The sequence below is a fragment of the Roseibium algicola genome, assembly GCF_001999245.1.
Classification (GTDB): Bacteria; Pseudomonadota; Alphaproteobacteria; order Rhizobiales; family Stappiaceae; genus Roseibium; species Roseibium algicola.
On sequence record NZ_CP019630.1, the window covers coordinates 448469 to 563811 of the forward strand.

101 protein-coding genes and 1 tRNA gene (2 of these 102 running past the window's edge) are annotated in these 115343 nt (G+C 59.5%); 26 read left to right on the forward strand and 76 right to left on the reverse strand.

Features of this window, described 5'->3' with window-relative positions; genetic code table 11:
• Together B0E33_RS02205 and B0E33_RS02210 are read right to left on the reverse strand one after the other, a co-directional pair.
• Nucleotides 1-255, reverse strand: the 5' end (the start) of a protein-coding gene (locus B0E33_RS02205) for a hypothetical protein (protein ID WP_228148100.1). It extends 330 nt beyond the left edge of the window; 255 of the gene's 585 nt are visible here — the first part of the coding sequence; the start codon lies at nt 253-255; its stop codon lies beyond the left edge, outside the window.
• A 78-nt stretch (nt 256-333) separates the two neighbouring features.
• Nucleotides 334-1734 (reverse strand): selenium-binding protein SBP56-related protein, encoded by a 1401-nt coding sequence (locus tag B0E33_RS02210; protein ID WP_031269032.1) that lies wholly within the window; start codon nt 1732-1734, stop codon nt 334-336.
• A gap of 442 nt (nt 1735-2176) precedes the next feature.
• On the opposite strand from B0E33_RS02210, the gene yghU reads away from it, so the two are divergent.
• The 3 genes from yghU to B0E33_RS02225 all read left to right on the forward strand — a co-directional run bounded on the left by yghU (nt 2177) and on the right by B0E33_RS02225 (nt 6472).
• Nucleotides 2177-3046 carry a glutathione-dependent disulfide-bond oxidoreductase gene (yghU, locus tag B0E33_RS02215; RefSeq protein WP_062489222.1) on the forward strand — a complete coding sequence of 290 codons (870 nt, stop codon included), beginning with the start codon at nt 2177-2179 and terminating at the stop codon, nt 3044-3046.
• A gap of 396 nt (nt 3047-3442) precedes the next feature.
• Nucleotides 3443-5026: a Re/Si-specific NAD(P)(+) transhydrogenase subunit alpha gene (locus B0E33_RS02220; protein WP_055659157.1), complete on the forward strand. Its 1584-nt coding sequence runs from the start codon at nt 3443-3445 to the stop codon at nt 5024-5026.
• Nucleotides 5027-5038: 12 nt separating this feature from the next.
• Nucleotides 5039-6472, forward strand: a complete 1434-nt coding sequence (locus B0E33_RS02225; protein WP_077290305.1) for an NAD(P)(+) transhydrogenase (Re/Si-specific) subunit beta — start codon at nt 5039-5041, stop codon at nt 6470-6472.
• A 317-nt stretch (nt 6473-6789) separates the two neighbouring features.
• Here the strand turns inward: B0E33_RS02225 and B0E33_RS02230 are convergent, their stop codons facing one another.
• From B0E33_RS02230 to B0E33_RS02255, 6 genes are all read right to left on the reverse strand, one after another.
• Nucleotides 6790-7788 (reverse strand): ABC transporter ATP-binding protein, encoded by a 999-nt coding sequence (locus tag B0E33_RS02230; RefSeq protein ID WP_077290306.1) that lies wholly within the window; start codon nt 7786-7788, stop codon nt 6790-6792.
• On the reverse strand, nt 7785-8819 hold the full coding sequence (locus tag B0E33_RS02235; protein WP_077290307.1) for a Gfo/Idh/MocA family protein: 1035 nt from the start codon (nt 8817-8819) through the stop codon (nt 7785-7787). The genes B0E33_RS02230 and B0E33_RS02235 overlap by 4 nt, the downstream gene beginning before the upstream one ends.
• Entirely contained in the window at nt 8816-9655 is an 840-nt protein-coding gene (locus B0E33_RS02240) for a carbohydrate ABC transporter permease (protein ID WP_023000237.1), read from the reverse strand. The genes B0E33_RS02235 and B0E33_RS02240 overlap by 4 nt, the downstream gene beginning before the upstream one ends.
• A 13-nt stretch (nt 9656-9668) precedes the next feature.
• On the reverse strand, nt 9669-10583 hold the full coding sequence (locus B0E33_RS02245; RefSeq protein ID WP_023000238.1) for a carbohydrate ABC transporter permease: 915 nt from the start codon (nt 10581-10583) through the stop codon (nt 9669-9671).
• A gap of 217 nt (nt 10584-10800) precedes the next feature.
• On the reverse strand, nt 10801-12054 hold the full coding sequence (locus B0E33_RS02250; RefSeq protein ID WP_022997635.1) for an ABC transporter substrate-binding protein: 1254 nt from the start codon (nt 12052-12054) through the stop codon (nt 10801-10803).
• Between the two features lie 797 nt (nt 12055-12851).
• Nucleotides 12852-13622: a GntR family transcriptional regulator gene (locus B0E33_RS02255; RefSeq protein ID WP_022997637.1), complete on the reverse strand. Its 771-nt coding sequence runs from the start codon at nt 13620-13622 to the stop codon at nt 12852-12854.
• A 236-nt stretch (nt 13623-13858) separates the two neighbouring features.
• Here B0E33_RS02255 and B0E33_RS02260 point away from each other — a divergent pair, with 236 nt between their 5' ends.
• The 4 genes from B0E33_RS02260 to B0E33_RS02275 all read left to right on the forward strand — a co-directional run bounded on the left by B0E33_RS02260 (nt 13859) and on the right by B0E33_RS02275 (nt 18255).
• On the forward strand, nt 13859-14836 hold the full coding sequence (locus tag B0E33_RS02260) for a sialic acid TRAP transporter substrate-binding protein SiaP (protein ID WP_077290308.1): 978 nt from the start codon (nt 13859-13861) through the stop codon (nt 14834-14836).
• 17 nt (nt 14837-14853) lie between these two features.
• Entirely contained in the window at nt 14854-15441 is a 588-nt protein-coding gene (locus B0E33_RS02265) for a TRAP transporter small permease (RefSeq protein ID WP_167579479.1), read from the forward strand.
• Between the two features lie 13 nt (nt 15442-15454).
• Nucleotides 15455-16732: a TRAP transporter large permease gene (locus B0E33_RS02270; protein ID WP_022997640.1), complete on the forward strand. Its 1278-nt coding sequence runs from the start codon at nt 15455-15457 to the stop codon at nt 16730-16732.
• Between the two features lie 110 nt (nt 16733-16842).
• Complete coding sequence (locus tag B0E33_RS02275) at nt 16843-18255, forward strand: metallophosphoesterase (RefSeq protein ID WP_077290310.1); 1413 nt, start codon at nt 16843-16845, stop codon at nt 18253-18255.
• Between the two features lie 57 nt (nt 18256-18312).
• Here B0E33_RS02275 and B0E33_RS02280 read toward each other — a convergent pair whose 3' ends face one another.
• From B0E33_RS02280 to B0E33_RS02440, 33 genes are all read right to left on the reverse strand, one after another.
• Complete coding sequence (locus B0E33_RS02280) at nt 18313-19374, reverse strand: ABC transporter ATP-binding protein (protein ID WP_077290311.1); 1062 nt, start codon at nt 19372-19374, stop codon at nt 18313-18315.
• Nucleotides 19375-19386: 12 nt separating this feature from the next.
• The gene (locus tag B0E33_RS02285; protein WP_022997643.1) at nt 19387-20229 is read right to left on the reverse strand and encodes a carbohydrate ABC transporter permease; all 843 of its coding nucleotides are present in this window, start codon (nt 20227-20229) and stop codon (nt 19387-19389) included.
• A 9-nt stretch (nt 20230-20238) separates the two neighbouring features.
• Entirely contained in the window at nt 20239-21171 is a 933-nt protein-coding gene (locus tag B0E33_RS02290) for a carbohydrate ABC transporter permease (protein WP_055659150.1), read from the reverse strand.
• Entirely contained in the window at nt 21168-22424 is a 1257-nt protein-coding gene (locus B0E33_RS02295) for an ABC transporter substrate-binding protein (protein WP_031268042.1), read from the reverse strand. The genes B0E33_RS02290 and B0E33_RS02295 overlap by 4 nt, the downstream gene beginning before the upstream one ends.
• 44 nt (nt 22425-22468) lie before the next feature.
• Nucleotides 22469-23632, reverse strand: coding sequence for an aminotransferase class I/II-fold pyridoxal phosphate-dependent enzyme (locus B0E33_RS02300; protein ID WP_077290312.1), 1164 nt, complete (start codon nt 23630-23632; stop codon nt 22469-22471).
• Nucleotides 23625-24383: a FadR/GntR family transcriptional regulator gene (locus tag B0E33_RS02305; protein WP_228148052.1), complete on the reverse strand. Its 759-nt coding sequence runs from the start codon at nt 24381-24383 to the stop codon at nt 23625-23627. The genes B0E33_RS02300 and B0E33_RS02305 overlap by 8 nt, the downstream gene beginning before the upstream one ends.
• Nucleotides 24384-24995: 612 nt before the next feature.
• Nucleotides 24996-25391 (reverse strand): RidA family protein, encoded by a 396-nt coding sequence (locus tag B0E33_RS02310; protein WP_022997649.1) that lies wholly within the window; start codon nt 25389-25391, stop codon nt 24996-24998.
• 100 nt (nt 25392-25491) lie between these two features.
• Nucleotides 25492-25893: an acyl-CoA thioesterase gene (locus tag B0E33_RS02315; protein ID WP_077290313.1), complete on the reverse strand. Its 402-nt coding sequence runs from the start codon at nt 25891-25893 to the stop codon at nt 25492-25494.
• A 3-nt stretch (nt 25894-25896) separates the two neighbouring features.
• Complete coding sequence (locus tag B0E33_RS02320; protein WP_055659143.1) at nt 25897-26586, reverse strand: ABC transporter ATP-binding protein; 690 nt, start codon at nt 26584-26586, stop codon at nt 25897-25899.
• Entirely contained in the window at nt 26583-27332 is a 750-nt protein-coding gene (locus B0E33_RS02325; RefSeq protein ID WP_077290314.1) for an ABC transporter ATP-binding protein, read from the reverse strand. Before B0E33_RS02325 ends, B0E33_RS02320 begins: the two co-directional genes overlap by 4 nt.
• Nucleotides 27325-28308 carry a branched-chain amino acid ABC transporter permease gene (locus B0E33_RS02330; protein ID WP_022997653.1) on the reverse strand — a complete coding sequence of 328 codons (984 nt, stop codon included), beginning with the start codon at nt 28306-28308 and terminating at the stop codon, nt 27325-27327. The genes B0E33_RS02325 and B0E33_RS02330 overlap by 8 nt, the downstream gene beginning before the upstream one ends.
• Complete coding sequence (locus tag B0E33_RS02335) at nt 28305-29225, reverse strand: branched-chain amino acid ABC transporter permease (RefSeq protein WP_022997654.1); 921 nt, start codon at nt 29223-29225, stop codon at nt 28305-28307. The genes B0E33_RS02330 and B0E33_RS02335 overlap by 4 nt, the downstream gene beginning before the upstream one ends.
• A gap of 57 nt (nt 29226-29282) precedes the next feature.
• On the reverse strand, nt 29283-30419 hold the full coding sequence (locus B0E33_RS02340) for an ABC transporter substrate-binding protein (RefSeq protein ID WP_055659142.1): 1137 nt from the start codon (nt 30417-30419) through the stop codon (nt 29283-29285).
• Between the two features lie 136 nt (nt 30420-30555).
• A complete protein-coding gene (locus tag B0E33_RS02345; RefSeq protein ID WP_077290315.1) occupies nt 30556-32175 on the reverse strand; it encodes an AMP-binding protein in 1620 nt (539 codons plus the stop codon).
• Nucleotides 32176-32178: 3 nt separating this feature from the next.
• Nucleotides 32179-33333, reverse strand: a complete 1155-nt coding sequence (locus B0E33_RS02350; protein ID WP_077290316.1) for an acyl-CoA dehydrogenase family protein — start codon at nt 33331-33333, stop codon at nt 32179-32181.
• A complete protein-coding gene (locus B0E33_RS02355; protein WP_055659135.1) occupies nt 33333-34133 on the reverse strand; it encodes an enoyl-CoA hydratase family protein in 801 nt (266 codons plus the stop codon). Before B0E33_RS02355 ends, B0E33_RS02350 begins: the two co-directional genes overlap by 1 nt.
• Nucleotides 34123-34605: a MarR family winged helix-turn-helix transcriptional regulator gene (locus B0E33_RS02360; protein WP_055659133.1), complete on the reverse strand. Its 483-nt coding sequence runs from the start codon at nt 34603-34605 to the stop codon at nt 34123-34125. Before B0E33_RS02360 ends, B0E33_RS02355 begins: the two co-directional genes overlap by 11 nt.
• Nucleotides 34605-35348: an SDR family NAD(P)-dependent oxidoreductase gene (locus B0E33_RS02365; protein WP_077290317.1), complete on the reverse strand. Its 744-nt coding sequence runs from the start codon at nt 35346-35348 to the stop codon at nt 34605-34607. The genes B0E33_RS02360 and B0E33_RS02365 overlap by 1 nt, the downstream gene beginning before the upstream one ends.
• The gene (locus tag B0E33_RS02370; protein WP_077290318.1) at nt 35345-37639 is read right to left on the reverse strand and encodes a bifunctional salicylyl-CoA 5-hydroxylase/oxidoreductase; all 2295 of its coding nucleotides are present in this window, start codon (nt 37637-37639) and stop codon (nt 35345-35347) included. The genes B0E33_RS02365 and B0E33_RS02370 overlap by 4 nt, the downstream gene beginning before the upstream one ends.
• 151 nt (nt 37640-37790) lie before the next feature.
• Nucleotides 37791-38780 (reverse strand): LacI family DNA-binding transcriptional regulator, encoded by a 990-nt coding sequence (locus B0E33_RS02375; protein ID WP_075284489.1) that lies wholly within the window; start codon nt 38778-38780, stop codon nt 37791-37793.
• A gap of 79 nt (nt 38781-38859) precedes the next feature.
• A complete protein-coding gene (rbsK, locus tag B0E33_RS02380; protein ID WP_077290319.1) occupies nt 38860-39786 on the reverse strand; it encodes a ribokinase in 927 nt (308 codons plus the stop codon).
• Nucleotides 39783-40193, reverse strand: a complete 411-nt coding sequence (gene rbsD / locus B0E33_RS02385; RefSeq protein ID WP_077290320.1) for a D-ribose pyranase — start codon at nt 40191-40193, stop codon at nt 39783-39785. The genes rbsK and rbsD overlap by 4 nt, the downstream gene beginning before the upstream one ends.
• Nucleotides 40190-41188: an ABC transporter permease gene (locus B0E33_RS02390; protein WP_055659123.1), complete on the reverse strand. Its 999-nt coding sequence runs from the start codon at nt 41186-41188 to the stop codon at nt 40190-40192. The genes rbsD and B0E33_RS02390 overlap by 4 nt, the downstream gene beginning before the upstream one ends.
• Entirely contained in the window at nt 41185-42753 is a 1569-nt protein-coding gene (locus B0E33_RS02395) for a sugar ABC transporter ATP-binding protein (protein ID WP_077290321.1), read from the reverse strand. The genes B0E33_RS02390 and B0E33_RS02395 overlap by 4 nt, the downstream gene beginning before the upstream one ends.
• A 78-nt stretch (nt 42754-42831) precedes the next feature.
• On the reverse strand, nt 42832-43752 hold the full coding sequence (locus tag B0E33_RS02400; RefSeq protein ID WP_022997667.1) for a sugar ABC transporter substrate-binding protein: 921 nt from the start codon (nt 43750-43752) through the stop codon (nt 42832-42834).
• 410 nt (nt 43753-44162) lie between these two features.
• Nucleotides 44163-44552: a GFA family protein gene (locus B0E33_RS02405; protein ID WP_077290322.1), complete on the reverse strand. Its 390-nt coding sequence runs from the start codon at nt 44550-44552 to the stop codon at nt 44163-44165.
• An 85-nt stretch (nt 44553-44637) separates the two neighbouring features.
• Nucleotides 44638-45378, reverse strand: a complete 741-nt coding sequence (locus tag B0E33_RS02410) for an SDR family oxidoreductase (RefSeq protein ID WP_022997670.1) — start codon at nt 45376-45378, stop codon at nt 44638-44640.
• A 124-nt stretch (nt 45379-45502) separates the two neighbouring features.
• Nucleotides 45503-46957 carry an aldehyde dehydrogenase family protein gene (locus tag B0E33_RS02415; protein WP_077290323.1) on the reverse strand — a complete coding sequence of 485 codons (1455 nt, stop codon included), beginning with the start codon at nt 46955-46957 and terminating at the stop codon, nt 45503-45505.
• Nucleotides 46958-46968: 11 nt separating this feature from the next.
• Complete coding sequence (locus B0E33_RS02420) at nt 46969-48558, reverse strand: ABC transporter ATP-binding protein (RefSeq protein WP_077290324.1); 1590 nt, start codon at nt 48556-48558, stop codon at nt 46969-46971.
• Nucleotides 48555-49385: an ABC transporter permease gene (locus tag B0E33_RS02425; RefSeq protein WP_022997673.1), complete on the reverse strand. Its 831-nt coding sequence runs from the start codon at nt 49383-49385 to the stop codon at nt 48555-48557. Before B0E33_RS02425 ends, B0E33_RS02420 begins: the two co-directional genes overlap by 4 nt.
• Entirely contained in the window at nt 49385-50332 is a 948-nt protein-coding gene (locus B0E33_RS02430) for an ABC transporter permease (RefSeq protein ID WP_077290325.1), read from the reverse strand. Before B0E33_RS02430 ends, B0E33_RS02425 begins: the two co-directional genes overlap by 1 nt.
• A gap of 101 nt (nt 50333-50433) precedes the next feature.
• Complete coding sequence (locus tag B0E33_RS02435) at nt 50434-51918, reverse strand: ABC transporter substrate-binding protein (RefSeq protein WP_077290326.1); 1485 nt, start codon at nt 51916-51918, stop codon at nt 50434-50436.
• Complete coding sequence (locus B0E33_RS02440) at nt 51905-53230, reverse strand: acetylornithine deacetylase/succinyl-diaminopimelate desuccinylase family protein (RefSeq protein ID WP_022997676.1); 1326 nt, start codon at nt 53228-53230, stop codon at nt 51905-51907. Before B0E33_RS02440 ends, B0E33_RS02435 begins: the two co-directional genes overlap by 14 nt.
• An 86-nt stretch (nt 53231-53316) precedes the next feature.
• Between B0E33_RS02440 and B0E33_RS31335 the strand changes: the two genes are divergently transcribed.
• Nucleotides 53317-53856: a PAS and helix-turn-helix domain-containing protein gene (locus B0E33_RS31335; protein WP_077290327.1), complete on the forward strand. Its 540-nt coding sequence runs from the start codon at nt 53317-53319 to the stop codon at nt 53854-53856.
• Between the two features lie 22 nt (nt 53857-53878).
• On the opposite strand, the gene B0E33_RS02450 is transcribed toward B0E33_RS31335, so the two are convergent.
• From B0E33_RS02450 to B0E33_RS02465, 4 genes are all read right to left on the reverse strand, one after another.
• Nucleotides 53879-55030 carry an ABC transporter permease gene (locus B0E33_RS02450; RefSeq protein ID WP_022997678.1) on the reverse strand — a complete coding sequence of 384 codons (1152 nt, stop codon included), beginning with the start codon at nt 55028-55030 and terminating at the stop codon, nt 53879-53881.
• Entirely contained in the window at nt 55027-55950 is a 924-nt protein-coding gene (locus B0E33_RS02455) for an ABC transporter permease (protein ID WP_077290328.1), read from the reverse strand. Before B0E33_RS02455 ends, B0E33_RS02450 begins: the two co-directional genes overlap by 4 nt.
• A gap of 2 nt (nt 55951-55952) precedes the next feature.
• Nucleotides 55953-57041 (reverse strand): ABC transporter ATP-binding protein, encoded by a 1089-nt coding sequence (locus B0E33_RS02460; RefSeq protein ID WP_075281981.1) that lies wholly within the window; start codon nt 57039-57041, stop codon nt 55953-55955.
• Between the two features lie 101 nt (nt 57042-57142).
• Nucleotides 57143-58282 carry an ABC transporter substrate-binding protein gene (locus tag B0E33_RS02465; RefSeq protein ID WP_075282063.1) on the reverse strand — a complete coding sequence of 380 codons (1140 nt, stop codon included), beginning with the start codon at nt 58280-58282 and terminating at the stop codon, nt 57143-57145.
• Nucleotides 58283-58543: 261 nt separating this feature from the next.
• Here B0E33_RS02465 and pdxR point away from each other — a divergent pair, with 261 nt between their 5' ends.
• Nucleotides 58544-60025 (forward strand): MocR-like pyridoxine biosynthesis transcription factor PdxR, encoded by a 1482-nt coding sequence (gene pdxR, locus B0E33_RS02470; protein WP_022997682.1) that lies wholly within the window; start codon nt 58544-58546, stop codon nt 60023-60025.
• A gap of 40 nt (nt 60026-60065) precedes the next feature.
• Here the strand turns inward: pdxR and aptA are convergent, their stop codons facing one another.
• On the reverse strand, nt 60066-61409 hold the full coding sequence (gene aptA / locus B0E33_RS02475; protein ID WP_201030410.1) for an omega-aminotransferase AptA: 1344 nt from the start codon (nt 61407-61409) through the stop codon (nt 60066-60068).
• 159 nt (nt 61410-61568) lie between these two features.
• Here aptA and B0E33_RS02480 point away from each other — a divergent pair, with 159 nt between their 5' ends.
• Nucleotides 61569-62318, forward strand: coding sequence for an SDR family NAD(P)-dependent oxidoreductase (locus B0E33_RS02480; protein ID WP_055659098.1), 750 nt, complete (start codon nt 61569-61571; stop codon nt 62316-62318).
• Between the two features lie 279 nt (nt 62319-62597).
• Here the strand turns inward: B0E33_RS02480 and B0E33_RS02485 are convergent, their stop codons facing one another.
• The 6 genes from B0E33_RS02485 to B0E33_RS02510 all read right to left on the reverse strand — a co-directional run bounded on the left by B0E33_RS02485 (nt 62598) and on the right by B0E33_RS02510 (nt 69441).
• Entirely contained in the window at nt 62598-63452 is an 855-nt protein-coding gene (locus B0E33_RS02485; protein ID WP_062489284.1) for a fumarylacetoacetate hydrolase family protein, read from the reverse strand.
• Nucleotides 63453-63529: 77 nt separating this feature from the next.
• Complete coding sequence (locus B0E33_RS02490; RefSeq protein ID WP_055659094.1) at nt 63530-64474, reverse strand: ABC transporter substrate-binding protein; 945 nt, start codon at nt 64472-64474, stop codon at nt 63530-63532.
• 75 nt (nt 64475-64549) lie between these two features.
• Nucleotides 64550-65554, reverse strand: a complete 1005-nt coding sequence (locus B0E33_RS02495) for an ABC transporter permease (protein WP_077290329.1) — start codon at nt 65552-65554, stop codon at nt 64550-64552.
• Entirely contained in the window at nt 65551-67077 is a 1527-nt protein-coding gene (locus B0E33_RS02500; protein ID WP_077290330.1) for a sugar ABC transporter ATP-binding protein, read from the reverse strand. The genes B0E33_RS02495 and B0E33_RS02500 overlap by 4 nt, the downstream gene beginning before the upstream one ends.
• A 36-nt stretch (nt 67078-67113) precedes the next feature.
• Nucleotides 67114-67869, reverse strand: a complete 756-nt coding sequence (locus B0E33_RS02505) for an SDR family oxidoreductase (RefSeq protein ID WP_208997827.1) — start codon at nt 67867-67869, stop codon at nt 67114-67116.
• 45 nt (nt 67870-67914) lie between these two features.
• Nucleotides 67915-69441 carry a UxaA family hydrolase gene (locus B0E33_RS02510; RefSeq protein WP_077290332.1) on the reverse strand — a complete coding sequence of 509 codons (1527 nt, stop codon included), beginning with the start codon at nt 69439-69441 and terminating at the stop codon, nt 67915-67917.
• Nucleotides 69442-69646: 205 nt separating this feature from the next.
• Here B0E33_RS02510 and B0E33_RS02515 point away from each other — a divergent pair, with 205 nt between their 5' ends.
• The 3 genes from B0E33_RS02515 (at nt 69647) to B0E33_RS02525 (ending at nt 71969) form a co-directional block, all read left to right on the forward strand.
• The gene (locus tag B0E33_RS02515; protein ID WP_077290333.1) at nt 69647-70360 is read left to right on the forward strand and encodes a GntR family transcriptional regulator; all 714 of its coding nucleotides are present in this window, start codon (nt 69647-69649) and stop codon (nt 70358-70360) included.
• Nucleotides 70361-70441: 81 nt separating this feature from the next.
• Nucleotides 70442-71494, forward strand: a complete 1053-nt coding sequence (locus tag B0E33_RS02520) for an aldo/keto reductase (protein ID WP_077290334.1) — start codon at nt 70442-70444, stop codon at nt 71492-71494.
• Nucleotides 71484-71969, forward strand: a complete 486-nt coding sequence (locus B0E33_RS02525; RefSeq protein ID WP_077290335.1) for an RbsD/FucU family protein — start codon at nt 71484-71486, stop codon at nt 71967-71969. Before B0E33_RS02520 ends, B0E33_RS02525 begins: the two co-directional genes overlap by 11 nt.
• On the opposite strand, the gene B0E33_RS02530 is transcribed toward B0E33_RS02525, so the two are convergent.
• Nucleotides 71966-74323 carry a thiamine pyrophosphate-binding protein gene (locus B0E33_RS02530; protein WP_077290336.1) on the reverse strand — a complete coding sequence of 786 codons (2358 nt, stop codon included), beginning with the start codon at nt 74321-74323 and terminating at the stop codon, nt 71966-71968. The two genes, B0E33_RS02525 and B0E33_RS02530, sit on opposite strands and share 4 nt — an antisense overlap.
• Nucleotides 74324-74433: 110 nt before the next feature.
• Here B0E33_RS02530 and B0E33_RS02535 point away from each other — a divergent pair, with 110 nt between their 5' ends.
• The gene (locus tag B0E33_RS02535; RefSeq protein WP_022997694.1) at nt 74434-74916 is read left to right on the forward strand and encodes an Lrp/AsnC family transcriptional regulator; all 483 of its coding nucleotides are present in this window, start codon (nt 74434-74436) and stop codon (nt 74914-74916) included.
• A gap of 206 nt (nt 74917-75122) precedes the next feature.
• On the opposite strand, the gene B0E33_RS02540 is transcribed toward B0E33_RS02535, so the two are convergent.
• Entirely contained in the window at nt 75123-76325 is a 1203-nt protein-coding gene (locus tag B0E33_RS02540; RefSeq protein WP_077290337.1) for a methionine gamma-lyase, read from the reverse strand.
• Between the two features lie 113 nt (nt 76326-76438).
• On the opposite strand from B0E33_RS02540, the gene B0E33_RS02545 reads away from it, so the two are divergent.
• Nucleotides 76439-76897 (forward strand): Lrp/AsnC family transcriptional regulator, encoded by a 459-nt coding sequence (locus tag B0E33_RS02545; protein ID WP_055659083.1) that lies wholly within the window; start codon nt 76439-76441, stop codon nt 76895-76897.
• A 16-nt stretch (nt 76898-76913) separates the two neighbouring features.
• Here the strand turns inward: B0E33_RS02545 and B0E33_RS02550 are convergent, their stop codons facing one another.
• The 7 genes from B0E33_RS02550 to B0E33_RS02580 all read right to left on the reverse strand — a co-directional run bounded on the left by B0E33_RS02550 (nt 76914) and on the right by B0E33_RS02580 (nt 83361).
• Entirely contained in the window at nt 76914-77864 is a 951-nt protein-coding gene (locus tag B0E33_RS02550) for a branched-chain amino acid ABC transporter permease (RefSeq protein ID WP_022997697.1), read from the reverse strand.
• Nucleotides 77864-78754 (reverse strand): branched-chain amino acid ABC transporter permease, encoded by an 891-nt coding sequence (locus B0E33_RS02555; RefSeq protein ID WP_022997698.1) that lies wholly within the window; start codon nt 78752-78754, stop codon nt 77864-77866. Before B0E33_RS02555 ends, B0E33_RS02550 begins: the two co-directional genes overlap by 1 nt.
• Nucleotides 78751-79470, reverse strand: coding sequence for an ABC transporter ATP-binding protein (locus B0E33_RS02560; protein ID WP_022997699.1), 720 nt, complete (start codon nt 79468-79470; stop codon nt 78751-78753). Before B0E33_RS02560 ends, B0E33_RS02555 begins: the two co-directional genes overlap by 4 nt.
• On the reverse strand, nt 79467-80240 hold the full coding sequence (locus B0E33_RS02565) for an ABC transporter ATP-binding protein (RefSeq protein ID WP_022997700.1): 774 nt from the start codon (nt 80238-80240) through the stop codon (nt 79467-79469). Before B0E33_RS02565 ends, B0E33_RS02560 begins: the two co-directional genes overlap by 4 nt.
• A gap of 17 nt (nt 80241-80257) precedes the next feature.
• Nucleotides 80258-81460 (reverse strand): ABC transporter substrate-binding protein, encoded by a 1203-nt coding sequence (locus B0E33_RS02570; protein WP_077290338.1) that lies wholly within the window; start codon nt 81458-81460, stop codon nt 80258-80260.
• Nucleotides 81461-81534: 74 nt separating this feature from the next.
• Nucleotides 81535-82623, reverse strand: a complete 1089-nt coding sequence (locus tag B0E33_RS02575; RefSeq protein WP_022997702.1) for a cupin domain-containing protein — start codon at nt 82621-82623, stop codon at nt 81535-81537.
• A 30-nt stretch (nt 82624-82653) separates the two neighbouring features.
• A complete protein-coding gene (locus B0E33_RS02580; protein ID WP_208997748.1) occupies nt 82654-83361 on the reverse strand; it encodes a GntR family transcriptional regulator in 708 nt (235 codons plus the stop codon).
• A 243-nt stretch (nt 83362-83604) separates the two neighbouring features.
• Between B0E33_RS02580 and B0E33_RS02585 the strand changes: the two genes are divergently transcribed.
• The gene (locus B0E33_RS02585; protein ID WP_077293114.1) at nt 83605-84738 is read left to right on the forward strand and encodes an aminotransferase class V-fold PLP-dependent enzyme; all 1134 of its coding nucleotides are present in this window, start codon (nt 83605-83607) and stop codon (nt 84736-84738) included.
• A 357-nt stretch (nt 84739-85095) separates the two neighbouring features.
• On the opposite strand, the gene B0E33_RS02590 is transcribed toward B0E33_RS02585, so the two are convergent.
• Genes B0E33_RS02590 through B0E33_RS02610 form a run of 5 tightly spaced genes read right to left on the reverse strand, consistent with a single transcriptional unit; the run spans nt 85096 to nt 91670 of the window.
• Nucleotides 85096-86646, reverse strand: coding sequence for an indolepyruvate oxidoreductase subunit beta family protein (locus B0E33_RS02590; protein ID WP_167579480.1), 1551 nt, complete (start codon nt 86644-86646; stop codon nt 85096-85098).
• Entirely contained in the window at nt 86646-88796 is a 2151-nt protein-coding gene (locus tag B0E33_RS02595) for a thiamine pyrophosphate-dependent enzyme (RefSeq protein ID WP_077290340.1), read from the reverse strand. Before B0E33_RS02595 ends, B0E33_RS02590 begins: the two co-directional genes overlap by 1 nt.
• 23 nt (nt 88797-88819) lie before the next feature.
• Nucleotides 88820-89314 (reverse strand): MarR family winged helix-turn-helix transcriptional regulator, encoded by a 495-nt coding sequence (locus tag B0E33_RS02600; RefSeq protein WP_022997707.1) that lies wholly within the window; start codon nt 89312-89314, stop codon nt 88820-88822.
• A complete protein-coding gene (locus B0E33_RS02605; RefSeq protein WP_077290341.1) occupies nt 89311-90867 on the reverse strand; it encodes a phytoene desaturase family protein in 1557 nt (518 codons plus the stop codon). The genes B0E33_RS02600 and B0E33_RS02605 overlap by 4 nt, the downstream gene beginning before the upstream one ends.
• Before the next feature lie 11 nt (nt 90868-90878).
• Nucleotides 90879-91670 carry a cyclase family protein gene (locus B0E33_RS02610; protein ID WP_031268066.1) on the reverse strand — a complete coding sequence of 264 codons (792 nt, stop codon included), beginning with the start codon at nt 91668-91670 and terminating at the stop codon, nt 90879-90881.
• Nucleotides 91671-91790: 120 nt separating this feature from the next.
• On the opposite strand from B0E33_RS02610, the gene B0E33_RS02615 reads away from it, so the two are divergent.
• From B0E33_RS02615 to B0E33_RS02655, 9 genes are all read left to right on the forward strand, one after another.
• Nucleotides 91791-93350, forward strand: a complete 1560-nt coding sequence (locus B0E33_RS02615) for a phytoene desaturase family protein (RefSeq protein ID WP_077293116.1) — start codon at nt 91791-91793, stop codon at nt 93348-93350.
• Nucleotides 93351-93400: 50 nt separating this feature from the next.
• Nucleotides 93401-94930, forward strand: coding sequence for an ABC transporter substrate-binding protein (locus tag B0E33_RS02620; protein WP_031268068.1), 1530 nt, complete (start codon nt 93401-93403; stop codon nt 94928-94930).
• A gap of 100 nt (nt 94931-95030) precedes the next feature.
• Nucleotides 95031-96041 (forward strand): ABC transporter permease, encoded by a 1011-nt coding sequence (locus tag B0E33_RS02625; protein WP_077290342.1) that lies wholly within the window; start codon nt 95031-95033, stop codon nt 96039-96041.
• On the forward strand, nt 96034-96885 hold the full coding sequence (locus tag B0E33_RS02630; RefSeq protein ID WP_062489309.1) for an ABC transporter permease: 852 nt from the start codon (nt 96034-96036) through the stop codon (nt 96883-96885). Before B0E33_RS02625 ends, B0E33_RS02630 begins: the two co-directional genes overlap by 8 nt.
• Nucleotides 96882-97760, forward strand: a complete 879-nt coding sequence (locus B0E33_RS02635; protein ID WP_022997714.1) for an ABC transporter ATP-binding protein — start codon at nt 96882-96884, stop codon at nt 97758-97760. The genes B0E33_RS02630 and B0E33_RS02635 overlap by 4 nt, the downstream gene beginning before the upstream one ends.
• Nucleotides 97757-98560 (forward strand): ATP-binding cassette domain-containing protein, encoded by an 804-nt coding sequence (locus B0E33_RS02640; protein WP_022997715.1) that lies wholly within the window; start codon nt 97757-97759, stop codon nt 98558-98560. Before B0E33_RS02635 ends, B0E33_RS02640 begins: the two co-directional genes overlap by 4 nt.
• Before the next feature lie 267 nt (nt 98561-98827).
• A complete protein-coding gene (locus tag B0E33_RS02645; protein WP_075281999.1) occupies nt 98828-99382 on the forward strand; it encodes a thioredoxin family protein in 555 nt (184 codons plus the stop codon).
• The gene (gene gph / locus B0E33_RS02650; protein WP_077293117.1) at nt 99379-100041 is read left to right on the forward strand and encodes a phosphoglycolate phosphatase; all 663 of its coding nucleotides are present in this window, start codon (nt 99379-99381) and stop codon (nt 100039-100041) included. Before B0E33_RS02645 ends, gph begins: the two co-directional genes overlap by 4 nt.
• Nucleotides 100042-100145: 104 nt before the next feature.
• The gene (locus tag B0E33_RS02655) at nt 100146-101477 is read left to right on the forward strand and encodes a tetratricopeptide repeat protein (protein WP_156912331.1); all 1332 of its coding nucleotides are present in this window, start codon (nt 100146-100148) and stop codon (nt 101475-101477) included.
• A 44-nt stretch (nt 101478-101521) separates the two neighbouring features.
• On the opposite strand, the gene B0E33_RS02660 is transcribed toward B0E33_RS02655, so the two are convergent.
• The 10 genes from B0E33_RS02660 to B0E33_RS02705 all read right to left on the reverse strand — a co-directional run bounded on the left by B0E33_RS02660 (nt 101522) and on the right by B0E33_RS02705 (nt 114773).
• Entirely contained in the window at nt 101522-103906 is a 2385-nt protein-coding gene (locus B0E33_RS02660) for a cytochrome c3 family protein (RefSeq protein ID WP_077290344.1), read from the reverse strand.
• 14 nt (nt 103907-103920) lie between these two features.
• Entirely contained in the window at nt 103921-104124 is a 204-nt protein-coding gene (locus B0E33_RS02665) for a hypothetical protein (RefSeq protein WP_077290345.1), read from the reverse strand.
• 42 nt (nt 104125-104166) lie between these two features.
• On the reverse strand, nt 104167-104994 hold the full coding sequence (locus B0E33_RS02670; protein WP_022997721.1) for a hypothetical protein: 828 nt from the start codon (nt 104992-104994) through the stop codon (nt 104167-104169).
• Nucleotides 104991-106700 carry a 4Fe-4S dicluster domain-containing protein gene (locus B0E33_RS02675; protein ID WP_077290346.1) on the reverse strand — a complete coding sequence of 570 codons (1710 nt, stop codon included), beginning with the start codon at nt 106698-106700 and terminating at the stop codon, nt 104991-104993. Before B0E33_RS02675 ends, B0E33_RS02670 begins: the two co-directional genes overlap by 4 nt.
• Nucleotides 106701-106712: 12 nt before the next feature.
• Nucleotides 106713-107732, reverse strand: a complete 1020-nt coding sequence (locus tag B0E33_RS02680; RefSeq protein WP_145903753.1) for a cytochrome c family protein — start codon at nt 107730-107732, stop codon at nt 106713-106715.
• Nucleotides 107733-107784: 52 nt separating this feature from the next.
• Complete coding sequence (locus B0E33_RS02685) at nt 107785-109059, reverse strand: 2Fe-2S iron-sulfur cluster-binding protein (RefSeq protein WP_077290347.1); 1275 nt, start codon at nt 109057-109059, stop codon at nt 107785-107787.
• Between the two features lie 43 nt (nt 109060-109102).
• Nucleotides 109103-110500: a hypothetical protein gene (locus B0E33_RS02690; protein WP_145903751.1), complete on the reverse strand. Its 1398-nt coding sequence runs from the start codon at nt 110498-110500 to the stop codon at nt 109103-109105.
• Nucleotides 110501-110616: 116 nt separating this feature from the next.
• Nucleotides 110617-112899 carry a multiheme c-type cytochrome gene (locus B0E33_RS02695; RefSeq protein ID WP_022997726.1) on the reverse strand — a complete coding sequence of 761 codons (2283 nt, stop codon included), beginning with the start codon at nt 112897-112899 and terminating at the stop codon, nt 110617-110619.
• Between the two features lie 639 nt (nt 112900-113538).
• The gene (locus B0E33_RS02700; RefSeq protein WP_077290348.1) at nt 113539-114390 is read right to left on the reverse strand and encodes an AbiJ-NTD4 domain-containing protein; all 852 of its coding nucleotides are present in this window, start codon (nt 114388-114390) and stop codon (nt 113539-113541) included.
• A 293-nt stretch (nt 114391-114683) separates the two neighbouring features.
• Nucleotides 114684-114773 (reverse strand) — tRNA-Ser (locus B0E33_RS02705).
• A 339-nt stretch (nt 114774-115112) separates the two neighbouring features.
• Between B0E33_RS02705 and B0E33_RS02710 the strand changes: the two genes are divergently transcribed.
• Nucleotides 115113-115343, forward strand: partial view of a DUF1796 family putative cysteine peptidase gene (locus B0E33_RS02710; RefSeq protein ID WP_077290349.1) — the 5' end (the start) only. It continues 564 nt past the right edge of the window; the window shows 231 of its 795 coding nt (coding positions 1-231); its start codon is at nt 115113-115115; the stop codon falls past the right edge of the window.

Genomic DNA, 115343 nt, shown 5'->3' on the forward strand with positions numbered 1-115343 from the left:
CGCCGGTGAAATACGGGCCAGAAAGCGCGGATGACGATCAGCGATCAGCAGGTACAGCCCCATGCCGATCACCAGACAGGCGGCGCCAATGCGGATTTCCCGTTCCAGGGAAACCAGCGTGATCATTGCCGAAAAAGGCAAGAGAATAACCAGCATTGCCGCCAGATGCCCGACCGCCAACAGCAACAACGCACGCGGCAGGGCCAACGCGCGTTGTTCCATCAAGGCAGCAGACACCGCCAGCGGCCAACCCATGCCCGGGTTCACGCCGTGATAGAGACCTGACGCAATGACGGCCCACCAGAGAGCCGACAAACTTGCCTCTTCCAAAACCTAGACCGACGGGAAGCAGAAACTGTCGGTAGAGCAGTCCCCGCCTTCAAGCCGGATCTGGTGCGACCTGTAGCCCGCCGGGAATTCGACCCAGAAATCCGGATCGAGCGTCAGTCCGCCACCGGCTCCAACACGAGCCATCACCATCGCGGCGCCGCGCTCGCCCGGATAGAACTGTTCGTCCCAGGTGGAATAGAGCGAGTTGGTCCAATAGACGCGCTGACCATCCCGGCTGATCTCGACCATTTGCGGTCCGTAACCGAAGTCCTTGCCGTTCGGGTGTTTCGTCTTCTTCACGATCCCGCCGATCTCGACCTTGCCGGCGAGCGTCGGGTTCATTGGGTCGGAGACATCATACTGATGCATTTCACCGGTGCCCCAGCATGCGACATAGAGATATTTGTCGTCGAGACTGAGGTCGATGTCGGTCACCAGCGGTGGAACAGCGGAAAACCCCTTCAGCATTTCAGGCAGGTCTGCGGGATCGGCCGGCTGCGGGTCGATGGTGATGGTCTTCCTGGCTTCAAACGTGCCATCGTCCTTGCGCCACCAGGTGAATATCGCCCCTTGCAGGTTGGTTGTGTCGACGACAACACCACAGAAACCGTATTGTTTGGCGGGATCGTGGGCAGGGCGAACCTCGAGCGCCATCTGGTGGTTTTCGCCCAGATCGATGGTCTGGATGTTCTTTCGCCCGCGCAGATCCCAGAAATGAAGGCTGTGGCCGTATTTGTTGGACAGAAGGTCTTCCGCGACGAGACCGTTCTCGAACTGTGGCGGCAGTCCCCACTCCGACGACACCATGTAGTCGCGCGGCAGGTTCCACCAGAAATCATAGTGTTTGTCCTGGATGCCACGATCCATTTCATACCGGCCGAGAATGTCGAAGGTCTCGCAGTCCATGATAAAGATGCCCGGAGGCCCGTCGGTGCCGTCCGCACCGCCTCCCCCAAGGGTCGAGACATAGATGCCTTCCGGCCCGCAATGAATGGTGTGCGGACGGGAATAGCCTGTCTTGGCGAAGACTTCTTCCGGTTCGATGATCTTGTGAATTTTCGCTTGAAGCGGCTCTTTCACGTCAACGACGTAGATGCGCGACGACCGGATGCCCGGGATGATCAGGTAACGGCGCTCGAGAAAGGCGTGTCCTGTCAGTGGCGACAGCGCCGAGGAACAGGCGTTCCACCCGAAATGGTGGAATTCGTCTCCCTTGTTCGGCATGAAGACGGTATGCACGATCTTGCCGTAGTCAGGACTTTGCGGATCGACATTGACGACAGCCAGACCATCGGGTTGAGAGAAATCTGGACTGAGCATCAAGGTGAAAGCCAGCTTCTCAACCGGCGCTTCCATAGCCATGCGCGGCGTCGGATAAAAACTCGGATCAGGCCTTAAATTCATGTCGTCCTCCCTAAACGTGATGACATTCAAGACGGGATGTCCGCATTCCTTTTCTTGTTGTTACCGACCTCCCGAATTCGTCTCCTATGCTCCTTGTCCTGCATTTTGCAGCCGGGCCGCGCCAATGATCACGGTGCCGACCATTGGCATTTCCAAATGCGACTTTAGTACAATGCCTGAAATACGATCAGGGGTCGATGGCGAAAACGCATCCTAACTTTGACGAATAAGAAAGAACAGAAAACCACGAAACGGAAACTTATCGCGACCAGGTTTCAACCAGGCTCGATTTTGCGCAATAGTATGCCTCAGAATAAAAATCGCCCCTAGGCAATCCTGCCATTGCCGCCTATTTAATCGTAAGATTGCGATGGATCGAACCAACCTTGGCTCCGATCCACGCCTTCCTTTACTGCCCGACCCGTTCCGGAGACCCTTTCACATGAGTGACCCGACCTACACCCCGCCCAAAGTCTGGACCTGGGAACAGCCGAGCGGCGGCCAGTTCGCCAATATCAATCGGCCGATTTCCGGTTCAACCCACGAAAAGGACCGGCCTGTCGGCAAGCATCCGCTTCAGCTTTATTCTCTGGCGACCCCGAACGGCGTCAAGGTGACGGTGATGCTCGAGGAGTTGCTCGCACTCGGTCACAAGGGCGCTGAATATGATGCCTGGCTGATCAAGATCAACGAAGGCGATCAATTCTCCAGTGGCTTCGTGGAAGCCAATCCCAATTCCAAGATCCCGGCCCTTGTCGACCACTCGACCGAAACCCCGACGCGCGTGTTCGAATCCGGTTCCATTCTGCTGTATCTGGCCGAGAAATTCGGTGAATTCCTGCCCAAGGATCCGGCAAAGCGCACCGAAACGCTGAACTGGCTGTTCTGGCAGATGGGATCCGCCCCTTATCTTGGCGGCGGCTTCGGCCATTTCTACGCCTATGCGCCGGAAAAGTACCAATACCCCATCGATCGCTTCGCAATGGAAGCCAAGCGCCAGCTTGACGTCCTCGACAAGGCGCTGGCTGATCGCCCCTACATCGCCGGTGACGACTACACCATCGCCGACATGGCGATCTTCCCCTGGTATGGCGGAATGGTTCTTGGCCGCGCCTATGATGCGGCGGAATTCCTCTCCGTTCACGAATACAAGAATCTCCTGGCCTGGGCCCAGAAGATCGATGCCCGCCCGGCGGTTGTTCGCGGGCGCAAGGTGAACCGGACCTGGGGAGAAGATCACGAGCAGCTTCCGGAGCGTCATGATGCCGCGGATCTGGACGCAAAAGCCGCGCTGGACCCTGCTGCAGAATAAATTTTCGTCCGGCAGCGGCTCTTTCCCCAGGAACCGCTGCCGGGGTTTTACGCACGACCAGTCTTTGGTCATATTGCCTTGATATGTGTATAGGGCCGGGAAAATTTACTAATTCCGGGCCCTATTTGAGTATTCCGACTGCCGAATGCCCTCGCCCACAGTTTCCGATACCCCTATTTTGTAAATCCCGTGAAATTTATATCGCCCTGCTCTCACTGTGCAGTGCGGTAATACCCTCCAAATTCAATCGCAAGACACCTTGTCATAAGTAATATTTTCGTTTCTAAATTCGCAGCACGTTTGTGAGGGACAGGACGCACGGGGGGAGTTTGTTAGCCAATCCGGCCAACTTGCCCTTACCTGAGGCCAATTCCTCGACACTTGCTGGAGAGACGTATGCCAGAAGCCCTAAAGATCGGCACACCAAAGGAAACCTTCCCCGGGGAGAACCGTGTGGCGATGACACCCGAATCCGCAAAGCAGCTGCAGAAGCTTGGCTTCTCCTGCCTTGTGCAAAGCGGAGCCGGGACCGCCGCCGGATTTTCCGACCAGGCTTATGAAGAAGCCGGCGTTGAAATCGTCAAGACTGCCGCAAGTCTTTGGAAGAAATCGGACATCGTAACCAAGGTCCGGCAGCCCGATGACAAGGAATTGGGCTATCTGACAAAGGACAAGACCCTGATTTCCTTCTTCAACCCGGGTGGGAACACCGACGGGCTGGAAAAGGCGAAGGAATCGGGCGCCAGCGTCATTGCCATGGAGATGGTGCCGCGTATCTCGCGTGCCCAGAAGATGGATGCTCTCAGCTCCATGGCCAACATCGCCGGATATCGCGCCGTTATCGAGGCGGGCAACAATTTCGGCCGCTTCTTCACCGGCCAGATCACTGCTGCAGGCAAGGTACCGCCTGCGAAGGTACTGGTCGTGGGCGCAGGCGTCGCGGGTCTTGCGGCCATCGGCACATCCACGTCGCTCGGCGCGATCACCTATGCATTCGACGTGCGCCCGGAAGTGGCCGAGCAGGTCGAATCGATGGGCGCTGAATTCGTTTATCTGGATTTTGAAGAAGAACAGCAGGATGGCGCTGCGACCGGCGGTTATGCCAGCGTTTCCTCGCCAGAGTTCCGCGAAGCCCAGCTTGCAAAATTCCGGGAACTGGCTCCGGAGATGGACATTGTCATCACCACGGCTCTGATCCCGAACAGGGACGCACCGAAGCTGTGGCTGGAAGACATGGTCAAGGCCATGAAGCCGGGCTCGGTTATCGTCGATCTTGCCGCCGAACGCGGCGGCAACGCGGAAGGAACGGTCAAGGACGAGAAGGTCGTCACCGAGAATGGTGTCACGATCATCGGCTATACCGACTTCCCCTCGCGCATGGCCGCTCAATCGTCCACGCTTTATGCCACCAACATCCGCCATATGCTGACCGACCTGACGCCCGAGAAGGATGGTCAGATCGTTCACAACATGGAAGACGACGTCATCCGTGGCGCGACCGTGACCCATGAAGGCGAGATCACCTTCCCGCCGCCGCCGCCCAAGGTGCAGGCAATCGCGGCGAAATCGAAGGAAAAGCCGAAGGAACTGACGGCGGAAGAAAAGCGTGCGCAGGAAACTGCCGCCTTCAAGGCGCAGACCAAGCAGCAGGTGACCCTGCTGGCGGTTGGTGGCCTGCTTCTGCTGCTGGTGGGCCTCATCGCCCCGGCCAGCTTCATGCAGCATTTCATCGTTTTCGTGCTCTCGGTATTCGTCGGTTTCCAGGTGATCTGGAACGTCAGTCACTCGCTGCACACGCCGCTGATGGCTGTCACCAACGCCATTTCGTCGATCATCATTCTCGGCGCGCTGATGCAGATCGGATCCGGATCGTTCCTGGTCATCCTGCTGGCAGGCCTGTCCGTCTTCATGGCCGGGATCAACATCTTCGGCGGTTTCCTCGTCACCCGGCGCATGCTCGCCATGTTCCAGAAATCCTAAGGAGGCCGGCAGATGGAATTCGGTTTCACGACCGCCGTTTACGTTGTTGCGGCTGTTCTGTTCATCCTGTCTCTGGGAGGCCTTTCCGGCCAGGAAAGCGCCAAGCGCGCCATCTGGTACGGTATCGCCGGCATGGGACTGGCCGTTGTTGCCACCCTGATCGGTCCGGGCTCCGGCCTGTGGCTCCTGTCTCTCATCCTGATCGCTGCCGGCGGCATCATCGGTTATTTCGTGGCGCAGCGCGTCCAGATGACCGAAATGCCCCAGCTGGTCGCCGCCATGCACTCGCTCGTGGGTCTGGCCGCCGTCTTCGTCGGCTACAATGCCTATATCGAGCTCGGCAACGTGCTGGCGATGGGCGAGGAAGAGCGCAATGCGCTTGAGGGCTTCGCCGCTATCCTGGCGCACAAGACCCCGATCGAACAGTCGATCCTGAAGGTTGAAGTGTTCCTTGGCGTCTTCATCGGTGCTGTCACCTTCACCGGCTCTGTCGTCGCTTTCGGCAAGCTGGCCGGCAAGCTGACCTCCAAGGCGGAAAAACTGCCTGGTGGCCACATGCTGAACGCAGGTGCGGCCGCACTCAGCGTCATCTTGTTGCTGATGTTCCTGAACGGGGCCGGCATCTGGACGCTGGTACTGATGACGCTGCTGGCGTTCTTCATCGGTTACCACCTGATCATGGGCATCGGCGGCGCCGACATGCCCGTTGTGGTGTCGATGCTGAACTCCTATTCGGGCTGGGCCGCGGCCGCCATCGGCTTCTCGCTCGGCAACGATCTGCTGATCGTCGTTGGCGCGCTCGTCGGGTCTTCCGGTGCGATCCTGTCCTACATCATGTGCAAGGCGATGAACCGCTCGTTCGTCTCCGTTATCCTCGGCGGCTTCGGCAACACCACCGGTCCGGCCATGGAAGTGGAAGGCGAACAGATCGCCATCGACAGTGATGGTGTTGTTGCGGCGCTTGAAGATGCCGACAGCGTCATCATCGTTCCGGGCTATGGCATGGCAGTTGCCCAGGCACAGCAATCGGTCAGCGAACTGACCAAGCGCCTGCGCTCCAAGGGCAAGGAAGTGCGCTTCGCGATCCACCCGGTCGCAGGCCGCCTTCCCGGCCACATGAACGTGCTCCTGGCCGAAGCCAAGGTGCCGTATGACATCGTTCTGGAAATGGACGAGATCAACGAGGACTTCCCGTCAACGGATGTCGTGATCGTCATTGGTTCCAACGACATCGTCAATCCGGCTGCCCAGGAAGACCCGAACTCGCCTATCGCCGGCATGCCGGTTCTGGAAGTCTGGAAAGCGAAGCAGGTCTTCGTTTCCAAGCGCGGCCAGGGCACCGGTTACTCCGGCATCGAGAACCCGCTGTTCTACAAGGAGAACACCCGGATGTTCTACGGCGACGCCAAGGCCAGCCTCGACAAGCTGCTGACCCAGATCGACTAAGTCTGAGTGACGAGATATCGAGAAGCCGTCCCGGGAGACCGGGGCGGCTTTTTTGATGGCAGAGCCACGCCTCCTCCACCGTCATTCCGGACAAGCGCAACACAAGTTGCGCGCCGATCCAGACCCCAGATATCAGCGTAAGCGCCGCGAACACCGTTGCTCTTTCAATTCCGGTTCGGTGTGCCTCCGGCACGAGTATCTCTGGATTCCGGATCGGCGTTCGGCTTCGCCTTACTTGTCCGGAATGACGGCCCCAAAAAACAAAGGCCACCTGAATATCACCAGGTGGCCTTTGTGTTGTTTCTAAAAGAAGTGCCCTATCCGCGAAGCCGGGCGCCGTCCTTGTCGAAATAGAACGACTTGCCTTCCGCGATGCCGAAGCTCAACTCAGCACCCGGCTTGATCTCGTGCTGGCCGAAGAGCCGTGCAGTGATCTGCTGGCCTTGCACCTTCGCGATCACGTTGGTGTCGCCGCCGAGCTGTTCCACATGCTGCACAGACGCTTTCAGTTGCCCCTGGTCGCTGAGAAACAGGTCTTCCGGGCGCACTCCCAACGTGCGGGCATCGCCTTCATTGACCAGGCTTGCGGGCATGAAATTCATGGCCGGCGAACCGAGGAACCCTGCCACGAACTGGTTGACCGGATTGTTGTAAAGCTCCATCGGGCTGCCGATCTGCTCGACGCGGCCAGCGCGCAGAACCACGATCTTGTCGGCCAGCGTCATGGCTTCGGACTGGTCATGTGTCACATAGATCATCGAGGTCTTGAGCTGCTGGTGAAGGTTGGCGATCTCCAGCCTTGTGTTCATGCGCAGCGCTGCATCAAGGTTCGACAGCGGCTCGTCGAACAGGAACAGTTTCGGATGACGCACGATGGCCCGGCCGATCGCGACACGCTGGCGCTGGCCACCGGAGAGTTCCGAAGGATAGCGGTCGAGATAGTCCTCCAGATTCAGCATGCGGGTCGCCTCGGCAACGCGCTGGTCGATCACCTGCTTGCTCTGCTTTTCCTGCTTGAGCGCCAATGTCATGTTGTTGCGCACGTTCAAATGCGGATAAAGCGCATAGCTCTGGAACACCATGGCAATGCCGCGTTTGGACGGCGGCGTCGTGTTCACGATCTCCCCGCCGATGCTGACCTCGCCGGAGGAGACGTCTTCAAGACCTGCAATCACCCGCAACAAGGTGGACTTGCCACACCCTGACGGTCCGACGAAGACGACAAATTCGCCGTCTTCCACTTCGAGATTGATGTCCCTCAGGACATGGACGTTGCCGAACGACTTGTTGACGTTGGTCAGGGTTAGCGCCGTCATGGCGTTAGCTCCTTTAGCATGACTGAGTGACCGGTGCGGATGCTTTCGTCGGCGGCAAGGCAAATTGCCAGCGACCGGACGGCATCCAGCATGTGCCGGTTGAGATCGATGTTTTCCGAAATCGCACGAAGCATGAAAGCCTGCTCGGCGTCGCAAAGTTCCTGATGGCCGGGTTCACCCGGCAGATCGATGCGCCGGTCACCTTCCGGGCGATGGACCAGAAGCCCGCCGACCCTGGTGTGGCCGTCAACATCGGCCGATGCGCCCTTGTCGTCCTCGACTATCGAAACGGAGCCTGCGGGCGAAACGACATCCTTCACGAAGAAGGCGGTCTCGGACATCATCGGCCCCCACCCGGCTTCGTACCAGCCGACCGAGCCATCGTCGAAGAAGACCTGAAACTGGCCATAGTTGTACATGTCCGGGCCGATTTCGTCGGAAAGCCGCAGCCCCATGCCGTGCACCTTCACGGGTTCGGCGTCGGTAATCTGGCACCAGACATCGACATAATGCACACCGCAATCGACGATGGGAGCAGTCGTCTGCATCAGGGCCTTGTGGGTTTCCCACTCCGCTCCCGAGCTCTGCTGATTGAGGTTCATGCGGAAGACATATGGTCCGCCGAGCCCCCGCGCCTCCTCAATCAGCCGTACCCAGGACGGATGATGCCGCAGGATATAGCCGACCGCGAGTTTGCGTCCGGTTTCCCCGGCGCAAGCGACCACCCGCTTTGCATCGGCCACGGTTGTCGCCAGCGGTTTTTCGACAAATACATGAGCGCCTGCCTGCATCGCCGCAACCGCATAATCCGCATGGGTATCGGAATAGGTGGAGATCACCACCAGGTCCGGTCTGGTCGTGTCCAGTGCCTGCGCGTAATCCGTGAACACCGGATACCCAGCAAGATCCGGATGGGTCACCCGGCCGGAACGGTTGACGAGACCGACGATCTCGGCGTCCGCATGCTTGTGGTGAGCCAGGGCGTGGGAAAGTCCCATGTTGCCAAGGCCGACGATCAGAACCCGGATCATTTGACAGCTCCCGAGGTAATGCCGCGAATGAGCTGGCGTGAGAAGATGACGTAAAGAACGAGCACCGGCAGGATCGCCATCGAAAGCGCGGACAGGACCGCGTTCCAGTCGGTAACGAACTGGCCGATGAACACCTGACTGCCAAGGGTCAGGGTCTTGGTTTCTTCAGCAGGCGCCAGGATCAGCGGGAACCACAGATCATTCCAGATCGGGATCATGTTGAAAACGGCAACTGTCGCCATTGCCGGGCGCACGAGCGGCAGCACAAGGCGGAAGAAGATCGTGTATTCCGAGAGCCCGTCGATACGTCCGGCGTTCTTCAGATCGTCTGACACCTGCCGCATGAATTCGCTCAGGATAAAGACAGCCAGCGGCAGCCCCTGCGCCGTATAGACCAGGATCAGCGCCATCAGCGAGTTGACCAGACCGGTGGCAACCATCATTTCCAGAATGGCCACGGTGCCGATCCGGATTGGGATCATGATACCGAGTGCCAGATAAAGGCCCATCAGCATGTTGCCCTTGAAGCGGTATTCGCTCAGGGCAAAGGCCGCCATTGCCCCGAACAGCAGGATGAAGGTCAAGGACACCACAGTGACGATCATGGAGTTCTGGAAGTAGAGGAAAAAATCCCCCTGCTTCATGACCGTCTGGTAGCCGATCATCGAGAAGCTTTCGGCATCCGGCAGCGCCAGCGGTTCCCTGAAGATCGCCTTGCGGGTCTTGAAGCTGTTGACCAGGATCACGAAGACCGGGAACAGCGCGATCAGCGTATAGAGGATCAGGGCGCCGTGCATGGCGGCGGTGTTGAGCGGGTTGGTACGCGCCTTGTTCATGTGACGACCTCCCTTACAGCTGATATCTGCGCATCCGGGTCTGGATGCCGAAGAGGTAGAGACAGACGCCGATCAGGATGATCGCGAACATGGCGCTTGCGATTGCCGAGCCCATGTAGGGATCGCCCAGCTGAAGCTGGAATCCGAAGAACGTGCGGTACATGAAGGTGCCGAGAATATCGGTCGAGAAGTCCGGCCCGGCCAGCGCCCCCTGTGCCGTGTAGATCAGGTCGAAGGCGTTGAAATTGCCGACGAAGGTCAGGATCGAGATGATGCCGATGGACGGCAGGATCAGCGGCAGCTTGATCTTCCAGAAGGCCGACATGCCGGTGATGCCGTCAATTTCGCCAGCTTCCAGTATCTCTTCGGGAATGGACAGCAGCGCGGCATAGATGAGCATCATCGGGATGCCCACGAACTGCCAGACCGAAATGAGCGACAACGTGGTCAGTGCGTACTCTTCCTTGCCGAGCCAGGGCGCGAACAGGAACTTCAGACCGACGGCATCCAGCATGGACGGAGCGATGCCCCAGATCGGCGACAGGATCAGCTTCCAGGCGAAACCGACAATCACGAAGGACAGAATTGTGGGAATGAAGATCGCCGAGCGGTAGAAGGCCGCAAACCGTAGTCGCGGATGGCTGAGGATGGCCGCCAGGGCGATGCCGATCGGGTTCTGAACCAGCATATGAATGATGAAGAACCAGAAATTGTTCCCCAACGCGTTCCAGAACTGATCCGACCAGAGCGGATCGCCAAGAAGCGTGGTGAAATTCTGCAGCCCCACGAAGACGCGCTCCTGGTCAATCTTGCTGTAGAGGGCAAGACGAAGCGTGTTGAAGAGGGGAAAGATCATCACGGCCGTGTAAACAAGGACCGCTGGGGCCAGGAACACGACGATATGCCAGCGGAAGCGAGGCCTGCTCATAAAAAGCTCCGGTCAAATGCCCCGGGCAGGCAGTAGCCTGCCCGGGATATAGACGTCCCTGGGGCAGGCAGTAGCCTGCCCGGGATATAGACTTTCCTTGGGCAGGCAGAGGCTTGCCCGGGACACAAACTTCCCTTGGGCAGACAGAGGCCTGTCCAGGTCTAGAGTTCCCGGACGATGCGAACACCGCCAGGGAACCGTTTGTCATTCGTGCAGATTACTTCTGCGGCTCGTACCAGCTCGCCAGACCGTCTTGCAGCTTCTTGCCGAGTGCTTCAGGCGTTTCCGTACCCTTGATAGCGGCAGCAGATGCGCCCCAGGTTTCGTTTTCCAGGTTCGGCGTGCCACGGGAAAGGATCTGGTAGGTGGACCTGATGGTGCTTTCGCACTCGCCGCGCCAGCTGGCGAATTCCTTCGCAAGCGGATCTTCCAGTTCAACCGGCGTCTTGGACAGCGGGAAGAAGCCCGGCAGAGCGTTGCCGAAGATGGTAGCGAATTCAGGAGACGCCACCCAAGCCAGGAATTCCTTGGCCTGTTCGGGATGCTCGGTCTTGGCGTTCATGCCGATGCCAATGTCGGTATGATCGGAGATGTAGCACTTGTCGCCAGCGTTGCGGAGCGGCGGCTTGAAAGCGCCCATTTCAAAATCGGCCTGTGTGTTGAAGCCCGAAATTTCCCAGCTGCCGGCCGGATAGACCGCTGCACGGCCAAGCGTGAAAATGTTCTGGCTGTCCGGATAGGTCTGGGCCTCATAGCCATCGCCCAGGTAAGGTGCCCACTTTGCCAGCGTGGCGTAAGGGGCAACCCACTGCTCGTCGGTGAGCTTCTGCTCGCCGGCGATCAGAGCCTTGCGGCCTTCCTCACCCTTCCAGTAGTTCGGACCGATGTTGTTGTAGCCCATGGTGGCCGCTTCCCACTGGTCATTGGTGCCCATGGCCATCGGGATATAGGTGCCGTCTTCCTTGATCTTGTCGAGAGCGGCGAAGAACTCTTCCTCGGTCGTCGGGACTTCGATGCCCAGTTCGTTGAAAGCATCCTTGTTGTAGATGAAGCCGTGGATCACGGCAGCCATCGGCACACAGAAACTTGCCGAACCGTCGTCCGTCTGCCAGGCGGCCTTGGCAACGTCTGAGAAGTTGTTCATGGCGTCCATGTCGGACAAGTCCGCCAGGTGTCCGGCATCATAAAGCGCCAGCGAGGCGTCGAACGGACGGCAGGTGATCAGGTCACCCGCGGAACCGGCATCAAGCTTGGAGTTCAGTACGGCATTGTATTCTGTCGGTGCGGACGGGGTGAATTTCACCTTGATGCCCGGATGCGAGGCTTCAAAAGCCGGAATGATCTTTTCCTGCCACAGCGCCAGATCGTCGTTGCGCCAGCTTTCGATCGTCAGCGTGACATCTTCAGCAAAAGCCGTCGACGTAAAGAGCGCAGTGCTGGCCATCGCCAGAGCTAGAATATTGCGTTTCATAAGACACCTCCGAAAAGTTCCATCCATTGCTGGACGTTCAAAATTGTCCGCTCACGGCGTTGGAGCCCGTCCCGCTTCCCGGCGCGGCCGGCCCTAATGGGACCTTCCGTTGCCATTCGCGTTTTTGTTTTACCGCCAGATACAGAACAATATGCGCCGGAGAGCATCAGCTCTCCTGCTCATTTCATATAATACCTATTTGATACCACTTGTCGACCTATTAGTTTGAAATCGTGAAAATCATTTTTCACCGGCCGAATCGCCCATTCACGCAGCTTATTGGTATTATATTGGATTTGTTTTTTCAGCCTTTCAGGCTCAGAGGTATTGTTTCGCCACGTTCAGCAAATGCCGAAATCCGGCGGATTTCCGCCTGTCCGGTGTTGTCTTGTAAAGAACTGGCATTACTCCAGCCGGAACAAATGCTTTGGCCCTCTTGCGAGCTGGTTTCTGCACAGTCCTGTCCTGCACGGTCGCGGGAGCTGTTCAGTCGAGGTCCCGCTTCAGAGATCAGGCATAACAATCTGTTTTCTAAAAGAAATCAGAACCAGCCGCTTGAAACAGGCCTCCACACCCAGACCCGTTTTCCGAAACCGACCCGGGCAACAGCGCACTTGAATGGTTGCGATTGAAAAAGAAATGGCGGATGCCGCCTGTGCCGCTGCGTCTTCCACAGTGCAGCCCCAAAAACTCGCTCTTCCTGAAGCGCAACAGTCGCGCCGGCTCACGCCACCTCGTTACCACCTGCCCCAACTGCCCGCCTTTTCCGATCAGGGCAGAGCCACAAACGGTCAGGCCTAATCCTTGTCGAACAGGAAATAGTCGGGCCACAGATCCTGAAAGGTGCCGATATCGATCTGAAGCTTGTTGAGGTGGTTGTTCATATTGGCAACCGCAGCATCTGCATCGCCCTTTTCGATCGCTTCCAGAACAGCGGCATGTTCGCCGACGATCAGTTGCATCCGGCCTTCCTGCGGCAGCGTCAGCCTGCGGTAGCGCTCCACCTGCAGCCTGATCTTCTCGATCATGTTCCAGATGCCCGGGTAACCGCTGGCTGCGGCGATACCGGAATGAAAGGCATTGTCCGCCTCGTGGAAGGCCTGTTCGTCGCCTTTGTCGGCCAGCTCCTGCTCGCGCTGGACTATCGCCCGCAGCCCCATCAACTGGCTCTTGCTCGCCTTCATCGTGGCTTCGCGAACGCAGACTTCCTCCAACGCTTTCCTCGCGACGATGGCCTCGCGCAATTCGGAAACGGGAATCCTGGCAACGAAGGTGCCGGACTTCGGGAAAACGTCGACAAGGTTCTCTTCCGCCAGCCGCAAGATCGCCTCGCGAACCGGCGTTCGGCTGATGCCGTATTTTTCGGTCAGGTCTTTTTCCGCCAGCGGCGAACCGGGTGGCAGCGTGACATTTATGATCGCGTTGCGCAGGTCCTGGTAGACGATTTCCGAATTGCGGGCCGCCCGTCTGGCGGTCCCGGAAGCTGCACCGCGTGGGGGTGCATTTTTCGCTCTCGGCTTGCGCGTCTTGCCTCCGGCAGAAGGCGTTTCATCCAGTGATACGGCCATCGTCTTTCCTGAAACCAAGAGGTTCGAAGATGCAGCTGATCTGAGCCTATCTGCTTCGAATCCCTACAGTTTCTCCCCCTCTTTTCCGGTTTACTAGCAATCCAGCAAAGGGATGACCAGCCGAATTCGTTTGCATTCTTACAATATGTCATATACGTAAAATAACTTGTATACCAGTTATACAAGATAGGCCGATTGAGTGGAGGAGCTCGACCCCGGCCGACGGGAGGACAGACATGATTGGAAGAACAATGAAGCGCGGCCTTCTGGCCGCCGCGATGACACTTGCCCTGGCTGGGCAGTCCTGGGCCGCGGATCTGAAATGGGCGCATGTCTATGAGGAAGGATCCAGCTACCACAAATGGGCGCTGTGGGCCGCAGACCAGATCAAGGAAAAAACGGATGGCCGCGTGACCATCTCGGTCTACCCGGCCTCGTCACTTGGCAAGGAAGCAGAGATCAACGAAGGCCTGACCATCGGGTCCGTCGACATGATCTATACCGGACCCAACTTCGCCGAACGCGATTACGGTCCGATCGCCATTTCCGACTATCCCTTCATGCTGAAGAACTATGATCACTGGAAGGCCTACCGGGACAGTGACCTCTTCAGCGACCTTTCCAATGGCTACAGGGAAGCGACCGGTCACACGGTGATGGCCATCACCTGGTACGGCTATCGCCATGTAACTTCAAAGTTCCCGATCACCAAACCGGACGACATGAAGGGTCTGAAGATCCGTGTGCCGGATTCGCCGCTGATGGTGCTGTTCCCGAATGCGGTTGGCGCCAACCCGACACCGATCGCCTTTTCCGAAGTGTATCTGGCGTTGCAGCAGGGCGTTGTCGACGCCCAGGAAAACCCTCTACCGACGATCAAGTTCAAGAAGTTCTACGAGGTCCAGTCCAACATCAATCTGACCGGCCATATCGGCAATTCGCTGATCATCGTCGTTTCCGAAAACGCGATGGGGCAGCTGGGGGACGATGCGGCCACCGTGGACGCAGTTCTGAAGGAAGCCGCCGCGCAGAATGCGGACGAGATCTATCAGTCGGAACAGGACCTTGTGCAGTGGTTCGTTGATCAGGGCATCCAGATAAACGAAGTCGACAAGGCTGCTTTCCAAGCTGCTGTCGAGCCGATCCTGACCGATGAATCCAAGGTTCCCTATACCCAGGAACACTACGAGCGGATGCAGGCTCTCGCTCAATGACGCAAAGCAACGATGCCGTGGCTGACCAAACGAAACAAGCCACCGCACAAACGGAGCAAGGGCGCGCGGATGGCGCGCCCGAACTGCTTCACTTTGACGAGACCGAAACCGACCTCAGCGCACTGAAATGGATCGATGCCCCCGGCATTCTGGTCTTCTGGGTCCTTGCCGTGGTCGTTTTCCTCCAGTTTTTCACTCGCTATGTGCTGAACGATTCCCTCGCGTGGACCGAGGAAGTGGCCCGTTATCTGCTGATCCTGGTCTGCTTTCTTGGCGCAATCACCGCGACGCGGCGTGGTGCGCATATCACGCTCGAGTTTCTGATGCGCATGGTGCCACCGCGTCTTGCGAAAGGTCTGACCGTTCTGTCCCAGACGATCACGCTCGGTTTTTTCGCCTCCATGACCTGGATCGGTATCGAACTGACCCAGAAAACCCGGCAGAAGATGATTTCCCTGCCGATTCCGAAGGCATGGATCTACACGATCTGCGTCGTCGCTCTCGGACTGATGGCGTTCTACTCGGCCATCTGGCTGTGGCGCCGCCTTCGCCAAAGCCCCGAAGACCTCGTCCGCTCGCTGGACGACCACCTGCCAACCGATTGAAGAGTTTTCGCCGATGGCCGTCCTGTTCATGATGATGCTCCTGTTCGCCCTGATGATCATCGGGGTGCCGGTCGCTGCCGCCCTCGCCCTCGCCTCGCTCGCCTTCGTGCTGATGGAAGGCCTGCCGCCGATGATCGTGCTGGCAAACATGGTCAACGGCATTAATTCGTTTCCGCTTATTGCGGTTCCCTTCTTCATCCTTGCCGGCAACCTGATGAACTCTGCAGGCATCACGACCCGCATCTTTGCCTTCGCCCGCGCGGCGGTCGGCTGGATGCACGGCGGACTGGGTCACGTGAATGTCGGCGCGAGTGTCATCTTTGCCGGCATGTCAGGAGCCGCCGTGGCGGATGCGGGAGGTCTCGGCAACATCGAGATCAAGGCCATGCGGGACAGTGGCTACGATACGGATTTCGCGGTCGGCATCACAGCTGCCTCTTCCACTATCGGGCCGATCATACCTCCGTCTTTGCCCCTGGTTATCTACGGCGTCATCGCGGACGCTTCCATCGGCCAGCTTTTCATGGCCGGCATCGTTCCCGGCCTCATGATGGCACTGGCCCTGATGGTGATGGTTGCCTGGTACTCTCGGCAGAGGAATTATCCGCGCGATCTCAATTTCCGCTTTTCGCGGCTTGGCCAGACCTTTCTCGACGCCCTGCTTCCCCTCATGACACCGACGATCATCATCGGCGGCATCATGTTCGGTATTTTCACTCCGACGGAAGCGGCGATCGCTGCCGTCGCCTGGTGCATTTTTCTGGGTGTCGGCGTCTATCGGACGCTGAATTTCAGAAAGATCCTCAAGGTATCCTTCGAGACGGTGGAGACGACCGCAGCCATCATGCTGATCGTGGCCGCTTCCACGATTTTCGCCTGGATCCTGACGGCCAACCAGACCGCACGCCACTTTTCCGAGCTGATGGTGGCATTGACGGACAACAAGGTCGTTCTGCTACTGATCATCACGCTGATCGTGCTGGTGATCGGCCTGTTCATGGAAACAATTGCCGCCATCACCATTCTGACGCCGGTGCTGCTTCCGGTGGCCGTCGGCCTGGGTATTGATCCAGTCCATTTCGGGATCATCATGATCCTGAACCTGATGATCGGCCTTCTGACGCCCCCGGTCGGCATGGTGCTTTACGTGCTTTCAAAAGTGGCGCAAGTGCCTTTCGAGCGATGCGTGACGGCAACGGCTCCCTTCCTCGTCCCGCTGATCACGGTGCTGCTGCTGCTGACCTTCGTTCCGGCCTTTTCGATGTGGCTGCCGACACTGGTCTATCGGTAGGCGCAAATCGGCTCAATTTTCGGAAGTGCGGTTCACATCCATTTACCGGTGCCGTGTTTGACTGTGTCAATATTCCGCTAGGGAATTTTTGGCACAGCTAGGGGGCCGGAATGTTCGACAGGTTGGCATTTTCTTTTGCGGCATTTGCAGCCGTCACTTTGACGCTCGACGGTGTTCGCGCCCAATCCACGGAACCGGTGTTCTACCCGGGAACGAACGAGGGTCTGTTTCTGATCGTCACCGACATCCACTTCGACCCGTTCAGTGATCCGGCCCTCGTGCCGGCACTGGACAAGAGCCCAGTCTCCGGGTGGACGGAAATTTTCAAGGGATCTGCCGAAAACATCAAGAGTTACGGCAATGATGCCAGCTACTCGCTGATGGTCTCCGCCCTGGATGCGGCGGCAGCCCAAGGCATGACCTACGACTACGTGCTCTATACCGGTGACTACCTGAGCCACCACTTCAATGACACCTACCAGAAGACAGCGGGCGACAATCCGAAGGGCGTGACCTCGTTTGCCATCAAGACCACACAATATGTTTCCCAGCTTCTGGGCGATACCTTCGGCGACATCCCGGTCTACGGCGTTCTGGGCAACGAAGATTCAGCCTGCGGTGACTACCAGCTCGCTCCCGACAGTGCATTTCTTGAAGGTGTCGGCGAGCAGTGGGCGAAGTTGAGCCGTCAACCGGGCGGGTTCCAGGCGTTCAAGCACGACGGTTTCTACAAGGTTACGCATCCAACTGTGCCCGATCAGGACATCATCGCCCTCAGCAACGTCTACTGGGCAAAACACTATTCGGATGCCTGTAATACCAATGGTGGCGATCCCGGAAAGGACGTCATGACCTGGCTGGATGAGCAGCTTGCAGTAACGCAGCAAGCCGGCCGCAAGGCGCAGCTACTGATGCATGTTCCACCAGGGGCCGATGCCCGCGATACAGCGCGCCATGCAGACAAGGAGACGTGTGAGGCCAGTATCCACCTCTTCTGGCACGAGCATTACCTCACGGACTTTCTGGAGCTGATGTACAAATATGCCGGCACCGTCGACTACACGTTTTCCGGCCACACGCATATGGACGGCTTCACTGTCATCAATGATGCATCGGGCGAACCGCTGATTGCGAACCAGATAACGGCATCGGTCAGCCCTGTCTTCGGCAACAACCCGGCCTTTGCAGTCTTTCTATACGACAGGACCAGCGGCGCGGTGAAGGACTCGGCGACCTTCTATCTGACGAACCTCGAAGCTGCCGCCGCCGGTGCAAAACCGGACTGGCAGCTCGAATATGACTATCGCTCCACCTATGCGGTTCCGGACCTTTCCGCCGCCAGCCGGGCTTCGCTCGCCAAGACGCTTCAGAACGACGAGCCATTGCGCCAACGGTTCAGCGATCTCTATGCCGTCCAATCAGCGACCCCGGAAATCGATCTCGTCAATTGGCAGGCATATGGCTGCGCACTCGATGCCACCAGCCTGGACGCCTACAAAGCCTGCCTCTGCAGCAACAACTGACCGTGGACGCACTATTTAATCAGCCTGAGCAAGCGTGGGGTTGAGTTCTCCTCACACTCAGGCTGCCAGGCGTCGGCCTTCAGCATCGAACAGATGTGTCTTATCGAGATCCAGCGCGATGCCGACCGGATCACCGGATTTCAGCGCGAAATGCCCGTGCTCGCGCACCAGGACCTGACCGATGCCTGGCACACTTGCGTGAATGTTGGTGTCCGAGCCCAGGTGCTCGACCAGTTCGGCCGTTCCGGAAATATGAGCGACGTCTTGGGCGACGATGTTGAGATGTTCCGGCCGGACCCCCAACTCCCTTGCAGCTGCTTGCCCGTTGCTCAACCCAAGGCCTAGGCTGGCGCCGTTCTTCAGTGAAACGCCACCTTCCTTCGGTTCGATATCGAGGATGTTCATGGTCGGAGACCCGATGAACTGGGCAACGAACTTGTTGGCAGGGGTGTCGTAGAGCTCCAGAGGCGTGCCCACCTGCTGGATGTCGCCCGCATTCAGGACCACGATCCTGTCGGCCAGCGTCAGGGCTTCCACCTGGTCGTGGGTCACATAAATCATCGTCGACTTCAGACGCTGGTGCAGCCGAGCGATTTCCAATCGCATTTCGACACGCAGTGCCGCATCGAGATTGGACAGCGGCTCATCGAACAGGAAGGCGCTTGGATCACGGACGATTGCTCGGCCCATGGCGACACGCTGGCGCTGCCCGCCTGAAAGCTGCTTGGGCAGGCGTGCTGTCAGATTGCTCAGGCCAAGTGTCCTGGCAGCTTCCTGCACCTTGCTTACACGCTCCTCATTGGCCGCTTTGCGGATTTCCAGCGAGAAGCCCATGTTCCGCGCCACATCCATATGCGGATAAAGCGCATAGGACTGGAAAACCATGGCCATGTCACGATCACGGGGCGGCACTTCGTTCATGCGTTTGCCGTCTACCGTGAAGTCGCCTCCGGAAATCGGTTCCAGGCCGGCAATCATGCGCAGCAGCGTGGACTTGCCGCAGCCGGACGGGCCGACCAGTACGATGAATTCGCCATCATCGATGGAGAGGTTGATATCGCGCATCACCTCGACGGAGCCATAGGCCTTGGCGATGTTCTTGAGTTCGATACGAGCCATGGTCTGGGTCTCCTACCCCTTGACGGCGCCAGAGGTAAGCCCCTGGACCAGATAGCGCTGGATGAAGATGAAGAACAGACAGGACGGCACCAGTGCGAGCACGCCGGCGGCCATCATCTGCCCCCAGTCGACAGAGAACTTCGAAACGAAAGTCAGAAGCCCGACGGGGAAGGTCATGGTGTCGTTGGAGTTGATCAGCATGAGTGCGAAGAGCAGCTCGCTCCAGGCGGCGGTAAAGACGAAGCCTAGTGTCGCCCCAAGCCCCGGAAGCGTCAGCGGCAGAATGATTTTCCTGAGCGCTTCGAAGCGGCTGCAACCGTCAATCATGCCGGCCTCCTCCAGATCCTTCGGTATGCCGTCAAAGAAGGACTGCATCAGGAAGGTGGCGAAGGGAATGTTGAAGGCCGTGTAGACGATGATCAGGCTGGTAAGCGAGTTCAGCAGTCCGATCGCTGCAACGATCTTGTAGATCGGGGCAATGATCATCAGAAGCGGAAACATCTGGGTGATCAGCATCAGGGCGATGATCAGCCGTTTGCCGCGAAAATCGAACCGCGAGAAAGCGTATCCGGCAGCCGCCGCAATCGCCGTGGTGATGGCCGCGGTGCCAATGGACACGATCACACTGTTCTTGAAATAGGACAGGAAATCCGTTGCGATCAGAACGGTCTGGAAATTCTCGAAGGTAAACTCGCTCGGAAAGAGCGCCGTCCCTTCCGTGAAGATCAGCTTGTCCGGCGTGATCGCGATCTTGACGAGCCAGTAGAGCGGGAAAAGCGCAAAGGCGACGTAAAACGCCAGAGCCAGATATTTTCCCGTGACCGCCAGAGGCGAGCTATTACGAAGCGCACTCATCGAAGCACCTCAGATCTTGACCAGTTTCCGGCGCAGCACCAGCAGGATTGCCGCGTAGATCAGCAGCAGACCCAGGAGCGCGACCGCGATTGCGGAGGCATAGCCGAAATCGAGTTTCCGGAAGGCTGTTGTGAAAATGTAGGTCGACAGGATCTGCGTCGAGTTTGCAGGTCCGCCGCCGGTCATGACGAAGATGAGATCGGCGAAATTCGCGATCCAGATCGTCCTCAGCATGACGGTGATTGCGATCATCGGTGCCAGGAACGGCAGCGTGATCTTGGTGAAGGTCTGCCAGGCGGTCGCGCCGTCAATTTCCGCAGCCTCGTAAAGTTCGCCCGGGATGGACTGCAGCGCAGCCAGCAGTGTGATGGCGAAGAAGGGAATGCCGAACCAGACGTTTGCGGTCACAGGTCCCCACATGGCCAGGTCCTTGTCACCCAGGATGTTGAACGGCTCCGAAAGGATCCCGAGAGCGGCCAGCCAGTGCGGCAGTGGTCCGATGGTCGGGTTGAAGAGCCAGGCCCAGGTGAGAGCCGACAGGAACGTCGGTACGGCCCAGGGCAGAAAGACCAGTGCCTGAACAATGCGCTTGCCGTGGAACTGTGTGTTCAGCAGCATCGCGAGGCCAAGTCCCAGGAAGAACTGGAAGAAAATCGACCCGAGCGTCCACCAGAACGTGTTGGTGAGCGCCAGCCAGAACTTCCGGTCAGACCACAGGGCCTCGAAGTTGGCGAAGCCGACCCAGCCCGACTGGAACGGGCGCAGCAGGTTGACGGCCTGGAAGGCATAGGAAACGCCGATCACCAGCGGCACCAGCATCACCAGGGCAATCAGCACGATTGCCGGGGTCAGGTAGAGATAAGGCTCCACCATGTAACGGAAGTAAAAGGTGGGCCGAGCCCGGGATTTTTTCCCGGGCACGGCAGTGTCGATCGTGGTCATTGCGCGGCTTTCCAGCGGCCATATTCTTCCGTCAGGAACTCGGCCCATTTGTCGGCCACTTCCTGAGCGGAGATTTCACCCAGGAGGGCTTCCTGGCTGGATTCCAGGGCGATGGAGTCCGCGAAGTAACCGAACTGCTCCAGATAGGTCGGCATGACCGTCGGGATGTACTGGTCGCCGTTCAGGGTATCGAACCAGCCCTTGAACTGCTCGGTCTTGAAGTACGGATCCTGCTCTGCACCTTCATGGATCGGAATGACGCCAACGCGCTTTGCCCATTCCTTGTTGGTTTCCGGGCTGGACAGATGCGCAATCAGCTTCCACGAAAGGTCTTCGTTGCTGGTCGTGTCGAACATCGCCCAACCGGCGAAACCGATGGTCGGGAAAGCCTTGCCGGCCGGACCGACAGGCATCGGAACCACAGCGAAGTCTTCCGGCGCCATACGCTCGGCAACCGCGATCAGCGCATCCGGGTCCTGATCGAGGAACGCACAGGTTCCCGAATAGAAGCCGGCAACGATCTCGTTGAAGCCCCAGCTGACGGAATCCTTCGGGGCATAACCGTTCTGGTACATGTCGATCAGGAACTGGATGCCTTCGACGGAACCCGGCTGGTTGAGCGTGCTCTTGCCATCCGCGTCAAAGAAGGTGTTGTCCCCGTTCATGGTGGCGGCCATCATGATCCAGCCGTTGAGCCCACCAGGTCCGCCCCGGAGACAATATCCGTATTTTCCGTCCAGTTCGGAAACGGCCTTGGCCGCATCCATGAATTCCGCCATCGTGCTCGGCGGATTTTCGACACCGGCTTCCGCCAGCAGCTTCTTGTTGTAGAACATGGCGCGCAGATAGAAGCCGTAAGGGATCATCCGTGCCGTCTTGCCGTCGGTCTGGCGGCCCATGTCCAGGGTTTTCTGGGTCAGCGTGCCACCATATTCCCAACCTGCGATCTTGTCGTTCAGATCGACCAGCCTGTCCTTGTAGATGCCCGCCCAACGGTCCGGCATTTCAACGACATCGGGAATGTCGCCACCGGCCACCATGGTTGCCAGCTTTTCAAAGGCCTGGCCCCAGGGCAGCGAGACGATTTCAACTTCCGTGCCCGGGTTGGCAGCCTCGAAGGCGTCCACTTGCTTCTGCAGTACTTCCGTGCGCTCCGGGCTGGTGATCACTTCCACCAGCTTCAGGGTTTCCGCGCTCGCTGCCGAGCCTGCCAGAAACGCCAATGCGCTAATTGCTCCTATCAGTCCCCTCATGGTTCAACTCCGCTTCTTTCAGGTTTGGTTTGAATTGCGCCGTCTTATGTCCGGGCGCTTTTGCTCAAGGCCGCCTCGAAGTCGGCCCAAAGATCGTTGGGGTCTTCCAACCCCAGGCTGAGGCGTACGATCCGGTCGGACACGCCAAAGCGTTGCATTGAATTCTGCTCGCCCGCCTGGTTGAGGCCGATGCGTGTCGGCAGGATCAGGCTTTCGAAACCACCCCAGCTGACGCCAAGGCGGAACAGCTTCAGACTGTCGGCAAGGTTCGGGATGTCGACGTTGTCGTTCAGCGCGACGGACAACAGGCCCGAGCGGCCGGTCAGACCAGGCACGATGTTCGGACCGGGCGAATGCACCGCGCTGACATGCGGGTGGCTCGCCAGCCGGTCAACAAACAGGTTCGCGGTCGCCTGGTGCTGGCGCATGCGCGGGCCAAGGGTGCGCAGTCCCCGGGTCAGCAGAAAAGCCTCGAATGGCGCAAGCTTGCCGCCGAGCAGCGGCAGGGTCAGGTCCCGGATCCCGTCGATCAGGTCCTGGCGTGCCACCACCACGCCGGCAACCGTATCGGAATGGCCGGACAGGTATTTGGAGGCAGAATGCAGAACGATGTCGATGCCGAGGGTCAGTGGACGCTGGAAGAGCGGTGTTGCCCAGGAGTTGTCGATTACGGTGATCGTGCCGTGCTTTTTCGCATGTGAGGCGACAAGTCCGAGATCCAGCGTCTTGAAGACGACGGAGGTCGGGCTTTCCAGATAGGCGAGCTTCACGCCCTTGAGCAGATCCGGATCCGACTGGAACTCCTCAATTGAATGATAGGTAACCCCGACGCCAAACGGGCGCAGCATTCGCTCGAACAGGCGATAGGCATCCGGATAGACATGTTCGATGCAGGCAATGCGGTCACCCGGCTTGACGAAGGCAAGAACGGTGGAGGAGATCGCTGCCATGCCGGACGCAAAACCGACAGCAGCTTCGCCCTCTTCCGCCTGGGCCATCAGCTTTTCAAAGGCAGCCACAGTGGGGTTCTGAACCCGTGTATAGAGCGGCTCGTTGGAGCGGCCCGCCATCCGGTCTTCGAAGGCCTTGTAGTTGTCGAAGGTGAAGAGAGACGTCTGCACGATCGGCGGCGCCACAGCGCCTCCTGTCTCGGCAGCAGCCGCCAGCAGCGTCTCGATCGAATATCCACCCGGCACAGCGTCAGCCATCGTGTTCCTCTGAAATTTTCTGGGTTTCGGCACAGACCATATCGATGATCATCTCGGTCAGTTCCGCTGCCTTGTCCTCGTCACCGGCGATGATCGCGTCGGCAAGCGGGCGGTGCAGCGGGATGGTGTCCTGGCCGAGATGCGGCTTGCCGAACGGTGTTTCGTAAATGTCGTGAAAGGCTTTCTGGATCTGTTCGATGAACTGCCTGAACAGGGGATTGCCGGTCGCATCGTGAACGGCGTTGTGAAACCGATGGTCGGCCGGGCGCCAGTCTTCACCGGCTTCGAACACAGCCATCAGTTCCGCCGCCCGGGCATTGATGATGCGGCGCTGGTCCGGCGTTGCGGATCTCGTTGCGATACGCACCGACTCGATTTCCAGAGGCCGTCGAACCTGCTGCATTCGCAACAGGCTCTCGGCTTCATGTTTGATGGTGAGGGCCACGCGCAGTGTATTGGTTGATATTTCCGCGATGAGCCTTGTGCCGGCTCCTTTGTTGCGGCTGACGACACCCATGCTTTCCCAGGTCTTGAGCGTCTCGCGAATGGTCGACCTGCCAAAGCCGAGACGGCGCACAAGCTCCAGTTCCGGCGGCAGACGATCCCCGATCTTGAGACCTTCCTGCTCGATGAGGCTGATCAGGGCTCGCGGCACATCCCGCGGCTCACTCGCTGCTGCAGACCCCGTTTCCGGTTTCGGCTGTTGTGCATTTTCCGGCATGAACAGATGTCGACCTTCTTTGTTTGCCATCTCACGTTACCACTTTGTCTGACATTGTAAACACTTTGTCTGACATAATTTTCAGGCAAAGCGCTATCCCGTTTAAACAATTGTTTTATTGAGTGAATTTCACACTCTCGCGAAGAACACCAGCCACCGCAGTCCCACGCCTCTCACCACAATCACCCTCACCATCGTCATCCCGGCCAAGCAACGCGCGAGCCGGGATCGGAGAGCCGCTGGCAGCGGCGGCAAGTCCTCCTGCCCTATCGACTGGCCCCGGTTCCCCGGTCCCGGATCTGCGCTGCGCTCCGTCCGGGAAGACGAAATCTAGGTGGGAGATTATCCAAAGGGCAGCCAGCTGAGCTGCCCCACCGCTTCTCACAACTATCAAACTCACCGCCGTCATCCCGGCCAAGCAACGCGCGAGCCGGGATCGGGGAGCCGCTGGCGACGGCGGTGGCCCGCCTCCTATCGACAGGCCTCAGCTTCCCCGTTCCAGGATCTGCGCTGCGCTCCGTCCGGGAGGACGAAATCGAGGTGGGAGATTGTCCCGAAGACGGCCTGTCGCGGAGGCTGTAAACAAAAGCCCGGCACGAGGTGCCGGGCTATAGATAGCGCAACGGAAATATTCTCTGCCGGTCAGCCGACCTGGGCGGTCGCCTCGATTTCGATCAATGCATCGTCCTCGATGAGGCCGGCCACCACGACGACCGACATGGCCGGGAAATGCCGCCCCATCACCCGGCGGTAGGCTTCACCGACTTCTCTCTGCCGGGCAAGATATTCGCGTTTGTCCGTAATGAACCATGTCAGGCGGGCGATATCGGTCACGGCTCCACCGGCAGCCTCGACAATGGCCACAATGTTGGCGAGCGTCTGTTCCATCTGGCCGACGAAGTCACTGGTTTCAAAGACCTGGTCCTTGTTCCAGCCGATCTGGCCGCCGATATGGAGCGTCTTGCCCTCCGTCAACATGCCGTTTGCATAGCCTTTTGCCGGGGCCCAGCCGTCGGGTTGAATGCTTTTGACCGTCATTGATCCTGACTTTCCTTGTCTTCCGGATCAGCTGAAAATCAATCCGACTGGATTGAACTCTCAAGGCTGATCGCTCCCTACCTGTTGAACCGGTCGGCGCTCAAGCGAGTGCCAACTGGTCCAGAAATCGTTGTTTTACCTGTTCCGGCCATGGCTCCGGTTTGCCGCTGCTGTCCACGTTGACGATGGTCAGCTCGGTCTGGAAACGCGCCTCGCCTTCGCATTGCGCGCTGATTGCGATGCCGCAACTGGTCCGGCCAACCTTGGTCACGTTCAAGCCGAGCACCAGAAGATCGCCCAGTTTGCTCGGAGCCATGAAACGCGTACGAATTTCCGCAGTCGGTACGGCTCCCACCTTGTGAATGTCCTTGAACGGCCATTCGACGACCTTGTCGAAAAAGGCTTCGACACAATCGTTCATCATCTCGAAATAGCGGGGATAGAAGACAATCCCCGCCGGATCGCAATGCTTGAACAAGATGGGTTGCTCGAACCGGAACATCACTCAAACTCCGATGTACTTGGCAGTGACGTCGTCGGTCAGAGCATCAATACCGCCAGTCCAGACGGATGTGCCGCGCTCCAGGATCGTCGCCCGGTCGCAAACCTGGCGCAGTTCCTTGATCGACTTGTCGATGACGAGGATCGCGAGCCCCGTTTCCGCCTTCAACTGACGGATCACGGCCCAGATTTCCTGGCGGATGACAGGGGCCAGACCTTCGGTCGCTTCGTCCAGGATCAGCAGCTTCGGGTTGGTCATCAGGGCTCGGCCAATGGCGAGCATCTGCTGTTCGCCACCCGACAGCGAACCCGCCCGCTGGCCGCGCCGTTCACCAAGCCGCGGAAACATGCCTATGACGCGTTCGAAGGTCCAGTCGCCGCGCCGTGCCGCCGCGATCAGGTTTTCCTGAACGCTCAAGGTGCTGAAACAGCGACGGCCTTCAGGAACAAGGCCCAGTCCCAACCGGGCAGCCTTGTGGCTCGGCAGGCGGGCAAGGTCATGACCGGCAAATGTCAGCGAGCCTTGCGCGGAGAGCATCCGGCAAATGCATTTGACCGTGGTCGACTTGCCCATGCCGTTACGGCCGAGCAGTGCCAGCACTTCACCCTCGCCAATTTCCAGATCAACGCCGAAAAGCGCCTGGCTGGCGCCATAGGAGGCCGTCACATTGGACAGTGTCAGAAGACTGCTCATGCTTCGTCTCCCAGGTAAGCTTCCTTGACGGCGGCGTTGGACCGGATTTCATCGACCGTACCGGTGGCAATCACCTCGCCGTACACCAGCACACTGATACGGTCTGCCAGCGAAAAGACCGCGTCCATGTCGTGTTCGACGAGAAGGATCGGTGCTTCGTGCCGGAGCTGATCGAGAAAACCGGTAAGCAGCTTCGAGCCTTCAGAGCCCATGCCTGCCATGGGTTCATCCATGACAAGCGCCTTTGGTTTCTGCGTCAGCGCAACGGCCACTTCCAGCTGACGACGCTGGCCGTGACTGAGCTCCGCCGTGCGCATGCGTGCCTGGTCCAACAGGCCGACACGGGCGAGCGCTTCCTCCGCGGTTTCACGCAAAGAGGTGTCCCTGGTCACGTTGGAGAAGAACCTCCAGGGCCGACCGCTGGCGCCCAGTGCCCCGAGCAGAACGTTCTGGAGAACCGTGTCTTCCATGGCCAGCGAGGAGATCTGGAAGGTACGCCCGAGGCCGGCGCGCGCGCGGGCGCGTGTCGGTTGATGCGTAACGTCCCTGCCCAGCAGGCGAACCGCCCCGGCATCAGGCCGCAGTGTTCCGCAAATCTGCCCGATCAGGGTGGACTTGCCGGCACCATTGGGACCGATGATCGCATGGATCTCGCCAGGCTTCAGGTCGATGGAGATGTCACGGCTGGCACGCAAGGCACCAAAGCTCTTGGAAATGCCGTTTGTTTGCAGGACAGCATCAGTCATGAACAGCCTCCCGTCCGCAAATCATGCCAATCACACCGCCCTTGCCGAAGAGCACGATGACCAGAAGCAACAGCCCTAGGTAGATGTGCCAGAAGTCGCTCAAGGCTCCGAGCCAGTGCTCCAGCGCAACAAAGACCAGCGCACCGACCACAGGCCCGAAAAGCCGTCCGACCCCACCGATGATGATGAAGATCATGATCTCGCCACTGGTCTGCCAGCTGAACATCGTCGGACTGACAAAACGGTTGAGGTCGGCAAACAATGCCCCTGCGAGACCCGTGATGGCGCCGGACACAACGAAGGCAACGAGCTTCAGCCGCACCGGGTCCAGTCCCGCGGTCTCCACACGAACGGGAACCTGCCGGGCAGCATTGAGAGCAAGACCAAATGGAGACCCGGACAGCCGCCATGCAAACAGCAGCACAAGGCACAAAAGCCCCAGGCAAAGCCCGTAGAACTGGATTGGGTCCAGCGTATTGAGCCCCGGAAACCCGTTGCGGACATAGATCGACAGTCCGTCCTCTCCGCCATATTCCGCCCAGGAAATGGCAAAGAAGAAGAACATCTGGCCAAAGGCCAGCGTGATCATGATGAAGTAGACCCCTGCCGTTCTCAAGGACAGGATCCCGATCACCAGCGCAGCCAGGGAAGACACCACGACGGCCACCAGCCAGATCACCGGCATGGACTTCGTGCCTTCGATCAGGAATGGCCACTCGGTGAGCGCGGTATAGTTCTGGGCATGGTAGGCGAGGATACCCATGGCATAACCGCCGAGGCCGAAGAAGACCGCGTGACCGAGACTGACCAGCCCGCCAAGGCCGAGCGCGATGTTGAGGCCAACGGCCGCGATCGCAAAGACGACGGCACGCGTCATCAGCGTAATGGTGAAGGGTTCTTCCGCCGAGATCGCCCAAAAAGGGATCGCGACGAAGAGCGCCAGCGTCAGCGCATTGAGATAGCGTTCCCGGATCATGCGCGCGCTCCGAACAGACCGGCAGGACGCAGGATCAGCACCGCAGCCATGAGGATATAGATCGCCATGGAGGCGAGCGAGGATCCGACGGACGTGGCTGTCGACGGATCGAGGAACAGTTTCAGGATCTCCGGCAGGAAGATGCCACCGAGCGTATCGGTCAATCCGACCAGGATAGCGCCCACAAGCGCCCCCTTGATGGAGCCGATGCCGCCGATGACGATGACGACGAAAGCCAGGATCAACACCGGTTCCCCCATGCCGACCTGCACCGACTGGATGGCACCGACCAGGGCGCCGGCAAGACCTGCCAGTGCGGCGCCAAGCGCGAAGACGATGGTATAGAGCCGTGCAATGTCGATGCCGAGGGCCGCAATCATCTCGCGGTCATTTTCCCCTGCCCTTATCTGCACACCGAGACGCGTCCTGGAAATCAGCATCCAGAGACCGAGCGCCACGGCAAGGCCGACGGCTATCAGCGTCAGCCGGTAGAGAGGATATTCGATGCCGCCCGGCAACGTGACCGGGCCGGACAGGAATTCCGGCACGTCGAGAAACAGCGGAAAGGAACCGAAGATCCAGCGCGTTCCTTCGGAGAAGATCAGGATCAGCGCAAATGTCGCCAGCACCTGATCCAGATGATCCTTGGCGTAAAGCCGGCGGATGACCACCAACTCGACCAAGGCACCCGCGATGGCAGCACCGGCAAGTGCCGCCACGAGGCCCAGCAGAAACGATCCGGTTGCAGCCGCAACAGCCGCCGCGCAGAACGCCCCGATCATGTACAGCGAACCATGGGCAAGGTTGATCAAACCCATGACGCCGAAGATCAAGGTCAGCCCGGCGGCCATCAGAAACAGCATGATGCCGAATTGCAGGCCGTTCAGAACCTGCTCTATGAGCAATATCAGTGACATGAGTACCCCGCCCCTTTGGCCGGCGCGGTTTCCCGCACCGGCTTTTGGGTCAATACCTTACATGTTGCACTCGGACCAGTAGGCATCCGCATGACTGGTCAAGGCCTTGCCGATGATCTTGTTGGTGTAGACGTCACCTTCCTTGATGACTTCGCGGACGTAGATGTCCTGGATCGGGTGATGGTTCGGACCGAACTTGAAGCCACCACGAGTGGAAGCGAAATCGGCTTCTTCCAGCGCCGCGCGGAACGCGTCAGCATCCTTCACGTCCGCCTTGGCCATGGCCGACAGCAGCAGATTGGCGGTATCGAAGCCCTGCGAAGCGTAAAGCGACGGCAGGCGGCCGTACTCGGCCTGGAAGCTCTCAACAAAGGCCTTGTTGGCCGGGGAGTCGATGTCCTTACTCCACTGGCTGGTGTTCTTGACACCAAGTGCCGCATCGCCAACGGCCTGCAGAATGCCCTGATCAAAGGAGAAAGCGGGTCCGATGACCGGCAGGTCGACACCGGAGTCCTTGTACTGCTTCAGGAAGGAGATCCCCATGCCGCCCGGCAGGAAGAAATAGACACTGTCTGCACCGGAGGCACGGATCTGCGCGATTTCAGCCGCGTAGTCGGTCTGACCCAGCTTGGTGTAGATTTCGCCCGCGAACTCGCCCTTGTACATGCGCTTGTAACCGGTCAGCGCGTCCTTGCCGGCCGGGTAGTTCGGCGCAAGCAGGAAGCTGTTCTTCAGGCCTTCGAAATTGGCATAGGCGCCGGCAGCTTCATGCAGGTTGTCGTTCTGCCAGGCGACGTTGAAATAGTTCGGGTGGCAGCCCTTGCCGGCCAGCGCGGACGGGCCTGCGTTCGGCGACAGGTAGAACTTTCCCTGCGCGGTTGCTGACGGCACCACGGCCATGGCGAGGTTCGACCAGATGATACCGGTTAGGACGTCCACCTTTTCCGACTGGATCATCTTGTCGGCCAGCTGCACGGCGATGTCCGGCTTCTGCTGATCGTCCTCGATCACCACTTCCAGATCCGTGTTGCCGGCCTGTTTTACAGCCAGCATGAAGCCATCGCGCACATCGATGCCAAGGCCTGCACCACCACCAGACAGAGTGGTAATCATGCCGACCTTCACCGGTTCCGCGTTGGCGCTGGAAAGGCCGAGTGCGAGAGCGGCTGCGGCCGCCATTGTTACAAATTTCATATGCTGCTCCTCTTAGTCTTGTGACCTGCTATTCCCATTCGGTTTTTTAGTTTGGACCGCCGTGCTTCGTTATCGCGGCACGGTCAGCAAGGGGCTTGTCTTTTTAGTGTCCCGCGTGCCCCACGCGAGGGTCTGGTCAGGCGTCCGGACGTAGCCGGAAGCGCTGGATCTTGCCGGTTTCTGTTTTCGGCAAGGCGTCCGCAAAGATGATCGAGCGTGGATACTTGTAAGGCGCGATCGTCGCTTTAACGTGATCTTTCAATGCCTTGGAAAGGTCGCCTGAGGCTTCGTGCCCAGCAGCAAGAACCACATGGGCCTGCACGATGGAACCGCGCTCCTCATCCGGCGCACCGATGACGGCACATTCCTGGACAGCAGGGTGTGCAAGCAGTGCCGCTTCCACTTCCGGGCCTGCAATGTTGTAGCCGGCGGAGATGATCATGTCGTCATTGCGGGCGGCAAAGTGCAGATGGCCATCCTCGCTCATGGAAAAGCTGTCACCGGTGATGTTCCAGCCATCGATCACGTACTGCCCCTGGCGATCGTCCGCCAGATAGCGACATCCGGTGGGACCGCGCACTGCAAGACGCCCCACTTCACCGGGAGCGACGTCCTTGCCATCCTGATCGAGGATCCTGACTTCATATCCGGAAACGGGTTTTCCGGTGCAGGCAGGCTTGTGGTCGTCGAAGCGGTTGGAAATGAAGATATGCAACATCTCCGTAGCGCCGATCCCGTCCAGCATGGGCTTGCCGGTCTTGGCCATCCAGGCGTCATAAACGGGACCCGGCAGAGTTTCACCTGCGGAGACCGCGGCGCGTAGCGAGGAAAGGTCAGCCCCCTCCTCCATGGCCTGCAGCATCACGCGATAGGCGGTCGGTGCGGTGAAGCAGACGGTCGCCTTATATTTCTCGATGATCTCGATCATGTTCGGCGGCGTCGCGCTTTCCAGTAGCGTGGCTGCTGCGCCGAACCGCAGTGGGAAGATTGCAAGCCCCCCAAGACCGAAAGTGAAGGCCAAGGGTGGTGAGCCGACGAAGACATCGTCCGGTGTGACACCCAGAACTTCCTTGGCATAGCCGTCGGCAATGATCAGCAAATCCCGGTGGAAGTGCATCGTGGCCTTGGGCGTGCCAGTGGAGCCGGACGTGAAGCCCAGCAGGGCGACGTCATCGCGTCCGGTCGGGACAGCGTCATAGAGCACGGATTTTTCCAGCGCGAGCCGGTCCAGCTCCGCATCATGGTTTGACGTGCCGTCGAAGCCAATCACCTTCTTCAGGAAGGATGATGTCTTGGCACAGGCGACCATCTCGTCCATGAGACGCGTGTCGCACAGTGCGAACTCGATTTCCGCCTTGTCGACGATCTTGGAAAGTTCGCCCGCGCGCAGCATGGGCATCGTGTTGACGACAACGGCACCGGCCTTGGTTGCGGCGAGCCAGCAGGCGACCATTGCCGGGTTGTTGGCGGAACGGATAAGCACCCGGTTACCCGGCTTCACACCAAGATCTTCGGTCAGTGCATGCGCCAGCCGGTTGGTCCAGTCCGCAAGTTCCTTGTAGGTTCGGCGGCGGCCATTCCCGATCAGGGCGGTGTGATCCCCCAGTCCCTGTTCCACCATCCTGTCGGTAAGCTCAACGCCTGCATTGAGACGTTCGGGATACTGAAACCCATCGAGCAGGAAATCGGGCCAGCTTTCTTCCGGCGGCAGGTTGTCACGGGTAAAGGTATCGACGTGTGCGGAGGGACCAAGCATGGATCAGTCTCCCTGAAAGGCGCCAAGGGTCTGGCGCGCGATGATGATCTTCTGAACGTCCGACGCACCCTCGTAGATGCGCAAGGCACGGATTTCGCGATAGAGCTTTTCGACCTGCATGCCCGAGCGAACACCATCGCCACCGTGAAGCTGCACGGCCTTGTCGATGACCTTCTGTGCCTGGTCGGTGGCAAAGAGTTTTGCCATGGCGGCTTCCCGCGTCACGCGGGGGGCGCCGCTGTCCTTGGTCCAGGCGGCACGGTAAATCAGCAGGGCTGCGGCATCGACATCCAGCGCCATGTCCGCGATATGCCCCTGCACCAGCTGCAGGTCGAACAGCGGCGAGCCCTGGATTTCGCGTGTCGTCACCCGTGAAAGCGCTTCATCCAGCGCCCGGCGGGCAAAGCCCAGGGCGGCGGCAGCGACGGTCGAGCGGAAAATGTCCAGGACAGACATCGCAATCCTGAACCCCGCGCCCGGCGTGCCGATCATGTTCTTTTTCGGAATGCGGCAGCCGGTGAAACGCAGTGTGGCAAGCGGATGGGGCGCAATTGTTTCCAGGCGTTCGACAACCTCGAAACCTTCAAGGTCAGGGGTCACGATGAAGGCCGACAAACCCTTTGCGCCGGGTGCTTCGCCGGTTCTTGCAAAAAGCGTGTAGACGTCGGCGATACCACCGTTGGAAATCCAGGTCTTTTCGCCGTCGAGCACATAGGCATCACCATCGTCGGTGGCGGTCATGGTCGAATTGGCAACGTCGGAACCGGACTGAGGTTCGGTCAACGCGAAGGCGGAGATCGCCTTGCCGGTACGCGCCTGCGGAAGCCACTCGGCTTTCTGCTCGTCCGTTCCGAACAGGGAAATTGCGCCGGTTCCGAGGCCTTGCATGGCAAAGGCAAAATCCGCCAGGCCGTCATGGCGGGCCAGCGTTTCGCGAATGAGGCAGAGGCTGCGCACATCCAGCTTGCCGTCCGGGGCACCGCTGTGCTGCAGGAAGCCTGCATCACCGAGCGCTGTCACCAGATGACGGCAGGCTGCGTCCGTGTCCGAATGGTCAACATGAGCCAGATGCGATCCTGCCCAGATCTCCAGTTCTTCAGCGAGACGCCAGTGCTTTTCTTCGAAGAACGGCCAGTGGAGGAAAGATTTATCCGACATCAGTCGCCCTCGAACACCGGCTTTTCTTTTTTCACGAAGGCTTCGTAAGCCCGGCGGAAGTCGTTGCCCTGCATACAGATTGCCTGCGCCTGGGCTTCCGCCTCGATGGCCTGATCCAGGCCCATGGACCACTCCTGCGCCAGCATGGTCTTGGTCATGGAGTTGGAGAAGGTCGGTCCGGCAACAATACGGCCGGCCATGTCCATGGCCGCCTGGTCCAGCTCACCCGCAGGCACCACCGCGTTGAAGAACCCCCACGCATGACCTTCCTCGGCCTTCATCGAACGACCGAGATAAAGCAGCTCCGCCGCACGGCCCTGACCAATGATACGTGGCAGGATCGCGCAAGCACCCATGTCGCAGCCGGCAAGGCCGACCTTGTTGAACAGGAAGGCAACCTTGGCCTCCGGTGTCGCAACGCGCAGATCGGACGCCATGGCCATGATGGCACCAGCACCGGCGCAAATGCCGTCGACCGCGGATATGATCGGCTTGCCGCAGTTGAGCATGGCTTTCACCAGATCACCGGTCATGCGGGTGAAGGCCAGAAGTTCCTTCATGTTCATCTTCGTCAGCGGGCCGATGATATCATGCACGTCGCCACCGGAGCTGAAGTTGCCGCCGTTCGGCAGGATCACCACTGCATGGACATCGTCCGAATAAACGAGATCCCGGAACCAGTCGCGCAGCTCGGCGTAGCTTTCGAACGTCAGCGGGTTCTTGCGTTCAGGGCGGTCGAGCGCGATCCGCGCAATGCCGTTCGCGATCTCACACTTGAAATGCGTCACGTCACTTCGCATTGCCGCTCTCCTCTTGACTTTGACGTTTCAGGACCAGATCGAGGCGGCTCGAAAGCGCCGCGATGTCTTCCGCTGACCAGCCGTCCAGCAGTTCGTCGATCCAGGTTTCATGATGGGTTGCAAGTTCCTCGAAGGCGGCTCTGCCCTTCGGCGTCAGCCGGGCCACCTGGGCTCGCCGGTCACCTGGAACGGCGACACGCAGGGCCAGACCTTCCTCGGTCAGCTTGTCGACAATGCCGGTGACATTGCCGTTCGACACCTTCAGGAACGTGGACAATTCCGACATTTTCAATCCGTCGGGAAAGCGGGCGAGCGCCGACATGACGTCGAACCGCGGCAGCGTCGTACCATGCTGGTCACGCAGGTTCCGGCGGATCTCGGCTTCGATGCCATTGACGGATTTCAACAGCTTCAGCCACAGGCGCAAACGCGTCTTGGACAGGGCTTCCTGTTTCGCTGCGGTTTCCGCCATCACAGCTCTCCTCCCGAAAGTGTCAGCGCGTGACCGTTGATGGACACCGCTCCATCAGAACACAGATAAAGCGCAGCTTCGGCCACTTCCGACACCTGGATGAAGCGTCCCTGTGGATTGTCCGCTTTCAGGCTGTCAGCCGCGGCTTCCCGGCTCATGCCAGTCTTTTCGACAATCGTGTCAATGGAGCGATGCAGCATCGGCGTCTCGATGAAGCCGGGGCAAATCGCATTGACGGTGATGCCGGTTCTGGCGAGTTCCCGCGCCAGCGAGCGCGTCAGCCCGACGACAGCATGTTTGGCGGCGCTATAAGCGCTTACATAGGGATAGCCGCGCAGACCGGCGGTGGAGGCAATTGCGATCATCCTGCCCCAGCCGCTCGCCTTCATGTCCGGCAGGACAGCCTGCCAGACATTCGACACGCCGAAGAGATTGACCGCCAGCATGGCCTGAAAGTCTTCCGCGGAGGTTCGGGCAAAGGGTTTGCTGCTGGCAGCCCCTGCGTTGGCGACCACGACATCAACCGGACCATTAACCGTCCGCGCGGCAGCAACGGCTGCCTGGACGGCCTGCGCATCGGTTACATCGCATACCTGGTACGGCAACTTCTGTTCGGCAAGGCTTGCTTCCGTCCTGCCGAGAATGGTGACCTTTGCGCCTTTTTCAGCGAAGAGGTGGGCACAGGCAGCGCCGACGCCACTGCCGCCACCGGTAACAAGGATATGGCGGCAAGCGACACTCATACTTTCAACATCTCCGCTTCCCGATCGGCCAGACGCCACATCTGGTCGCGGCCCGCGAGATACGGCAACGGCCAGTCGGTGGCGTTCCGGTCGCCGATCTTGGCTGCTTCATGCAGCGTCCAATACGGATCCGCCAGATGCGGACGGCCGACGGCAACAAGATCCGCCCGGCCCGCCATAAGGATCGAGTTGGCGTGGTCTGCCTCGTAGATGTTGCCGACAGCCATGGTCGGCAGCCCGCCCTCGTTGCGGATACGGTCGGAGAACGGCGTCTGGAACATGCGGCCATAGACCGGACGAGCCTTCGGTGTTGTCTGACCCGCGGAGACGTCGACCAGATCGACGCCGGCATCACGGAAGCGGCGAGCTATCTCGACCGCGTCGTCCGGCGTGATGCCTTCCTCGCCCACCCAGTCGCAGGCAGAAATGCGAACAGACATCGGCTTGTGATCAGGCCAGACAGCGCGCATAGCGTTGAAGACCTCCAGCGGCCAGCTCATGCGGTTATCCAGTGAGCCGCCGTATTCGTCCGTCCGTGCGTTGGACACCGGAGAAATGAAAGACGACAGCAGGTAGCCGTGAGCCGCATGAAGCTCGATCATGTCGAAGCCGGCGCGCTCAGCCATTTCCGCTGCAGCAACGAACTCCGCCTTGATCGCGTCCATCTCGGCAAGTGTGATCTCGCGCGGCACGGCATTGCCGTCTGACCAGGGGATCGCGGACGCGGAAACAAGTTCCCAGTTGCCGTCGTGAAGCGGCTTGTCCATGCCTTCCCAGCCGATCCGCGTGGACCCCTTGCGGCCGGAATGGCCGATCTGGCAACAGATCTTGGCATCTGTTTCGGCATGCACGAAATCGGTCAACCGTTTCCAGGCCGCCTCGTGTTCTGGCGCATAGAGCCCCGGACAGCCTGGCGTGATCCGACCCTCGGCACTGACGCAGGTCATCTCGACAAAGACGAGACCTGCCCCGCCCTTGGCACGCTCGGCGTAATGGACCATGTGCCAGTCGGTCGGCGAACCATCAACGGCCTTGTACTGCGCCATGGGCGAGACGACGATGCGGTTCTTCAACTCCATCTCGCGCAGTTTGAACGGCGTGAACATGGGTGCGCGCACGGGAGAATTCGGGGAAACGCCGGCCTGGTTCATGAACCAGCGCTCGGCCGATTCCAGCCATTTCGGATCCCGCAGACGCAGGTTCTCGTGACTTATGCGCTGGGAACGGGTCAGCATGGAATAGTTGAACTGGACCGGATCGAGATGGAGATAACGCTCGACGTGTTCGAACCATTCCAGCGAGTTGCGTGCTGCCGACTGCAGACGCAGCACCTCCAGGCGCCGGCCTTCCTCGTAGCGCTTGAAAGCAGCGGCCATATCCGCTTCGGTGTGCAGGTATTCCGCGAGCGCAATTGCCGATTCAAAGGCAAGCTTGGTGCCGGAACCGATGGAAAAATGCGCCGTTGCGGCAGCATCGCCGAGCAGAACCACATTCTCGTGGCTCCACTTCTCGCACAGGACACGCGGGAAGCGGATCCAGGCGGAGCCCCGGATATGCTTGGCGTTGGTCATCAGCGGATGGCCGCCAAGGTGATCCTTGAAGATTTCCTCGCAGGTCCGGATGCTGTCTTCCTGGCTCATTTCGCCAAAGCCGAAAGCGTCAAAGGTTTCCTGCGTGCACTCCACGATGAAGGTCGCCGTTTCATCGTCGAACTGGTAGGCGTGCGCCCAGACCCAGCCGTGTTCGGTTTCCTCGAAGATGAAGGTGAAGGCATCGGCAAATTTCTGATGCGTGCCGAGCCAGACGAACTGGCAAAGGCGCTGATCGATGTCAGGTTTGAACGTGTCCTGATAGAGCGTGCGGGTCTTGGAATTCAGACCGTCGCTGGCCACTACGAGATCGTAGTCCTTGCGATAATCCTCGGCGCTGTCGACTTCGGTTTCGAACTTCAGGTTGATGCCGAGCTCGCGGGCGCGCTCCTGAAGGAGCAGCAGCAATTTCATGCGACCGATGCCGCAGAAACCATGCCCGGTGGAGACGAGACGCTCTCCACGCATATGAAGGGCAATGTCGTCCCAATAAGCGAAATTCTCGCCGATGGCCTTGGCGCTGACGGCGTCGTTCACCGCAAGGTTCTGAAGGGTCTCATCGGAGAGCACCACGCCCCAGCCGAACGTATCGTCGGCGCGGTTGCGCTCGATCACGTCGATCTCGTGGGATGGGTCTCGCAGTTTCATCGAGATGGCGAAATAGAGACCGGCAGGTCCCCCGCCCAGACAAGCAATCCGCATACGAACCTCCCCTGCTGTGGTATGCTCAGCGAACCACAGGGAGATATTTATTTCAAGCCTAAAATTTCAAGCTTGAAATAAATGACGGTATCGATCTGCAAATCGTCTTTTATGTCAGGCTGGATACAGGTCCGGAACCGTTCAATGCGTCTCAGGAATTCGGGATATTGCCAGTCGATTCCCGCACCACGATCTCCCCGGCAATCGCTTCGTCGGCAGCAGCCTCCCCGGCAAAGATCCTTGCAACCGCTGACCCGGCCAGCTGTTCAATGGGCTGACGCAAGGTGGTGAGACGCGGGACCACGAGAGCTGCCAGTGCAATGTCATCGAAGCCGGTGACGGAAAGATCCGCCGGAATGGCGATCTTCAGATCGCGGGCGCAACGCAAGACACCGATGGCCTGCTGGTCACTTGCGGCGGCGATGGCTGTCGGGCGGGTCTCCTGGGAAGCGTCTTTCAGGATTGACCGGCCGATGTCTTCGCCGCTGTCGTAATCGAAATGACCTTCGTGGACAGTAAGCGTGATCGGATCTTCCGGCGTTGACAGGGCCTTGATCCGGGCAACAAAGCCTTCCCGCCGCTGGCGGGCCACTTCCATGGATTGCGGGCCGGCGATATAGGCGATGCGGCGATGGCCGAGACCGACGAGATGATCGGCGATTTTCGCAGAGCCGTCGAAATGGTCAGTTGCGACCAGCGGATAGGGACCGAAGCGGCGATCGAGCGAAACGATCGGCACGTCGGCCTTGTGTGTCTGGCCACCGTCGGAGGTTGCCACCACGATGACCCCGCACACGGCCCTGTCCAGCAATGCCGCGATCTGGGTCTGCTCGGCTTCCGCATCGTCATGGGAATTTGCGAGCATCACGGAGTGGCCCCGCTTGGCGGCTTCCATTTCGATGTTCTTGGCGAGCTGGGAAAAGAAAGGGTTGGTGATATCCGGCACCACGAGGCCGATCACGTCGATGCTGTTGGTGCGCAATGCCCTGGCAGCCAGGTTGGGCTTGTAGTCCAGCTCCTTCATAGCCGCGAGCACGCGCTCCTTCAGGGGCTGCTTGACCGACTCGTTTTTGGACAGAACGCGGGAGACAGTACCAACGGACACACCGGCTTTGCGTGCGACGTCTTTGATTGTTGGCATGTTTTGCGTTTCTCCCCGCGCCCCAGGCGTTGCCCCCTTGAACCATTCCTCGGTGATCTGATCAAGCAAATGAATGCATTCAGGCAATGCGTTGGGCGGGGAAAGCCTCCATCTCGTCCAGACGTGGCAACGATGTTGCCGCTCCCTTGCGGGTTGTTGCCAGCGCCGCCGCCTGCATGGCGAACGAAATTGCATCTTCAATCGAATTGCCCGAGGCAATTCTTGCTGCAAAAGCACCGTTGAAACAGTCACCGGCGGCAACCGTGTCGATGCTGCGAACCCTTGGCGCCGGCAAGGCGCCGGTGCTGCCGTCGATTGACCAGGCAACTCCGTCTGCCCCCATGGTGACGACGGCCCCGCGCAAGCCCAAGCTGCGCAACGCACCAGCCGCCTCGCGTGCATCGGCCAGTGTTTTCGGTTCTGTTCCCAACAGGCCGCCTGCCTCACCCGCATTTGGTGTCAGGATATCAAAGCTGGACAGAACTTCAGGGGGCCAGGCAGGGTCCGGCGCGGGTGCCGGATCCATGATGACCAGCGCACCCGCCTCACGGGCAATCCGCGCGGCGGCCAGCGATGTTTCCAGACCGATCTCGTTCTGCAGAAGCAGGACGCGGCTCTTGCGGAGGATATCTGCATATTTCGAGACATTTTCCGGTGACAGCCTGCCATTTGCACCGGCGGAGAGGCGGATAATGTTCTGCCCGTCAGGTCCGACATCAATGAAGGCAAGACCGGTTGCGGTATTGGTCATTTCCTCCAGAAGGATCGCAACCCCTTCTGGCCTGAGGGCTGCGGCGGCTTCCGCGCCAAAGCCATCTCTGCCGACGGCACCGATGAAGTTGACACTGGCTCCCAGACGGGCGGCAGCGACGGCCTGGTTGGCCCCCTTCCCGCCCAGCGAGGTGACGGTTTCGCGAACGGAAATCGTCTCGCCAATTTTCGGCCAGCGGTCGAGATAGCTGGTGAGATCGATATTGATGCTGCCGACAACGGTAACGGACGTCAAAACGCAACTCCGCTGATGAGGATGATGTTGGCGTAGGGGGTCACCTCGCCGGTACGGATCACGGCCCTGGCCGTTTGCATCCGGTGCTTGAAAGCCTCGTGCGTAAGCCTTGAAACGGTAATCGCCTTACCCGTCTCCTCAGCCCAGGAAGCCACTTCATGCTGCATCAACGAGGTCAGTTCCGCAGATGCCTCCTCTGCCCAGACGGCGCCCTCAATGACGAGTTCGGACTTCAGTGCGGTCAGCAGTTCGCGAAAGCTCGGCACCCCTGCAGTAACGGCAAGGTCGATCACCTTCACACCGGCCGGTACAGGCAGACCGGCATCGGCAACAACGATTTCGTCCAGGTGCCCGAGAGAAGCAACAAGCAAACTCAGGTGGCGGTTCAAAAGGGCTGTGCGTTTCATTTGGATGCGTACTTTGCACGGTAGTAGTCAAGGATGACGGCAACGATGATGACGACACCGGTGATCATCTGGCGCATGAAATCGCTGAGGCCGATCAGGATGAGCCCGTTGGCGAGGACACCGATGATGAAGGCCCCCAGCAGCGTCCCGATGACCGATCCGCGCCCGCCGCTGAGGCTGGTGCCGCCGATGATGACGGCAGCAATGGCATTGAGTTCAAAGCCGATGCCGGCAATCGGGCTGGAGATATTGAGGCGTGCCATATAGACGACCGCGGCAATACCGGCGGTCAGACCGCAGATGGTGAAGGCCGCGATCTTGTAGCGAGCCACCGAATGACCAGCCAGCCGGACAGCTTCCTCGTTGTTGCCGATACCGTAGATCAGACGGCCGAAGACCGTGAAGTTCAGCACGAACCAGGCAATGAACACCAGTAAAAGCGCCACCAGGAACACTACCGGCACACCGTAAACCATGGCGGACCCGAATTCCTCGAACGCGAAAGGGAAGGAATAGATGGTCTGTGCCTCGGAAACCTGCAGCGCCGCACCGCGGGCAATGTTCAGCATGCCGAGCGTGATGATGAAGGACGGCAGCGACCAATAGGCACTTATGGCACCGTTGAGAAAGCCGCAGAAGACGCCGGTCAGGGTGGCTGCGACAACGGCTAGCGCGATCGCCTCCGCCGGACCGAAGCCGGGCAAGGTAATCGCCTTGCCGGCAACAACGGCAGCAAAGGCCATGACGGATCCGACAGACAGATCGATGCCGCCGATCAGGATCACGAAAGTCATGCCGACGGCCAGCACAAGGTTGATGGTGATCTGGGTCAGGATGTTGGTGATGTTGTTCGGCGTCAGAAAGTGCTCGGTGAAGAGCGAGAAAAAGACGATCAGCGCCAGCAGGGCCAGGCCGATACCCGCATTGTGCAACACCGTCCGGATGGAGAATTTCGGTGCGGCGGCGGCCGTTTCACTCAAGGTTTCGGTTGTCATTTGTCGTTTTCCCCGGCGCTCGGCGTTTGCCCGTAGGCCAGTTTCAGAATGTTTTCTTCAGAGAAATCCGGGCGTTTCACTTCGCCCTGGATCTCATGTTCGGCAAGCACCAGAATGCGATCGGCCAGTGTCATCAGCTCCGGCATTTCCGAAGAGACGACAAGCAAGGCAACCCCTTCTCGGGCCAGGTCTTTCAGAATGGCGTAGATTTCCGCCTTGGCGCCGACATCCACACCGCGTGTCGGCTCGTCGAGCAGCAACACCTTCGGATTGCGCGCCAGCCATTTGGCCAGAACAACCTTCTGCTGGTTGCCGCCGGAGAGGCTCGAGGCAGGATCCGAGGCCCGTCCGTATTTGAGGGTCAGCCGAGCCGCGCTTGCGATGGCCTGGCGCGTTTCCTCGGCCAGCTTCAAAAGCCCGTTGCGCGAGACCGAGCCCATGTTGGCCAGCGATATGTTGGCAGCAATGGGCATGTCCAGAATGAGGCCTTCGTCCTTGCGATCTTCGGTGACGAAACCGATGCCCGCAGCAATGGCGTCACGCGGCCCCTTGAAGCGTACTTCCGCGCCATCACGGTAGATCTTGCCGGACTTGAGCGGATCGATCCCGAAGATGCCGCGCAGGATTTCGGTACGCCCTGCCCCGACAAGTCCGGATATCCCGACGATCTCGCCGTAACGCAAATCAAGTGAAACCCCGTTTGTCCCGGGATTTGCAACGGTCAGAAGGTCTTCCAGCCTCAATGCGCTTGCGCCAAGCGCATGGCCATCGGGCTGTTCGTCCTGTTCGGCGGCAAGCTTGCGCCCCACCATCCGCTGCACAACACCTTCCGGAGTGGTCTCGCTGATCTGATCGGTCGCAATGGTCTTGCCGTTTCGAAACACGGTGACACGGTCACAGATGGCAAACACCTCATCGAGGTGGTGCGAGACGAATACCACGGTGACCCCGTCCGCCTTGATACCGGCAACGATGTCAAACAGGCGTCTGGTCTCGCGTTCCGTCAGGGTTGCGGTCGGCTCGTCCAGGATCAGGATCCGGCTTTTCGACTGCAACGCCCGGGCAATTTCGACCAGCTGGCGATGGGCAATCCCGAGAGAGCGGACTGGAGCGGTGACGTCCACATCCGTCAGTCCGATTGCATCCAGCGCCTTTCGCGCGCGCCGGTTCATTTCCTTACGGTCCAACAGACCGAGGCTGTTCTTCGGCAGATGTTCTATGGAGATATTTTCGGCGATGGTGAGGTGTTCAAGCAGGTTGAATTCCTGATGAACCACCTGAACGCCATGATCCTTGGCGTCATGCGGGCTCATCGGGCGGTAAGGTTCGCCAGCCAGGGCGATCTGTCCCGCGTCGTAGGGAAACACGCCTGAAAGGATCTTGATGAGGGTGGATTTGCCAGCGCCGTTTTCTCCGACGAGCGCATGAACCTCGCCTTCATCCAGAGAGAAACTGACCCCGTCCAGTGCCTTGACGCCACCGAAATGCTTTTTCAGACCCTCGACCGTCAGGAAAGCACGGTCCGGTGCAGCGGCGGGCGCTGCGGCAAGCGATGCTGCTGCCATGGTGCGTCCAGTCGTTTTTTTGATGGATAAACAGCTCCCGCCCTGAAGCTGACCGGGCGGGAGCGTTCTTGAGACTGCCTACTTCGCAGTCACCAATTCGATCGGCGTCTTGACCCAGCCCTGCAGCTGTTCACCGGTCGAAACGACGTCGAGCGCCATGTCGATGGCATTGGCCGCCATGTCGGTGCCGAACTGGTCGACGGTAGCCAGCATCCGACCGTCTTCGATCATCGGGCCGACTGCAGGAATGTTGTCAAAACCGATGACTTCAATGTCGGTGCGGCCGGCGCTTTCCAGTGCCTTTACAACGCCAATCGCCATGGAGTCGTTAGCTGCCATCACGCCCTGAACGTCGGGATGCGCTGTCAGCATTGTGGCGAAGACCTGGTTGGCTTCTTCGGTTTCCCAATGCGCTGTCCGGCTGTCGAGCAGGTCCAGCTTGTACTCGGCAACAGAGTCTTCAAAGCCCAGGCGGCGCTGCGTGGCGTTGTCCGCACCCGGGTTGCCTTCGATGATGACAACCTTTGCGCCCTCACCCAGCTTCTTGCCCAGTGCATCACCGGCAAGCTTGGCACCGCCCCGGTTGTCCGGACCGACGAACGCGAGTTCTACGCCCTGTTGCTTCTTGGCTTCCTCATCAAGCGCCACGTCGAAGTTGACCACGACGATACCGGCTTCCATCGCCTTTTTCAGCGGACGGACCATGGCGCGGCTGTCGGCCGGTGCGACAACGATGGCGTCCACACCCTGCGTGATGAAGTTTTCGACCGCATTGATCTGGGATTCAAAGTCGGTCTCGTTCTGCATGCCGACGGCCTTGAGCTCATAGTCGCCACGGCGCTTCTGATGCTCCTCGGCACCAACCATCATGTTCTGAAAGAACTCGTTGGCCAATGATTTCATGATCAGGCCCACCACCGGCTTGTCGTCGGCAAGAGCGGTTCCACCAAGCAAAGCGAGGCCGGTCGCTGCCGCGGCAGCGATTTTCAATAACTTCATGATTTTCCTCCCAAAAAGGCTGCACCTCTCACGCCATTCCAAGGGCGCTATCAGGCTGCACAATTGAAAGCACGGCCGAATTACAACGTCAATATGAAACGTTTCATTTTTTTGAATGCATTCATTTCATGCGTAGAAATAGCGAGTGATTTCAGGATCTTTCACCTGAATTTAAACGTGAAAAAATTTGATCGGGAGAGTTATGGCGCAGCAAAAAGGGGCCGAATCCAGCCCCCTTGGCGTCCTGTCACACAGTAAAAGCACAAACGGTTGCAGATGCACAAACCGGAAGAAAGAGCGCGCGAAGTCTTACAGGTTTCGAGGTGTTAGTGAACGAAATCCGGAGGTGTGATGGGCAAATCAGGGCCTTCTCGCCATCCAGTTGGCACGCGGCCCTGGTTTGAATGCCTCTACTCCTCGCGCCCCTCGTTTTCCCGATCGCGCTCGTAGTGTCTGGAAATCGGAAATTCCGGCAGCCAGGCTTCGCGGCGGATGGTCCAGAGTTCGTAGGTCGGGGTCATCTGGTCGGGTGCGTCCAGCGCTCCCAGATGCACCTCGGTTTCATCACCCGTTTGCGAAAAAACGGACGACCCGCACCGAGGACAGAAAGACCGCCCCCGATACTCGCCCGTTTCACCTTCGTGGCTTACGGCATCCTGCGGAAAGACAGCAGAGGCGTGGAACAGCGCCCCGTGATGCTTGCGGCAATCAAGACAATGACAAAGGCCGACCCGATACGGTTCGCCTTCAGCCACGAACCGGACATTCCCGCACAGGCAGCCACCGGTGTATCGCTTCATGATCTCGTCTTCCTTCGGCCGTCTGGATGTCGCGCAAATCTGTTCGGACCTGTCGATACATGATCCGGCCGAGGCTGATCAATCCTCAGATGCAGCGTCCGCCGTCAACTTCCATCGCAACCCCGGTAATCATGCCCGCCTCATCCGAGCACAGGAAACAGGCCGCGTTGCCCATGTCTTCCGGTGTCGAAAAACGGCCGATGGGAATGGTGGAGAGGAACTTGGCACGCATTTCCGGCGTGTCTTCACCCATGAAGCTTTTCAGAAGCGGCGTTTCGCCGGCCACCGGGCAAATTGCGTTGACCCGTACGCCCGACGGGGCGAGTTCGACCGCCATCGTCTTTGTCGCGGTGATCATCCACCCCTTGGAGGCGTTGTACCAGTTGAGCCTGGGACGCGGGCTGAGGCCTGCGGTGGAAGCCACATTCAGGATCGCCCCCTTGCCGGCTTCCGTCATGGCCGGGACGAAGTGCTTCGCCGTCAGATAGACCGACTTGCAATTGACCGCGAGGACCCGGTCGAACTCTTCTTCCGTAACGTCCTGCATCAGTTTGGGCAGATGCGTGATGCCGGCATTGTTGACCAGGATATCGACCCCGCCGAGCAGCGAGGAGGCAACATCGGCCAAGTGGCTGACGCTGTCATTGCTGGAGACATCCGTCTTGATGGCCAGTCCGCCAACTTCCGCGGCAATTTCCTCTGCAAGATCCAGGTTCAGGTCGGCGACCATGACCTTTGCGCCTTCTGCTGCGAACTTGCGCACGATGCCAGCACCAAAGCCCGAGGCCCCACCCGTGACAATCGCTTTCTTTCCTTCAAGTCTCATGCAAACCTCCCGATCTTGGTTCCTTGCTCTCCAGCGTCATCCCGGCTGAGCGAAGCGCGAGCCGGGATCGGGGAGCTACATTCAATTGTTCTTTGTACGCGCATCGAATTGAGCGTCCGGGCGTTCATCCGTGAAACGCCGCAACGGTCTTCAGCGTGGTGAAGCCGTAAAGCGCCTCGAACCCCTTTTCCCGGCCGTGACCGGACTTGCCCATACCGCCGAACGGCAACTCGACACCGCCACCGGCACCGTAGTTGTTGATGAAAACCTGGCCGGTCCGGATCTTTTTGGCGAGCCGCATCTGGCGGGCACCGTCGCGGGTCCACAGGCTCGCGACAAGGCCGTAGTCCGTGCCATTGGCAATCGAGATTGCTTCTTCCTCGTCGTCAAAGGGAATGATCACCTGCACCGGGCCGAAAATCTCGTCCCGTGCCAACACGTGGCCGGGTGAAACGCCGGCAAAAAGGGTCGGGCAGACGTAGTTCCCGCCTTCCGGTGCGTCCTGCAACACACCTTCCGCCACCTTTTGCAGGTCCGCCCCCCGATCCAGAAAACTTGAGACGATGTCTTTCTGCTTGGCCGAGATCAACGGTCCGACATCGAGATCGTTCAGTGCAGGTCCGACCGTCAGCGAACCGTAACGAGCCGCCATGCGCTCGGTCACCTGATCGGACACAGACCTGTGCACCAGAATGCGTGAGGAAGCCGAGCAGGTCTGCCCGGCGTTCTGGATGCCTGCGTTCACCAGGAATGGCAGGGCATCATCCAGATCGGCATCTTCGAACACAAGCTGAGGCGACTTGCCGCCGAGCTCCAGCGTTACCGGCACGACATTCCGGGCTGCCGCCGTCTGCACCTGAACACCGGTTGCAACCGAACCGGTGAAAGAGATGTGGTGGACACGCGGATGCGCGGTCAAGGCCGCACCGGCTTCCGACCCGAGACCCGGAACCACGTTCAGCGCACCGTCAGGCAAACCGGCCTGGCGGGCGAGATCGGCAAAGGCGAGCGCCGTCAGGCAGGCGTCTTCCGCCGGTTTCAGCACACAGGCATTGCCTGTTGCCAACGCCGCGCCAACAGACCGGCCGATGATCTGCATCGGGTAGTTCCAGGGCACGATATGCCCGGTAACGCCATGCGGTTCGCGCAAGGTGTAGACCGTGTACCCATCGAGATAGGGAATTGTCTCGCCATGGAGCTTGTCTGCAGCCCCGCCATAAAATTCCAGATAGCGGGCAAGAGCGACAGCGTCTGCGCGTGCCTGTTTCAACGGCTTGCCAACGTCGATGGATTCGATCCGCGCCAGATGATCGACCTTTTCCAGCACCAGCTCGCGCAGGCGAAACAGGAACCGGCCGCGCTCGGCGGCGTTGGTCCGCCCCCACTCGCCTGCCATGGCGGCTTCGGCCGCATCCACCGCTGCATCGATATCGGTCGCTCCACCGCGGGCAATCGCACCTATGCGTGCCCCGGTCGAAGGATCGTTGAGCGGCAGTTCTCCGCCTCCTGCCGGATCCACCCATTTTCCGCCGATCAGGCATTTGGCCGGATCGAACCAAAGGTCCAGTTCCTGGGTCATGGGTTCCTCCCCTAAAGGATGCCGGCCGGAAGGACCGGTGCGGCAGCAACAAGTTGTTGTGTATATGGATGGTTCGGCCGGTCGAAGACCGTGTCCGTCGGGCCTTGCTCGACAATCTTGCCGGATTTCATCACCAGCACCCGATCCGTTATCGAACGGACCACGCTGAGATCGTGGCTGATGAAGAGGTAGGTCAGGCCAAACCTGTCGGCCAGATCCGCCAGTAGGTCGAGCACCTGGGCGCGAACGGACACATCGAGCGCCGAAACTGCTTCGTCGAGAATGATCAGGTCCGGCTTGATGATGAGCGCACGTGCGATTGCGATGCGCTGACGCTGGCCACCGGAAAACTCGTGTATGTATTTGTGGGCATCCGCCGCGCTCAGACCGACGCTTTCAAGAGCTTCGGCAATTGCCGCGTCTCGCTCGGCCCCTTTGGGCGGGTCAGAGAGCAGATGGAAAGGCTCCGTGATCAGCCTGTCCACCCGCCAGCGCGGATTAAAGCTTCCATAGGGGTCCTGAAAGACCACCTGCATGCGCCGGCGTACGATCTGGTTGGCGTGGTGATGGGTGAAGACAGGCAGACCGTCGAACAGGATTTCGCCGCCCTGCACTTCTTCCAGACCCAGGATAGCCCGCGTCAGTGTGGACTTGCCGCAACCCGATTCACCGACAAGGCCGAGGCTCTCGCCCTTGCGGATCTCGAAGCTGACGCCATCAACAGCACGAAACTGCGTGGTCTTGCCCCACCATCCGTGTGTATGTCCGGTATAATCGCGCACGACATCACGCACCTGCAGGAGAGGCTGCTCCTGCGTTTCGTTGCCGCGTTCGGGCACATGGGCGGAGGCTTCCAGCAGCGCACGCGAATAGGGATGCTGCAGATTGCCGAAGAGCGTCTTGGCCGGACCGCTTTCGACCACCTCACCCTGACGCATGATCACCAGATCGTCGGCAAGGTCGGCCACAACCGCGAGGTCGTGGCTGATCAGCATCAGCCCCATGCCGTCCTCGGCGACGAGACGCTTCAGAAGTTCCAGGATCTGTGCCTGGGTCGTGACATCCAGTGCAGTGGTCGGTTCGTCGGCAATCAGCAGCTTGGGCTTGAGCGCAATGGCCATGGCGATGACCACTCTCTGGCGCTGACCGCCGGAGAGTTCGTGCGGATACCGGCTTAACGGAAACCGTTCCTGCGGCAGTTCCGCGCGTTGCAGGGCATCCGCTGCGCGAACCATTGCTTCGGCTTTCGAAACGCGCTCGTGGATCAGGATTGTCTCGGCAACCTGGTCGCCGATGGTCTTCAGCGGATTGAGCGCGGTCATCGGCTCCTGGAAGACCATGCCGACATCCCGCCCGCGCAGGCCACACATTTCGGCTTCGCTGAGCAACAGGATATCCTTGCCCGACAGATTGATCGAACCGGTGCAGGAAGCGCCGCCCGGCAACAGCTGCAGCACGGAAAAGGCCGTGATCGACTTGCCTGATCCACTCTCGCCGATCACCCCGAGAATACGGCCCGGCGCCACTTCCATTGAGACATTCCGGAGGATCTGAAGACCGTGAATGGAAAGCGACAGGTTCCTTATGGTCAGAAGGCTCATGTCCGGGCCCTCCTGAGTTTCGGATCGAGACTGTCCCGCAGGCCGTCGCCAAGCAGGTTCAGTCCAAGGACCGTCAGAAGAATGGCAAGGCCCGGAAACAGCGCCAGATGAGGCGCGAGCGATATCATCGTCTGGCTGTCTGCCAGCATCCGCCCCCAACTGGCAGTCGGCGGCTGTGCTCCGAGGCCGACATAGCTGAGCCCCGCTTCGGCGAGAATGCCCAGAGAGAACTGGATCGTGCCCTGAACGATCAGGAGATTGGCGACGTTGGGCAGGATGTGTTCCAGCGAAATACGCGCCGAGCCTTTGCCCGCGACCCGCGCCGCCAGAATGTATTCCCGGTTCCAGAGCGACAGCGCGGCGCCCCGCGTCAGGCGGGCGAAGACCGGGATATTGAAGATGCCGATGGCGATGATGGCGTTGAGCGCCGACGCCCCGAAGACGGCAGTGATCATGACCGCGATCAGAAGGCTTGGAAACGCAAACACAAGGTCATTGGCGCGCATGATGATCTCGTCCATCAGGCCGCCTTTCCTGGCAGCAGCAGCAAGACCGAGCGGCACACCAACAGCCATGCCGATGCCGACAGCCACCAGGGCGACGGCAATGGATGTGCGCGCACCGACCATGATCATGCTGAGAATGTCCCGCCCGAACTGATCGGTACCGAAGGGGTGCAGCCAGCTTGGCGGCTTCATGCGGTTGGCGATATCGAGCACTGTCGTGTCATACGGCACCCAGACGAGGCTGATAAGCGCGGCGGCCGTGAACAGAAGCGTCAGAATGGCGCCTGGCAGCAGTGTGCGGCTGTGGAACAGGACGCTCATCAACGGCGCCTCCGCAGTCTCGGATCGACCCAGGCATAGGCCATGTCGACAGTGAAGTTGACGACGATGACCGCAAAGACCAGCAGCATCACGACGCTTTCGACCACGATCAGGTCGCGCGCGCTGATCGACTGAAAGACCAGCCTGCCGAGGCCCGGCAGGAAGAAGACGTTTTCAATGATGATTGCGCCCGCCAGCAGGAAGGAGAATTGCAGCCCGAGGATCGTCAGCACCGGAATAAGGGCATTGCGCACCGCATGACGCCAGAGTGCCTGTCCCTTGCTGAGACCCTTGGCACGGGCAGTGCGGATGAAGTCCTCTCCCAGCGTGTCCAGCAGGCTGGAGCGCATGACCCGTGTCAGGATGCTCGCCTGCGGCAGGGCCAGGGCGATGGCCGGCAGCGTCAGCGCCTTCATGGCGGCGAAGAATCCCGCGTCCCACCCGGGAAACCCGCCGGCGGAAAACCAGCGCAGATTGATCGCAAAGACCAGCACCATCAGCATCGCGAACCAGAAATTGGGGATGGCGATGCCGAGCTGGGTCACGCCCATGACGGCGCCATCGGCGTGGGAGCCCCGGCGCGAGGCAGCCCAGATACCGGCCGGAAAAGCGATCAAGGTGCTCAGCACCAGCGCATAAACTGCGAGCGGCAGAGACACCCAAAGCCTGTCGGCGATCATGCCTGCAACGGGTGTGCGATACGTGTAGGACGTGCCGAAATCGCCGACCAGAAGACCACCTGCCCAGGCTGCATAGCGCTCAAAGATGCTGCCGCCAAGGCCCAGTTCCTCGCGCAGGGCTGCAAGCGTGTCTTCCTGGGCGTTGAGGCCAAGCATGTAGGACGCCGGATCACCCGGCACCACTTCCAGCGCCAGGAAGATTATCACCGACGCGGCCACGAGGCTGAGCCCCAGGGACAGAAGGCGTTTCAGGAAATATTGCAGCATGAACGCGTCGCGTGCCTATCGGCAGTCAGATACCGGCAAAAGGAAAGGAGTGAAGGTGGATGCCCGCACACCGGGCGCGAGCATCCGCTTTGCGGTATGGGTCAGTCTTCCCAATAGACCGCCGTCAGATCCGTTGCCTGGGTCGGCTGGTTTTCCCAGAGCCCCTTGATCTTGGCGTCGGCGATTGTTGGGAATGCGAGCTGGAACAGGTAGGTGTTGACGTAGTCCCTCGAGATGGTCTCCTGAGCCTGTTTCAGAAGGTCGGAGCGTTTTGCCGGATCGTTCTCCGCAGTCAGATCGGCAATGAGCTTCTGGAAGTCCGCATTGTCATACTGGAAATAGTAATCCGGCCGGGCATAGATGCCGATATCCATCGGCTCGGTATGGCTGACGATTGTCAGGCCGAAATCCTTGCCCTTGAAGACCTGCTCAAGCCACTGCGCCCATTCCAGGTTGGTGATTTCCGTTTCGATACCGACGGCGCGTAGTTGTGCGGCGATGATCTCCCCGCCCCGGCGAGCATAGGATGGCGGCGGCAGCTTGAGTGTGGTGGTGAAACCATCCGCATAGCCGGCTTCGGCCAGCAGCTTCTTGGCGAGGTCCGGATCGTACTGGCTGCTCCCCGTCAGATCCACGTAATCAGGGTTATGCGGCGCAAAATGCGTGCCGATCGGCGTGCCGTAACCGAACATCGCGCCATCGATGATCGCCTGCCGGTCAACCGCGTGGGCAATCGCTTCGCGCACCTTGATGTTGTCCAGCGGCGGCAGCTTGTTGTTGGCTGCAAGAATGGTCTCGCCTTCGGTAGAGCCGACCAGCACCTGGAAGCGGGCGTCGGCCTCGAACTGCGGCAGGTTTTCCGGCGCCGGAAAACCGACGAAGGCGTTGACGTCTTCCGCCATCACGGCCGCGAAGGCAGCCGTCGGATCGGAAATGAACTTGAAGGTGACCTTGTCGAGCTTGGCCGGTTCACCCCAGTAGTCGGCGTTCTTTTCCAGATCGATCCGGTCGCCCTGTACCCAGTCGGTGAACTTGAACGCGCCCGTTCCAACCGGCTTGCTCTTGATATCGCCAATGGATTCCGGAGCGACAATAACCGCATCGCCCCAGGCCATGTTGAACAGGAAACTGCCGTTCGGCTCCTTGAGCGTTACCTTCACGGTCAGCGGATCAACCACTTCCACGCTCTCGATACCGGCAAACAGCGCTTTCTGGGCGTTCTGACTGTCGTCTGCGCGGGCACGATCGAGACTGAACTTGACGTCGTCCGCCGTCAGATCGGATCCATCGTGAAATTTCACGCCGTCGTGCAACTTGAAGGTATAGGTCTTGCCGTCCTCGGAAATCTCCCAGCTTTCGGCCAGCCCGGGATTGACCGAACCATCCGGACCGAAGCGGGTCAGGCCTTCGAAGACGTTGGAGTAAAGGACAGAATCAATCGCGCCTGCAGCGGCACCAGTCGGGTCCAGATGTGGCGGTTCCAGTTGCATGGCAACCACGATATCGCTCTTTGCATGGGCCATTCCCATGCTCGCTGCCAGTGCCAAAGCACTGACCAGACCCAATCCAAACTTACGCAAACGCATGACTTCCCCCTTTATTGAGGCTGCTTTCGCAAGGCCTTGCCAACAGCTCGATCAGCGAACGGCCCATGACCTTCGCAGAATCGAGCATGTCATCCACTCCCACATATTCGTCCGGTTTATGTGCCAGATCCAGAATGCCCGGGCCATAGGCGATACAATTTTTCAGTTTGCCGATACGATCGATATGCTTCTGGTCGTAGGTACCCGGGCTGACGACATATTCAGCTTCACGGCCCATGGTTTCGGCAATGGCCTTGGCGACGGTCCGCACGACGGGTGCATCCTTTTCCGTCATGGTGGGCAGCACCCTGTGCAGTTCCCGCAAGTCGTAGCGGAACTTGTCGCGCCGTCCTTCAACCGTCTTCAGAACTTCCAGGACTTCCGCCTGCACGTCGTCGATATTTTCTTCCAGCAGGAACCGGCGGTCGATCACCATCCGGCAACTGTCCGGCACGCAGGGGCTCGGAAGACCGGTAAAGTCCGCATCGCCTTCCGATTGACCACCGTGGATGGAATTGATGTTGAGTGTCGACTGTTTCGCGCCTTCCGGCACCACCGGCATTTCGGTGCGCTTTTGCGCGAGCGCCGGAAACAGGCTCTGCTCCATCTCGTCGATCACCGCTCCCATGTGCCGGACAGCACAATCTCCGAGGAACGGCATCGAGCCATGAGCGATCTCTCCGAATGTCTCCAGCTCGGCCCACCACACTCCTCGGTGTCCGAGGCAGATCCGGTCCTTGTTCAGCGGCTCGGGAATGATGACGTGCTGAACCCGATCCGGACTGAAATAGCCCTTGCCTGCAAGATAGGCGACGCCGCCGTAGCCACCCGATTCCTCGTCGGCCGTTCCGCTGATCTCGATAGCTCCGGCAAAGTCTGGACAGACTGCAAGGAAAGCCTCGGCTGCAACGATGCTGGCGGCAAGGCCGCCCTTCATGTCGCAGGCGCCGCGGCCGTAAATCTTGCCGTCGACAAGTTCCCCGCCGAACGGATCCTTTGTCCAGCCGTGGCCGACGTCGACAACGTCGATATGACTGTTGAAATGCACGCATTCGCCCGGCCGGTCGCCATCCCGGCGCGCGACGATGTTCCAGCGCGGATATTTGTCGCTGTCGCCGGGCGTTCCATGCGCCCGGATCAGTTCGATGTCGAAGCCGGACCTGGACAGACGCTTCTGCAGATAATCGCAGATATCGCGGTAGTTCTCGCCGGGCGGGTTGAGCGTAGGAATGCGCAGGAGGTCCTGGGTCAACGCGATCAGATCCTCGCGCCTTCCGTCGATCTCCCTGATCAGGTCGTCTGCTAGCGCCATCCCGTCTCAGCCTCCCCTTGGTAAAAGCAACGAGAACTATGCTACCGTCAAACTACGGTGCCAATACCGTAGGAACACGGTGAAACATGACAGACCTCGACCAACTGGCCTTCGAAAACGCGCCCATGGGTTTGGCGCTGACCGAAAACCGGATCATTCGTGCCTGCAATCAGACATTCGTTGAAATGTTCGGGTTCAAGAAGTCTCAGCTGATCGGGCAGAGTTTCCGGCTGCTCTACGGCACGGATCAGGAATTTCACCAGATCCGCGACATTGGCCTGGAGCCCTTGCGCCGGTCCCTGCCCTATACGGACGAGCGGTTGATGCGCCGGTCTGATGGAACGCCTATCTGGTGCCGGTTCCGGGCAAGAACCCTGACGCCGGAAACACCGCTGGCGCGGATCGTCCTGAGTTTCGCCCTGATCGACAATGCTGCCGCCGGGCCGAAGCTGACACCGCGCGAACGCGATGTCCTGCTGCTTCTTTCCCAAGGGCAGACCAGCAAGGAGATGGGCCGCATTCTGGGACTCTCGCCCAGAACCGTCGAAGACGTGCGCGCGCGGCTCCTGAAAAAGTTTCAGGTCAAAAGCGTTGCCGTGCTGCTGTCCCGGCTTTCCGGACAATAGACGGCACGCATCTGTTCGCTTGTTACTCGCCTGGTTTCAAACCATTGGGCTTGAAGGCCCCGCCGAAGGGCGACGGATTGGCTTTCACCGGCGCTTCAACCGGCGCCGTGGACGCAGGTGCCTGGTTCTGCTGTTGCGCTTCCATCTTCCGGCGCTGTTCCTCCAGAAGTTCCTGCTGACGAGCGCGCTTGTCATCGAGGATCTGCTGTTTGCAAACGCCAGCATCGTGCTGCGAACCCTGATAGGTGGCAAAGCCTGCAACACCCAGAAGGATCACGAAGATCGTCAGCGGGTGGACCAGTGTCCGCAGAACCGGATTGCCGTAAATGCGGGAACGCGCAGCAGTGCCGGTCCGCATCACTTCCTTCCGACGCATGTGGGCTTCGTGGACCACCGCCCCGATCAGCGTGATGCCGATGATGATGACCGCGAGCGCCGACAAGGAAGGGTCTGTCCCATGACGGACCTTGGAAGCCAGTGCCGTGGTGAATGTATTGCCGGAGAGGATCGTGAAGACGGTGGTGTTGTAGTTCTCGAAGGATGCCAGGAAGGTCAGGAAGGCGGCAGAGCCGATGGCCGGCCACAGGAACGGCAACAGGATCTTGCGGAAAGCCTGTCCCGGCGTCGCGCCGAGATCGAGCGCGGCTTCCGTAAGGATCGGATCGAAGCGCTGCAGTCTTGCGAGAAACACCAGCATCGCATAGGCGGAAATGAAGGTGACCTGACCGGCAAGGGTCAGAAACATGCCGTTGTAGAAGATCGAACCGTAGTCCGCCCCGACGGACCTGCCGAAGGCGCCCCAGAAGACAATGGTCGAGATGCCGAGAACGACGCCCGGAATGAGGATAGGCGTGATCAGCACCGTGTAGAGCGCCGCCCGCAGACGCGGTCCGAGTTCCGAGAGTGCAAGCGCTCCCGCCAGCCCGATCGGCACGGCAATGACCACCACACTGATGGCGATCACCAAGCTGTTGGCCAGCCCGCTCATAAGACGGTCATTGGCGAAGAGGACACCAAACCAATCCGTCGTGAAGCATTCCCATGGCGTGATCCGCGGGAAGGAGGATGAATTGAACGCCGTGATCACCATGATGATCAGCGGCCCGAACAGGAAGGTGAAGAAAAGCAGAGAGAAGCCTGCCGCGACCACGCCGCCGCCTGTGCCCCGGTTCATCGGCCGATCTCCCCGATGGAGACCTTGAAGATCCGCATCAGCATCATGACGAAGGAGATGCAGACAATCAGCAGGATCACCGCATAGGCCGAACCGCGTTGCCAGTTGGCGCTCTCGTTGAACCACTGGTAGATGAGCTGGGTGAACCAGAGATTGGAAGGACCGCCGAGGATCTGGGGGGCTGCAAGCGCACCTGCCGTCAGCATGAACACCATGGTTGCCCCGGAGGCGATGCCCGGCTTGGCAACCGGCAGCACCACCCGCCAATGCACCCGCCACCAGCTGGCACCCATGTCCCTTGCCGCTTCGATCTGGTTGCGGTCGAGCGCCTCGACGGCATTGAAGATCGGGAAAACCATCAGGAGGATGTAGGCATAGGTCAGCCCGGAATAGAGCGCGACGTCAGCCCGGATGAAATCGACAGGCTGATCCCACAACCCCACCGACATGCCGATGCCGTTGATGAGGCCTGTTGAGCCGAACAGGACACGGAAGGCGAAGGCACGCAGGATCTCATTGACCCAGAAAGGCACGATCAGGCCGATGACCATCATCCGCGCCGCCACGCCAGTGGCCGAATGAGCGAGAATGAAGGCGATCGGGTAGCAAAGCAGAATGTCGATACAGGTGACGAACACCGCCGCGATCAGGGTCTTGAACAGGATACCGATATCGAGCGTGTTGACCGTGCCGTCATTGCCTTGGAAAAAATATGAGTAGTTTTCAAGAGTGTAGACATCTTGCGGTCCACCGACATCAGCTGCCGGCAGGTTGAACCGGAAGGAATAGTCGAGCATTGCCACCTGCGGCAGCGTGATCAGGCAGATGACCCAGAACAGGACCGCCACGGCGACGAACGATGCAGCGCCAAGACCATGTTTGCCGGAAATTTCCCTGAATACGTTTTGAAGCGCTTTCATCCTCACGCTCCCGCAAGTGCGCCATGCGGCAGGACAATTGCCTGCTCAGGCGTGAAGCCGAGCGATACAGCACCACCGGAGAGATTGTCCGGCGCTCCGCCAAGGTTGACCCGGGTGAGCCGAAGCTGGACACCGTTCGCTTCCAGGAACATCTGCCGCGAATTGCCTTCGAACTCTTCCTTCACCCAGTTTGCTGTCAGGCTGTTGGTGGCGCCATCACCAAGGCTCAGTTGCTCAGGCCGAATGAACAGGATGCAGTCTTCGCCCGCCTTGTATTGGCGCCCGCCTGCTGCCCTTCCCTGCAGGCGGCCGAGTGGCGTTTCAACGGAAACCAACGCTTCCGACTGCTGGGCAACCTTGCCTTCGATGGCATTGGTCTCGCCCACGAATGAGGCGACAAACGAAGTCTTCGGCCGATTGTAGATGGTTTCAGGCGGGTCGACCTGCTCGATAACGCCGGAGTTCATGACCGCGACACGGTCCGACATCGTCAGGGCCTCACCCTGATCGTGGGTGATATAGATGAAGGTCAGTCCGACGCGCTGCTGGATCGCGCGCAATTCGGTGCGCATGTGATGGCGCAGCTTCAGATCGAGCGCGGACAGCGGCTCATCAAGAAGCAGAATATCCGGCTCGACCGCCAGCGCACGGGCAATCGCCACGCGCTGTCGCTGACCGCCGGAAAGTTCGTGCACCTTTTTGTCGCCGACACCGGGAAGCGCGATCATGTCCAGAAGTTCGTCTGCCCGCTTGCGCCGGTCCTTGCGGCCGATGCCCCGGACCTCCAGCGGAAAGGCGATGTTGTCGGCAACGCTCATCAGCGGAAAGAGAGCAAGGTTCTGGAAGATCAGCGCCGTCGGGCGCTTGTTCGGGCCAATGCCCTTCATGTCCTGCCCGCCGATCAGCACCCTGCCTTCGGACGGGTCGGAGAAGCCGGAAATACACCGCAGCAAGGTGGTCTTGCCGCAGCCGGACGGCCCCAGGAAGGAGAAGAACTCACCGCCCTTGATGACGAGATGTGCATTGTCGACCGCGGTATAGGCCCCAAAACGAATGGAAACGTGATCCAGAACAATATCTTTTGTGGCCATGGCGCTCTCAGAAGGACGGCGGGAAAGGGAGACGGAAAAAGGGTGGCCGGGCGCCGGACGCATTGCGCCCGGCACCCGCCATTGAGAAAGCCGGAGAGGCCTTAAGCGGACAGGAACTTGTTGGTGTATTCGGTCCGCTTTTCCGAGTACCAGGGGGCTTCCGCCGGCCAGGCGTTCAGGTTGTCCAGCGCCTCGCCCGGATAAGCATCGGCAAAGTTCTTGGCATAGATTTCGCCGCCAAATTCGGCCGCGCCGATTACCGGTGAATTGTAGCCGTGGGTCTTGATTGCTTCGCCGGCGAGCTTGGCGTCATAAGCCGTCTCGATGAAGGCGTAGATCTGGTCGATGTTCTTCGCACCGGTCGGCATGGCTAGCCCATCAACCCAGGCCATCGCACCTTCCTTCGGCGCCCGGTACATGACCGGCTCACCAGCCGTTTTCAGGGCAAGCGGAGGTCCGTCCCAGGTCTGGCCGACGATCACGCCTTCGTTTAGGAGACCGTTCTTCTGGGTATCCGCATCGTTCCAGATCAGCTTGATGTTCGGCTTCTTGGCGATGGCGGCCTCAACGACCTTGGTCCAGACCTCGTCCATCTTTTCCGGGCTCTCGTAAGCAGCCCACATGGAACCCGGCTCCAGTTCGCCGCGACCTTCAAGGCCGAGACCGAGGCCAAGCAGCATGGAATGTCCACGCCCCATTGTCTTGCCGGCGTTGGCTTCATCCCAGACATCGTAATAGCTCGGGAATTCGCCTCCGGGAACAAAGGCGTCCGTCCGCCAGGCAATGCCTTCAGTGCCCCAGATATGCGGCAGCCAGAAGACGCCCTTGCCGTCGAAGTTCCAGTGGGTTTCGCCAAGCGCCATGGAGGGGTTGACCTTGTCGAGCGCGACCTTCGACATGTCGAACGGCTGCAACAGGCCAAGTTCTGCCCACAGAAGGTTGCGGTTCACGGTCGGTGAAACGATGTCGAAGCCTTCGCCGTTGGTGGCCTTCAGCTTGTTGATGATCTCTTCATTGGAACCGATGCCGGTGAAGTTGATCTTGATGCCGGTCTTGTCCGTGAAGCCGTTGACGAAGCTTTCCGGCAGATAGTCCGACCACATCATGATGTTGATTTCACCGGACGAGGCCAGCACGCTGGAGCTGACGATTGCCGGCATGGACAGCCCTGCGCCTGCCGCGGCTGCGGTTTTCAGGAAATCGCGCCGCGTTGCGGATGCTCCCTTTTTAAAACTGATCATGACTTCCCCTTCACTGTTGGTCTCACCAAACTGTTCCTCGTTCTGGCGCGTTACAGGCCGCATTTTTTTGGAAAGGGTCGCATTGCCCGGACGATCCTGCGCCGCGTTGCAAGAAAGGATATTGCGGTGCAATATTCACCCTTAGAGCCAGAGAGTGAAAACTATGGAGCCAGAGGAATTGCCGGGCTTTGCAGGTTCGGGAAACAACTTCAAACTGCCGCCCTCGGGCCAACCGAATTCAGGGACGACCAAAAAGTTCAAATGCTTGCGACCTATTTCGACACGCCCTTCGATCCGGGCAGACGATTGCAGCACCAGATTCAGGAACGGCTTATCGAGGCCATTCTGGACGGCGTGTGGCCCCTGCACGAACCGCTGCCGGCAACCCGTGTCTTTTCCAGCGAGATAAAGGTTTCCAGAAACACGGTCGCCATCGTCTATGAGAGACTGGTTGAGGACGGTTATCTGAAGTCGGTCAGCCGGCGCGGGTATTTCATCAACGAACGGCACATCCGCGAACAGCTCAACATCCGGGTGGATGATCACGCCAAGGACATCCTGCCCACTGCGGAGCACCCGTTCAATCCGCAAGCCTTTCTGACCTACAGCTACGCGGCCCAGGAAAACATTTCAAAACCGGCCGACTGGCAGTCCTATCCCTACCCTTTCATCTATGGCCAACTTGCTCCGGACAAGACATCCGTCGCGCGCTGGCGCGATTGTGTCCGGTTGGCAGGCACTGCCCAGCACGCCCCGACCTGGATCGGCGATCTGGTCGATCAGGACGACCCGATGCTGGTCAACCAGATCATCCGCCGGATGCTGCCGCAAAGGGGCTTCCGGGCAGAGCCGGACGAGATTCTGGTAACCGTCGGCGCCCAGAATGCCCTCTTCCTGGTGGCACAGCTCTTTTGCCGGCCCGGGGTCAGGACGGACATGGAAGAGCCCGGCTATGTGGACACCCGCAACATCTTCCAATCCTTTGGGGCAGAGCTGAAGTATCACCCGGTCGATTCAAACGGCATGCGGGTTGGAGACGAGCTGAAGGGTGCACGACTTGTTTACGTGACACCTGGCCATCAGTCCCCAACCAACGTCACCATGTCGATGGAGCGGCGTCTGCGGCTGCTGGCCCATGCTGAAACACATGATTTCATCGTCCTGGAAGACGACTATGAGCATGAGCTGAATTTCATCGGCGCACAGAAACCGTCCTTGCGCAGTTTCGACCGCACCGGACGTGTCATCCACGTTGCCAGTCTTTCCAAGGCCCTGTTTCCGGGATTGCGGCTCGGTTTCATCGCTGCGGACAGGCGCATTATCAGAGAGCTTCGGGCACTCAGACGCTTGATGTATCGGCACCCCTCAGCGCTCGACCAGCGGGCGATGGCGATCTTTCTGTCCGAGGGCCATTACGATTCCCATATCAGACGTCAGCGAAAGGTGCTGTCGCAGAAATGGAAGAAGATCTTCAGGCTCATCGAAACGCATTTGCCGACCTGCCAGGCAACGGTCACGACGGGTGGGTCAGGCGTGTGGATCAGGCTACCGGAGAGTATCCGCGCTGCGGAACTGCAATCGAGAGCCGCGCGGCAAGGTCTGCTGATCGAGGCAGGAGACGACCGGTATTTCTCCCCGAATAGTCCTCGAAACCGGATCCGCCTGGGCTTCGGTGCAATTGCTGAAGAAAAGATGGAGCCGGGAATCAAGCTGCTCGGACAACTTCTAGCGGACAGCAGGTAGCGACCCCGGCTCAAAGCCGGGATACCCCGCGACCGGCAGCTTACAGCTCTGCCTTGCCCAAGACCTTCTGGAGGACATCGATCATCATCGAGAGATCTTCTTCCGATGTAGTGAGTGCCGGGGCGAAGATCAGCGCATCGCCGGTTGCTTTGACATGCAGGCCTTCGTCGAACAGCTTCCGCTGCACCAGAGATCCCTTTGCTCCGGGCGTTTCGCCCGGTGTCAGCTGAATACCGGACATCATGCCGTGACCACGCAAATCGTGGACATGTGGCAGATTGCGAAGGCTGAAAACACCATCGAGGAAAGTGGAGGAGAGGCTTGCCGCCCGCTCGAAAAGACCTTCGGTCTTGTAGATGCCAAGTGTTGCCAAAGCTGCGGCGCAGGCAACCGGGTGGGCGGAATAGGTGTAACCGTGCATGAGTTCCGGCCGATCTGCGGTGATGGAATCAATGACGGCCTTCTGGATTTCCGTCTTTACCGCGACAGCGCTCATGGGGATCGCGCCGTTGGTAATCGCCTTCGCCATCGTCATGACATCCGGTGTGACACCGAATTCCTGTGCCGCGAAGGCTGAGCCCGTCCGGCCAAAACCTGTGATGACTTCGTCAAACACGAGCAGAATGCCGTATTTATCGGCGATCTCGCGCAGCTTCTGCAAGTACCCGACGGGCGGCACGATAGTGCCGATAGAACCCGCAATCGGCTCGACGAAGACCGCGGCGATGGTCTCGCCACCGTAGGTCTTGCAGATCTCTTCCAGATCTTCGGCAATCCACGCTCCGTCTTGCGGTTGCCCCCTCGTGAAGCGCTGATCCTCGTTCCAGGTGTGGCGCATATGGACGACGTCACAGGTAACGCCGGAAAAGTCCCGCCGGTTGTTGACCATGCCCGCCAGCGACGTGCCGCCAAGGTTGACCCCGTGATAGGCCCAGGCCCGCGAAACAAAACGGGTGCGCTGAGGCTCGCCTTTGGCCTTGTGATAGGCAAGGCAGATCTTGATGGCGGAATCGACGGCTTCAGACCCGGAAGACCCGAAAAAGATGCGGTCGAGACCTTCCGGCAGAATTCCGCTGAGCGCTTCGGCAAGTTCGAAGGAAATCGGCGCCGCGCGCTGGAAGTGCGGGGAATAATCCAGAACCTGAAGCTGCTTGTAGACGGCTTCGGCAATCTCCTTGCGGCCATGCCCCGCTGCACAGGTGAACAGGCCTGAAGATCCGTCCAGGATTTCCCGCCCCTCGGGCGTCCAATACCGCACGCCCTCCGCCCGCGCGAACATCTGCGGTTCCTTGTGGAAGAGACGGTTGTTGGTGAACGGAAGCCAGTGGTGATCCATGTTGATCGGCATCTGGGTCATGGCGCAGGGTCCTTCAGATCGGAGCATTCCCATCACTCCTAGGACCAGTCGCAAACCCGCCGTAGAGCCAGCGCTTGAATTCATAGGAGCCAGAGGCCCAAAGCCCGCTTTTGGCGTTGTGCTGGCGAGGTAGCTGCCTATGGTCCGGTCAAGCGACTGTTTCAGATACTTCGGAAAGGCAGGCTCATGAGCGGCACAATCCTCATTACCGGAACGACCTCCGGCTTCGGTCAGGCGATGGCCCGGCTGTTCGTGCAAAACGGATGGAAGGTTATCGGTACCGGCCGGCGCGCGGATCGGCTGGAAAAGCTGAAGACGGATCTCGGCGAGGCATTTCACGCGCTTGTCTTCGACATCATGGACGAAGCTGCAACAACTGCGGCCCTCGCCAGCCTTCCGGAGGACTTTCAGGAGATCGACATCCTCGTCAACAATGCCGGCCTTGCCCTCGGCACGGCTTCGGCACCGGCGACGAAACTCTCCGACTGGAAGACCATGATCGATACCAACATCACCGGTCTCGTCACCATCACCGACCAGCTTCTGCCGAAACTGATCGAGCGCAAGGGCATGGTCGTGAACATCTCCTCCATTGCTGCCAACTGGCCCTATCCGGGCGGAAACGTCTATGCGGGAACCAAGGCGTTCCTGCGCCAGTTCTCGCTTGGCCTGCGGTCGGATCTTCACGGCAAGGGGGTGCGGGTTACCTCCATCGAACCGGGCCTATGCGAAAGCGAATTCACGCTGGTGCGAACCGGTGGCAACCAGGAAAGCTACGATGCTCTATATGGCGGCGCCAACGCGATCCAGCCGGAAGATATCGCCAGCACGGTCTATTGGGTCGCGACACAGCCCCCGCATCTCAACATCAACTCGCTGGAACTGATGCCCGTCAGCCAGTCCTGGGCCGGCTGGCAGATCGCCAGAGAGGGCTGAGGTAAACCTGTGGCGGCGCTGCTCGTCCACGGACAAAGCGGATTTCTATCAATCTGTCCACATGCGCCTGGGCATCCCTGCGATGGCAGGGATCCAGTAATCGCATGAAGTCGCATCTGCCCCTCACCAGCCACATAGAATACTGGATCCCGGTCTTGACGCTGACGCGACAAACCGGGACGACAAGCAGGAGATGCCGCGCGTCCCTTCCTCAAAAACGTCAACGGCCGAACGCTTCTCCGCGTCCGGCCGTGACTGTTCATACAAGATCCCGAACGATCAGGCCTTGGTCACCTTCTGGGTCTGGCTGCCCAGCTTGTCGATGCCAAGCGTCATGACTTCACCGCCCTTCAGGTAGACCGGCGGCTTCTGCCCCATGCCAACACCCGGAGGCGTGCCGGTGGAGATGACGTCGCCAGGCTGCAGGCTCATGAAGCGGCTGAGATAGGAGATCAGGAACGGTACCCGGTAGACCATCGTCTTGGTGGAGCCGTTCTGGTAGCGCTTGCCGTCCACTTCCAGCCACATGCCGAGATCATCAAAGTCGCCGACTTCATCCGGCGTTACCAGCCAGGGGCCGATCGGGCCGAAGGTATCGCAACCCTTGCCCTTGTCCCAGGTGCCGGACCGTTCGATCTGGAATTCGCGTTCGGAGACATCGTTGATCACGCAGAAACCGGCGACATGGCTCATCGCATCGGCTTCCTCGATATAGGCACCGCCCTTGCCGATAACGACGCCGAGTTCAACTTCCCAGTCGGTTTTCTGCGAGCCGCGCGGGATCTTGACGTCGTCGTCCGGACCGACAATGGCCGAGGTCCACTTGTTGAAGACCACCGGTTCCGGCGGCACATCCATGCCGGATTCGGCAGCGTGGTCGGCATAGTTGAGGCCGATACAGATGAACTTGCCGATATTGCCGACGCAAGGCCCGACGCGCAGATCCTGCTGTGGAGCGCCCTCCACCAGTGGCAGCGAAGCGACGTCGAGCCCCTGCAGGCGTTGAATGCTTTCAGGCAGGAGAGCATCGCCGGCGATATCCGCGACAACGGAAGAAAGATCACGAACGCGGTTGTCGGCATCGAGAACACCGGGTTTTTCCTGTCCCGGAGCGCCAAATCTCAGCAATTTCATAAAGGATCGTCCTTGAGTGGTTGGAGCCCGGCTGCGCGTGCAACCGGGCTCGATGGGGTTGGTTACGACAAAATCGATCAGTCGTACAAGACAGCAGCGATCTTCGGATCGTCAATGTTGGATTTGTCGTAGTAGTAGAAGCCGGTGTCGATATGCGCCGGAACTTCCTTGCCCTGCGATGCTTCGAGAGCTGCTTTCACGGTCTCGTAGCCGATGCCGACCGGGTTCTGGGTGATCGCACCGGCCATGACGCCGTTGCGGATCGCATCCTTCTGGGCCTTGCCACTGTCGTAGCCGATGATGACCACATCGGTCTTGCCCATTTCAGAGACACCGTTGACCACACCAAGGGCAGACCCTTCGTTGGCACCGAAGATGCCCTTCAGATCCGGATTGGCTGTCAGGATGGCCTTGGTGAGTTCTGTCGACTTCAGATGGTCACCGCCGCCATATTGAACGGTGACGACTTCGATATCCGGATGATTTGCCTTCATCTGGTTGACGAAACCGTCGACACGGTCGATGCCGGTCCGGCTGGTCTGGTCATGTGCCACAACGGCAACCTGGCCAGCTCCGCCGATCAGCTCTGCCATCTTGTCGGCAGCCAGTGCTGCTGCAGCAATGTTGTCGGTTGAAGCCGTCGACACCGGAATATCGCTGTCGACACCACTGTCGAACGCGATGACCGGGATGCCCTTTTCCTGAGCCTGCTTCAGAAGCGGAATGGCGGCCTGACTGTCGAGAGCGGCAAAGCCGATTGCCGTCGGGTTCTTGGCAAGGGCAGCGGCCAGCATGTCGATCTGGCGGTCGACCATGGTCTCGTTGTCCGGGCCTTCAAAGGTGATGGTGACACCCAGCTCCGAGGCGGCCTGATCGGCTCCAGCCTTCACGGCCTGCCAGAACTGGTGCTGGAAACCCTTGGAGATGAGCGGAATGTAGGTTTCCTGGGCGAAGGCAAAGTTCCCGGAAAGCATCAGGGCAGCGGCACTTGCAGCTCCGATAAGAGTACGTCTGTTCAGCATATTCCTCTCCTGTGGTTGGGTTGGACGGAAGGTCCGGTACCGGGGTGTGACCACCCTCTTGTGTATTGATGAAACTCAGGCTTTGCGCCTGCGCACCATGTCCGCGTAAACGGCCAGGATGATGATTGCGCCGGTCACCACCGTCTGCCACTCCTGGGCGACGGACAGGACCCGCAAACCGTTGGTCAGGACGGCCATGATCAGGGCCCCGATCAGGGTCCCGAGAACCGTTCCGCGCCCACCGGAAAGCGACGTGCCACCGATTACGACGGCCGCGATGGCTTCCAGCTCGTAGCCGAGCCCCAGCGCCGGCTGGGCGGAGTTCAGGCGCGAGGCGATCAGGATCCCGGCAATGCCGCAGATCGCACCGGCCAGCGCATAGACCGACATCTTCCAGAAATCGGTGTTGACGCCGGACAGGCGAACCGCCTCTTCGTTGGAGCCCAGCGCGAAAGTATAACGGCCAAGAACCGTACGGCCGAGAATGTAGGACGCAGCCCCGGCCACCAGGAACAGGATCAGAACCCCGTTCGGGATCGGCAGAGCCGGGAAAATGTCGCCTATCAGCGAGCCACGGGAAATCAGGTCGAAGCCGGGCGTGTCGTTGAAATAGATCGGCCGGGTTCCGGAAATCACCAGCGAAAGGCCTTTCAGGATCAGCATCATGCCGAGGGTCGCGATGAACGGCGGGATTTTCATCTTGGCGATGAAGGTGCCCGAACACAGGCCGCAGAGCGCACCGGTCGCGATGGCGGCAACCACACCGAGCGGCAGCGGCATGCCGAGATTGGTCAGAACGACGCCTGCGATGACCGCGCAGAACGTCATCAAGGTTCCGACGGAAAGATCGATCCCGCCGGTGATGATCACCAGGGTTGCCGCAACAGCCAAGACGCCATTGACCGAGGTCGCCTGCAGGATCGCGATCATGTTGGAGGTTTGCATGAAGTTGGGTGAAGCGATCGAGAAACCGATCAGCAGAAGAACCAGGCTGGCGAAGGCCAGCAGCTTCTGGTGCGCCCCTGTCTCGATCAGACGTGCAACGAGCGACGGCGAGGAGGACGGGTTGACGGCGGTCATTGCTGGTATCCTTCTGGCTGCATGGATGGCGCCCGAAGCGTCGCCAGATGCATGATGTCTTCCTGCGTTGTGGCTTCACCGCCCGGCAGGATGCCGGTGAGACGGCCTTCGCACATGACGGCAATGCGATGACTGAGGCGCATGATCTCCGGCAATTCCGAGGAGATGACGATGATCGCCCTGCCCTCGTTGGCCAGTGCCTTCAGCAGTTTGTAGATTTCCGACTTGGCACCGACATCGATGCCGCGGGTCGGCTCATCGAAGATCAGGATGTCGCAATCCCGGTAGAGCCACTTGGCGATGACGACCTTCTGCTGGTTGCCACCGGAAAGCAGGCGGACTTCCTGCCGGTCGGACGGCGTGCGGATTTCCAGTTTGGCGATATAGTCCTGCGCCGTCTTGCGCATGGCATCGTCATTCAGGACGCCAAACCGGCTGGAAAAACGATCGAGGCTGGCCAGCGCCACGTTGGTCCGAACATCCATGCCGGTGGCCAGACCGAAATGCTTGCGATCTTCCGAAAGGTATCCGATGCCCGCCTTCACGGCGTCGGAAGGTTTCGATATCGAACGGGGCTTGCCGTGAACCCGGATCTCGCCGCTGTCGCGCGGATCAGCTCCGAAAATCGCCCGTGCCACTTCCGTCCGCCCGGCCCCCATCAAGCCGGCAAAGCCGAGGATCTCGCCTTTCTTGACGGAAAAGCTGACGTCGCGGATCTCGCGCCCCCTGTTCAACCCGCGTATGTCCAGCATCGTCTCGGCGTCGGACAGATCGGGGATGACGATGGCCTCGCTGGTCAGCTCTCGGCCCACCATCATGGAGATGATCTTGGAAACAGGCGTCTGCGCTGCATCAACGGTGCCGACATAGGAGCCGTCACGCATGACCGTCACCCGGTCGGCGATCTGTTTCAGCTCGTCCATCTTGTGGCTGATGTAGATGATGCCCACGCCATCGGCCTTCAGCCGGCGGATGATGGTGAAGAGCTCGGCGATTTCCGCATCATTCAGGGCGGCGGTCGGCTCGTCCATGATGAGGACGCGTGACCGGTAGGACAACGCCTTGGCGATCTCGACCATCTGCTGACGGGCGATGGTAAGTTCACCGACGATCGTCTTCGGGTTCATCTTCAGGTTCATCGACTTGAAGATCTCGAGCGCCCGGGCGTTGAGCGCCGCCTCGTCCAGACGGCCGAAACGCTTGCGCGGTTCCCGGCCGATAAAGATGTTCTGCGCGACCGTCAGATCATTCATCAGGCTGAGTTCCTGATGAATGATACCGATGCCCAGCGCCTGGGCGGCCCGTGGACCATCGATCTCCACTGCCTGACCGTTGACCAGCAGCTCGCCGCCGTCCCTGGGGTAAATTCCGGACAGGATCTTCATCAGCGTCGACTTGCCGGCGCCGTTTTCGCCCATCAGGGCATGCACTTCGCCGCTGTTCAGGTCGAAGCTGACATTCTTGAGGGCGTGCACACCGGGGAAGCGTTTTTCGATCCCCGTCATCCTCACCAGATTTGTCATGCGCGATCCTCCCAAACCGCGACAAAGGAGCCACCGTCAGATGGTGACACCTCCATCGACCAGAAGTGCCTGCCCGGAAACGAACCGGCTTTCGTCGGACAACAGGTAGACGATCATCGGCGTCATATCGTCGACGGTTGCCAGACGGCCCATGGGCTGCCGGGCGATGAAATTCTTTTCCGCTTCCACCGGGTCGGGTGCAGAAGCAATGCGGCCGCGCAAGGACGGAGTATCGACAGTGCCCGGGCATAGCGCGTTGCAGCGGATGCCTTCCTTGACGAAATCCGCTGCGACGCCCTTTGTGAGGCCAATTACGGCTGCCTTGGTGGCGCCGTAAGCAGTGCGCATCGGAAAGCCTTTGATGGACGATGCCATCGACGACATGTTCAGGATCGATGCCGTGCCGGTTACCTTGGCGCGTTCGCGCATGCCCGGCAGGAAAGCTTGCGTCATCCGGTACATGGAGGTGACGTTCAGCTCGAAGCTGAAGGCCCAGTCATCTTCGGTGATATCGAGGACAGAGCCGTTGTGAACGAAGCCCGCACAGTTGAAGAGCCCATCGAGCGCCGGCAGTTTTTTTGCCAGGGCGTCAACGGCTGCGCGATCACAGACATCCAGTTTGTGGATCTCGATACCGGGGCATTCGCCGGGGAGCGTCGACAGCGTTTCCTCGTTGATGTCCGCAGCGTAGACCTTTGCGCCTTCCCTGGCGCAGGCAATCGCGCTTGCATGGCCGATACCCTGCCCGGCTGCCGTCACCAATATTGTTTTATCTTTCAAGCGCACTGAAATCCTCCCGAAAGTCCGCGCATCGTCACAACGTTCTGCCGGATGCGGCTACATCACCGCACCGATCTGCCACGGCACGAACTCCACTCCGCCGAAGCCGAGTTCCTCGCTCTTCGATTGTTTTCCGGAGGCAACGGCGATGATCATTTCGAAGATCTCCTCGCCCTTGGCTTCCAGACTGACATTGTCGGAGATCACGTCACCGCAATTGATGTCCATGTCTTCCGACATCCGGCCATACATCTCGCTGTTTGTGGCGAGCTTGATGCAAGGGGTCGGCATGTAACCGGACACCGAGCCGCGCCCCGTGGTGAAGACGATGATATTGGCGCCTGAGGCGATCTGACCGGTCACCGAACACGGATCGAAGCCTGGGCTGTCCATGAAGACGAACCCCTTCTTGTCGACGGGTTCGCCAAACTTGTAGACGTCCACAAGGGGGGCTGAGCCTCCCTTGGCCGCCGCACCAAGAGACTTTTCCAGGATTGTGGTCAATCCGCCGCGCTTGTTGCCGGGCGACGGATTGTTGTCCATCTCGCCGCCATTGCGGGCTGTGTAGTCTTCCCACCAGCGCACACGCTCGATCAGCTTCTTGCCGACATCGACGGAAACCGCCCGGCGGGTCAGAAGGTGCTCCGCGCCGTAGATCTCCGACGTTTCGGACAGGATCGTGGTACCGCCATGGCGGACCAGAAGATCGGAGGCAATCCCGAGTGCCGGATTGGCAGTGATGCCGGAATATCCGTCCGAGCCGCCGCACTGCATTCCGACGGTGATTTCGGAAATCGGCACCGGCGTGCGCTCGGCCTTGTTGGCAAGTTCGGCAAGCGCCCGCAACTCTTTCAGCCCGGCTTCAATGGTCTTGCGCGTGCCGCCGGTCTGCTGAATGGTCATGTAGCGCAAATCGCCGTCAGGGCGGATCTTGCGGTCACCGACGAGATCGGCAATCTGCATGACCTCGCAGCCAAGACCGATCAGCAGGATGGCTGCGAAATTCGGATGCTGAGCATAACCGGACAGGGTCCGGAACAGCGTTGCGTAACCTTCGTCCTTGCCAGACATGCCGCAGCCGGTTCCGTGAACGATTGGCACGATGCCGTCTACATTCGGAAACTCGTCCAGCAGACCGGACTTCTCGGCAGCTTCCGCGATGAATTTTGCAACAGACCCCGAGCAGTTCACCGAGGTCAGAATGCCGATGTAATTGCGCGTTCCTGCTCGCCCCGTTTGCCGGCGGTAGCCGAGAAAGGTGCGCTCTTGCGTTGCGGGCTCAAGCGGGATCGAGGCTTCGGCGTGCTGATAGTCCTGGCTGTGATCGCCCATGCCAAGGTTATGAACATGGACATGCTCCCCCGGCTTGATCTCTGCCTTCGCCTGCCCGATGATTTGACCGTACCGAATGACGTTTTCGCCAGCGGAGATCGGCTTGCGGGCAATCTTGTGGCCACGCATGACCTGCCCGGGTAGCGGACAGTCAACATGGGCAACGCTTGCGCCGGCCGCAATATCCTGAAGGGCGATGACCACATTGTCATCGGCATTCAGAAGGATCGAATTGGCATGAGGCTGCAACACGTCTCTCTCCCCGCTACGGCCGCTACGGTTGGTCCGCCTGGTCATTTCAAGATGACAAGACCCTTCTCAACCCACTGACATCAACCAGCTTTTCACTCTTCTCCGAGCTCTCTCCATGGAGCATCGGCACGGCCGGTCTTTCTTCACGATTAGCTTGACAGGGTAACTGTGTCAACTAACATGTTAGCATTCAATCGAGTTGACAATGTCCCTGACCAACGAACAAGATTTTCCCGAGATCACCCTGCCCGACATTGGCAAACTGTCCGGCTCGCTGGCACAGCGTGTCTATGAGGCGCTGCGCTCGTCCATCCTGGCAATGGACCTGCCGCCGGGAACCCTTCTCAGGAAACAAGTCATCTGCGAACAGCTTGGTGTCTCCCGCTCGCCGGTGACGGAAGCGATCACCCGGCTAGCAGGCGAAGGCCTTGTCGAAGTCATTCCCCAGTCCGGCTCCCGCGTGACCAAATTCTCCATGTCGGAAATCCGCGAGGGCGCCTTCCTGCGGGAAGCCATCGAACTGGCGGCGGTTTCCAAGGTGGCGGCGGAGCGCACCGAAGAGCAGTTGACGGAGTTGAACCGCAATTTGCGTCTGCAGGCTCTTTGTCTGGAAGATCACGACGAAACCGGCTTCTACCGGGAAGACGAGCGCATGCACGAGCTTATCTTCTCCTTCACCGGCTACCCGAAGCTCCACAGCCTGTCTGCCACCGGGTGGATGCAGGTCAACCGGGCACGGCAATTGCTGTTGCCCATGCGTGGCAGGGCCTTTGAAGCCTATGACGAGCACCGGGTCATCGTGGAAGCAATCCGCGATCGCGATGCAGAACGGGCACGTCAGGCAATGCAAAAGCACCTGAGCGAACTTGTCACGCGCCTGGAACCGCTCGCGGAGACCAGGCCGGACCTGTTCGACTGAAAACCTGGCCCGTGGCCCGACACCAGACCGCAGATCATGCGGCGTTCAAACTGATCCTGAGGAAACATCCAGAGGAAACACATGACCGCCTTGAAAACACAGCGGCTGAACGACAGAACCGCAAGACCCATCGACCTGACGGAGATGGGGTTTGGCGGCGCGCCGCTCGGCAATCTCTACCGCAAGGTTTCGGAAGAAGATGCCCAGGCTGCCCTTCAGGCGGCCTATGACAACGGCATCCGCTACTTTGACACGGCGCCGCAATACGGCCTGGGCCGATCGGAAATGCGCTTTGCCACTGCCATCAAGCGTTTTGGCCGCGAGAACATTCAGCTTTCCACCAAGATCGGCCGCCTGCTGCTGGATTGCGAGCCGCATGAGGTGACCCCGGAAGCCTTTGTCGATGTGCCGCAAAAGCGGATCGTCTTCGACTACAGCTATGACGGCGTCATGCGCAGCTACGAGGCAAGCCGTCAGCGACTGGAGGTCGCCAACGCGGACATCCTTTTCGTGCATGACGTCTGCGCCTTTTCGCAAGGCTCTCAGGAAGCCAGCGATGCCCGCGTCCGCGAGCTTTTCGATCTTGGCGGCTACAAGGCGCTTACCGAGTTGAAAGAGGCCGGGGACGTTGCGGCCATCGGCGCAGGGGTAAACGAATGGCAGGTTTGCCAAAAGCTGCTCGGCCTTGCCGATTTCGACTGTTTCCTGCTTGCCGGCCGCTACACGCTTCTGGAACAGGACGCCCTTGAGAGCTTCCTGCCGCTTTGCGAGCAACGGGACGTCGGCATCATTCTGGGCGGGCCCTATAATTCCGGCATTCTGGCAACCGGAGCCGTTCCCGGTGCGAAATACAACTACGCCGATGCACCGCCGGAGATCCTTGAGCGCGTGCGCAAGATCGAAGATGTCTGCCGCAGCCATTCAGTGCCGCTGATCGCGGCCGCGCTGCAGTTCGTGCTTGGACACCCAAGTGTGAAGACCGTCATCCCCGGCGCAGTGAACGCGGCCGAGGTTGAAGCCAATATTGCTCTCTTGAAGACCGATATCCCTGCCGCACTCTGGTCAGACCTCAGGTCTACTGGCCTGATCCGCCCCGATGCCCCCTTGCCGAGCGAGACTTCCCATGTTGCGTAACCTTCCCCCCATCCTGAGCCCCTCGCTGCTTTATGCCCTCAGAGCCATGGGGCACGGCGACGAGATCGCCATTGTCGACGCCAATTTCCCGGCGGAAAGCTCCGGTCCCGATTGTGTTCGTCTCGATGGCATATCGGCAACAGACACGCTGAAGGCGATCCTGTCGGTTATGCCGCTCGACACGTTCGTCGCCGCGCCCGCCAGGACGATGCAGGTGGTCGGTGATCCGGACGCGGTGCCGGAGATTGTCGCCGAGTTCCAGACCATCATCGATGACACCGCCGACAAGCCGGCCAGGATTTCAACGCTGGAACGCCACGCCTTTTATGAAGCGGCCAGCCATGCCTTTGCCGTGGTCCAGACAGGCGAGACCCGCCTCTACGGCAACATCATTCTGACCAAAGGCATTATCAAGCCACGACCTGCAGACATCACGTGCCATCCAGCCCCTGCCTTTAGCTTCAGGCGCACTTAGACTCGCCGCCCCGGCGTCAATCCATTCACCTTCTCGATGATCGACGCGGCGTCGATACCGAAATGGCGGTAGAGATCGCCAATCGTACCTGTCTGGCCGAAATGTTCGACACCGAGCGGGATGGTCTGGTGGCCGGCAACACCGCCAAGCCAGGCGAGCGTTGCCGGGTGGCCGTCAATCACGGTGATCAGTTTGCAATGACCGGGCAGATCGCCCAGCAGTTGCTCGATATGGGACCTGGCGGCCGCGTTGCCACGAGACCTTGCTCTTTGCGCCGCCGTCCAGCCCGCGTTGAGGCGGTCGGCGGACGTCACGGCAAGAACACCGACATCCCGCCGGTTACCGGCGAGTTCTCCCGCCGCCTTGATGGCTTCGGGCGCAACGACGCCCTGATAGGCGATCACAACTTCGCAGTTGGGGCCGGGTTTGCGAAGCCAGTAGGCACCGTCAATGGCACCCTGGCGGAAGGCGTCGTCGGCCCGTTTGACGGGCTGTTCGATCGGGTTGGTCGACAGGCGCAGATAGACGGAGCCACCGGTCTCGTCGCGCAGCCAAGTGCGTTCGTCCGGATCACCCTCGCCGTCGCGTTGCAGGTAATCGAAGGCCCATTCCATGATCACGGCCAGTTCGTCGGCAAAGGCGGGTTCGAAAGCGGCCAGTCCGTCCTGGCTCATGCCGATCAGCGGTGTGCCGATGGACTGGTGCGCACCGCCTTCCGGCGACAGGGTCACGCCCGATGGCGTACCGACAATCATGAAGCGGGCATCCTGATAGCAGGCATAGTTGAGTGCATCGAGCCCCCGGCAGACAAAGGGATCATAGACTGTGCCGATGGGGATCAACCTTTCGCCAAAAAGCGAATGAGAAAGACCGGCAGCGCCCAACAGCAGGAACAGGTTCATCTCGGCGATGCCGAGTTCGATATGCTGGCCTTCCGGCGTGAACTCCCACTTCGCAGTCGAGGGAATCCTGTGCTCGATGAAGGCATCCGCCATGGCCTTGCGGGCGAAAAGCTTGCGCCGGTTGACCCAGGGACCAAGGTTGGTGGTGCCGGTGACATCCGGTGAGGTCGTAACGATACGCTCGGCCAGTTTGCTGTCGCCCTTGGAGAGATCATCCAGAACCTTGCCGAAGGCCATCTGGGTGGAAATATCCCGGTCGGAGGCAAGCTCGATGGCAGGTACGGCGATCTTGTCGTCAGAGAAACGGCGGGTGCCTTTGGCAAAGAACGGCACCTGATCCAGAAACGCCTTCAGCGCTCCAACATCCGGCACTGTCGCGAAAGGTTCCCATTCCTCGCCTTCCGCAACGCCCATGTGTTTCTGCCACTCGGCCATCTGGGTCTTGTTCATCAGGCCGCCGTGATTGTCCTTGTGGCCGGCAATCGGCGTGCCCCACCCCTTGATGGTATAGGCAAGGAAGCAGGTCGGCTTGTCATGATCGATGGCGGCGAAGGCTTCCGCCATGGTCTCGGTGCAATTGCCGCCGAGATTTTCCATGAGATCCGCCAATTCATCATCCGAGCGGCGGTCGATCAGCGCGGTGACATCGCCCTGATCGCCAAGGTCGTCCATCAGGCGTTTGCGCCAGACGGCTCCCCCCATGAAAGTCAGCGCGGAATAATCCTGGTTGGAGCAATCGTCGATCCACTGGCGCAGCTTGTCGCCGCCCGGTTCGGCAAAGGCCGCGCGCTGCAAGACCCCGTATTTGACCCGGACCACCTGCCAGCCGAAGGCATCGAAGATTTTCTCGACCCGATCAAAGAGCCCCTCACGAACGATACCGTCGAGCGACTGGCGGTTATAATCGATAATCCACCAGCAGTTCCTGAGATCGTTCTTCCAGCCCTCCTGAAGGGCTTCATACACATTGCCTTCGTCGAGTTCAGCATCGCCGACCAGAGCGATCATGCGGCCGAGCGGCTTGTCGCCCGACCAGCTCTTGGCAGCGATATAGTCCTGTACCAGCGACGCGAAGGAGGTAATCGCGACACCGAGCCCAACCGAACCGGTGGAGAAATCGACATCATCGATATCCTTGGTACGCGAAGGATAGGACTGAACACCGCCGTAGCCGCGGAAGTTTTCCATCTTTTCGCGCGTCTGATTGCCCATCAGGTACTGGATCGCATGAAAGATCGGCGAGGCATGCGGCTTGACCGCCACCCGGTCTTCCGGCCGCAACACCGAGAAATAGAGCGCCGTCATGATCGAAACCATGGAAGCCGAACTTGCCTGATGCCCGCCGATCTTGATGCCATCCACCTTCGGACGCACGTGGTTGGCGTGATGGATCATCCAGTGCGACAGCCACAACAGGCGCTGTTCGATGGTCTTCAGGTGTTCGGTGCTCATGGAGGCGTTCCCGTTAAGTGCGTACTTGCCGTTACTCTAGCTTCGGGCAAGAACCGGTTTCTTGCTATTTCCTAATCTTTTCGGCTAAGTCTTGGAGAGTTTCACCAAGAATGAGGCCTTCCTTGGCGATTTCCGACACGCTCGACACATTTGATATCCAGATCCTGCGGGAGCTGCGCCAGAACGGCAGAATTTCAATTCAGGATCTTTCCGAACGCATCGGCCTGAGTGCGACACCGGCAGCCCGCCGCCTGAGGCACCTGGAAGACCGCGGCATCGTGACAGGATATTGCGCGCTGATCGACGAGGTGAAGCTCGGCTACGAGGTTTCGGTCTTTGTGTCCGTTCAGCTCGACAAGCAGATCGACGTCACCCTGGACCAGTTCGAAGCCGCCATTCAGGCTTTTCCGGAAGTCGTCGACTGCTGGCTGATGACCGGCAACCGGGACTATCTCCTGCGTGTCGCGACCACCGGGCTCGCGGCCTTCGAAACCTTCCTGACAGGAAAGCTTACCAAGGTGCCCGGCGTCGCCAACATCGAAAGCTCCATTCCACTGCGGCGCGTGAAATCCGGTGTCGCACGGACGCCCTGATTTGGGCTGTCCGCCACGTTCCCCGGCTCTCACTTCCACCGCTCCCTCATCCTGAGGAGCGCGTTCGCGCGCGTCTCGAAGGATGGGCCACTTGCTCCGGAATGTGGGGCCCATCCTTCGAGACAGCGCTTCGCGCTTCCTCAGGATGAGGTTGAGAGGAGGAGAGGATCTGGTGGTCTGTGGAAAGACCTGGGCGTTGACTGCGTTCAGGCTGCCGCCGCAACAGGCACTTGCGGCATGGCCTGTGCCATGTCTTCCAGGATGTCGTCGAGGTCTTCCAGGCCAACGGACAGGCGCACGAGGCCGTCGCTGATGCCGTGGGCGGCGCGCTCTTCCGGGGTGTAGGTGGAATGGGTCATGGACGCAGGATGCTGGATCAGCGTCTCGGCATCGCCCAGCGATACGGCCCGCTGGATCATCTTCAAGCCATTCATCATGGAAATACCAGCTTCCAGACCACCCTTCAGCTCAAAGGCAATCATGCCGCCGGGCTGGCTCATCTGCCTGTTCGCCAGTTCGTGCTGTTCGAAGCTTTCAAGTCCCGGGAAGTAGACCTTTGAGACCGCCGGATGGCCTTCCAGCCATTCGGCGACCTTCTGCGCGGACGCACAGTGCCTGTCCATGCGCAGGGCAAGCGTCTTCAAACCGCGCAGGATCAGCATGGCACTGAACGGGGCCATCACCGCGCCGGTCATGTCCTTCATGCCGACGAGACGGATCTCCTGGATCTGGTCGGCCCGCCCGGCAACCAGACCGGCAACGACGTCACCATGACCACCCAGATACTTGGTGGCCGAATGCAGAACGAGGTCGGCGCCAAGTTCGATCGGGCGGGTGAGATAAGGCGTTGCATAGGTGTTGTCGACGATTACCGTCGCGCCGGCCTCATGTGCGATTTCCGAAACGTGGCTGATGTCGACAAGGCGCATGTTCGGGTTGGCCGGGGTCTCGAAATAGACAACCCGGGTCTTGTCGGAAATGACGCTGCGCAGGTTTTCCGGATCGGTCAGGTCAACATGGGTGATCTTGATGCCGAACTTGGTCAGGCCGTGGCGCATATAGGCAAAGGTGCAGCCATAAAGGGTTTCGTCGACGATGATCTCGTCCCCCGGTGCCACGAGCGTCCAAAGGGTCGCGGTGATCGCGCCCATGCCGGAAGAAAGCGCGAGACCGGCTTCCGCTCCTTCCAGATCCGCAATGCGGCGTTCCAGAAGATCCAGCGTCGGATTGGAAATGCGGCTGTAGATATGCCCTGCCCGCTCGCCCGCGAACATCTCGCCGCCGGTTTCCGCCGTCTCGAACACGAAGGTGGAGGTCAGATGCAGCGGTGGCGTCAGAGACCCCTCGTTTTCAAGCGGATTGTAAGCGAGGTGGATCGCACGGCTGGCAAAACCCTTGTAGGCACTCATGGCTGTCTCCCTGATTTCAGCCTGAGCAATATGATCCAATCATGAGGGTGATAGATTTCAAAATCTGTCAGTGCTAGCCTTCAGATTAGCATAATCTGCCAATCGAGCTTCAAATGGACAAGAAAGACAGACAGATCATCCGTGCGCTGCAGCGGGATGGCCGCATGACCAACCAGGACCTGGCGGAAGCGGTCAACCTGTCGCCCTCGCCCTGCCTGCGCCGGCTCCGGAACCTGGAAGCCTCCGGGGCAATCAAGGGGTTTTCGGTGGATGTGGATGCTGCCGCTTACGGCCTGCCGATCACCGTCTTCGTCCGCATCCGGCTGGAGCGACACAACGAGGAGGATGTGCGCCGGTTCGAAAGTCGGATGCAGACCATCGAGGAGGTTCTGGAATGCCACGTGCTGACCGGTGCGATGGATTATCAGCTGCGCGTGGTGGTGTCGGATCTTGAAGCCTATGAGACCTTCATCCGCAACCGCATTCATCCGATCGGCGGCATTGCGTCGATCGATACCAGTTTCGTTTATGGCACCGTGAAGAAGACGGCGGTGTTTCCACCGCTCGCCTGACCTCACGGCAATGTTGCTATTCCTGCCGGAATTTCACTGGCGGCGATTTCTCCGGCAACAGTCCGGACCGGAATCGCTGCAGCACTACCTGCAGAAGCAGACCCACCAGCAGCATGCGGATGAACGAACTGCGGGTCGCCCATTCCGGCGGCAGGCGGTTGGTGAAGATTTCCGTCACGGACCAAAGCGTCCAGATGGTCAAGGCGCCAAGGATGGCCCCCCTGTTGTTGCCGGAACCACCGGCCATCAGCATCACCCAGACAAGGAAGGTCACCAGAAGCGGATCGGTGGCCGTGGGCGACAGGAAGCGGAAATAATGCGCTGACAGACCACCGGCGATCCCCATGATGGCGCAACCGATGACGAAGGTCTGGATCCTGAATTTCTCGACGTTCTTGCCGACGGCCGCCGCAGAAGCCTCGTTGTCGCGGATCGCACGCAGGCTGCGCCCCCACGGGCTGTCGTGCAGGCGCGAGGCTGCCAGATAGACCAGCAGCACCACGAACCAGACAAAGCCGAGAAACACAATGTCCCCCATGCGCCCGGTGGTGAGGTCCGCCAAAGGCCTTGGAATGCGGGACAGGCCCAGACTGCCGTTGGTGAGCCAGCTTTCGTTGACGATGACGAGCCGCAGGATCTCGGCAATTCCGATGGAGGCCATCGCCAGATAGTCGCTTTTGAGACGCACGCAGATCTTGGCCACCGCCCAGCCGGCAAGCCCGGCGAGTATCGCAGCCCCGATCAATCCAATCGGCACAGGCAGGCCAAAGCCTCCGAGATGCTTGGACGAGGCCGCGGTTGTCAGGATCGCCGAGGTATAGGCCCCAACACCGTAGAACCCGGCAATACCGGCGTTGAAGAGGCCGCCCATGCCCCATTGTACATTCAGGGCAAGGCACAGGATTGCGTAGATACCGCCCAGGATCAGAAGACTGACCGCATAGAAGAAGAGACCGGTGAGTTCCATCAGAGCAACCTCCCCTTGAAGAGACCCTGAGGCCGGAAGATGAGCAGGCCGATCATCAGGACGAAGGCAACCGCCGTTTTGTAGGACGGGGAGATGAGCGCATCGTCACCGATCCAGTGGTAGGAGGACAGTTCCTCGGCCAGGCCGATGATGAAACCACCTGCCATGGCCCCCATCGGCTTGCCGATCCCACCCAGAATGGCGGCGGCAAACATAGGCATCAGCAGGTTCCAGCCCAGATTGGGGTGAGCACTGGTGTTCAAAGCGGCAAAGGTTCCGGCGATCGCCGCCAGAGCCGCGCCGATGATCCACGTCCAGCGAATGACCTTGGCGGTATCCAGACCGGAAACTTCGGCCAGTTCCGGATCGTCGGCAACTGCCCGCATGGACCGGCCGGTTCTTGTGACGGTCAGGAAGTAGTGCAGAAGCACGGCAATGATCGCAGTCGAGATCACCGCCTGCAGATGCAGCACCGACACCCGAAAGGTATCGAACAGGACCAGCGGCGGTTTAACGCCTGTCGAAAACACCTGGTTTTGAGAACCCCAGACCAACTGGACGATCGAACGGAAGACCAGCGCAATGCCGAAGGACGAGATCACCGTGTAAATGGTCGGCAGCTCGCGCAATGGCTTGTAGAAATAGCGGTCGACCAGCAGCGCCGAGACAATCGTGAGTGCCATGCCGAAGGGGATCAGCAGAAGCGGATTGACCGGGACGATGGCAGCCATGGCCAGCACACCGTAAGTGCCCAGGGTCATCAGATCGCCGTGTGCAAAATGGGCAAAGCGCAGGATGCCGAAGATCATGGAAATCCCGACAGCGCCAAGCGCGTAGATGCTGCCGATGGCCAGCGCCGGGAACAGATAGAAATTCACGAACTCGATCATGCAGCCGCTCCCCCGAGGAAGAGGCGACGCACGTCTTCATCCGCCAGCAACTCCTTGCCGGTTCCGCTGGCATAGTTTCGCCCGTTCACCAGGATATGGCCGTGATCAGCAATCTGCAGAGCCTGGCGGGCATTCTGTTCCACCATCAATATCGTGATCCCGGTTTTTCGGATGTCGAGAAGCAGATCGAAGATCCGCTCCAGATAGGCAGGCGACAGACCGGCTGTCGGCTCGTCCAGCAGCACCAGCTTCGGGTCGCTCATCAAGGCCCGGCCCATGGCTACCATCTGCCGCTGTCCACCCGAAAGCTCGCCAGCAGGCTGCTTCAGCTTGTCCCGCAGGTCGGGAAACAGGGAGAGCACACGTTCGCGCGTCGCCGCTTTATCCTTTGGTGGAGCTGCATAGGTTCCGACATCAAGGTTCTCGTCTACGGACATGGTCGCAAAGACGTTTTTCGTCTGAGGCACTGCCGATACACCGAGCGGAACAAGAGCGGACGTCTTGCAGCCCGCCAGTTCCTTCGCGCCAAGTTTGATCGACCCGGCGGAGACGGTGGTCAGTGCGAAGATGGTTTTGAGCAAGGTCGACTTGCCGGCGCCGTTCGGCCCGAGAATGACCGCGATCTCGCCAGGCTCAACGGTCAACGAGACCTCTTCGATGATGGGCGGACCGCCATAGCCGGCGCTGACGTTTGTGACGGAAAGTCGCTCGGTCATAGCTGCGCCTCGTATTTTCCGCCGCCGAAATAGGCTTCGATCACACGTTCGTCGTTACGCACGTCTTCGACCGAACCTTCTGTCAGCAGCGTGCCCTGCGCCATGACCAGCACGTGGTCGCACAGCTTGGAAACGTAATCGAGGTCATGCTCGATAAGACAGAAGGTCAGGCCCCGTTCCCGGTTCAGCATCAGGATCTTGTCCGCCAGCTTGGACAGAAGCGTGCGGTTGATGCCGGCCCCGATCTCGTCCAGCAGGATGATCTTCGGGTTGCGCATCAGGGCGCGGCCGAGTTCGACCAGCTTCTTCTGACCACCGGAAAGATTGCCTGCCTTCTCGTCGATGACATGGTCCAGTTCAAGCAGGCGGACAGTGTCCCGCGCGGTCTCATAGATTTCCTGCTCCTCGGCCTGGTAGTGGCCGCGGCGGAAGATCACGTTGAAGACATTCTCGCCTTCCGGCGCCGAGGCAGACGCCATCAGGTTTTCGAGAACCGAGAGATGCCCGAATTCGTGAGGTATCTGGAAGGTGCGTGCGAGGCCTGCCTTGGCCCGTTGATGGGGTTTGAGCGCAGTTATGTCCTTCCCGTCCAGAAGCACCCGGCCGGCACTGGGCCGAATTGCACCTGCAATGACGTTGAAGGCGGTTGTTTTTCCCGCACCGTTCGGCCCGATCAGGCCGGTGATGCGGCCTGCGCCGATCTTGAAGCTTGCATGGTCAATAGCCCGCAAACCACCAAAATCGACGCAGATTTTGTCCAGCTCAATCACGCTGTCGCCTGGTCGGCTTATTCGACGATTTCGACTTGCTTGTAGCCGTCGCCGTCCACGACGAACTTGCCGATATAGCCACCGACATCGCCGTTTTCATCGAACTCCGCGGAGCCGCTGGCACCGTCGTAATCGATGTCCTTGCCTTCCTTGATCAACGCAATCGCCTTTGCCCATTCACCCGGGCCGACTTTCTCGCCCGGAGCCATCGCAACTTCCTTCAGGGCTTCGGCAATCTTTGCGCGGTCAGTCGAACCGGCCTTTTCAACAGCCAGCAGAGCCAGGAAAGTTGCGTCATAGGTCTGGTCGACAAAAGCCTTGTCGGCACCTTCGCCAAATTCGGCGTTGAAGGCATCATGCAGTGACTGCTGGGCCGGGTTTTCAGCCGGAGACGTCGGTGAGGAGAAGAACGAGGTCTTCAGGGCATCCGCGCCAACGTTCTGGATCAGCAGTTCGTCACGAAGACCATCCGTGCCGATGAATTTGGTGAAGAGGCCACCTTCAATGGCCTGACGGACGATCTTGCCGCCGCTGTCGCCGGCATAGGCGATCACAACCAGCGCCTCGGCATCACCCTTGGCCAGGCTTGCAAGTTCCGAACGGTAGGAATCCTTCTTTTCTTCGTGCTTCGCCTCGGCGACGATTTCACCACCGGCTTCAGTGTAAGCGTCGATGAATGTTTCGCCGATACCGACGCCATAGTCATTGTTGACGAAGGTGAGCGCGACTTTCTTGATGCCTTCGTCCATCACCATCTTGGCGAGGATCTCACCCTGATAGTTGTCTGAAGGCACAATGCGAAACACCAGTCCGTTGTCTTCCAGGAAGGTCATGGCCGGAGAGGTCGCGGTCGGCGAGATCTGCGGCACGCCCGCCGGAATGATTGCAGCTTCGGCAGCGGCAATGGTGGTGCCAGACATGAGCGAGCCCATGATGATCGGCACGTTTTCCACGTTCACAAGTTTTTGGGCAGCGTCGACCGCGCCCTGGGCGGTGCCGGTGGTGTCACCGTAGACGGCAACTGCCGTACCACCCAGCAGACCGCCCTGCTCGTTCACCTGCTTGACCGCGAGATCGGCTGCATTTTGAAGCGGCGGAATGAAATTGGCGATCGGCCCCGTGATGTCCATCAGGATACCGATCTTGGTGTCGTCCGCCAGTGCGGTGGTGCCCGTGCCCAGCAACGCTGCTGCGGCCACAATTGTCGTCAATTTTCTCATGCTGTCATCCCCTCATGGCTTGACCTTGAACTCCTGCACAGCCTGTTCTTTCCTCCTCGACAGGCTTTGTCTTTTCAGTCGCGCAGGACCTCCGTTTCGAACCGGCCCGGCAGGCTGACTTCCAGCAGTTCCAGGTCGGCAGTTGCTTCCGCGTATCGCGTCGCCATGTTCGGCGGGATCACGAAGGCGTCTCCGGCAGACAGGCGGTAAGGATCTTTGCCTTCGCCCTCCAGGGTCATTTCGCCTGCCAGCACAAAGTTGAATAGAATATCGCAGTCATGACGCGTCCAGGGAGAGGCCTCCCCGACCGGACGAGCCACCATAACAGATGCCACGCCTCGGGTATTGTCACAGATGGTGGTGTCGCGTGCCTCAAAACCCGGAATGCGGAACGGTTCAAAAACGCCGTCCTGTGCCAGGCTGTGCACGAATTTCTGTCCTTGCCACTCCCGATCCGGCCGCTCATGGGGCGTCGGCAGGGTCATCTCGTGGTCGATCTCGGTAATGTGCTCGGCTGGGACGCCGATCTCGATCACCTCGATTCCTTCGGCTGCGTGCATCACGCGGTGACGGATTTCCGGCGGCTGGATGAAACAGTCACCAGCCCTCAGACGGCGCATGCCGCCCTGATCTTCATAAAGAACATCGACCCACCCGTGGACACAAAAGATCAGCTGAAACCCGACCTTGTGGAAGTGAACCATGTCCGGAACCGGTCCGTCCGGAACCCGGATATGCGAGGCGATCATGGCGCCGCCGAGCCGTGTCGGCACAAGATCCCGATAGGACATGCCTGCCCGGCCGATCACCCATGGGGCCTGGTCTGCCAGACGGCGCACCACGAAGGCGTGCTCGGTTTCAGGCATCACCAGCGGTGGATTGAGTTCATCGATTTCGACACGTGTCCCGCTCGGGGAGACCAGCAGGCGCTCGCCATCTGCAAATTCATCCGGATTTTCCGTCAGAATTCGCAACGTGCCTGGTGCTTCGCTTGCACCCTTTTCCACCCGCACGCGCAAGCCGTGACCGGAGAACACCGCAATTTCCGGGCTGTCGGCCGGATAGATCATGTCCAGCCGCATGTTCAGCTTCTTGGTGAAGAACGGCAGGTCCTTGGCAAGGTCCTGGGTCGGTAGTCTGACTTCCGCGCGGGTTTCCGTCATGTCCTGTCCATCGCTCCCTTTACCCCCGCTTCAGCCTGCCTGTGCAGAGGATGTTGTGTTCTGATTGCCGGCATCCTCATGTGCTGCGAGGTAGGCCGCCTCCCCTTCAAAAACGAACCGCAGGATCCGGTCGCTTGCGGCAACCGCGTCCCGGCGGCAGAAAGCCTGGTAAAGCTGGGTGTTACCGGCAACGATCAGCGGATGGTTCGCCTGATGGGCAAAGGTCATCAGGCGCACGGCCTGCACCTGGGTCATGTAGCGCTGCAGCGCCTTGCGCAACGAAACATTCGGCACGGCGGCAATCCAGCTGTTGCGGAAAATCTCGCAGGCCCGATGCAAATGCTCGGTATCCCCCGCCGCCATGGCCGAACCCGCATCCTTGAGGATGTCGTCCAGTCCCTTCAACTCGTCTTCCGACAGGCTGAGCGCTGCCATGGCGGCTGCCCGCGGTTCAAGAAGACGTCGCAGATCGAAAATTTCCAGAATTTCCCGGTGGTCGAGACGCGGCAGCACAAAGCCCCGCGTTGTCGGTTCCAGATAGCCTTCATGGGCAAGACGCATCAGGGCATCACGGGCCGGCATGCGGGAAACGCCGAATTCGGCCGCCACGGCGGTGTCGACAAGGCGGATATCCTGACCAAGCTCTCCACGCTGGATGCGCCCCATGAGCAGGTCGTGGATCTGTCCGCTGGTGCTTTGTGCACCCGATGTGGAGGCGGTTGATTTTCCTGCTGTCACCGGCAAGCCTCCCTTGTCACGAACCGCGTCACCACGGCAAATCCGTATACAGAACAATTCAAGCCTAAACAGACACTCAGCCTATTCAACCCATTTTCAGGCATTTGAAAAGTCCTTTAAGCTTGAACTATCTCAAAAACTGTATACGAATATTCCGGTGACGGTCAATAGCGTGTTTGAGACGGAAACGGATCTGTTTCAGCACCCTGATTGACCGAAGGAAACGACATTTCGGGGGACCGCATGACGACCAGGGAAGACGGCTACTTCCTCTATCATTCCATCGGCCAGTATCCCGGCAAGGAAGCCGGATTGAGCGCCGCGATGGCGGAGCTGGCTGCCGTCTGGAGTGCTCCGAACGATCAGCAGTGGCCCTATCTGCTCAGCAAGCGCGGAGAGTTCATCGATTACTGGCGCGCGATCATCGATGCACCCGCCGGGTCCGCCACGACCTGCGAGAACGTGACCCAGGGCGTCGACATGGTCATGCGGGCGCTGCCGGACGGCCTGCTGCGTGGCCGCAAAGTGCTGGTGGCCGCAGACTGCTTCCCTTCCAACCACTTTCTTCTCACCCGCCTACAGGAACGGCTCGGCTTCGAGCTGGTAACCGTGCGGGCCCGTCAGGGCGCAAATTTCGTTGCTGACGAAGACATGATCGCCGAGTGGGACCGCGATGTCGCGCTGTGCCTGATCACCTGGGTCAGCTCCACAACCTCAAGACGCTCGGAGCTGGAAACCCTCGTTGACCATGGCCGCGCGATGGGCAGCATCATTGGCGTGGACATCACACAGGCCGCAGGTCTCCTGCCCTATTCGGTTGAGGCACCGAACGTGGATTTTGTGGTTTCGACCAGTCTCAAATGGATGTGTGGTACGCCAGGAGCCGGCATCTTGTATGTCCACCCGGACCTGATCCGGGATTGCAGGCCGGAGCTGTGCGGCTGGTTCAGCCAGGACAACCCTTTCAACTGGGATATCGACGCCTTCGAATATGCCCCTGACATCCGCCGCTTCGACAACGGCACGCCGTCGATCATGCCTGCGGCCGCCTCCGTGCCCGCCCTCAAGTGGCACGCCAGCGCCGACAGGGTGTCCATCCTGCGCAGCAACCGGCACCTTTGCGGCATCCTGATCGATGGCGCGGATGACCTTGGCCTGAAACTGCTCACACCGAGATCAGAAGAAGATCGTGGCGGCAGTCTCATGTTCGGACTTGCTTCGCCAGAACAAGCCGTGCAGGTGCTGAACCATCTGCGTGATGCCGGATTTTCCGCAGATACCCGGGGAGCAACCCTCCGGCTCTCCCCCGGCATCCAGACGAGCGAAGACGCCACACGCGAAGTCGTGGTGGAACTGGGGAAGGCACTGGCAGGTTGAGCCGGGAGGCCGTTTCGCAGGAGCCAGCACAAGCGGCCCATCCTTCGAGACGGCCTGACGGCCTCCTCAGGATGAGGGTGTGGGTGTAGCAGCCCGGAAAGTTGCCTCTCTGAAGCGCAAACTTGCTCCAACCTCATCCTGAGGAAGCGCGAAACGCTGTCTCGAAGGATGGGCTGCACACTCCGCCCGACCCGAAAACGCCCGAAGTATCGCCCCGCCTGCTTCGTCATCAATCTCCCGAGAACCGGTCTTGAAGCCCAGTTAATCTGGAAATGGGTCCCCCCCGGGTCCCGCTATGCTCGCCAGGGGGATAATCGAGGGGTATGTCCCTTCATTGAGTTCCAGGACACCCTTTCTTCAAGCGAAGCTCTCAACCGTCTTCAGCGCCCCGTCGAGATCCGTGCCCTTTTCATCCTTGAGGGCAGCTTCACGCAGGCGGGCAACCCATTCAGGACCATCGTTCCGGTTTTCCACCATTCTTGCGCCGGCCAGCACCTTGTCGAATTTCGACAGGCCTCGTGCATGGGTGTCGGAATAGCCCTTGATAAGCCTGCGGCAGCGCAGGGTTTCCACGGCCATGGCATAGCGGTCCGGCAGGTAACCGGCGACCATCTTCAGCCAGCTTTCCAGATGATCCTGCTCCATCCGGTGGCGCAGCGTCTTGCGGCGCCAGCCGCGCAAACCACCAAGGAAATAGAGCATTGCAAAGCCGCGCAGGCTATCGGTGCGGATGCGGCGACCACGGTTGAACCAGCGGTCGATGCGGTTCATCCAGACCGGATCGTTCTCCATCTTCCGGCCCATTTTTTCCGGCAGCAGACCGACGATTTCTTCCGCACGCGGGTGAAGATAGTCGGTCAGATGCATCAGCTTGCCGTCCTTCACCTGCATTTCCGTTTCAATCCGGTCGAAACGCTGCGACCGCGTCTTCAGGTCAGCAACCCGAATGACATCGTCATAGGCCATTGCATTGGCGATGTACTTGGCAGCCTCGCGGGAGAGCTCGTAATCCTTCTCCGCGCTATCCCGGCTGACGAGACTTTCCAGCCTGCCGAGATACTCCGCCCCATAGTCGGTATCCTGGAAATCGACGACTTTCTGCAGCCCCGCCCGTGCCATCTCGCGAACAGGCTCCGGCAGAGCCGCGACCTTTGCTTCCAGAGATGCCCAGGCCTTCTGCGCCATGTCCGGCCCGGCCGGTCTGACAATTTCCTGCCTGGCGGGTTTTGCGGCTTCAACCTTCGGCTCTTCGCCATTTTTCGCAAGATCGTAGCCTGCGGCGAAAGCCCTGAGGCTTGCCTCAACGCCCTTGCCGCCAGCGCGAATGGCCTCTTCAAAAGCCACCCGTTCGAAGGGCAAAGCACCGGAGCCAGCCAGTGCGCCAAAAAGCGAAGCGGAAATCACGGATCCGACTTTCAGGGCAGCCGTATCCATATCAGCCAGAACAAGCTTCTGTGCAGCCAGTTCGGCTGCCGCTTTTACCTCCTCCGAGGACGCCATGCCGTCGCCCGGCACGGTCTTTTCGGAGACCGCAAGCATGCGGTGGGTCGAAGCGATCAGCGTGGTGCGATCGGGGGTCACGAAACCGCGAATGATCGCACGCCCGGCCTCCATCATTTCCGCGGCGATGATAATGTCAACATCGCCAGCAGATGGTGCGAGCGAAAAGACGGGGGCCGCGACATCGCCCGGCGCCATCTCCATGTAGTAGATGGTCGCACCGGTTCTCTGGGCGACACCGGCCACGCTCGTTGCCTGACAATGATAGCCTTGTGACCTGGCCAGGCCCTCGATCCAGTTGGTCAGAACGCCACCGCCCTGGCCGCCAACGGCCAGAATGGCGAGTTTGATGATCCCTTCGAGCGCCGGATCTGCCGGTCTGGCTTCCAGTGGCAATGAAAGCGACATCACACGCCCTCCCCGGTAAAGGTCAGACGGGAGCCGGCCCGCCGTGTCTGCAGCCAGGAAATGATCCTTGTGCGAAGCCCCGCATACCAGGCTTCAAAGCCTGTCGGGTTGTGAACCACTTTCGCTTCATAGAAGGACGGACACAGGATGGCCGCGTCGGCGACTTCGCCGCAGTTGCCGCAACCGACACACGACTGGTCGATATGTGCGACCGGGTCATCCCGCAGCGGGTCATCCAGTTTCTTCAGCGAAAGCGACGGACATCCGGACAGACGGATGCAGGCGTGATCGCCAGTGCAGACGTCCTGATCGACGCCGAACCGCGCCACCTCGACCCGCTCGCCACCTGCAATCGCCTTGTTTCGCTGGGGCTTTTCCCGGCGCTGGCGGTTGAGCATGCATTCGGAGGACGCGACGATCACCTTCGGACCATCATATTCGGTCGTCAGTGCCTCGCGAATGGTTTCGCGCATCCGGGTGACATCATAGGTCCGGTCGATCTGCCGGATCCACTTGACCCCCGCCCCTTGCAACGCCTTGGTGATCGGGTTGTTGGTCGACTTGGTCTTGTTCTTCGCCCGGCTGGAGGGAATGTCCTGTCCACCGGTTGCCGCCGAATAATAGTTGTCGACGATGATCGCGACGCTGTCGGACTTGTTGAACACCATGTTGCCGATGGAAGTGCTGAGGCCGTTATGCCAGAAGCCGCCATCGCCGATGATCGAAATTGCGCGCCTCTCGCCGCCGCCGTCAAAGGCCGCGTTCGAGGCCGGCCCGAGGCCGTAGCCCATGGTGGAGCCGCCAATTTCGAAGGGCGGCAGGCAGGCAAACAAATGGCAGCCGATATCACCGGTGATCTGATGCTGGCCGACTTCCTGCTCCACCATCTTCAACGAGGCAAAGATCGGACGTTCCGGACACCCGGTGCAAAAGCCCGGCGGACGGATCGGCACGGTCTTGGAAAGATCCGGCAGTTCCGGCTTGGGCGCGTTCGGCGCCAGCACTTTGCCCGGCAGAAGCTCGGGCGCGTATTGGCGAACGAAGGTATCCAGACCGTCGAGCATGATCTGGCCGGTGTATTCACCCGCACGCGGGAAAATACCCTTGCCTTCCAGCTTCGTCGTCCGGCCTTCCTTGTAGAGCATCGCCCCGAGCTGCTGCTCGATAAACTCCGGCTGGCCTTCCTCGACCATCAGCACGGCTTCCTTGCCGGCGCAGAATTCAAGCAGTTCGGATTTCACCAGAGGATAGGTGACGTTGAGCACGTGAAGCGGGATGGATGTGTTCCCGCTGATATCGGCAAGTCCCAACCGCTGCAGCGCCCGGATGACACTGTTGTAGATGCCCCCGAGACAGACGATCCCGACCTTGCCCTCTTCCGGGCCGAAATGCTCGTTCAGACGATTTTCCAGAATGAACTTTTCAGCAGCAGGCCAGCGGTTGTCGATCTTGTCATGCTCATGCGCATAGGACATCGGCGGCAGGACAACGCGCTTGAAATCGCGCATCGGACTGGAGAGCGCGTCGCGCACGGACAGCGGCGGCGGAACGTTGTCCCGGGTTTCGAACCGGCCAGTGACATGGCAGGAGCGGATGCGCACCATCAGCATGACCGGCGAATTGCTGGCTTCCGACAGGGCAAAGCCGTCGCCAACGGATTTGACGATGGATGCCAGGTTCGGGCGCGGGTCGAGCAGCCAGAACTGGGATTTCATGGCAAAGGCGTAGGAACGCTCCTGCATGATGGAGCTGCCTTCGCCGTAATCCTCGCCGACGATGACAAGCGCACCGCCGTTGACGCCGGACGAGGCCAGGTTGGCGAGTGCATCGGATGCGACATTGACGCCGACAGAGCCCTTGAAGGTGACGGCACCACGAATGGGATAATGCACGGAGGCAGCCAGCATGGCGGCGGCAGCAGCTTCCGAGGCATTGGCCTCGAAACGGATGCCGAGTTCGCCCAGAAGATCCTCCGCATCGGCCAGCACATCCATCAGATGGGAGATCGGCGCCCCCTGATAGCCGCCGACATAGCCGACACCGTTTTCCAGGAGTGCCTTGGTGATGGCCAGAATACCCTCACCCGTGAAGGTGTCTCCTGTTCCCTTGCGAAGATGCTCTACCTCAGCCTTGAACGACCTTTCGGCCATCGGCCCCTCCTTACGCGATCAACTCATATCGGGTGCTTGCGCACGTTCTTCAAAATTGCCTGCAGCGTGGCGACGAAGGCCCGCTGGTCCGCGTCGCTGATGCCCTTGAACATCTGCCGGTATGCACCAGCCAGATGCGGCCAGAGCTGCTCATGCGTGTCGCGCCCCTTGGGCGTCAGATGAATGCGGACGGCACGGCTGTCGTCCTTGTCAGCAACGCGCCGGACAAGCCCGTCCCGTTCCAGTGCGTCCAACGCCCGGCTGAGCGTCGACACTTCGACGACCGCATAAATGGCAAGTTCGCGGATCAGCAGGCCGTCGATCACGGACAAGACGGCAAGGGTACGCATCTTGGGCGTCGTCAGGCCCAGATTGGCCATTTCGTCACGCAGCGCCGCGTTGTAGCGGCCCATGATACGGTTCATCAGATAGGGCGGGAAATTCTCCAGCCCAATTTCGCCAAGCCGCTGCACACGTGCTTCTTCCGTGATGACGTCCGTCCGATCCTCGTTGCTCATGCACCCATCCATTTCGCCAGATTGTAGCCGGACCCGCCACCGAGCCCCGGCCCCGGATGGGTCGAAGCGCCGATCATGTGCAGGTTCCGGATTTGGGTGGCGCTATTAACGGAATGAGCAAAGGGGCGCCAGATGAAAAACTGATCGATGCTGCAGGCCCCGCCATAGGGATCACCACCGACCAGATTGATATTGATGTCGTTCAGATCCGCTGGCGAATAAGCCCGCCGTGCAAGCTTGATCTGGTCGAAGTTGCGGATATGCCGCTTCAGGATTTCTTCAAGCCGGTCGGCAAAGGCCTCCCGGGTTGCTTCGGTCCATTCCGGACCGGTCTCTATCCTGCCCGCGGCGTCGCCCTTGATCCTGCGCGGAGCGTCAGGAACTTGAAGCCAAAGGATCCCCTTGCCTTCCGGCGCCCGTGACGGATCCAGACGATGCGGCTGGCCAACACATATCGTCGGAACTTCAGGCAGAAGGCCCCGCTCGGCCTCGTTGGCGGACTTGGAAACACTGTCGATGCCGTCCGCAAGGTGGATCAGCGCAACATCCTCAAGCCCTTCGACGATCCAGTCCGGGTCACCATCCAGAGCATAGTGAAGCTGGAAATTGCCGCGGCCGTAGCGGTATTTCTGCGTGGCTTCCGGAAGTGCTTCCTGTTTCAAAAGCCGCTGATAGAGCTGCGTTGGCGTGACGGAGGCAATCACCGACCGCGCCTTGATGGTCTCACCGCTCGCCGTTTCGACGCCGACCGCCTTGCCGTCCTTCACCAGGACACGTTCGACATCGACACCGGTGCGGATCTTGCCACCCTTGGCCTCAATCAATTTTCGGAACGCCTCCGGCACGGAGCCTGAGCCGCCCTTCGCCACTGGTGCCCCGGCAGCTTCGAGCGCAAATGCAATTACCCGGCCCATCTGACCCGAATAGGTGCTTTCCGGCGTCAAACCGGTGTGCAGAACCCAGGGCGCCCAAAGTGCCTGCAGGGTTTCGCTATGATAATTCCCTTCCAGCCAGCCGCGAGCCGGCTGCAGGCAGGCACCGAGCCACGCCTTTAATCCGCCAAGACCACGTTTCCAGGCTTGGGCGAGCATCAGGCGCGCCATCTTGCCAGACCAGAGCGGGCTCCCCAGCAAGGCAAACAGAAACTCCGCATCGGCTTCGATACCGCCGACGTCGGCCGCATGCTGCTTGCCGTCGCCTGCCGCGAGGGCCTCGAAGGCTGCAATGTTGGCCGCGCGGTCCATCGTCACCTTCAGCGCCTCCCCTCCCGGCCGTAAAACGGCGGTCGGATGCGGCGTGTGGCAGAATTCAAGACCATGCCGGCCAAGATCTTCCGCCAACTCCGCATAGGCAGGTGAGGTTATGAAAAGAACGAAGGTGGCCGCCATCACATCGTGCCGGAATCCGGGCAGCGTGATTTCCTCTGTCCGCATACAGCCGCCAAGGACGTCTGAGCGTTCCAGAAGCAGAACCGGCTCCCCTCTGCGCGACAGCATTGCTGCCGCGACGAGGGCATTTATACCGGAGCCGACGATTACGTGCGGAGCGGCCATTTCGAGACGCCTCAGGCTTTCGGAACCAGAGCCAGTGCCCGGATGGGGCTACCAGTGCCGCGTTCGATTTTCAGCGGAGCGGCAATCAGGATCGCCCCCTTCGCCGGCAGCTTGTCGAGATTGGCAAGCGATGCCAAACCGAAGCAATTGTCCCTGTGCAACAGGTTATGTGCCGGGAACGGCGGCTCCATGCCACCGGCCTGACCGGCATCAGTGCCGATGCACTGGCTGCCCCAGCCTACGATCTTCTTCGACAGCAGATATTCAATGGCATCCGGTGTCGGTCCGGGGCTGTGCGGGCCCGCTTCGTCGGCATTGAGGAAGGCGGCTTCATCGCCGGCGCGCTTGTCCCAGTCGGTGCGCATCACAACCCATTCACCGGCACCGATCTCGCCGTGCTCGGCTTCCCAGGCCTTGATCAAATCCGCAGTCAGCAGAAAATCAGGATCAGCAGCGCTTTCCTTGGAACAGTCGATCACATTGACCGGCGCAATCAGACGCTGCACATCCAGCGTGTCCGTAAAGCCGTCGCTGTAGTCCTTCCCGGTAATCCAGTGATGTGGCGCATCGAAATGCGTGCCGGAATGCTCCCCCAGAACCATCCAGTTCCAGGCGAAGAAAGGACCGTCAGCGTCATATTCACTGATCTTGTGGATCTCGACCTTCGGCGTATTCTTTGCAAAATCAGGCGGAAGTTGCAGGATCGGCGTATTCGGACCCAGAACGCCCGTGCAATCCACCACTTCCACTTCTCCGGACAGGAGTTTAGCTCCAAGCCCGCTGAGCGCGCTCTCTGCAGACATAATCGTTCCCTCTGTACCTCTGTGGCCTGTCGGCTCGTTATCACAATTCAATGCTAGACAGATTTATTTGTATTTGCAATTATCTTCTGCGAACGACGGAGGGGATTGATCGTGACCGAGGTGTTGGACGGCGTCATTATCGGCAGCGGGCATAACAGCCTTGCCTGCGCTGTTCATCTTGCAGCTCAAGGCTGGAAGGTCGGTGTCTTCGAGCGCGCGGGGGAACCTGGCGGGGCGGTCAAATCGGGCGAGTACACGCTACCCAGCTACCGCCACGACTGGGCGGCCATGAACCTTTCCCTGTTTGCAGGTTCCGCCTTCTTCAAGCAATACTCCGAGGAACTGGGCAGCCACGGGCTGGCTTTCGCGCCAGCATCCAATTGTTTCTCTTCCGTTTTTCCGGACGGCACCTGGCTTGGCGTCAGCAATGACCTGGAAACGACGGCTTCGCGAATCGAAAAGATCTGCCCGGAAGACGCACGTGTCTGGCGGGCGCTGACATCGGAATTCCCGGGACGCGCAGAGACATTGTTCGCGCTTCTGGGCAGTCCGGCAAAAAAACGTGCATTTGCATATATATTGTTCAAGGAGTGGCGAAAAAGCGGTTCGGACGGTGTGCTGGACCTTGCCCGCTTTCTGCTATCCTCGCCGCGCGACTGGCTGAACACAACCTTCACATCGCCGAAGGTGCGTGCCCTTCTTGCGGCCTGGGGGATGCATCTGGATTTTGCACCCGACATTTCAGGCGGCGCGCTGTTCCCCTACCTGGAAGGCATGGTCGATCAGGCCTTCGGCATGGTTCTGGGTCAGGGCGGAGCGGATACGATCGTCAAGGCCATGGTTTCGCAGATCAAGGCTTCGGGCGGATCGGTGACCTGCAATGCAGAAGTCACGCGCGTGATCGTCGAGAATGGACAGGCACGCGGTATCGAGCTCAAGGACGGTCGGCAGATCATGGCCCGTAAGGCGGTGATCGCCAACGTCGCCCCATCCGCCTTGCTGAAACTTGCGGGCGAAACCGGCAACGCGCGGTATGACCTCGGCCTGAAGAAATCAGCACATGCGCCGGGCACGATGATGATTCATCTTGCCATGGACGCCCTGCCCGACTGGACCGCAGGCGAAGAGCTGAAAAAATTCGCCTATGTGCACATGGCTCCGGACCTCGATCAGATGGCACGAACCTATGCACAGGCCCAGGCCGGCCTTCTGCCGGAAGAACCGGTGATTGTCTGCGGTCAGCCAACCGTCGTCGACCCGAGCCGGGCACCGGAGGGCAAGCATGTTCTCTGGCTTCAGGTCCGCATGGCACCCGGCACCATCAAGGGTGATGCCGCCGGCAAGATTGCGGCCACCGACTGGACCGAAGCGGCGGAGCCATTCGCCGAACGCGCACTCGATATTCTGGAACGTTATGCCCCCGGCACGAGGGCCAAGATCCTCGGCCGCCATATCGTATCGCCCGCCCTGCTGGAGGCGGACAATCCCAACCTGGTCGGAGGAGACCAGGTCTGCGGAAGCCATCATCTGACCCAGCATTTCATGTTCAGGCCCGTACGCGGCTTTGCCGACGGAACGACGCCGGTTGGAAACCTTTACCACACCGGCGCGGCCGTCTGGCCCGGTGCGGGAACCGGCGCAGGGCCCGGATATCTGCTTGCACAAAAACTTGCCGGATAGCGACAAAAACAAACGCACCGGCACCAGAGGTAAAATGGGGAACAGTAACCATGAGAGTTTCAAGACGCACACTGCTTAAAAGTGCGGCCGCCAGCGGATTGCTGACAGCCGTCGGAACACCGGTAGCATTCGCCAGCGATATCGAAGAGCTGGTGATCGCCTATAACGTCAACCTGCCGAGCTGGGATCCGACAGTCGGCCCGTCCGCGGTCAACCCGACCATCCAGGGCATCTACCAGTCCGTGTTCGACATGTTCATTCATCAGAACACGGACCTCAGCTTTGCGCCGGGCATCATCACCGGCTGGGGCTGGAACGACGACAAGTCGAAGATCTGGATGGATGTGCGCGAAGGCGTCACCTGGCACAACGGCGATCCGCTGACACCGGAAGACATCGTCTGGTCGCTGGAACGCGCCGGCAATCCGGACACGGGCAATCCGATCCAGTTCATCTGGGGCAAGGTTGGCAACTTCCAGATCGACGGCAACAAGATCACCGCCGACGTCAAGGAATACGAGCCCACCATCTTCAAGTGGATGAGCTTCCTGACCGGCTATGTGATGCCGAAGAAATACTATGAGGAAGTCGGCGCAGACGGCTTCGAGGCCAAGCCGATCGGCACCGGGCCTTACATGGTCGACAAGTTCGAGCGCAACGCCTTCGTCCGGCTGAAAGCCAACGAGAACTACTGGGGCGGCGCACCAGAATTCAAGACGGTCACGATCAAGTTCGTCACCGATGCGTCCAGCCGAACCTTTGAGGTGATGTCGGGCAATGCGCATGTCACGCTGGAAATGCCTTACGAGGAATTCGACCGGCTGAAGGAAAACGACGGCATCGTCGGCACCGCAGCCCCGATCTCCGACATCGGCATGATCTTCATCAACGATGTCGATCCGATGCTGGACGAAAACGTGCGCAAGGCGATGGCCTATTCCATCGACAAGAAGACCATCATCGAACGTCTCCTGTCGGGATACGGCGTGCCCATCGACACGCTGCAGACACCCGACTATTCCGCTTATGATGCCTCCATCACCGTTCCCTACGACCCGGACAAGGCAAAGGAACTGCTGGCGGCATCCGGCTTCGGTCCGGACAATCCGGTCAAGTTCAAGATCCAGACCACCCGCGGCTTCAAGCCGAAGGATTACGAGATCATTCAGGCCATCGTAGGCTTGTGGCGCAAGATCGGCATCGAAGCGGAAATCGAAGTCTACGAAATCGCCAAGCATTACGAATTGCGCGCGGCCGATACGCTGGCCCCGGCAGCCTTCTACAACTGGGGCAATGCCATTGGCGACCCGACCACCTCGACCGGCTTTGCCATGTTCGGCCCCTCGCCTCACTCCGTCTGGGATGGCGAAGAGCTAATGCAGAAGATCCTGCCGCTTTGGGGTGAGGCTGACGAGGACAAGCGCATCGAAGGCTGGAAGGAAGTCGATCGCCACATTGCAGAAAATGCCCTGGTCATTCCGCTCCTGCAGTACGTCCAGCCGATCCTGCACAGCGACAAGGTCAAGGTCACGCCGCACGCTTCCGGCGCGCTGCTGCCTGCGTTGATGACGCGTTCCTAAAAATCCGGAATTTTCGAACCCGCCTTCGCCGCAACACTCTCTAAAGCTTGCTCCCGGGGTGTTGCGGCGACTTTTTCCGATTTTTGGGCCAAATACCGTCATGCAAATCGTGCGCGCGCTGCTGACGCGCCTCATCACAACGCTTATCACCCTGCTTGGGGCCGCGATCATCGTGTTCGTGGTCATCCGGGTCGTTCCTGGCAACCCCATCGCCATGATGCTGCCGCCCGGGGCGACAGATGCCGACATTGACCGGCTGAAAGCGCTTTACGGGCTCGACAAGAGCATCTTCGAACAGTTCGTGATCTGGATCTCCAACGTGATCCAGGGTGATTTCGGCACGTCCATCACCCTGCGCCAGCCGGTCTACGACCTGGTGATCGGCCGTTTGCCGGCCACGCTGGAACTCTCGGTCATGGCCTTGCTGATCGCCGTCATCATCGGAGGCGCTGCCGCTCTTACTGCAACGCTCTACCGCGGTTCCAAGGTGGAAGGCGGGATCGACGTTGCCGGCGGCATCGCGCTGTCCCTGCCGGATTTCCTTTGGGGCCTGGCGCTGATCCTGCTGTTCGGCGTGCTGTGGCCGCTGTTTCACATTTCCGGCCGGATATCGCCTTCGCTCGGGTTCGAGTTCAGCTCCAATTTCTATCTCTTCGAAGCGCTCGCCCGGTTCCGGTTCGATGTGGTTCTGGATCTCATGGGGCACATGCTCATGCCGGCGCTTGCGCTGGCGATCCCGTTGGCAGCCATCATCCTGCAGCTCCTCAAGCAATCCCTGAAGGAATGCATGCACGACGATTACATCACCCTGGCCCGCACAAAGGGCTATTCGGAAAGCTCGATCATCCTGCGTGATGCCTTGCCGAACGCGATCCTGCCCACGCTGACGCTGATCGGCGTGCAGTTCACCTTCCTCATCGGCGGTACGGTTATCATCGAACGCCTGTTTTCCTATGAAGGTCTCGGCAACATGGCGATCGACGCGGTGATCAACCGAGACCTGCCATTGATCCAGGGCATCGTCCTGATTTTCGCCCTGCTCTTCACGATGGTCAATCTGGTGGTGGACTTGGCCTATGCCGCCCTGAACCCGAGGCTGCGCCATGCGTGACGCCAGAGGACATATCCGTCGCCTGCCTGGCATCAGGCTCTGGCTCAGTGGCGGCTGGCTCACCTTCCTGGTGCTGGCAGCCGTCTTCGCCCCCCTGATCAGCCCGCATGACCCGCTGGCACAGGATCTTTTCGCCGGACGTCTGCCACCCTTCTTCGAACAAGGCGCCGACCCGGCCTATTTGCTGGGAACTGACAGCCTCGGCCGCGATGTGCTCAGCCGCATGCTCTATGGCGCAAGACTTGCGCTGATCGTTGCGCTGGTCGCCGGAACGCTTACCTGCCTTATCGGGGCAACACTTGGCCTGATCGCAGGGTACTACCGGGGCTGGGCGGATCTGGTGATCTCGCGCTTCATCGACATCTGGATGGCCTTCCCTCCGGTTCTCTTTGCAATCCTGCTGATTGCGGTTCTGGGAACCGGACTGATGTCCGTCATCATTGCCATTGTCGTCATTGACTGGACCCGCTTTGCGCGTGTTGTCCGGGCTGAAGCGATGAGCCAGGGAGCGATGGACTATGTGGCGTCGGCGCAGGTTGCCGGCCGCACCCGTTTCGGCACCGCCCTGACCGAGATCCTGCCGAACGTCCTGCCGACCATCGTCGCCCTCTTGACGCTGGAAATGGGTATCGCGGTGATCGTCGAGGCGATCCTGTCCTTCGTGAACCTGTCCATTTCCACGGACCAGCCGACATGGGGCGGCATGATTGCCGAAGGCCGTACCTCCATCTATCAGGCCTGGTGGGTGCTGGTGTTTCCCTTGTTCGCGCTTTTCCTGACGGTGCTGAGCTTTTCCCAGCTCGGCGAAGGCCTGAAGGACCATTTCGATCCGGTGCTGCGATGAGCTTTCTGTCCATTCAGGACCTGACGGTCCAGTTGAAGAACGGCATGCCGCTGCTCCGGCATGTCTCGCTTGATGTGGAGCCTGGTGAGGTGCGTGCACTTGTCGGGGAAAGTGGCGCAGGCAAGAGCATGATCGGCAAGGCTGTTCTCGGCATTCTGCCGAAGGCCGCAAGGTTGACCGGGGGCAAGATCCTGCTCGACGGGGAAGACCTGCAGACGCTCTCCCAAAAGGCAAGACGCCAGCGGATTGGCGCCCGCGCGGCCCTGATACCACAGGACCCGCTCACAGCGCTCAATCCATCCCGCCGTGTCGGGCCGCAGATTACGGACAGGCTGGTGGATATTCTCGGCTGGAAACGCCCGGATGCCGAGAAACGGGCGTTGGAGCTGTTGGAAGAGGTCCACATCCAGTCACCGGAACGGGTGATGAAGGCCTATCCGCACGAACTGTCCGGCGGCATGCGCCAGCGTATCCTGATTGCGTCCGCCTTTGCCGCCGAACCGAAGCTGATCATCGCCGACGAGCCGACGACAGCGCTCGACGTGACCGTTCAAAAGCAGATCCTCAAGCTGATCCGCGAAATGCAGCAGCGCCACGGCACCGCTCTGCTGTTCGTCACCCACGATCTGGGTGTCGTCTCGAAGATAGCCCAGTCACTGACAGTGCTCTATGCGGGCAAGGTGATTGAAGAAACCTCCGTCGAGAATTTCTTTGCCGCGCCCTCGCACGCCTATTCGAAGGCCCTGCTCGCGGCAACGCCGAAATACACAGACCCGCAAGGCTCACTGACACCTGTACCGGAAGGCGTGACGAAAGCGGTGGAAGCTGAAGTGGCTGCCTTCGACGCACAATTGAAGGCAGGAGCCCGGCCATGAGCGATATCATCTACGAGCTGAAAGACCTGCACGTCTCCTTTCCGGACATGTCCCGCAAACCGCTTCTGGGAGCGGCACCGCGGATCGACGTACTGAAAGGGCTATCCTTCGATATTCCCAAGGGCGAAGTCCTCGGCATTGTCGGAGGGTCCGGATCGGGCAAATCCACGCTCGGCAGGGCACTGATCCGCCTGATCGAACCGGACAGTGGCGCGATCCGGTTTGAAGGCACTGACATCACCCATCTTCATGAGGACAGCCTGCGGCCCCTGCGCCGGCGCTTCCAGATGATCTTTCAGGACCCGATGTCTTCACTCAATCCTCGCCGGCGTGTCGGCGGTATCATTGCCGGGCCACTGCGCCTTCAGGGACTCGACAACATCAAGGGCCGGGTCGACGAAGCACTTGACATGGTTGGCCTGCCCCGGCATTTCGCGACCCGCTATCCACACGAGTTGTCCGGCGGTCAACGCCAGCGCGTCGGGATAGCAAGGGCAATCGCCCTGAAACCCGACTTTATCCTGGCCGACGAGATCGTGTCCGGGCTCGATGTGTCTTCCCAGGCCCAGGTGCTCAACCTGCTGGAGAGCCTCGTCAAGGACCTCGGTCTCACCCTGGCCTTCATCAGTCATGATCTCTCGGTGATCCGGCGGCTGTGTACCCGCATCCTGGTGCTCTACAAGGGCGAGATTGTCGAAAACTCCGAAACGGCCGAACTCTTCGCCAATCCGAAAGCGGACTACACACGCACTCTGCTCGACGCAATTCCGCTGCCTGATCCGAAACAGGTCTGGCTCTGAAACAACAGCCCGGCACCGGTCCGGATTGCCGGGCCGATGCCACAAATCCGGTCGGCCCGTGGAATGCGTCTTCGTTTGCCTGGGGTCGAGCCAGTGCGCTTTACCGGTCGTTGATTATCTCTTTCACCGCTTGCCATCTTGCCGGATGCTGGCGCTCCAGCCATTTGCTGTTGGCGAATTTCCTCCATCCAGTCACTTCATTTCTTCCATGGGGTGACCTACTCTATCCTTTTGACAAAGCGCATCATTCCAAGGGGAGACGACACAATGGCCGCCATTCCGCCTGTTTGCGATTTTGGCTGGAAAGCACCCGATTTCGAATTGCCCGCGACCGACGGCAAGACCTACAAGCTTTCAGACATTGCCGGCCCCAAGGGCACGCTGATCATGTTCATCTGCAACCACTGTCCCTATGTGGTTGCCGTCCGTGACAGGATCCTGCGCGATGCCCGTGACCTGCAGGCGATTGGCATCGGCGTTGCTGCAATCAGTGCCAATGACGTCGAGAGCTATCCCGAAGACAGTTTTGAGAAAATGACAGAACTTGCACAGCGGGAAAACTTCCCTTTCCCTTACCTCTTTGACGAAAACCAGTCTGTCGCCCGCGCCTATGACGCGGTCTGCACACCGGATTTCTTCGGCTTCAATTCAGCGCTGGAACTTCAGTACCGTGGGCGACTTGATGCCTCCCGCAGGGAGACGGGGCCTGCAGACCTTCGGCGTGATCTGTTCGAAGCGATGCGACAGGTTGCAGAAACGGGCAAGGGACCGGAAGACCAGATCCCGTCCATGGGATGCTCCATCAAATGGAAGGCTGCATGAATCCGATTCTGATTTTCGACCTCGATGGCACGCTGATCGACAGCGCCCAGGATCTTCATGCTGCGGCATGCCGCCTTCTGGAAGGCGAAGGCCTGCCGGCGCTGCCGCTTGAAACCATCCGCTCCTTCATCGGCAACGGTATTCCGACGCTGGTTGACCGTATCATCGATGCCACCGGCCTGCAGACGAGTGACCGCACACGTCTCATTTCGAGCTTCCTGGAGGATTACCAGGCGCATGCGACCGATCTGACGGCCCCCTACCCTGACGTCGAAGCCACGCTCAACCACTTGCTGCAGTCCGGACACACGCTGGCGATCTGCACCAACAAACCGCAGCGGCCCGCCGAGAAGATTATCGAGGACCTGGGTTTGTCCCGTTACTTCCAGGGCCTGGTCGGCGGGGACAGCCTGACGGAGCGCAAACCGGATCCGGCCGGGCTGCATTACCTGCAATCGTCCCTCGGCGGCGGTCCTGTCGTTTATGTCGGCGACAGCGAGGTCGATGCGGAAACGGCTGTCAATGCGGGCATGCCCTTTGCACTGTTCACCGAAGGCTACCGCAAACGTCCCATTTCCGAGATTCCACATGCTGTGTCCTTTTCGAGCTTCAAGGACCTTCCGGCACTTGCGCAGAACCTGTTGTCAGCCCCTGCCTGACACAGGTTTGCAGCCTTCAGTGCAGACATTGAGCTGGCCTGCCGGGGAAGCTATGATTGCCGCCGCACATGACGTGCGCCTTTCACCCGATTGACGGACCTGCGTTGACCAAGGCACTTCGACAGTTTCTCCTCCTTGCGATTGCCGGCACAGCATGCCTTTCCGGTTTCGGGTCTTCCTACGCAGCGGAGCCTGCGGAAACGGTCATCATGGCACCTGTTCTTGCCGCCCGGGCGGCAGCCGAGACAGTACGCAAGGAACATGGACCGTTTTACACGGTCCGGGACGAGGCTGCCTTCCTGCAGCAGATGTGCAGCACCATCGAGGCGGCTGCGAATAAACAAGGCCTGCCACCGGGTTTCTTCGCCAAGTTGATCTGGAAGGAAAGCCGTTTCGACCCCAACGCGATCAGCCCGGCCGGTGCGGAAGGCATTGCCCAGTTCATGCCTTACACCGCCGCCAACTGGGGCCTTGAAAACTCATTCGAGCCAGTGGAAGCCATTGAAGCTTCTTCCCGCTTGCTGGGATATCTTTTTAAAGGTTACGGCAACCTTGGGCTGGCGGCCGCGGCCTATAATGCGGGGGAAGACCGTGTCGACAACTGGCGCCGTGGGCGCGGACGCCTTCCTGATGAAACCCGCAATTACGTTTATTCAATCACCGGGCACAAGGCATCGGACTGGAAACAGGGCAAAGGGCCGGACGTCGACTTTACCCTGGACCAGACGCAGGATTTTCAGACGGCTTGTCAGGACTTCCGCCTGATCGAGGCGCCATTGCAACGCCGACTTGCCAATACCTACTACAACCGGGGACTGGCACTGGCGAAGTCGAAAGATTATTCAGCCGCGCTGCTTCGCTACACTGTTGCCATCCGGCTTCGTCCCGAGTTTCCGGAAGCCTACAACAACAGAGGGCTGGTCTACCGCATGATGGGCGATTATGGCGCTGCCATCGCCAATTATGATGTCGCTCTGAAGATGCGGTCCGGATATGCCGCAGCCTACAACAACCGGGGATACGCCAAGCGCAAGCTTGACCAATACCGGGAAGCGATAGCCGACTACGACAAGGCCCTGGCGATCAATACCAATTACGCCGCTGCGCGTTTCAACCGTGGTTTCGCCCAGGCTCAACTTGAAAATTATACCGCGGCGATTGCCGATTACGACGTGGTCCTGAAGCTTATCGCCAACCACCCCCTTGCCCTTTACAATCGCGGCAAGGCTCATCTTGCCGCCGGTCATCTGAACAAGGCGGAAGACGACTTCAACTCTGCGATCGCCCACAGCGACGGATTTGCCAAGGCCTATTACAGCCGTGCGAACCTGAGGCTGCGACTGGGCCAACGCGACCAGGCCAAAGAAGACTACCTGAAGTCCGTCTCACTCGACGCCGGCCTGGGGCGCGGCAAATACGCCATCGCTTTCGACTGACACCTGCGACTTGACGATTGCCTGCGGAGCACCCTTGCGAACTGCTATTCCTTAGGCACCTCGGTTCGGACCAGCGGCAGGCTGAACCCGCCCGTGTGATACTGGTGGCAAAGCGTGCATTCTTCTCCAGCCGCACGTTCCGTGTGGCAGGTCGCGCAAGTGGCCTTGTCGATAGGGGTGAAGTTCGGTGCGTGGATGGCAGGGTCACCTTGCTCGTAGCTCTTCAGATAGGTGTCCGCCCCCGTGGTGAGCGCGTGGCACGTCACGCATCCTTCCGTTCCGACTGCGCTGATGTGCGGGTCGTGAGAAAAGCGCGTGAAACGTGTCGTCACCTGAGCGGGATCGAAGGGGTGCCAGCGCACGGCCTTTTCAACGCCAGCCGTGTCGACGCTGTGGCACTTGGTACAGCGTCCCACCGCGCCCGGGTCACTGAGCGAGGCAAATACGGGATCCCGCAGGGCCTTTTCCTGATCCGTTGCCGCATGGCTCGAATAATCGAGCCATGTTTTCAGGAAGGGGTCTTCATGTCCCGTCGGACGATACCGGATCGTATGGTCCTGCCGGTACCAGCCGCCGTAGAGAGCCCAGTTTTCCGGATCAAACGGCTGCTCCCGGGTTTGCGCAGAGGGGTCGTCAGTTGCAGTCGATGTGTCGACAGGTTCAGCCGCATCGCTCAACAGGCCCGTTCCGCCTTCGTCTGCCGCAAGGATGTCCTCACCGGCAAGAATATCGTCACCGGCAAGTATTTCCTCTCCGCCCGCGGGTTGGCCAAGAAGAGCGTCCCCATCGGAACTGCTCGAAGCGTCGTCCTCCGCCAGGATGTCCAAGCCGTCCGACACGTCGGCGCTTGCGTCATCCGCTATGGCAAGATCGTCTTCAACCAACGAGCCTTCGTCTGCAAGAATGTCATCGTCGGTATCTGTCTTGCCGGCCAATGCGTCATCGGCTCCTGCAGGCGCCAGCAACAGGTCCTCGGAAGCCAGCTCTGCGCCACCATCCGCTCCGCCGCCGAGGATGAGGCTATCCGTACCATGGCCTTCGCTGGCGGCATCGTCTGTCCCGGCCAGAATATCGCTGTCGTCCACCCCGGAAAGGTTGTCCGACGCGGCCTCTTCGGTTTGTACTGCTTCGTTCTCTTCTAGCGCTTGCCGGGCTTCCTCGAACGCGCGGGTTGGCGTTCCGTCGGCGTGGCGGGCAAGGTCCTCGGCGAGATCCGGCAACCATTCCCGGTTGGCGGCGGCGATCACGTCGTGTGGCATCACACCGACCATCAGCGCCATTTGCCTGTGGTCCGTCATGGTTTCGCTGTCCGCTGCCCCGGCGCCCATGGCGGCAGGAAGGCCATCACGCTCGATATTCGCGAGCAACTGCTTCACCGCCCAGGCCAGCGTTTGGACCCTTGCCAAAGCGTCCTCATCAGCCTCCCGCAGATCCAGAAGATCCAGGTCCGACACTTCTCCCACGATATCCCGGCCGTCCAGCACCAGCGCCAGAAGCGCCCGCATGAAGGGCGTAATTCCTGCCTCGGACCCTTCCGGCCAGGACCCGACGTCGATCCCCCGCTCCGCAAGCGTTTCGACGTCCAGGCCCGGAACAGAGAGGAAATTCGTGCCCTTCGGTCCGCTCACGATGGTCTGGCCGAGAATGTCGCCACTGTGACAGGTCGCGCACATGCCTTCGAAATCTCGCACCGCCATGTAGCGGCCGTCGTTCCCCGCCTCATGGCAGGTCTCGCACATGGCCGGAACCTTGCCGGCACCATCGGGCTTCTCGGCGGTATCCGGGAAGTGCTTTCCGAAATGCGACTTGTGATCAAAGATGATGCTGGTGCGCTGGTAAAAGGGATAGCCTGCGAATTGCGGATGACTGTCCTCGAAACGCCCGAACTTCTCGACATGGCAGGTCTGGCACCTGTCATTGGAAACTTCGGTCAGTTTGCCCAAGCTTCCCTGGTGCTCCTGGTGACAGGTGGCACAATAGATGTTCTGCGACCCGGCATCTGCGCTACCTTGCGTCTGCCCTGCCATCGGCAACGAGAACTTGATGCGGTTTGTCCAGCTCTGATCACGCCCGGTGCCGACTTCCGCCGTGCGGGCAAGTGTCATCTGCCGGAGCTGTTCAACTGGCGTCGTATGTGCCGTGAACGGCTGCGAACCAACGTCGTGACAGGTGGTGCAAAGCGCTGCTGTCTGTTTCGGTCCTGCAGCTGTCGCGGCAAGGCCATGAAGCCAGCCAAGGCCTTGCGGACGTGCGTCGGCGTGGCACGACTGGCAATCTGTCAGGTTGGCGTGCTGGGCTGCAAGCCGGCCCGGCATCAGATAGTTCTTTGCCACCCCGCCGGAGAGAATGATCGCCACGAGCCCGGCAGTCAGCGCCGTGAGCCAGACTGCTGCCCGCCGCCTGCGCTTGCGCAGGCTCGGCTTCGGCACGCAGGGTTCCTGGTTCAGACAGCAGCTTCCGTCCGGCAGCGGACCATCTTCGCAAGGTCCGCCTTCCTGGCTCGAGCGCCGGCAAATCCATCGGTCACCGTCCTGTACAGGCTGGCAGGCAGGCCCCGCCCTGCAGTTTCCTTTCCGGTCCGGTCCCAGACGACACGGACACCCGTCGGCAAGATGTCCGCAGACCCAGTCGTCCTGCGGCCGTTCATAACGGCGTTCCTGAACACCAATTCTGCGTAACAGGCTCATGGTCAGGCAATTCCGCTCGAAAAGGCATAGGCAACAACGACATGCGCCAGGATTGCCAGGATCAGGGCATAAGTTGGCGGTACATGCACAAACAGCCAGAGTTTCAGCAATCCGCCGTTGGCATACTGGAAATCAAGGTCGTTCTTAGCGCGCACCAGCTGGCGCATCCGTTCCAGACGCTCCTTGCCCTTGCCGTCCAGATACCGCTCGATCGATTGCAACTCGCCCATGATCCGCGAAATCGGCAGGCTCGACTGGCGCAGATGCGCGAACACATACCGCGGCCGCGCAAAGAACCGGCCGAGCTCCCGCTGGTAGACATTGGCAAGGCTGACGGAACTGCCGTCTTCCAACGAGGCCAGCGCCAGAGTTTCCGCCTCGTCCGCGATTTGCGCGCGCAACACGGGAATGCGCTCGAACAGGACCCGGTCACCTCTGCCCTCCAGGCGCACTGGAACGATCCGGGCCAGAAAACCGCCGACACAGCCACTTGCCGAAACCAACACGAACAGGATCCACAAGAGCCATTCCAGCGGCGCATTCGGAAACCGCAGATGCGTATGCACCAGAAAGACGCCGATGGTCAGGAACCCGAGGTAATAATGCACCTGCAACCAGTGGCGCACGCGCCCGAGCGGCAACGTGCTCAACTGCTTGCGAAACGTCAGCAGCAGCATGCCGGCCATGACCGCCACCAGAACCCAACCGTTGAGGAACTGGCTGTCGCGCAACGAGATCCGGTAAGCCTGGTTTACGGTCATGAAAACCGCGAGCAAAACAGCGGCCGCACCAAGCTTCAACAAGATGTTGCGATTGAGGAGCCAGCTCATTTCAGCCACTCCAGCAGTCTTTCGGTGTCGCGCATATTGACGCGCGCAAGCGCGTCATGCGGACAGGACTGGACACAGGCTGGGCCCGTCAGCTGATCGGCGCACAGATCGCATTTGGTTGCCCGGCTGATGGGCTGCCCTTCGCGATCCGTCACGAACTGTCCGTTCTCGTCACGGATCTCGACCATCCGGATATTGCTGTACGGACAGGAATTGGCGCAGGTCGCACAGCCGATGCAGGTGTTGTCGTCAATGACGACAGTCCCGCTGTCCTCGGCCCTGTGAATGGCGCCGGTTGGGCAGCCGATCAGGCAAACCGGATCGGTGCAATGCATGCAGGCGCTCGCGATCATCGCGTTCTCGAACCGGCTCCCCTGCCGAACGAAGCGGGGGTTGTTGTCGTGGGCGGTCGCGCAGGCGCGCACGCAATCGTCACAGCCGACACAGCGCTCCAGATTGATCAGCATGGCTTCCTCACCGTTGATGAAACGGTGATCGACGAGGAAGTCCATCATGCCCTGGCGTAGTTCCCCGCGCGTGCCGTCACGATCATCCGGCCTGCCTTGCCGCAGGAAGGAAGGATCGAGCCCCGGCAATACATGTTTCTGGACCAGATGCGTCGGAATGCGGATGACGTCGACATAGCCGATGGCGCGCAGGCTCGTATCCAGAACCGGAGAAACCTTGTCCCGCGCAAACGCCGCAATCGCATCCAGTCCGAAAACGTCGTTTTTCGACAGATGGCCAATGGTCCTGTCGCCGTGATCGATCCGTTCGCTGACCCGGGCAAAGCCACTGTTGATCAGCAACAAACCGTCGACGTGACTGCCCTGTTCACAAATCACCGGCTCCTGCTGGATGATGTGCTGCGCACCATCTTCCTTGGAAATTTCAGTCTTGAACCGGTGGGTCCAGTTGAAATTGCCATAGGTTTCGAACAGGGCCTCTTCTGCGATTTCCGCCAGCGCTGTGCTGTCGACATGGGCAAAGACCGGGCATTCCTGCAAACGGGTCAGCAAACCGCGTTCATGGTAAAGCTGGTCGATCTGCTTGCGGAAGCCATCCGACCAGTCTCGAATTTCGCGCAGCCCCTGCCAGCGCAGCTCGAACAGGACAGTGTCATCCTCAAGGGCATAGATGGTCGCGCGCCTTGGGCTTCGGGTCAAGGCGGCCAGCTCGCCGAACATCTGCGGGGCTTCCAGCAGGAAAGTCTCATGCTTCGCGATCAGCTCGTCCGCGTCGACACGCAAGGCAGCTTCCACCGCATTTGCTCGTGTGCCTTCACTGATTGAAGCGGCCGCGGACGAAGGTCTGCGAGACCGCCGCCGCGCAGGGCGGTACTCTGGCGGACGCTTGCGCGCGAACAGTTGCGCAAGCGACCTGCGCCAGGATTTCTGTTGCTTGCGGCCCGAGCCGGCGGTCGGCGCAGACGCAGTCAGGCCGAACACGGATCCGGACAGAATGATGAACAGCGAACTTCCATAGTCACCCTTGCGCAGGACAGTTTCGCCCTTTTGAAAGGTCCTGATCCGGCCATCATTCGCAATGACGCTTGCAACCGGCAGCCACGAGGGAAAGTCGGCTGGATTGACGTCGGCAAACGCCGGTAGGGCCAGGACACGGTCCACCGTCTCCCGGTCCAGCGGTTCCTTGCCGAATGGCTCGTCCCAGCGCCGGTTTCGCTCGTCGCGAAGCTCCTGATCCAACAGTGCGGCTCCCTACTGCGTCACGGGTCCCTTGAACTTGTCGGCTCCCGGAATGTACTTGTCGACCGCGGCGAACGTCGTCCCGTCGTAGGTGTCGGCAAACTTGAGGCCGAGCACGGAGATCTTTGCCGCGGCATCGGTCAGCTCATCCTGGTTGTTCAGCTTGAGCTTGGCACCACTTGCGATTTCCTGGATCTCACCCAGTTCGGGCGCCTCGGGCAACAGCTTGGCAAGACTTGCCATGACCTTCGTGGCATTGCTTGCCCGTTTGGCCATCTTCACGGCGTAGTCTTTCTTCTCGGTCGCCTTGCTAACGCCGATCAGTGCCGTTTCCAGCTCGACGATACGACCGACGAGGAACAGCATCCGCTTGCGTTCGATGGATGCTTCCGGGTTGGACTTGCCCTTGTTGTACCAGGTGTTGTGACGCACCTCGCCCTGGCTCCAGCTAACCAGTTCAAACGCACTGCCGGGCGTGTGACCGCCGACATTCACCAGTTCCTCGTTCGGCACCAGGTGACAGCTGAAACAGTTTTTCGCCAGTGCGTAGGTCATCTTGGGCCGGATCATGCCGGCTGCCTCGGCCTTTTCCCAGCGTGCGGCAATTTCCGCCTCGGTTTCCTGACCTTCCTTCTTGCCGCTGAAATCCGAATGCACTTTGTACCATTCCTTGGCAGGACCATGGCAGGACTCGCAGGAATTGCCGGCAATCGCCTTTTCCTTGCCGTCCACCGTCTGCATGGTGAAGTGACAGTTGGTGCAGAGGCTTTCCGCCTTAAGTCGCTTCACGCCCATGTTGGCGGCGATCTTTTCGGCATCCTCGCTCTTGGGCAGATCCCTGAAGGTGCTGAAGTGATGCGTGTTCTGCCAGATCGAGGTTTCCTTCTTGTGGCATTCCGCACATTCGTTCGGTCCGACAATCATGCTCGGGTCGGCCTGAGCCGGGGCAAGTCCGGCCAGCACGAGATATCCGACAGCGCACACGGCAAGGCAGGACGCCGCCTGGCGCAAGCCCTTCAGTAATCCAGCCATATCCAATCCCTCAATCCTTTGATCCAAAAATGATGGACACCCTCTCGCGTCGTCAGGCGTCCAGAATGACATTGCCTCCCGGGCAAGCGATACACATGAGCACGGACCCTTGCGCCGGGCTGCTGGCGGGCCGCGTGACATAGGTCACGTCGCCTTCCTTGAGCGCTGTCGCGCAGGTTCCGCAGTTGCCTGCCCGGCAGCCGGAAGCGACCCGGATGCCGTTGCGTTCGGCCAGATCCAGCAGCGTTCCGTCCTGCTCGTGCCAGGAAACCTTCTTGCCGGAGCGCGAAAATTCCACCTGCACGCTTTCAGCCGCCTCCCGTGAACTTGCCGGCGACTTGACGGTTTTGACGGACGCAGGCCCGAATGCCTCGAAGTGGATATCGCTGTCCGGTACGCCCCAATCGCGCAGCTGCTCCGTCAACGAAGACATCATCTGCGGAGGGCCGCAAACATAGAACTCGTAGTTGGAAGACGTCAGATACCGCTTCAGCACATCAACTGTCAGGAGGCCCGGGCAATCGTAATCCCGTCCCTCAACGCAAGCATCAGTCGGTGCGCTGTAGAGCACGCGGTAATGGACGTTGTTCCGCCGCTCGGCGATCTCCCGGATTTCGTCGCACAGCACAATGTCATCGCCGCTACGCGCGGCGTGGAAGAAATGCACTTCGCGGTGGCTGCCGGCATCGTCAAGCGCTTTCAGCATGGACAGCACCGGTGTCAGGCCGACACCACCACCAATCAGGACTACCGGCCGTTCCGATTGCAGGTCCAATACGAAACCGCCCTTGGGCGCTTGCACATCGACGACATCACCTTCCTTGAGGCTGGCATGGAAATAGGTCGAAGATAGCCCGCCAGGTACGGTTTCACCGGCATCCGGCGGCGGTGACAGTTTCTTGATCGTGACCCGGTACCGGTCCAGACGGGAGGGACTGTCGGACAGGGAATAGCACCGGATAACTGGTGCGGGCTGATCTGAAATCGGCAGTTCGAACGTCAGGAACTGGCCCGGCAGAAACGGTGGAAGCTCGCCTCCGTCATGCGGCTGAAGATAGAACGAGCAGATATCGCCGCATTTGTTTTCGACACGCTTTTCGACAATCCGGAACTTGCGTTTGCCGGCCCAGGTCGTTCCGGACTTGAGCCTGTCGACTTCTGCATTGCGCAGGGCAGCCTGTGCCAGATCGTTGAAATGCTGCAGGTGCCTGGCGTCCAGGCGTCTTTCGCGAAAGACGACCGCCACAGATGAATAAACCCCGAGGCAGAGCTGAAACAGGGCGAGCGCAACAATCGTACCACCGCCGATTTGCAGTGCCAGGATCATGAGCAGGCCGCCTTTCCGACCAGAAATGAGCCGATGTTTCTCATCAGAACCTCGTTCTCAGTTCCATTCGCAGTCCCGTTCCCGCCTTCCGATCCTGTCCGGCGGAAACAAACCCGTCGACCTGAATGCTGCTCCTGTTGTTGAGGGCATGCAAGAGTTGGCCGCCGAATGCGACCACACCGGCATCGCTGCCGTCGGTATCCTTGCGACCACCGAGTTCCATAACAAGCTGTGTCTTGTCCTCGTTGAAGAACATCTGATGGCCGATAGATCCACCGAAGACGCTGTCTGCCCGGTTGGAAAGTGCAGACCCGCCCAGACCAACAGCCGGAGCGGCAAACAGGATGCCAACCTGACCCAGGGGACCACCCGTGAGGCTGTCGCGGGCAGCGGAGGTGTAGTTGCCGATAGCCCAGAAGGCATTGGCATAGACGACGTTTTCGGATGCCGTAACGGTGCGCGAAACCTCCGAAAACATCAACACGCCGTTGTCGACGGCCGGGCCTCGCTTTTCGATCGCGGTCGAGGTGTTGATCCGGAACGCCGTATTGTAAAGCCCGAACCTCTGTACGGCGGACGCCCCGAAATAGAAGCCGTCTCCCCCCTCGTCCTCATCGCTAATGACATAGGCAAGATCCAGATTGGCCGTGCTCTTGCGGAAATCGGCCTCGGTGAACAAGCCGAGAAGGAAGGCACTGTCGTCGAGTTCATTGTCGCCGCGGCGGATATTGTTCCAGCCGAAAACGCCGGTTGCCCTCAGATCCGGCGTCAGGCCGGGAATGACGATCGTGTCGCGCGTGATGCCGAGCGCGTCGACACTGTCGTTGATCATCATGCCTTCCTGAAAGAACAGGGGCTGACGGCCGATGGAAAATCCGAAGTCGAAATTGCGGTTGTCGTCCGGATCGAGGTTCGGGAAAATCTCGCCGAACTCCCCCTCGAAGAAAAGTGTCGTCACATAGGGATTGAGCCCGTTGACATATTCAACGCCACCTTCATCCGTATAGAGAATGCCCGTGTTCCGGCGTTTTTCCGTCAAGGGCGAAAACCCGATGAGGATCCGCTCGGTAGGTGTCAGTTTCAGATTGGCAAAGATGTCGATACGGCTCGCCCAGAACTGGCGCGGATCTTCAACGCCGTTGGCATAGTGGCCAATTGCGGTGCGCGCGTCGCCGAACACCCAAAGCGCCGGTTGCCAGATTGCCCCGGTCGGCAATTCGATACCGGGCGCAAGATTTCCGCTGGCGAGGAATTTCTCGCCGCGCTGGAAGATCGGTGGCGTCGGTTCAGGCTCCTCATCTTCCGCTATGATCGGAACTGCATCGGTGCTCAATTCGCTTGAATGGTGGTCACCGGCAATCAGGGGGGCAGGCCCGCTGTTTTCTTCCTGATGCTTGCGGACTTCCGCTTCCGTGACCATGGGAATGGGGTCGTCGCTCAAGGCACTGCCCGCTGCCCATACCTGCCCGCCGGCCTGCAGAAGAAGCGCAGCCGAAGCCACCGTCGTGATTGCCCACGCTCTGAACCGCCGTCCCCGAGTTCTGCTTGCCTGGTACCTCATTTGAGCACGACACTCGCCTTGCGCGTCCACAGCACGGAGCTGCCCTGCACCACCTTGCGCGCGATACCGGCCGGGCTCATGCCGTAGTCGAAGCCCGCTCCCTGAATGGCCGCGATCAGGTTGACCGGCACCATCTGTGAAATCAGCTTCACCGAGATGGAATAGCGTTCACCCGGCTTCAGGTTTTCGGCGGGAACGGCATAGGTCGCGGTGCGGCTTGCCCCCGGTTCCAGGTTCTGCTTGTGCTTTCTGGCCCCGCGCGGCCTGCCGTAGATGGTGGTTGCCCGGCGTTCCGGCCGAACGAGCGGCAGAACGTCCGTCGAAGTGTTCACCGCCAGCACCTGTTCGCGTTCACCGCCACGCAGCAACCGGACCACGAACTTGGATTGCAGGCTGAACAGGTCCTTGTCGAGCTTCAGCTCGCCATTGTGAACGTAAAGCGAGTGGGCATCGCGAACGTCGCCATTGGGGTCTCGGTCACCGGACACATAAACCGTGTTGCCCTTGCTGTCCTTGACCGTCACCTGAAGGAATATCAGCCGTTCGGCGTCAAACCCGGTCGGCACACCGTGTCCGTCCGTGCCGCTGCTGACATCGACGGAGAACTTGAGAGCCCGGCTGGTGTTGTCGACAATGGTGATGTCGCTCAGCTTGAAGCCGTTGCGCAGCACCTGAAGCCGTGCCTGACGCGCCTTTTCCAGCCGCTCGAACTGGGTATCCAGGATCTCGCGGCCATCATAACGATCATCGATGGACGACCAGGCTTCGGGAAACTTGTAGCCGTCCTTGACGTTGTCCTCGAACTTGTCCGTTCCCCAACCGGCGCCGACATTGAACTGCAGCCATTCAGCCAGCGTCTTGAACTCCGCCGCCTCGACGTTGTGCGGGAAAATGCCCGGATGAATGATCGAGTAATCAGGGCCTGCAAACATGTGGTTGGTCAGTTTGCGGTTACGGGTCGGGACATCACCAACGATTGCGGCGGGGCCGTAGTCATAGCCGGAGGCAACGCCCTGAACCTTGCCCATATGGCAGTCCTGGCAGGTCTCGCCCCGCTTGGCGGCCGGCGAGCGCTTGTATTCGGCAAAAGCCTCTTCAAGCTTGAAGCCGTTGAACAGCGTCACATCATGACAGGTGCCGCAAAAGCCTGGCTTGGTGAGCGCGAAGAAAGGCTTCGCCTCGGTATGGATGCTGCGTCCCGGATCATCCTTGCTTTGGGAAACCCGGTATTCCTCGGGCGTGTTCAGAACGCGCTTCAGCTCCTCGCCGCCCTTCGGGCCATAGACCGGCGAGAATACATCCCCCTCTTCCAGCGCGAACCGGCCACTGATCTTGCCGTAGTTTCGGCTGACGCGGTGGCAGGCAACGCAGGTGATGCCCTCCCGTGAGGTCGGGTTGCGCTTCAGGTTTGAGACATAGAGCGACTCGCCAATGTTCATGCCGACCGGGTTGTGACAGCGAATGCAAAAGTCGCCGTTGGTCGCGCTGGTCTTCATGTTGATGGTGGTCTGCATCGCCATGTAGATCGGGCTCAGCTGCGCATAAGCATGCTGAGAAACGGACCATTGCTCATACTGGCCAGGGTGGCAGGTCGCACAGGTGTTTGCGGAGGGATATTTGCTTTCCAGGAAGAGCTTTTCATGCTCCGCATTGGCTGTTCGCCGGATCGTTTCTTCTTTTTTCTTGCCTTCGACGGTTTCGGTCAGCCCGGTTCCGCCGCCACTCAGCAGGTCGTCATCATCGCCAACTGTCAGAAGGTCATCATCGGAAAGAAGATCGTCATCTCCTGCCAGAAGGTCGTCGCCGGAAACATCGGCCCCGTCGCCCGCAAGCAGGTCATCACCTTCAAGCAAATCATCCCCGGCCAGAAGGTCATCTCCAGCCAGAAGATCATCTCCATCAGCCTTGGGATCATCACCTGCCAGCAGATCGTCACCATCGGAAACAGAGGCGGCACCGGGTTCCTCTGCGGTCAGCAGATCATCGCTTCCGTCATCGGAAGGCAGCAGGTCGTCACTGCTGTCCGTCAGAATCGCCTCATCCGAAACTGCGTCTTCGGCGGGCGTCAGCAAGTCATCATTCTGTTCGGCTTGCGCCAGGATCAGGCGATCGCCGGCGCTCCTGCCGTTTTCGAGTTGGGATACGAAATCGACCAGCGCCCGTACATCGCCAGATTGGATAAGCTGCTGGTGATACTGCCGAAATTCGTCTGAAAAAGCGGCTGCGCGATCAACACTGCCGGCGCCGGAAAGGATGAGTATTCCGAAAAGAGGCTTCAAAAACGGTCGAAAAAATTCCGATAAACGCGACATTCCAGATCCACACAAAACATGTTCTCAGGCCATCGCTTACACCGATCCCCCAACTCAAATTCACACTACGGAAACCTCAGGACAACATCAAAAGAAAACTGTTCACAAATTAGCCGCATTTTCGCCTTGGTAAATTCGCGGCTAACCGCAGAAACAAACAGAGCAACGCACTGTCGCGTCGCTAACCGGTGCCTTCAAATTTCGGGCAATGGCGTGAATCAATTGCGTTGCCGGCAGCATTCGCCCGGAAGGTCACAAAGTTGCTGCCGCTGTGTTTCCGCTCGCAACAACACATTCTCGCAAAACAATGTTTGCGTCACACCAGCACACAGACTGGATTACCTGCAGCGCAGCGAAATAGGACTATGAAGGTGGGAAGAAGGAAAGTGGCGGAGAGGAAGGGATTCGAACCGAACTCTTTAGAATCCTTATTTTTCAATAACTTATATTGATTTTGGTAGGAATTCCACCAAGTTTCTACCAAGTAGCTACCAAGCTTCTACTAAATTCCAGAGCAAATTTTGCGGCGGGCGAACCGCGAAAAAGCACGACTTCTGGGAGCTCAACTTCCCCCAATGATGCGATAAAGCTGACTGCTGAAAGTACCTAGGCATCAGAAGGTTTGCGAGAAACAAGGTACGTTACAAAAGATGCGCAAGCGCCCAACATGAACAACGCATCAGCTTCATCAACATGAGCTTCATTTTGAAAAACGAGCGCATGTCGGACACCTTCTTCATCACTCGTATATCCGTAGAGTGCGCTAAAAGCAGTCTTTAAGCCTCCATGCAGGCGGCCGTCTTTTTCCAGCACTGCCAGAGCTGCTCCCAGTGTCCCCTTATTTGGGGCGAGCAAAAGAGCCATTGATTCTACCGCATTAATGCTCTCCCTCACGGAGGCCGCCCATTCGCCGTCGCGAAGTGCCGTTCCTGCTGAAATCAAATGAGACCTCGCAGCAATGGAACCACTTTTTTCAGTATCAGTGATGGCGCGCTCAAATGCCTCGGCTTGCTCCTCGGAGCCAATTGCAATAATTCTTTGTTCTACGATGCGATATGCTGCGCGAGATTCTACAAACGCTCGTGACAAATCTCTCTTGAGCTCGTGGCTACATTGTGGATTGCGAACAAAAAACTCAATCGCATCAAACAAAAAGCCAATTTCTGACTTTTGGGTTAGCTCTTGCAAACCCTTCAAGAGGTCAGTTGGATTTGCTCTGTAGTTTGAAATTCTTTGCTTGAGAAATTTTACGTGAAAGTCCTGAGCAACGCGTCCCCAAGCTTTATTATAAAATATACCATTATAGTTGGAACCAGTATTTCGATCCCATTCAAGCTGAAGGTAGTACTCAAGCAACTGCCTAAGTTCACTTGACACTTCGCCAAGCTTGAGCTGCGGCGGCACTTGACTGAGACCTGCTCTCTGCGAAAAAGGAATGTAAGGGTCTTCAGTTGTCATTCAATGCATATACCCCAAAGCGGGCACGTACGTTCGCAATCAAAACCACTTTTTTCGAGTTTCCACCGTTTCGTCGCTTGGTACGAAGCGAACTTGCGCCCAGGGAGTGATGGGAGAAGATAGCGGACTTAACGTTGGAAATTAACGATCACGAACGGAGCTTTCTTACTCTCCGCCACTGGTAGAAATTCTACCAAAAATCTACCAAGCCTCTACCAAAATTCTACTAAAAAAACGGGAGAAACGCTTGGGTTTTTAGAAAAACCGCAGAAAACTGCCAAAAAAATAGGCAATGGCGGAGAGGAAGGGATTCGAACCCTCGAGACGGTTGCCCGTCTACTCCCTTAGCAGGGGAGCGCCTTCGACCACTCGGCCACCTCTCCGGTAACGCCCGTGTACGAATAAAAGCCTCACAGTTCAAGGCGTTTTTTACGCCTTGTCACTTTTTCCACCGCGCTTGGCCTCGCAACTTCTGGAAGGTGAAGACAGGCATCGAACGCTGAAATCCGGCATCGTCTTCACAAATCGCGGAACCAGACGCTTGGTTCGTTTGAAAATGAACCGCCTCTTTCCACCCGTCGCAAGTCGGGTTGGCAATTCGCTCGCCAGGTTTCGCTTTTTTTTCCTCACCACCCGGCCACCGTCACATCTTGGAGTTGACTTTTGGCGCGCCACCGGCAAAACGACCCTCTTTCATCATTGAATTTGGCTTTGGGTGATACTTGAAAAACGTTTTTGTTTCGCTGGGTGGCGGGTGTGACGCTGCGACAAACCTCAAGAAGCTGGGCCTGAGGCATGAGCAATACCCCTTCGACTGGCTCTGGAACCTTGATGCGGGCCTGGACTACGTCTCGAAAATTATAGCGACAGACTTCAAGGGCCTGACCAGCAAGCACGACTATACTTACGCCTCGCATCAAATAAATCCGGTTGAGAAGTTCCTCATTTTCAAG

Coding starts and splice junctions, on each gene's coding strand:
- B0E33_RS02210 (WP_031269032.1), bottom strand. CDS start 1,734: ATGAATTTAAGGCCTGATCCGAGTTTTTATCCGACGCCGCGCATGGCT.
- yghU (WP_062489222.1), top strand. CDS start 2,177: ATGAGTGACCCGACCTACACCCCGCCCAAAGTCTGGACCTGGGAACAG.
- B0E33_RS02220 (WP_055659157.1), top strand. CDS start 3,443: ATGCCAGAAGCCCTAAAGATCGGCACACCAAAGGAAACCTTCCCCGGG.
- B0E33_RS02225 (WP_077290305.1), top strand. CDS start 5,039: ATGGAATTCGGTTTCACGACCGCCGTTTACGTTGTTGCGGCTGTTCTG.
- B0E33_RS02230 (WP_077290306.1), bottom strand. CDS start 7,788: ATGACGGCGCTAACCCTGACCAACGTCAACAAGTCGTTCGGCAACGTC.
- B0E33_RS02235 (WP_077290307.1), bottom strand. CDS start 8,819: ATGATCCGGGTTCTGATCGTCGGCCTTGGCAACATGGGACTTTCCCAC.
- B0E33_RS02240 (WP_023000237.1), bottom strand. CDS start 9,655: ATGAACAAGGCGCGTACCAACCCGCTCAACACCGCCGCCATGCACGGC.
- B0E33_RS02245 (WP_023000238.1), bottom strand. CDS start 10,583: ATGAGCAGGCCTCGCTTCCGCTGGCATATCGTCGTGTTCCTGGCCCCA.
- B0E33_RS02250 (WP_022997635.1), bottom strand. CDS start 12,054: ATGAAACGCAATATTCTAGCTCTGGCGATGGCCAGCACTGCGCTCTTT.
- B0E33_RS02255 (WP_022997637.1), bottom strand. CDS start 13,622: ATGGCCGTATCACTGGATGAAACGCCTTCTGCCGGAGGCAAGACGCGC.
- B0E33_RS02260 (WP_077290308.1), top strand. CDS start 13,859: ATGATTGGAAGAACAATGAAGCGCGGCCTTCTGGCCGCCGCGATGACA.
- B0E33_RS02270 (WP_022997640.1), top strand. CDS start 15,455: ATGGCCGTCCTGTTCATGATGATGCTCCTGTTCGCCCTGATGATCATC.
- B0E33_RS02275 (WP_077290310.1), top strand. CDS start 16,843: ATGTTCGACAGGTTGGCATTTTCTTTTGCGGCATTTGCAGCCGTCACT.
- B0E33_RS02280 (WP_077290311.1), bottom strand. CDS start 19,374: ATGGCTCGTATCGAACTCAAGAACATCGCCAAGGCCTATGGCTCCGTC.
- B0E33_RS02285 (WP_022997643.1), bottom strand. CDS start 20,229: ATGAGTGCGCTTCGTAATAGCTCGCCTCTGGCGGTCACGGGAAAATAT.
- B0E33_RS02290 (WP_055659150.1), bottom strand. CDS start 21,171: ATGACCACGATCGACACTGCCGTGCCCGGGAAAAAATCCCGGGCTCGG.
- B0E33_RS02295 (WP_031268042.1), bottom strand. CDS start 22,424: ATGAGGGGACTGATAGGAGCAATTAGCGCATTGGCGTTTCTGGCAGGC.
- B0E33_RS02300 (WP_077290312.1), bottom strand. CDS start 23,632: ATGGCTGACGCTGTGCCGGGTGGATATTCGATCGAGACGCTGCTGGCG.
- B0E33_RS02305 (WP_228148052.1), bottom strand. CDS start 24,383: ATGGCAAACAAAGAAGGTCGACATCTGTTCATGCCGGAAAATGCACAA.
- B0E33_RS02310 (WP_022997649.1), bottom strand. CDS start 25,391: ATGACGGTCAAAAGCATTCAACCCGACGGCTGGGCCCCGGCAAAAGGC.
- B0E33_RS02315 (WP_077290313.1), bottom strand. CDS start 25,893: ATGTTCCGGTTCGAGCAACCCATCTTGTTCAAGCATTGCGATCCGGCG.
- B0E33_RS02320 (WP_055659143.1), bottom strand. CDS start 26,586: ATGAGCAGTCTTCTGACACTGTCCAATGTGACGGCCTCCTATGGCGCC.
- B0E33_RS02325 (WP_077290314.1), bottom strand. CDS start 27,332: ATGACTGATGCTGTCCTGCAAACAAACGGCATTTCCAAGAGCTTTGGT.
- B0E33_RS02330 (WP_022997653.1), bottom strand. CDS start 28,308: ATGATCCGGGAACGCTATCTCAATGCGCTGACGCTGGCGCTCTTCGTC.
- B0E33_RS02335 (WP_022997654.1), bottom strand. CDS start 29,225: ATGTCACTGATATTGCTCATAGAGCAGGTTCTGAACGGCCTGCAATTC.
- B0E33_RS02340 (WP_055659142.1), bottom strand. CDS start 30,419: ATGAAATTTGTAACAATGGCGGCCGCAGCCGCTCTCGCACTCGGCCTT.
- B0E33_RS02345 (WP_077290315.1), bottom strand. CDS start 32,175: ATGCTTGGTCCCTCCGCACACGTCGATACCTTTACCCGTGACAACCTG.
- B0E33_RS02350 (WP_077290316.1), bottom strand. CDS start 33,333: ATGTCGGATAAATCTTTCCTCCACTGGCCGTTCTTCGAAGAAAAGCAC.
- B0E33_RS02355 (WP_055659135.1), bottom strand. CDS start 34,133: ATGCGAAGTGACGTGACGCATTTCAAGTGTGAGATCGCGAACGGCATT.
- B0E33_RS02360 (WP_055659133.1), bottom strand. CDS start 34,605: ATGGCGGAAACCGCAGCGAAACAGGAAGCCCTGTCCAAGACGCGTTTG.
- B0E33_RS02365 (WP_077290317.1), bottom strand. CDS start 35,348: ATGAGTGTCGCTTGCCGCCATATCCTTGTTACCGGTGGCGGCAGTGGC.
- B0E33_RS02370 (WP_077290318.1), bottom strand. CDS start 37,639: ATGCGGATTGCTTGTCTGGGCGGGGGACCTGCCGGTCTCTATTTCGCC.
- B0E33_RS02375 (WP_075284489.1), bottom strand. CDS start 38,780: ATGCCAACAATCAAAGACGTCGCACGCAAAGCCGGTGTGTCCGTTGGT.
- rbsD (WP_077290320.1), bottom strand. CDS start 40,193: ATGAAACGCACAGCCCTTTTGAACCGCCACCTGAGTTTGCTTGTTGCT.
- B0E33_RS02390 (WP_055659123.1), bottom strand. CDS start 41,188: ATGACAACCGAAACCTTGAGTGAAACGGCCGCCGCCGCACCGAAATTC.
- B0E33_RS02395 (WP_077290321.1), bottom strand. CDS start 42,753: ATGGCAGCAGCATCGCTTGCCGCAGCGCCCGCCGCTGCACCGGACCGT.
- B0E33_RS02400 (WP_022997667.1), bottom strand. CDS start 43,752: ATGAAGTTATTGAAAATCGCTGCCGCGGCAGCGACCGGCCTCGCTTTG.
- B0E33_RS02405 (WP_077290322.1), bottom strand. CDS start 44,552: ATGAAGCGATACACCGGTGGCTGCCTGTGCGGGAATGTCCGGTTCGTG.
- B0E33_RS02410 (WP_022997670.1), bottom strand. CDS start 45,378: ATGAGACTTGAAGGAAAGAAAGCGATTGTCACGGGTGGGGCCTCGGGC.
- B0E33_RS02415 (WP_077290323.1), bottom strand. CDS start 46,957: ATGACCCAGGAACTGGACCTTTGGTTCGATCCGGCCAAATGCCTGATC.
- B0E33_RS02420 (WP_077290324.1), bottom strand. CDS start 48,558: ATGAGCCTTCTGACCATAAGGAACCTGTCGCTTTCCATTCACGGTCTT.
- B0E33_RS02425 (WP_022997673.1), bottom strand. CDS start 49,385: ATGAGCGTCCTGTTCCACAGCCGCACACTGCTGCCAGGCGCCATTCTG.
- B0E33_RS02430 (WP_077290325.1), bottom strand. CDS start 50,332: ATGCTGCAATATTTCCTGAAACGCCTTCTGTCCCTGGGGCTCAGCCTC.
- B0E33_RS02435 (WP_077290326.1), bottom strand. CDS start 51,918: ATGCGTTTGCGTAAGTTTGGATTGGGTCTGGTCAGTGCTTTGGCACTG.
- B0E33_RS02440 (WP_022997676.1), bottom strand. CDS start 53,230: ATGGCGCTAGCAGACGACCTGATCAGGGAGATCGACGGAAGGCGCGAG.
- B0E33_RS31335 (WP_077290327.1), top strand. CDS start 53,317: ATGACAGACCTCGACCAACTGGCCTTCGAAAACGCGCCCATGGGTTTG.
- B0E33_RS02450 (WP_022997678.1), bottom strand. CDS start 55,030: ATGAACCGGGGCACAGGCGGCGGCGTGGTCGCGGCAGGCTTCTCTCTG.
- B0E33_RS02455 (WP_077290328.1), bottom strand. CDS start 55,950: ATGAAAGCGCTTCAAAACGTATTCAGGGAAATTTCCGGCAAACATGGT.
- B0E33_RS02460 (WP_075281981.1), bottom strand. CDS start 57,041: ATGGCCACAAAAGATATTGTTCTGGATCACGTTTCCATTCGTTTTGGG.
- B0E33_RS02465 (WP_075282063.1), bottom strand. CDS start 58,282: ATGATCAGTTTTAAAAAGGGAGCATCCGCAACGCGGCGCGATTTCCTG.
- pdxR (WP_022997682.1), top strand. CDS start 58,544: ATGCTTGCGACCTATTTCGACACGCCCTTCGATCCGGGCAGACGATTG.
- aptA (WP_201030410.1), bottom strand. CDS start 61,409: ATGCTCCGATCTGAAGGACCCTGCGCCATGACCCAGATGCCGATCAAC.
- B0E33_RS02480 (WP_055659098.1), top strand. CDS start 61,569: ATGAGCGGCACAATCCTCATTACCGGAACGACCTCCGGCTTCGGTCAG.
- B0E33_RS02485 (WP_062489284.1), bottom strand. CDS start 63,452: ATGAAATTGCTGAGATTTGGCGCTCCGGGACAGGAAAAACCCGGTGTT.
- B0E33_RS02490 (WP_055659094.1), bottom strand. CDS start 64,474: ATGCTGAACAGACGTACTCTTATCGGAGCTGCAAGTGCCGCTGCCCTG.
- B0E33_RS02495 (WP_077290329.1), bottom strand. CDS start 65,554: ATGACCGCCGTCAACCCGTCCTCCTCGCCGTCGCTCGTTGCACGTCTG.
- B0E33_RS02500 (WP_077290330.1), bottom strand. CDS start 67,077: ATGACAAATCTGGTGAGGATGACGGGGATCGAAAAACGCTTCCCCGGT.
- B0E33_RS02515 (WP_077290333.1), top strand. CDS start 69,647: ATGTCCCTGACCAACGAACAAGATTTTCCCGAGATCACCCTGCCCGAC.
- B0E33_RS02520 (WP_077290334.1), top strand. CDS start 70,442: ATGACCGCCTTGAAAACACAGCGGCTGAACGACAGAACCGCAAGACCC.
- B0E33_RS02525 (WP_077290335.1), top strand. CDS start 71,484: ATGTTGCGTAACCTTCCCCCCATCCTGAGCCCCTCGCTGCTTTATGCC.
- B0E33_RS02530 (WP_077290336.1), bottom strand. CDS start 74,323: ATGAGCACCGAACACCTGAAGACCATCGAACAGCGCCTGTTGTGGCTG.
- B0E33_RS02535 (WP_022997694.1), top strand. CDS start 74,434: ATGAGGCCTTCCTTGGCGATTTCCGACACGCTCGACACATTTGATATC.
- B0E33_RS02540 (WP_077290337.1), bottom strand. CDS start 76,325: ATGAGTGCCTACAAGGGTTTTGCCAGCCGTGCGATCCACCTCGCTTAC.
- B0E33_RS02545 (WP_055659083.1), top strand. CDS start 76,439: ATGGACAAGAAAGACAGACAGATCATCCGTGCGCTGCAGCGGGATGGC.
- B0E33_RS02550 (WP_022997697.1), bottom strand. CDS start 77,864: ATGGAACTCACCGGTCTCTTCTTCTATGCGGTCAGTCTTCTGATCCTG.
- B0E33_RS02555 (WP_022997698.1), bottom strand. CDS start 78,754: ATGATCGAGTTCGTGAATTTCTATCTGTTCCCGGCGCTGGCCATCGGC.
- B0E33_RS02560 (WP_022997699.1), bottom strand. CDS start 79,470: ATGACCGAGCGACTTTCCGTCACAAACGTCAGCGCCGGCTATGGCGGT.
- B0E33_RS02570 (WP_077290338.1), bottom strand. CDS start 81,460: ATGAGAAAATTGACGACAATTGTGGCCGCAGCAGCGTTGCTGGGCACG.
- B0E33_RS02575 (WP_022997702.1), bottom strand. CDS start 82,623: ATGACGGAAACCCGCGCGGAAGTCAGACTACCGACCCAGGACCTTGCC.
- B0E33_RS02585 (WP_077293114.1), top strand. CDS start 83,605: ATGACGACCAGGGAAGACGGCTACTTCCTCTATCATTCCATCGGCCAG.
- B0E33_RS02590 (WP_167579480.1), bottom strand. CDS start 86,646: ATGTCGCTTTCATTGCCACTGGAAGCCAGACCGGCAGATCCGGCGCTC.
- B0E33_RS02595 (WP_077290340.1), bottom strand. CDS start 88,796: ATGGCCGAAAGGTCGTTCAAGGCTGAGGTAGAGCATCTTCGCAAGGGA.
- B0E33_RS02600 (WP_022997707.1), bottom strand. CDS start 89,314: ATGAGCAACGAGGATCGGACGGACGTCATCACGGAAGAAGCACGTGTG.
- B0E33_RS02605 (WP_077290341.1), bottom strand. CDS start 90,867: ATGGCCGCTCCGCACGTAATCGTCGGCTCCGGTATAAATGCCCTCGTC.
- B0E33_RS02610 (WP_031268066.1), bottom strand. CDS start 91,670: ATGTCTGCAGAGAGCGCGCTCAGCGGGCTTGGAGCTAAACTCCTGTCC.
- B0E33_RS02620 (WP_031268068.1), top strand. CDS start 93,401: ATGAGAGTTTCAAGACGCACACTGCTTAAAAGTGCGGCCGCCAGCGGA.
- B0E33_RS02625 (WP_077290342.1), top strand. CDS start 95,031: ATGCAAATCGTGCGCGCGCTGCTGACGCGCCTCATCACAACGCTTATC.
- B0E33_RS02630 (WP_062489309.1), top strand. CDS start 96,034: ATGCGTGACGCCAGAGGACATATCCGTCGCCTGCCTGGCATCAGGCTC.
- B0E33_RS02635 (WP_022997714.1), top strand. CDS start 96,882: ATGAGCTTTCTGTCCATTCAGGACCTGACGGTCCAGTTGAAGAACGGC.
- B0E33_RS02640 (WP_022997715.1), top strand. CDS start 97,757: ATGAGCGATATCATCTACGAGCTGAAAGACCTGCACGTCTCCTTTCCG.
- B0E33_RS02645 (WP_075281999.1), top strand. CDS start 98,828: ATGGCCGCCATTCCGCCTGTTTGCGATTTTGGCTGGAAAGCACCCGAT.
- gph (WP_077293117.1), top strand. CDS start 99,379: ATGAATCCGATTCTGATTTTCGACCTCGATGGCACGCTGATCGACAGC.
- B0E33_RS02665 (WP_077290345.1), bottom strand. CDS start 104,124: ATGAACGGCCGCAGGACGACTGGGTCTGCGGACATCTTGCCGACGGGT.
- B0E33_RS02670 (WP_022997721.1), bottom strand. CDS start 104,994: ATGAGCTGGCTCCTCAATCGCAACATCTTGTTGAAGCTTGGTGCGGCC.
- B0E33_RS02680 (WP_145903753.1), bottom strand. CDS start 107,732: ATGGCTGGATTACTGAAGGGCTTGCGCCAGGCGGCGTCCTGCCTTGCC.
- B0E33_RS02685 (WP_077290347.1), bottom strand. CDS start 109,059: ATGATCCTGGCACTGCAAATCGGCGGTGGTACGATTGTTGCGCTCGCC.
- B0E33_RS02700 (WP_077290348.1), bottom strand. CDS start 114,390: ATGACAACTGAAGACCCTTACATTCCTTTTTCGCAGAGAGCAGGTCTC.